We start from the raw sequence: 115,343 nt of genomic DNA, 5'->3' as shown, positions 1-115,343 counted from the left end.
GCCCTGTACGCGGAGAACACCGCCCGGCGGGTCAAGCACGTCTCGCACCCCAAGGGCCTGCCCGGCCGCGGCCTCTCGCTGCTCAGCGCCGCGTTCCTGGCCGGCGGCCCGGGCCGGGTCTTCGACACCGCCCTGGTCCGGATGCACCTGGCCGAGCGCGCGGTCGTCAGCCGCGGCGGCATGGTCACCATCACCCACGACCGGCCGCACGACGCCGTCGACCAGGCGATCATGGACGCGGTCGGCCCGACCAGGAGCCGCGACATCGCCGGCGTGCGCCGGGACGTGATGCGCTCCCCTGCCGTCCAGGAGCTCGGCGACGACCTCGCCGCCCGCGGCCTGATGCGCCACCCCGACCGGCAGCGCGCGGCCCGCAAGGCCCGCCGGTTGCTCTGGATCGCGATGGTCGACGTCCTGTTCTTCATCCTCCTCTCCTTCCTGCTGGACGACGGCCGCGGCGACCGCCCCGCCGGCTGGGTCCCGGTGGTCCTGCTCGCCGTCGGCGCGATCACCCTGCTCGCCACCCGCCCGGGCAGGGGCCGGATCACGCCGGCCGGGCAGCGACAGCTCGTGGTGATGGAGCCCGGCACGCCGTGGACCCCGCCCTCCGGCCTGTACGCGGGGATGGCGGGCGGCGCACTGCTCGGCGCGATCGCGCTCGGCGGGCTGGCCGTCGCCGGGGACGAGCTGGGGAACGAGGAGTTGCAGGAGGCGATGCTGGGGGCGGCGGCCCAGCAGGCCGCAGCGAAGGCGACGTTCGGCTCGTGGGGGTCCTCGTCCTCCTCGTCCTCCTCGTCCTCCTGCTCGTCGAGCTCGTCCTCGTGCAGCGGCAGCAGCGCGTCCTGGTGCGGCGGCTTCTCCGACACCGGTTCGTCGTCGAGCTGCGGATCCTCGTCCAGCTGCGGCTCGTCCTCGTCCAGCTGCGGTTCCTCGTCGTCGAGTTGCAGCTCCAGCAGCTGCGGCTCGTCCTCCAGTTGTGGCTCCAGCTGTGGCGGCGGCTGTGGCTCCTGACGTCACAGTTCGGTATCGCGGCCCGGGAAGCCGTTCCCCGGGCCGACGGCGGCGGCATAGAACATGCCCATGTGGTTGCTGTTCCTGATACCGGCGTGTATCGCGGCAGTCGTGTCCTGCTCCCGGCTGGTCCGGATGACCGTCACCGCCGACGCCCTCGCCGGGCAGGACGGGCTGCGCCCGCCCGAGGCCGTCGGGATCGGGCTCTACGAGACGGCCTACCTGGCCGGCGGCCCGGACCGGGTCATCGAACTCGCCCTCGTCCTGATGGCCGGCCGTGGCCGGCTCCACCTCGCGCACACCGGCTGGACCACCGTGGTCGACCCGAGGGGGCGCAGCCGGCTGGAACGCGCGATCATCGCCACCGTCGGCCCCGACGGCCAGTGCCGCACCGACGAGCTGCGCCGGGCCATGGCCGAACACCCCACCGTCCTGGAGATCGGCACCCGGCTCTCCCTGGCCGGCCTGGCCACCCCGGCCCTGGTGCAGCGCAACACCGTCGTGGTGATCCGCCAGGTGCGGCACGCGCTGCTGCTGTCCCTCGTCCTGCTGGCCGCCGCCCTCGCCGTCGGCGGCTTCACCGACGGCGACGCCCTCGCCCCGCTCGCCTGGTTCTCCCTGCCGCTGGTGCTCACGTCCGGCACCCTGCTGATGGCCCGGGTCGACGTCTACCCGTACACCCGGTGGGCCTCCCCGATCGGCCAGGAGGTCCTGCGCGAGGTCCGCCCCACCCGCCAGTACGGGCTCGGCGACGACGAGGAGCGCGAACTCCTCACCGCCGTCGCCATGAACGGCCCCGCCGCCCTCCTCGACCCCCGCCTCCGCGCGGCGCTGCGCCCCCACCGCACCTGAACCCACCGCCCCCGAAACGCACGACGGGGCCCGCCGAAGCGGACCCCGTGGCGTACGTCCCGGATCAGACCAGGCCGTTGAGGAGCTCGCTGACCGGCTTGCGACGGCCGGTGAAGAACGGGACCTCCTCGCGCACGTGCAGGCGCGCGCGGGACGGACGCAGGTCGCGCATCAGGTCGACGATGCGGTGCAGCTCGTCCGCCTCGAAGGCGAGCAGCCACTCGTAGTCGCCGAGGGCGAACGAGGCGACCGTGTTGGCCCGCACGTCCGGGTAGCCGCGGGCCATCTGACCGTGCTCGGCGAGCATCGCGCGCCGCTCGGCGTCCGGCAGCAGGTACCACTCGTAGGAGCGGACGAACGGGTACACGCAGACGTAGTCGCGCGCGCGCTCGTCGGCGAGGAACGCCGGGATGTGCGACTTGTTGAACTCGGCCGGGCGGTGCAGCGCCATGTTCGACCAGACCGGCTCCAGGTGGCGGCCGAGGCCCGTGCGGCGGAAGCGGTTGTACGCCTCCTGCAGGTCGTCCGAGTCGCCGGCGTGCCACCAGACCAGGATGTCGGCGTCCGCGCGCAGGCCGGACACGTCGTACGTGCCGCGCACGGTCACGTCCTTCGCCGCCAGCTGGGCGAAGAGCTCGTCCACCTCGGCGGCCAGGGCGGTGCGGTCCTCGGGCAGGGCGCCCTTGAGCTTGAACACCGACCACATCGTGTAGCGGATGACCTGGTTCAGGTCGCGCGCCTTCTTCTTCTCGGGCTGCTGCTCCGGCTGCCGCTCAACGGTCTCAGTCATGCGCCCATTGTCCTCTCCGTGGAACCTTCCCCGGTCGCCGGGGTCAACAGTTTGTCGAGCGCCGCCACGGCGGTGGCCGCGGAGGCGATGCACGCCGGGATGCCCACCCCGTCGTACGCGGCGCCGCACAGCGCCAGTCCCCCGACCCCGGCCGCGGCGGCCCGTACCCGGGCCACCCGGTCCAGGTGGCCCACCGGGTACTGCGGCAGGCCGGCCCGCCAGCGGGTCACCGTGGTGTCGTACGGCCGCGCGGTAAGCCCGATCGCCTCACCGAGGTCGGCCAGCGAGCGGGCCACCAGCTCCTCGTCCGGCAGGTCCAGCGCCTCCTCCTCGCGGTAGCGGCCCAGCGAGGTGCGCAGCAGGAACGCGTCCGGGGCGGAGCGCTCCAGCCAGCCCCACTTGTTCGAGGAGAAGGTCGACGCCTTGATCTGCCGTCCGTCCACCGACGGCACCAGGAACCCGCTGCCGGACAGCGGCTCCGGCAGGTCGGCCCGCCGGAACGCCAGGGTCACCAGCGCCGCCCCCGCGTACTCGACGGCGTCCAGCTCGGCGGCGGCCGCCGGCACGTCCGCGCGCAGCAGCCGGGCCGCGGCGGGCGCCGGGACGGCCAGCACGACCGCGTCCGCCGCCAGCACCTCCCCGCCGGCCACGACGCGCCAGCCCTCGGGGGTGCGGCGCAGTTCGTCGACGGGCGTGTCGGTGCGCAGGTCCACGCCCGCCTTCGCGCAGGCCGCGGCGACGGCCTCCGGCAGGGTGCCGATGCCGCCGCGCAGCCCCTGGAACACCGGTGTGCCGACGGTCTGCGGGCGCGAGGCCAGCTCGTGCACCCCGGCGACCAGCGAACCGCCGCCGCGGGCGATCGGCAGCAGCTGCGGCACGGCGGCGCGCAGCGAGATCTCGTCCGCGCGCCCGGCGTAGACGCCGCCGAGCAGCGGCTCCACCAGCCGGTCCACCACCTCCCGGCCCAGCCGGTCGGCGACGTACCGGCCGATCGCGACGTCCTCGCCGACCTCGGTGTTGCCCTCGTGCCGTGCCCGCTCCAGGCCCTCTGCGGTCAGCACCCCGGAGGCCGCCAGCGCGTCCAGATCACCCGGGACGCCCATCACCTGCCCGCCGGGCAGCGGGCGCAGCGCGCCGCGCGTCCAGATCGCCGCCTTCGCCGTGGTCGGCGGCTCCAGCTCGGCCCCCAGACCGACCGCCCGCGCCAGCTCGACCGCCTCGGGCCGCCTCGCGAGCATCGACTCGGCGCCGAGGTCCACCCGGACCCCGCCGACCTCTCCGCCCCACAGCTTCCCGCCGATCCGCGGCGACGCCTCCAGCAACGTCACCCGCGCCCGGGCCGGCTCCCCGCCGGCCGCCCCGCTGAGGAACGCGGCCGCGGCCAGTCCCGCGATCCCACCGCCGATGACGACGACATGTGCATCCGACATGCCCGCAGTCTCGCAGGTCCTTACACGAACGCCTCAATCCGCCCGCTCCGTCGCCTTCGGCACCGGCCCGTCCGGGCCGAGGGCGACCGTCGGGGTGGGTGTCAGCGCGCGCTGGTCTCGTGCACGAAGGCGACGAGCCGGGTGAGCGCGTCCGGGTCCATGCTGGGCAGCACGCCGTGGCCGAGGTTGAAGATGTGGCCGCTGGTGCCGATCGCCTGGGCGGCGTGCAGCACCTCGCGGGCCTTGGTCTCGACGACCTTGGTGGGCGCGAAGAGCACGGCCGGGTCGAGGTTGCCCTGCAGGCCCTTGCCCTGGCCGACCCGCTCGGCGGCGACGTTCAGCGGCACCCGCCAGTCGACGCCGACGATGTCCGCGCCGGCCTGGCCCATCAGGCCGAGCAGTTCGCCGGTGCCGACGCCGAAGTGGATCCGCGGCACGCCGTAGGAGGCGACGGCGTCGAAGACCTTGGTGCTGGCCGGCATGACCGAGCGGCGGTAGTCGTCGGGGGCGAGCGAGCCGACCCAGGAGTCGAACAGCTGGATCGCCGAGGCACCGGCCTCGATCTGCACCTTCAGGAAGGCGGAGGTGATGTCGGCGAGCCGGTCGACCACTGCGGCCCACAGCTCGGGCTGGCCGTACATCATGGCCTTGGTGTTCTCGTGGTTCTTGGACGGCCCGCCCTCGACCAGGTAGCTGGCGAGGGTGTACGGGGCGCCGGCGAAGCCGATCAGCGGCGTCCCGCCGAGCTCGTCGACGAGCAGGCCGACGGCCTCGGTGATGTAGGGGACGTCGTCCGGCTCCAGCGGGCGCAGCCGCTGGAGGTCCTCGAAGGTGCGGATCGGGTCGGCGATGACCGGGCCGACGTTCGGCTTGATCTCGACGTCGATGCCGACGGCCTTGAGCGGCACCACGATGTCGCTGAAGAAGATCGCCGCGTCCACCTTGTGCCGGCGCACCGGCTGCAGGGTGATCTCCTTGACCAGCTCGGGCCGCATGCAGGACTCCAGCATGGGGATGCCCTCGCGGACCTTCAGGTACTCGGGCAGCGAGCGGCCGGCCTGGCGCATGAACCACACGGGGGTGTGCGGCACCGGCTCGTGCCGGCAGGCGCGCAGGAACGCGGAGTCGTGCGCGGCGCCGCGGCGCGCGGGGGTGGGCCGGCCTTCGGTGGTGGCCGCCGTGGTGTCTGCCGTAGTCTCGCTCACGCGTCAAATCTTCGCATGCGCCCCGGGCGCGACCGTCCCGCCCGTCTCGTCGGTTCCTCCAAGATCCGCCCGGGTTTGCCGTTCCGGCACGCCGCTCGGACGGAAGTTGCGGCGATAACCCGGGTTTTCGACCTAGTCTTCGGGTCATGGCAGCGGTCGGCGGGCACCCCGCGCAGGGTGGCGGAGCAGGTGGCGGAACGGGTCGGGAGGGGGCGCCGAGCGAGTTCCGGGCCGCCGTGGCGGCATTCGACGGGGCGCGGCTGCGGCCCGAGGTGCAGCTCTCCCCCGCGCCGGCGCCGCGCCGGCTCGCCCCGCACGCGTTCGCGGTGACCGCCTCGGTGGAGGTGGACGGCGAGGAGCTGGCGGACGGCCGGCTGGTGCTGCTGTACGACCCGGAGGGTCAGGAGGCCTGGAACGGGGAGTTCCGGGTGGTCACGATGACCCGCGCCGAGCTGGAGCCGGAGATGGCCGGCGACCCGATGCTGTCGGAGGTCGGCTGGGCCTGGCTGCTGGACGCGCTGCAGGCGCACGGCGCCGGGTACGCGGAGCCGTCGGGCACGGTGACCAGGTGCGCCTCCCAGTACTTCGGGGGCCTCGCGGACCGTCCGTCCTCGACCGAGATCGAGATCCGGGCCTCCTGGACGCCGGCCGACCGCCGGTTCGAGCGGCACCTGGCGGCCTGGGGGGACCTGCTGTGCACCAGCGCGGGCCTGCCGCCGGCCGCCCTGGCCCCGCAGGCGCCGACGGACGTGCCGTCACTCGGTGGGGTGGTCCCGATGCCCGCCCGGCGACGCCCGCGCTCGCACTGAGGAGTGGTGTCCGGGCCCGGACGGCACCGGACGGTCGGACGCCACCCCCAGGGCTGACGGAGTGTGACTTCGGACCCGCTCTGCGTCAATTAAGCGGTCGAATCTGATCGATCCGCGTCGAATTTGATCGATTTTGTGCGAATACCAGGCATGTCGCATCAATCATTTGCGCGATTTGTCCGTATTGTTACTCACTAGATCGTGATCTTTCGCTAAAGCCGGGCACGGTAGCTGCCGAAGCAGACTGTGACCCTTTCCGAACGCGGAACACTCCGACCGCCCCCATCGGGGTTCCGTCCGCCACTCCCCGCAGGAGGCCTGGTGTCGGTCCTTCTTGAGCACCCCGCAAACGTGGTCGCCTACCGCCCGACCAAGCCCACCGCCATGGTGGTCATCGCCGATCCGCGCGTCCGAAACACCGTCACCCGCCACCTGTGGGCGCTCGGCGTCCGGGACGTGATCGAGGTGTCCTCGATCGCCGAGGCCCGCCCCCGGGTCTCCACCCCGCGCGACATCTGCGTCGCCGACGTGCACCTGCCGGACGGCTCCGGGCTGACCATCCTGGCCGAGACCCGCGCCGCGGGCTGGCCCAACGGCCTGGCGCTCTCCGCCGCCGACGACATCGGCGCGGTCCGCAGCGCGCTGGCCGGCGGCGTCAAGGGCTACGTCGTCACCGGCACCCGCACCAACGTCGCGATGCCCGGACGCCCGGGCCTGCCGCTGGGCGCCGCCGGCCTGGCCGGGCGGATGCGCCGCCCCGGCATGCCGGGCGTGCCGGGTGCGGCCGGGGCGCCGGGCGCGCCGGGAGCCCCCGGGGCGCCGGGCGCGCAGCAGACCGCCTACCGCGAACTGTCCGGCCGCGAGGTCGAGGTGCTGCGGCTGGTGGCCGAGGGCCAGTCCAACAAGGCGATCGGCGTCGCGATGGGCCTGTCCGCGCTGACCGTCAAGAGCCACCTCGCCCGCATCGCGCGCAAGCTCGGCACCGGCGACCGGGCCGGCATGGTCGCGGTCGCGCTGCGCACCGGCATCATCCACTGAGCAGATCGAGCAGGACCGCGACAGCGGCTCAGGAGGAACGTTCCTCCTGAGCCGCTGTCGCGGGCTCGCCACCCACCTGCGACACAGTCACGAACCCGGTCTGACCAGTCCGACAACACTCCCGGTTCCGAGGACCGTCGTACCCTTGGTGGGTGACCGACGCCGTAGCAGCCATCCCAGAAGAAGCAGCCCCGGTCCCGCTCCTTGAGCCCAAGGAGGGGATCCCGCCCGTCGTGACGGACGAGCAGGCGCTGGCCGCCACCGTCGCCGCCTTCGCCGCGGGCACCGGACCGGTCGCCGTCGACGCCGAGCGGGCCTCCGGCTACCGCTACGGACAGCGCGCGTACCTCATCCAGCTGCGCCGCGCGGGCGCCGGCACCGCGCTGATCGACCCGATCGCCTGCCCCGACCTCAGCGGGCTCGGCGCCGCCCTCGCGGACGCCGAGTGGGTGGTGCACGCCGCCACCCAGGACCTGCCCTGCCTGGCCGAGGTCGGCATGAGACCGCGGCGGCTGTTCGACACCGAGCTGGCCGGGCGGATCGCCGGCTTCGCCCGGGTCGGACTCGGACCGATGACCGAGAGCGTGCTCGGGCTGAGCCTGGCCAAGGAGCACTCGGCGGTCGACTGGTCCACCCGCCCGCTGCCCGAGCCGTGGCTGCGCTACGCCGCTCTGGACGTCGAGGTGCTGGTCGAGCTGCGCGACGCACTCGAACAGGAGCTGGACGCCCAGGGCAAGCTCGACTGGGCGCTGGAGGAGTTCGCGGCGATCGCCGCCGCCCCCCGCCCCGCCCCGCGCACCGACCCGTGGCGGCGCACCTCGCAGCTGCACAAGGTCCGCCGGCGCCGCCAGCTGGCCGTCGTGCGCGAGCTGTGGCTGGCCCGGGACCGCATGGCGCGGGAGCGCGACGTCTCGCCGGGCCGGGTGCTCCCGGACGCCGCGATCGTCAACGCCGCGCTGGCCATGCCGCTGAACGTCGCCGCCCTCCAGGCCGTCCAGGGCTTCGGGCCGCGGGTGCACCGGCGCCAGCTGGAGCAGTGGCTGGCCGCCGTGCAGCGCGGCCGCGAGGTGCCGGAGAACCAGCTGCCGCCGGCCGCCGCACCGCACGACGGGCCGCCGCCGCCGCGTGCCTGGGCCGAGAAGGACCCGGTGGCCGCCGCCCGGCTGTCCGGCGCCCGCAGCGCCGTCAGCGAGCTGGCCGAGCGGCACAACCTGCCGGCCGAGAACCTGATCACCCCGGACCTGGTCCGCCGGGTCTCCTGGGAGCCGCCGGCCGACGCGAGCGCCGACGGCGTGGCCGACGCGCTGCGCAGGCTGGGCGCCCGGCAGTGGCAGGTCGACCTGGTGGCCCCGGCGGTCGCCGCCGCCTTCGCCGCCGCGGTGACCGCACAGGACTGACCGGCCACCGGCACAGGGCCGACGTGAAGGGGATGTCGTCGTACGACGACGTCCCCTTCGGCGTATCCGGAGAGCGTCGCTGGTCGGACGTGGCGCGGGACACACCCGGTCAACCCGCCGAGGGGCCTGGGCAGGGTGGTTACCGACCGGTAGCATGACGGTGAAGCGGCGCCGCTCGGGTCACCGGCGGCAGCCTGCCCACCTCGAACTGTTGGTCCCTGGGAGGAGAGCCCCCGTGCCTCGTACCGCGAGGGACGTCGTCTTCGTCGATGGCGTCCGCACCCCGTTCGGCAAGGCCGGCCCGAAGGGCATCTACCACGAGACGCGCGCCGACGACCTCGTCGTCAAGTGCATCCGGGAGCTCGTGCGCCGTAACCCGAACCTGCCCGTCGAGCGCATCGACGAGGTCGCCATCGCGGCCACCACGCAGATCGGCGACCAGGGTCTGACCATCGGACGCACCGCCGCCCTGTTGTCCGGCCTGCCCAAGTCCGTCCCCGGCTACGCGATCGACCGCATGTGCGCCGGTGCGCTGACCGCCGTGACCACCACCGCCGGCGGCATCGCCTTCGGCGCGTACGACGTGGTCGTGGCCGGCGGCGTCGAGCACATGGGCCGCCACCCGATGGGCGAGGGCGTCGACCCGAACCCGCGCTTCGTCTCCGAGAAGCTGGTCGACGAGTCCGCCCTGTTCATGGGCATGACCGCGGAGAACCTGCACGACCGGTTCCCGCACATCACCAAGGAGCGCTGCGACGCCTACGCGGTGCGCTCCCAGGAGAAGGCCGCCAAGGCGTACGCCAACGGCGACATCCAGCCCGACCTGGTGCCGATCTCGATCCGCAACACCAACCCCGAGGTCGGCGAGACCGGCTGGGGCCTGGCCACCGTGGACGAGCCGCTGCGCCCGGGCACCACGATGGAGAGCCTGGCCGGTCTGAAGACCCCGTTCCGCCCGCACGGCAACATCACCGCGGGCAACTCGGCCGGTCTGAACGACGGTGCCACCGCCTCGCTGCTGGCCGCCGAGGACGTCGCCGAGGAGCTCGGCCTCCCGGTCAAGATGCGCCTGGTCTCCTACGCCTTCGCGGGCGTCGAGCCCGAGGTCATGGGCATCGGCCCGGTGCCGGCCACCGAGAAGGCGCTGGCCAAGGCCGGCCTGACCATCGACGACATCGACGCGTTCGAGGTCAACGAGGCCTTCGCCGTCCAGGTGCTGGCCTTCCTGGACCACTACGGCATCGCGGACGACGACGAGCGGGTCAACCCGTTCGGCGGTGCGATCGCCTTCGGCCACCCGCTGGCCTCCTCCGGCGTGCGCCTGATGAACCAGCTGGCCCGCCGCTTCGAGCAGCGCCCGGACGTCCGCTACGGCCTCACCACGATGTGCATCGGCTTCGGCATGGGCGGCACCATCATCTGGGAGAACCCCCACTTCGAGGGCGGTAAGTGAGCATGAGCACCACGACTGAGCTGCTCCAGCACGGCGCCGAGCTGTTCCCGGGCGAGGTCGTCACGACCGCGCACGTGCGCCACCTGGACCTGCCGCTGCAGGCCGGCAAGCTGGCCCTGATCACCCTGGACAACGGCTTCGACCACACCAAGCCGACGACCTTCGGCCCGGGCTCGCTGCTGAAGCTGTCCGACGCCCTGGACCAGGTCGAGGCCGAGGCCGCCGAGGGCAAGATCGTCGGCGTCGCGATCACCGGCAAGCCGTTCATCTTCGCGGTCGGCGCCGACCTCAAGGGCGTCGAGCTGCTCAAGGAGCACGCGGACGCGCTGGCCATCGGCAAGGGCGGCCACGAGGTCTTCAAGCGGATCGCCGCGCTGCCCGTCCCGTCCTTCGCGTTCTACAACGGCGCGGCGATGGGCGGCGGCGTCGAGGTCGGCCTGCACTGCGACTACCGCACGGTCAGCGCGGGCGTCCCGGCGTTCTCGCTGCCGGAGGTCTTCCTGGGCCTCGTCCCCGGCTGGGGCGGCTGCACCATCCTGCCGAACCTGATCGGCGCGGCGAAGGCCGTCAAGGTCATCATCGAGAACTCGATGAGCCAGAACAAGCAGCTCAAGGGCAAGGACGTGTTCGAGCTGGGGATCGCCGACGCGATCTTCGAGCCGGCCGACTTCCTGGAGCAGTCGCTGATCTGGGCCGCCAAGGTCGTCAAGGGCGACGTCGTCGTCGAGCGCGAGGCGATCGACCGCGGCAAGGCCTGGGACGACGCCGTCGCCTGGGGCCGCCTGGTCGCCGACGGCAAGGTGCACGGCGCCGCGCCGGCCGCCTACAAGGCGCTGGACATCATCTCCCTGGTCAAGGACGCCGACCTGGCCGACAAGGCCAGCCTGCAGGCCGGCTTCGACGCCGAGGACGCGGCCCTGGCCGACCTCATCATGAGCGGCGAGCTGCGCAGCGGCATCTACGCCTTCAACCTGGTGCAGCGCCGGGCCAAGCGCCCCGTCGGCGCGCCGGACAAGTCGCTGGCCCGCCCGGTCTCCAAGGTCGGCGTCGTCGGCGCCGGTCTGATGGCCTCGCAGCTGGCGCTGCTGTTCGCCCGCCGCCTGGAGGTGCCGGTGGTCCTCACCGACATCGACCAGGAGCGCGTCGACAAGGGCGTCGGCTACGTCCACACCGAGATCGACAAGCTGCTCGGCAAGGGCCGCATCGGCCAGGACAAGGCCAACCGCCTCAAGGGCCTGGTCACCGGCTCGCTCGACAAGGCCGCCGCCTTCGGCGACGCGGACTTCGTCATCGAGGCCGTCTTCGAGGAGATGGGCGTCAAGCAGACCGTCTTCGCGGACCTGGAGGACGTGGTCTCGCCGACCTGCGTGCTGGCGACCAACACCTCCTCGCTGTCGGTCACCGAGATGGCCTCGAAGCTGAAGCACCCCGAGCGGGTCGTCGGCTTCCACTTCTTCAACCCGGTCGCGATCCTGCCGCTGCTGGAGATCGTCCGTGCGGAGAAGACCGACGACGCCTCGCTGGCCACCGCCTTCGGTGTCGCCAAGAAGCTGAAGAAGTCGGCCGTGCTCACCAAGGACGCCCCGGCGTTCGTGGTGAACCGCATCCTGCTGCGCTTCATGGACGCCATCCAGGGTGCCATCGACGAGGGCACCCCGATCGCCACCGTCGAGAAGGCCGTGGAGCCGCTCGGCCTGCCGATGTCCCCGATCGTGCTGCTGGAGCTGGTCGGCCCGGCCATCGCCCTGCACGTCTCGGAGACCCTGGCCGCGGCCTTCCCGGAGCGGTTCACCGTCTCCGAGAACCTCGGCAAGGTCGTCAAGGCCGGCAAGCGCGGCTTCTACACCTGGGTGGACGGCAAGCAGGTCCTCGACCCCGAGGTGCTGGAGCTGCTGTCCTTCGGCGACTCGGTGCTCACCGAGGAGCAGGTCCTGAACCGCGCCCTGGAGGCCGTGGCGCAGGAGATCGGCCTGATGCTGGAGGAGGGTGTCGTCGCCGAGGCGCAGGACATCGACCTCTGCATGATCACCGGTGCCGGCTGGCCCTTCCACCTGGGCGGGATCACCCCGTACCTGGACCGTGAGGGCGTCTCGGAGCGGGTGAACGGCAAGAGGTTCCTCGCCCCCGGTGTGGCCTCGGTGCCCGCGTAAGGCGTAGCGGTACGAACGGGGGAGCCCCGGTGACCTGACGGTCACCGGGGCTCCTTCGTTGTCCGTGGAGGGCCTGCGCGGCGCCCCGGAGGCGCTGGACCGCCCGCCTCAGTGGGCCGCCGGCTCAGCGCTTGAGGCGGTAGACCACGGTGTCGGCGAAGACGCCGACCACCTCGTAGTGGGTGTCCAGCAGGTTCTCGATCCGGGGGACCATCACCGGCTGGTACGGGGCGATGCCGGAGTCGTCCACCACGACCTCGGGCAGGCCGTTGGCGAGCTCCTTGTCGAAGGTCTGCCAGGCGTTGCTGACGCTGAACTGCTCGCCGACGTTGGGGCTGCCGTCCTTGCCGCCGCTGTAGTTGGTGAGGAAGCCGGCCGTCAGGTACCGCGTGGCGGGCTTGCGGTCGGCCAGCCAGTACAGCTCGGGGTGCATGCCCCAGACCAGCACGGTGTCCTTGGGGGTGGTCTGGGCGGCGACCGCGGTGGCGACCTCGGTGGTGCGGTTGAGCCGCTCCCCCGGCCAGGCCAGCGCCAGGCCCCAGAAGACGGTGGAGGCGACCGTCGTGTACACCAGGACGGGCTTCCAGCGGATCGCCGAGGTGGCCACCGCGCCGGTGCCCAACAGCACCAGCGGGGGGATCAGCTGGAGGTAGTAGTGGCCGAAGAAGTGGAAGCCCACGCTGACGGCGACGGCCGATGACAGCAGCCACACCCACAGGTCTGCGGTGGAGCCGTGCTCCTCGCCGGCGGCCGGCAGCGGGCGGTGGCGGTACTTGAGCCAGAGCCGGCGCCCGACCGGGAACAGGAAGCCCAGGCCGGCCGCGACCAGGATGGCCGAGTTGCCGAGCGCGCGGCCGATCATCTGCAGCCAGGCGCCGCCGAAGGAGGCGTAGTCGCCGCTGCCGGTGACCACCCAGAAGAGGAAACCCTTGGGCTTGGTCAGGATGGCCGCGACCAGCGCTATCGGCAGGGTGAAACCGAAGGCGATCTTGAACAGGGCGGGCGGCCAGGGCACCCCGCGCCGGCGGGCGTCCTGGAGGAGCATCCACAGCACCGGCAGCAGCACCGCGCCACCGGTCTGCTTGGTCAGCGAGCAGAGCGCCACCGCGATGCCGGCGGCCAGCCAGCGGCGGCGCTCGGCGTAGCGGAAGGCGGCCACCATGGCGGGCAGCATGAAGACCTCGAAGGTCGCCGCCTGGGTGTCCTCCGGGGAGAGCCCGATGGAGACCAGCAGGTAGAGCAGCCCGGCGCCGGCCCCGGCCCGGTTGCCCCAGCGGCCCCGGGCGAGGGACGCCAGCAGGATCGCGGTGACCAGGTGGGCGACCACCGCCAGGGTGCGCAGCGGCCACAGCGAGGCCGAGCCGAAGACGGCGAAGCAGGCCTGGTAGAGCCAGGGCAGCAGCGGCGGCTTGCGGTCGACCACGGTGTCGTACAGCACCCCGCCGTCGGCCAGCATCCGGGCCTGGGTGGCCAGGAAGCCCTCGTCGGGGCTCCAGACCGGCCGGGCGAAGGACGGGACGTGGGTGAGCAGCGCGACCAGCGCCAGCACCGGCACCAGCCTGGTCCAGTACCGCCCTCCTTGCCCGCCCCCGGGCAGCAGGGGCGCGTTTCCGAGCTGGGTACGGACGCGCTCGGGCAGGCGCTCGGCCAGTCGGGCGAGGCTGAGGCGGGTGGGGGTGGGCACGGGTGACAACCTACCGGGCGGGATCGGCGCGGGCGGCGCCGGTCCCGCCGTTCGGTGCGATTATCAGCTGGTCTCGTGACAAGCTGTTACGAAGGTGTGGCAAACGGCCGTCGGGCGGATCGTTCCTCAGGCCTCGACCCGGGCCTCGGCGGAGGCCTTGTCCAGGCCGGCGACCAGCGCGGTCACCTTCCGGGCGATGTCCGGGGCGTTCAGGCCGGTCTCGGCCAGGATCTCGTCCCGGCTGGCGTGGTCCAGGAACTCCTGCGGGATGCCGAAGTTGCGCACCGGCAGGTCCACGTCCGCGTCCCGCAGCGCCTGGGCCACGGCGGCGCCGACGCCGCCCACCCGGCCGTTGTCCTCGATCGTGACGACCACGCGGTGCTCGGCGGCGAGGCCCGGCAGGGCCGGGTCCACCGGCTTGACCCAGCGCGGGTCCACCACGGTCGCGGTGATGCCCTGGGCGGCCAGCAGGTCGGCGGTCTCCAGGCTGGTGGCGGCCATCGCGCCGACCGAGATGATCAGCACGTCGGCGCGGTGCGCACCGCTCGGCTCCTCGGCGGCGCGCAGCACGTCCATGCCGCCGATCCGGCCGACCGCCGGGACGGCCGGGCCGACCGTGCCCTTGGAGTAGCGGACGACGGTCGGGGCGTCCCTGACCTCGACGGCCTCGCGCAGCTGGGCACGGACCTGGTCGGCGTCGCGCGGGGCGGCCAGCCGAAGGCCCGGGACGACCTGGAGGATCGACATGTCCCACATGCCGTGGTGCGACGCGCCGTCCGGGCCGGTCACGCCGGAGCGGTCGAGCACGAAGGTGACGCCCAGCCTGTGCAGGGCGACGTCCATCAGGACCTGGTCGAAGGCCCGGTTGAGGAAGGTCGCGTAGACCGCGACGACCGGGTGCAGGCCGCCGGTGGCCAGGCCGGCCGCGCTGGTGACGGCGTGCTGCTCGGCGATGCCGACGTCGAAGATGCGGTCCGGGAAGGCCTTCGCGAACGGGGCGAGGCCGACCGGGTGCAGCATCGCGGCGGTGATGCCGACGACGTCCTCGCGCTCGCGGCCGATCGCGACCATCTCCTCGGCGAAGACGGACGTCCAGTCCTTGCCCGCGCTCTTGATCGGCAGGCCGGTCTCCGGGTGGATCACGCCGACCGCGTGGAAGCGGTCCTCGTCGTTGCTCTCGGCGGCGTGGTAGCCGCGGCCCTTCTCGGTGAGGCAGTGCACGATCACCGGGCCGCCGAAGCCGCGCGCCTTGGTCAGCGCGGACTCCAGGGCGGTGAAGTCGTGGCCGTCGATCGGGCCGATGTACTTGAGGCCGAGGTCCTCGAACATGCCCTGCGGGGCGATGAAGTCCTTGAGGCCCTTCTTGGCGCCGTGCAGCGTCTCGAACAGCTGCTGGCCGACCACCGGGGTGCGCTGCAGCGCGTCCTTGCCCCAGGACAGGAAGCGCTCGTAGCCCTGGGTGGTGCGCAGCGTGGCGAGGTGGTTGGCCATGCCGCCGATGGTCGGCGAGTAGGAGCGCTCGTTGTCGTTGACGACGATGACGACCGGGCGGTCCTTGGCGTCGGCGATGTTGTTGATCGCCTCCCAGGCCATGCCGCCGGTGAGCGCGCCGTCGCCGATGACCGCGACGACCGGGTCGTTCGTGCCCCGGAGCTGGTTGGCCTTGGCCAGGCCGTCCGCGTAGGAGAGCACGGTGGAGGCGTGCGAGTTCTCGATCACGTCGTGCTCGGACTCGGCGCGGGACGGGTAGCCGGACAGACCGCCCTTCATCCGCAGCCTCGAGAAGTCCTGGCGGCCGGTGAGCAGCTTGTGGACGTAGCTCTGGTGGCCGGTGTCGAAGAGGATGCGGTCGCGCGGGGAGTCGAACACCCGGTGCAGCGCGATGGTGAGCTCGACCACACCGAGGTTGGGGCCGAGGTGGCCGCCCGTCTTGGAGACCTCGGTCACCAGGAAGGTCCGGATCTCCTGGGCCAGTGCGGCCAGCTGTCCGGGCGTGAGCCGGTCGAGATCGCGCGGTCCCCGAATGCGGGTCAGCAGGGCCACCCGTTCCTCCTCGTTCAGTGTTCGCGGACCGGGGCGGTCCGACGGGCGTCGCTGCCCGGTGTGTCGGCGCGCTCAGACGGTCCGCTTTGGCGGTCGCGGTCCATGCCGACCGGTCGAGTCTAATGTCCGCTTGCCGGACACCGAGCGGCGCGCCCGGTGCCACCCGCCGGTCACCGGCGATCCCCGAGGTGAGAGGGGTTGTCCGGGACCGGGTCGCGTCAAGCCCGGTTGACGGCGGCGGCGGCGAGCGCGCCCGACTCCCCCATCTCGCTCATCACCAGAGCCAGCGCGCCCAGCACCTCCGCACGGCCGCCCAGGGTGCCGGGCACCACGGACAGCTGGCGGGCGGCGCTGGGGATGGCGTAGCGGGCCACCGAGTCGCGGATCGGGGCGAGCACCAGCTCACCGGCCTCGGCGAGGTCGCCGCCGAGGATCACCCGGCGCGGGTTGAGCAGGTTGCAGAGGGTGGCGACGCCGGTGCCGATCTGGCGGCCCGCGTCGGCGATCACCCGGCGGCAGCCGAGGTCGCCCTGGTGGGCCAGCTCGACCACGCGGGGCAGTGTGAGGTCCGGGCCGAGGGTCGAGGCGAGCAGGGAGAGCAGGTAGCCGGAGCCCACGAAGGTCTCCAGGCAGCCGCGGTTGCCGCAGCGGCAGACCGGCCCGGCCTCGTCCAGGGTGATGTGCCCTATCTCACCCGCGGTGCCGCCCGGGCCGCGGTAGATCTGGCCGTTCACCACGAGGCCGGCGCCAACACCGCTGGCGATCTTGATGTAGGCGAGGTCGCTCAGGCCGCGGCCGGCGCCCCACACCAGCTCGCCGAGCGCGCCGAGGTTGGCGTCGTTGTCCACGTGCACCGGCATGCCGAGCCGCTCGGCCAGCTCGCGGCCCGGGGCGATGCCCGTCCAGCCGGGCAGGATCGCGGTGGAGCCGAGCGCGCCGGTCTCCACGTCGATCGGGCCGGGCACGCCGAGGCCCACGCCGATCACCTTGTCCGGGCGGAAGCCCGCCTGCTCCAGCAGCCGGTCGACCATCGCCTCCGCGCGGTCGAAGCCCTGCGCGGCCGAGACGTCCACGTCGATCGGGGCGCTCTCCTCGGCGAGCACCCGGTGCGCCAGGTTGCCGACGGCGACCCGCAGATGGGTGTGGCCGAAATCGATGCCCACCACGATGCCGGCGTCGCCGCTGAGCGAGACGCTGCGCGCCCGGCGGCCGCCGGAGGAGGTGTCGGCGACGACGACGGTGCCGCTCTCCTTCAGTTCCCGCACGATGTTGGAGACGGTGGCCGCGGACAGCCCGGTGCCGCGGGCGATCTCGGCCTGGGTCAGCGAGCCGGCCATCCGCACCGCCCGCAGCACCCGCTCCAGGTTCGCCCGGTGCAGTGATGACTGCGAGCCCGGTGTGTCCGTCGCCATGATCCACCATCCCAAGGGGCGGGGACCCCTCCGGCGGGCGTCCCCTTGAACTCCTGAAGCCTACGGCGCCGGGACGGGGGTTGGGGTGGCGGTTGGGCGATCGGGTGGTGCGGCCCGCGAGGGCGCCGCGGCGGCGGGCGGGCGATCGGGTGCCGTGGTCAACACCGTGTGACGGGGAGATCCCGAGGGGGTCCGGAGGGGCTTTCGGGCTCCTGTCGGCAGCCGAAAACCAGTCACCACTACCATGGTGCCCAATCTCACCCGTCCCACCGGACCCGGACGAGACCGGCAGGGGGACGAATCCAGACATGACGGGGAATCAGATGGCAGGGGATCACCCTACGCCGGGGACAGGCGAAACGCCCGGCAGCGGCCCGCAGAACAACCGGGGCGTCTCGTTCGGGCGCCAGCCCGGCACCGACCCGGCCGCCGTCGCGGACCAGATGACACAGCTCGACGGATCGGCGGTCCCAGGAGCACCGGCCGGCCCGCCGCCGGCCCAGCCGCCAGCGCCGCCCGGCGGTGGCGCGGCCTACGCGCCGACCGCGGCCGCCTTCCCCTCGCAGGCCCCGCCGCCCCCGGCCGGCGCGCCCGTCGGCCCGTACGACCCGGTGCCCGGCGGCTCGTACGCCGCTCCTGACGCGGGCCAGGCCTTCGGCGGCTCCTACGGGTACCCGCAGGAGCAGCAGCCCGGGTACGCCTACCAGACCGCGCCGATACCGGCCGTACCCCAGCAGCGCAACCCCGTGATGCTGTGGGGCAGCATCATCGGCGGTGTGCTGGCGGTCGCCATCGTCGCCGGGCTCGTCGTGCTGTTCACCCAGCACGACGACCCCGACACCCCGAGCGCCAACTCCGGCGGCACCACCAGCGGCACCACCAGCGGCACGGCCGGGCCGGGCGGCCCGACCCCCGGCACCAGCAGCGTGGCCGGCGGCAACAGCGGCGGCCCGGGGCCCGGCGGCGCCGGTTACAACGTCGCCTGGAGCGTCCCCAAGGGTGCCCGTACGGACTCCAACGAGATGCTCGGCATCTGGGGCACCGACAAGATCACCGTGCGCGTGGACGCCAGCGGCATCCGCGCCTACAACCTGGCGGACGGCAAGGAGGCGTGGACCATCCCGGTACCGTCCGGCGCCAAGGAGCTGTGCGCCGCGTCGTACAGCACCAACTCCAAGAACATCGGCGCCGTCGCCTTCAACACCGGTGACAGCGACTGCTCCACCCTCGGTGCCGTCGACCTCACCACGGGCAAGCTGACCTGGAGCGCCAAGGTCACCAACGACCGGCTCTCCAACCCGACCCTCAGCGTCACCGACAAGGTCGTCGCCATCGGTGGCCGGCTGGTCGGCGCGGTGAGCATCGACAACGGCAGCGGCGTCTGGCAGTGGAAGCCGCGCGACAGCAGCTGCAGCGTGTCCGGCCGTGCCGCCGGCGCCCAGATCGTGGTCAGCGACCGCTGCTACGAGAGCAGCCCCAAGTCGCAGCTGTACGTCGTGGACTCCGACACCGGTACGCAGAAGAGCACGCCGATCGCGCTCACCGGCAGCATCGAGCAGGTCGACAAGGTCGTCTCCGACCAGCCGCTGGTGGTGCTCGTCACGAACGGCCCGAACGGCGACTACGTCCTGCCGTTCGACAAGAGCAACAAGCCGGGCAAGCCCATGTCGGTCAAGGAGCCCGGCTCGGACAGCCTGCGCCTGTCCGGCCAGGGCGACGCGATCAGCGCGAACGTGGTCAGCGGCAACATCCTGTACGCGCAGGCCAGCGGCACCAAGTCCGCCATCAACGCGTACGACCTGACCACCGGCAAGCGGATCTGGTCGGCCACCAACGGCCAGTCCAACGAAGACATCCGACTGGTCTCCGGCACCGACAAGGACGGCAAGGTCCGCGCGATCCTCCCCCAGGGCTACAAGAAGCCCGCGCGGCTGGTGACCCTCTCGCCGACCGACGGCTCGATGACCGACCTCGGAACCATGGCCATGCCCGACGGTCTCGACATCGGCGCCGCCCTGAACGAGTACCTGATGCCGGCGGACGGCAGCACGGTCTACAGCTTCAGCCGGTTCGACTCGGACTCGCCCCTCACCAAGTGGGCGAAGAAGTGACGTGATGCCGGACTGACGTCCTTTCGTGGGCGGGGCGGGTACGGGCCTTCGGGCTCGGCCCGCCCCGCCTTCGTTCGTCCGCCCGCGATTATTCGGCCGCCTCGTCCGTTGGGCATGGGAAGATGCGCAACACCAGCCCGACGAAGGAGTTCAGCGAGTGCCCGGCACCAACCTGACCCGTGAGGAGGCCCGTACCCGGGCCGATCTCCTGCACGTGCACGCGTACGACATCGAGCTCGACCTGAGCTCGGCCCGCGAGGGAGGCACCTTCCGGTCCACCACCCTGGTCCGGTTCACCGCCACCACCCCCGGTGCGGACAGCTTCATCGACCTCGTCGCCCCGAGCGTCGAGGAGATCACGCTCAACGGCGAGCGGCTCGACCCGGCGAGCTTCGCCGACAGCCGGATCCCGCTGCCGAACCTCGCGGCCGAGAACGAGCTGCGCGTCGTCGCCGACTGCGCCTACACCAACACCGGCGAGGGCCTGCACCGGTTCGTCGACCCGGTCGACGGCGAGACCTACCTGTACACCCAGTTCGAGGTGCCGGACGCCCGCCGCGTCTTCGCCTCCTTCGAACAGCCCGACCTGAAGGCCACGTTCGCGTTCACCGTGACTGCCCCCAGGGGCTGGGTCGTGGTCTCCAACTCGCCGACCCCGGTCCCGACCGGCGACGGCGACAGCCAGGTCTGGACGTTCGAGCCGACCGGCCGGATCTCCACCTACATCACCGCGCTCGTCGCCGGCCCGTACGTGGGCGTCTTCGACACCTACGAGAACGGCGACCAGCAAGTGCCGCTCGGCGTCTACTGCCGGCCCTCGCTGCGCGAGTTCCTCGACGCCGAGGCCGTGTTCGAGGTGACCAAGCAGGGCTTCGACTACTTCCAGGAGAAGTTCGACTTCCCCTACCCGTTCGCGAAGTACGACCAGCTGTTCGTCCCGGAGTTCAACGCCGGCGCGATGGAGAACGCGGGCGCCGTCACCCTGCGCGACCAGTACGTGTTCCGCTCCAAGGTCACCGACGCCGCGTACGAGTCCCGCGCCGCGACGATCCTGCACGAGCTCGCCCACATGTGGTTCGGCGACCTCGTCACCATGGAGTGGTGGAACGACCTCTGGCTCAACGAGTCCTTCGCCACCTTCGCCGAGGCCGTCTGTCAGGCCGAGGCCCCCGGCTCGAAGTGGCCCCACTCGTGGACCACCTTCGCCAACCAGATGAAGACCTGGGCCTACCGGCAGGACCAACTGCCGTCCACCCACCCCATCATGGCCGACATCAACGACCTGGAGGACGTCCAGGTCAACTTCGACGGCATCACCTACGCCAAGGGCGCCTCGGTGCTCAAGCAGCTCGTCGCCTACGTCGGCCAGGACGCCTTCTTCCAGGGCGTGCAGGCCTACTTCAAGCGCCACGCCTGGGGCAACACCCGGCTCGGCGACCTGCTCGGAGCGCTCGAGGAGGCCAGCGGCCGCGACCTGAAGGCCTGGTCCAAGGCCTGGCTGGAGACCGCCGGCATCAACGTGCTGCGGCCCGCCGTCGTGCTCAACACGGACGGCGAGATCGAGTCCTTCACCGTCCTGCAGGAGGCCCCCGCGCTGCCCGCCGGCGCCAAGGGCGAGGCGGTGCTGCGCCCGCACCGGATCGCCATCGGGCTCTACGAGTTGGCGGACGGCGCACTGGTGCGGACCGAGCGGATCGAGCTCGACGTCGACGGGCCGCGCACCGAGGTGCCGGAGCTCGTCGGGCGGCACCGGCCGGCCGTCGTGCTGCTCAACGACGACGACCTCTCCTACGCCAAGATCCGGCTCGACGAGGACTCGCTCGCCGTCGTCACCGAGCACCTCGGCGGATTCACCGACTCCCTGCCGCGCGCCCTGTGCTGGGCCTCCGCCTGGGACATGACCCGCGACGGCGAACTCGCCGCCCGCGACTACCTGTCGCTCGCCCTCTCGGGCATCGGGCGCGAGAGCGACATCGGCGTCGTCCAGTCCGTGCAGCGTCAGGTCAAGCTCGCCCTCGACGCGTACACCGACCCCGACTGGCGCGAGCAGGGCCTCGCCCGCTGGGCCGCCGCCGCCGAGGAGCACCTGCGGGCGGCCGACCCCGGCAGCGACCACCAGCTCGCCTGGGCCCGCGCCCTCGCCACCGTCGCCCGCACCGACGGGCAGCTCGACCTGCTCGCCGGGCTGCTGGACGGGTCCGTGGAGATCAAGGGCCTCGCCGTCGACACCGAACTGCGCTGGACCCTGCTCACCCGGCTCGCCGCCACCGGCCGCGCCGACGAGGCTCTGATCGCCGCGGAGCTGGAGCGGGACAACACCGCGGCCGGCCAGGAGCACGCCGCCACCTGCCGTGCCGCCCGGCCGACCGCCGAGGCCAAGGCCGAGGCCTGGGCCGCGGTCGTCGAGTCCGACGCGCTCACCAACTACGTCCAGGACGCGACGATCGCCGGCTTCCAGCAGGCCGACCAGCGCGAGCTGCTCGCCCCGTACGCGGCGAAGTACTTCGCGGCCGTCAAGGGCGTGTGGGAGACGCGCAGCCACGAGATCTCGCAGCAGATCATCAGCGGGCTGTACCCGGGCCTGCAGGTGTCCCAGGAGACGGTGGACGCGACGAACGCCTGGCTGGACTCCGCCGAACCGGCACCGGCGCTGCGCCGCCAGGTCGTCGAGGCGCGGGCCGGGATCGAGCGCGCCCTCAAGGCCCAGGCCGTCGACCGGGCGGCCGGCGGGCGCTGACCCGGAGCAGGAACGCCTGAAGGGGCGCCGGACCCGGTCCGGCGCCCCTTCAGGGTGTGCGGGTCCTGGTGGACCCTGATGAACGTGGTGGGCGGCCGTGGGGCCGCCGCGTCAGCCGTGGCCCGGGGTGGCTACTTCTTCTTGCCCTTGCCGTACGGCATGCCGGCGAGAGCGGCGATGATCGCGAAGGCCGCGATCGGGATCAGCACGTACAGGCCGATGGTCTGGCCGATGCTCAGGCCGGAACCCGGGTCGTCGCCGTCGTCCCGGGTGAGGGCCATGGCGGGCGACGACAGCAGCATCATCAGCGTGACCGTTGCGGAGACCGCGCCGGCTCGCAAAGCGTTCCTCTTGTCCACGTTTTCCAACTTACCCGCCGCTTATGGACGCCCGCGCGCCGGGGTCGGCCTTCCGGGAGCCGGGGACCCGGCGGGCGGGGCGGGCCCGGCGGGCGGACCCAACAGGCGGGCCCAGCGGGCTGGTCGGTGTCAGGCGGGTCGGGGCGGGGTGGGGGCCAGGAGGTGGGCGAGGAAGGGGGCGGCGGGGGCGGTGGCCAGGGTGTCGAGGGTGACCGGGTGGCCGGCGCCGTCGGCGACCGGCAGGCGCCAGTTCGGGTACTGGTCCCACGTGCCGGGCAGGTTCTGCGGGCGCGGGTCGCCGACCAGGTCCGGCAGCCAGACGCCGACCAGCGCCGCCCCGGTGGCGGCCAGGAAGCGGTACAGCACCGGCATCGACAGCGGCTCGCCCGGCGCGAGCAGCCCCAGCCGGGTCAGCGCCGCACGCCAGTCCGCCAGCTCCGCCGCCGCCTCCGCCTGCTCCTCCCCCAGCGGGCGGGCCAGCAGGCCCAGCCGGTGCCGCAGCTCGACGTGCTCGCCGGACAGGCGGGCCGCCGTGCTCGGCAGGTCGTGGGTGGTGAGGGTGGCCAGGCAGCCCGGCCGCCAGCGCTCCGGCGCCAGGATCTGCCCGCCCGCCGGCCAGTCCCGCTCGAACCAGAGGACGGAGGTGCCGAGGATGCCGCGGGCCGCCAGCTCCTCCCGGACACCCGGTTCCACCGTGCCCAGGTCCTCGCCGATCACCGGCGTTCCCGCCCGGTGCGCCTCCAGCGCCAGCACGCCGAGCATCGCCTCCGCGTCGTAGCGGACATACGCGCCCTCCGTCGGCGCGTGCCCGTCCGGCACCCACCAGAGCCGGAACAGTCCCATCACGTGGTCGATCCGGACGGCGCCCGCGTGCCGGACGGCGGCCCGCAGCAGCTCCGCGTACGGGGCGTAGCCGGCGGCGGCGAGCGCGTCCGGGCGCCAGGGCGGCAGGCCCCAGTCCTGGCCGTGGGCGTTGAACGCGTCCGGCGGGGCGCCGAGCGAGATGCCGCCGGCCAGCACGTCCTGGAGCGCCCAGGCGTCCGCGCCGTCCGGGTGGACGCCGACCGCGAGATCGTGGATGAGGCCCACCGGCATCCCGGCCTCCCGGGCCGCCGCCTGGGCGGCCGCGAGCTGCCGGTCGACCTGCCAGGCCAGCCAGCGGTGGAACTCGACCCGGTCGGCGAGCTCCTTCGCCGCCCGTTCGACCTGCGGCCCGTCCGGGTGGCGCAGCCCCTTCGGCCAGGTGTGCCAGTCCGGGCCGTGCTCCTCGGCGATCGCGTTCCAGAGCGCGTACCGCTCCAGCCACTCGCCCTCGCGGCGCCGGTACGCCCGGTACGCGGCCTGGCGGCCGGGCCCGCGCGGCACGTCGTGCAGCAGCTCCAGGGCCTCGCGCTTGAGCGCCCAGACGGCGTCCCGGTCGATCAGCCCGTCGTGCGCGAGCACCTCGGCGCGGAGCCGGTCGGCCCGGCGGCCCAGCTCCTCGACCTCGGCGCGCTGTTCGCCGGTGAGGTGGGCGTACTCGGGGACGGCCTCCACGCGCAGGTGCACGGGGTCGGCGAAGCGGCGGGAGGAGGGGCGGTACGGGGACGGGTCGGAGGGGGCGCCGGGGAGGCCGGCGTGCAGGGGATTGATCTGGACGAAGCCCGCGCCGAGGTCGGCGCCCGCCCACTGGGCGAGGTCGGCGAGGTCGCCGAGGTCGCCCATGCCCCACGAGCGGTCGGACATCACGGAGTACAGCTGGGCGAGGAACCCCCAGCTGCGGCCCGGGAGTTCGGGGAGCTTCTCGGGCGCGACGATGAGCGCCGCCCGGGCCTTGCCGCTGCTCGTCTCGGCCTTGAGGACGTGCCGCCCGAGCGGCAGATCGGCCGGCAGCCAGTGCGAGTGGCCGCGGGGCAGCTCCCACACCCCGCCGTCCTCCAGCTCCACGTGCAGGCGCGCGTCGGCGGGCACGTCCAGCGCCGTCCGCCGCCCGGCGCGGACCACGACGCACGGCGGCAGCAACCGGGCCTGGTGCTCGGCCCGGTGGCGCTCCAGCGCCTCCCGCACCTCCTCCGGCGTCCGCGCCGCCACCCCGAGCGCCGCCAGCACCGCCACCAGCGTCCGCGCCCCCACCGGCACACCTCCCGGCCCCGGATCCCGGGTGTCCACCCCGTACGCCTGCGCCAGCGCCACCAGCTCGGCGGGAGGCGCCGGCGCGTCCTGCGTCGGCACCTTCAGCCCGTCGGCTCCGTCACGATCGAGATAAGCGGCCACTCGCGGCTCCTGCGATGTCTCGGCAACGCCTGGTCAGGACGACCACAGTCCTACCCGCGTGACGGCCCGATGACCCTGCGCGACACGAGTGCGGGTCGACCGGGGCCAGGAGGCCGGGCATGATCAAAAAGGACAAACTCGGCATACCCGTCGTCGGCGTTGACACCGGGTTGGGTAGCTGGTGGGCTTGCCCGGATGTGGTCAAGGCCTGGCGAGGAGGCTCCTGTGCAAGCTCGAGTGTCCGTGGTGGCCGGGCGGCGGCTACGGCATCAGTTGGAACAGAGTGCTGCGTTGCGGGAGGTGCTGTATCACCCCGCGGCGTTGGCGGCGCGGCGGGCGACCGCGCGGACGTGCCGTCAGCTGGCGCCGAAGACGGCGGACCGGCTGATCGCGGATCTGAAGGGGACCGAGCCGCTGCTGGCGTCGGTACGGGCCGAGCGGGCCGATCGGGCCGCGGGGCGGCCGGGGCGTCGAACGATGCAGATCGCGGCGGGTGTCGCGGCGGCGGCCGTGGTCGGCGGGCTGATGGCCGGCGTCACGCCGTCGGCGGCGTACGCGGAGGCGTCGGGGCCGGAGGTGGTCAGTACCGCCCCGCAGACGCCGCTGGGGAGTGTGACGAACCCGCAGGTGTTCCCGCGTCCGCAGGAGCAGACCGTGGCGGGCAAGGCGGTCACGGTGCCGGCCGCCGTGACGCTGGTGACCGCGCCGAAGGCGGACCACGGCGCGGTGGACGCCGTGCGCGAGGTGCTGGGGATCGCCGGGGCGACGTCGGTGATCCCGCAGGTCGACGCGGGCGCGCCGGAGGCCGGCTCGCTGGTGGTGTACGTCGGCGGGCCGACCGAGGGTGCGGACGCCACCACGGACCGCGCGCTGCGCGACCTGGCCGTCGCGGCCGGGGGCAAGGACGCCCAGGCGCCGTCGCTGATCGGGATGCCGATCGGCGGCTACGTGCTGTCGGCGGGTCAGCTGCCCGCGCAGGGCGGCGGGACGTACGGCGTGGTGGTGCTGGCGGGCGCGGACGCGGCGGGCACCTTCTACGCGGCGCAGAGCCTGCGCCAGCTGCTGGCCGCGGTGCCGGCCGGACAGGGGCAGGCGCCGGGTGCGTCGGGGCTCGGTCTGCCGGGGATCACGCTGCGCGACTGGCCGTCGGGGGCGCCGGTGCGGGGCACCGCGGAGGCGTTCTACGGCACGCCGTGGACGGCGCAGCAGCGGCTGGACCAGGTGGACTTCCTCGGCCGGTCCAAGCAGAACTTCTACCTCTACGCGCCCGGTGACGACCCGTACCGGCTGTCCCGCTGGCGCGACGCGTACCCGGCGGAGAGGGCGGCGGAGCTGCGCGCGCTGGGCGGCCGGGCGGCGCAGAACCACGTCACGCTCGGCTACGCGATAGACCCGGGGCAGTCGTTCTGCTTCAGCTCCGGCAAGGACGTGGACGCCCTGGTGGCGAAGCTGGACGGGCTGCGCGCGCTCGGCTTCACCGCGTTCCAGCTGCAGTTCCTGGACGTCAGCTACGACGAGTGGCACTGCGGCGACGACCGTTCGGCGTACGGCACCGGGCCGGCCGCCGCCGCGAAGGCGCAGGCCGCCCTGGCGGCCAAGGTGCAGGACCGGCTGATCGCGAAGAACCCGGGCCTGGCGCCGCTGTCGGTCGTGCCGACCGAGTACCACCAGTCGGGGACGACGCCGTACCGCAAGGCACTGGCGGAGGCGCTGCCGGCCGGGGTGCAGGTGGCGTGGAGCGGGGTCGGGGTGATCCCGGAGAAGATCACGGGCACTCAGACGGCCGACACCGCAGGCCTGTACGGGCACCCGCTGGTCACCATGGACAACTACCCGGTCAACGACGCCAGCCCGGACCGGCTCTTCCTCGGCGCCTACACCGGCCGCGACCCGGAGGTGGCCACCCGTTCGGCGGTGATGCTGACCGGCGCGATGCAGCAGCCGGTGGCCTCGCGGATAGCCCTGGCCACGGCCGGCGACTTCGCCTGGAACCCGGCGGGCTACAAGCCGGACGAGTCCTGGCAGGCCTCGCTGCGCTCGCTGGCCGGCCCGACCGGCTCCGGCGCCACGCCCGCCGGGACGGCCCTGTCGGCGGTCACCGCGCTGGCCGGGAACAGCTCCTCCTCGCCGCTGTCGAAGCAGGAGTCGGCCTATCTGACGCCGCTGCTCGACAAGTTCTGGGCCACCGCCGAGCCCACCTCGGGCGCCGGGCCGGACCTCGCCAAGCTCATCGAGGCGGCGGCCCCGCTGCGGGACGCCTTCGGCGCGATGGCCAAGGCCCAGCAGACCCTGGCCGACACCCAGGCGACCTCCGCCCTCGCCGCCGAGGCCGCGCCGTGGCTGGCGCCGCTGCGCGACTACGGGCTCGCCGGGCAGGCCGCGCTGGACATGCTGCTGGCCCAGCACGGCGGCGACGGCGCCGCCGCGTGGAAGGCCCGGGTGGAGCTGAACCGACTGCGCGAGCTGCTGGCCCAGAGCCCTGCGACGATCGGCGCGGGCGTGCTCGGCCCGTTCCTGGAGCGCGCGGTGAAGGCCGCCGACAACTGGGCCGGCGTGGGCGGCGGGCGCGTCACCCCGACGACCACGATGGGCACCGCGCACGACCACCTGCCGGCGCTGATGACCGACGGCGCGGCCGACACCTTCTACTGGAGCTCCGCTCCCCCGCAGCCGGGCGACGCCGTCGGCGTGGACCTCGGCGCCGCACGCCCGGTCGGCAACGTCACCGTGCTGATGGGCGGCTGGGGCGACGGCCCGGACGCGCAGAGCGCGGTCGACGACTACATCCGCGACGGCGTGCTGGAGTACACCAGCGGCGAGGGCGGCTGGCAGCAGCTGGCCGTGGTGAAGAGCCAGAAGACGGTCAGCGCCCAGCTGCCCGCGGGCACGGTGGTACGGGCGGTGCGGCTGCGCGCCACCGCCGCGCAGAAGACCGCCGTGGCGGTGCGCGAGTTCACCGTGACCGCGCCGGACGACGCCCCGGCCAGCGTCACCGGCGGCCCGGCCGCGCTGCCCGGCTCCTCGCCGGCCGCAGTGCTGGACGGCAACCCGGACACCGCGTACCGGGCGGCCAAGCCGCCGACCGCGCAGGACGAGCCGCTGACCGTCGAGCTGGGCTCGGCCCGGCCGCTGGACCGGCTCACCGTGCTGACCGACCCGAGCGTGCGGGCCACCGCGACCGTCTCGGTGCGGCGCCCGGACGGCACCTGGGTGGAGATCGGCACCGTGAACCCCGGCTACAACGAGCTGCCGGCCGGCGGTCAGAGCGCCGACGCGTTCCGGCTGGCCTGGAAGCCGGGCGGCGACGCGCCGGTGGTCAACCAGGTGATCCCCTGGTACGCGGACGCCCCGGCGGCCCGGCTGACCCTGGCCGACCCGTCCCTGGACGTGGTGACCGGCGCGCCCGCGCCCGCCCAGACGCGGGCGACGGTCGAGGCCGGCCGCCCCGAGGGCACCAGCGGCACCATCCAGGCCGACGTGCCGGCCGTCGCGAAGGGCCTGACCGTGGCCCCGGCGGCCGGGGTGACCGTGCCGCGCGGCGGCAAGGTGGGTGTGCCGCTGCTGGTCAGCGCGGCGCCCGGGACGCCGTCCGGGACGTACCAGGTGCCGGTGCAGTTCATGGCCGGTTCGACCGTCGTCAAGCAGGTGCTCCAGGTGCACGTGGTGCCGCCGACCAGCGGCCCGGACCTGGCGCTCGGCGCGAAGGCCACCTCCTCCGGCGACGAGACGTCGAACTTCCCGGCCTCGGCGGTCGCCGACGGCGACCCGAAGACCCGCTGGTCCTCGCCCGCGAAGGACGACGCCTGGGTGCAGCTGGAGCTGCCGCAGGCCGTCCACCTGGGGGCGGCGGTGCTGCACTGGCAGGCCGCGTACGCCGCGTCGTACAAGATCCAGACCTCGGCGGACGGGGTGACCTGGACGACCGCGGCACGGGTGGACAACGGCAAGGGCGGCGACGAGACGGTGCGCTTCGACGCCGCGAACGTCAAGTTCGTGCGGATGCAGGGCGTGTCCCGGGCCACCAAGTACGGCTACTCGCTGTGGGGCGTCGAACTGTACGCGGTGACCCCGCCGGCGCCGCAGCCCGTCGTGCCCCCGGCACAGCCCGGCACCCCGGGCACCCAGCCGAACACTCCGGCCGCTCCCGCGGCGACGCCGCCGGCCGCGGGGACGCCCGCCAAGCAGTAGCCGTCCCGGACGGCGGGCCGCCGCGCTCCCCGGTGGGGTGCGCGGCGGCCCATGAGGCGTACCGGGTGATATGACGGGCAAGCCCTTGTGGAGCGGGGTCAGGCGGAGAGCGGTTCCGGCTGCTCGCCGCGGCGGACGGGGGCGGTGTGGGCGGCGTGCGCCCGGCCGATCGGGACGGAGTGGTTCGGCGAGGTCAGGTCGTGGTGCTCGTACTCGCCCCACTGCGGGGCGCGCAGTTGGTCGGCTCCGCCGTACGGCTCCAGGTAGGGCCGCCAGCGCGGGTCCTTGATCCCAGTGCCGATGATCCGCCAGGCGAGGCCGGAGGGCGGGGCGGGTGGTCGCTTCATCCGCCAGCCGAGTTCGGTGAGGTGGCGGTCGGCCTTGGTGTGGTTGCAGCGGCGGCAGGCCGCCACGACGTTGTCCCACCGGTGCTGGCCGCCCCGGCTGCGCGGAATGACGTGGTCGACGCTGGTGGCGGCGGCCCCGCAGTAGACGCAGCGGCCGTGGTCGCGGGCGAACAGAGCCCGGCGGGTGAGCGGGACGGGCCCGCAGAACGGGACCCGCACGAAGCGGGTCAGTCGGACGACGGACGGCGCCGGAAGGGCGCTGGTGGCGCTGTGCAGAGTGACTCCCGAGTCCTCCAGGCTGACCGCCTTGTGGTTGAGGACCAGGATGAGTGCGCGGCGCATCGATACGACGCCGAGTGGCTCGTAGGACGCGTTGAGGACCAGGACATGCGGCACGGATGCCTCCTTGGACGCCTGCGGCGCGTGGCTCGCGCCGGGACGAGCGGTTGGATCACCCAACGGGTGAGTGATCTCCCCCAGTGTCGCCTTACGCCTTTGTACGGCGCCACCACTCCTGTGTAACGGACCTGACGTGATCTCCGGATGTGGTTTCCGTCATACCCGATATGCCCGGGGGTACGTCCGGTTGCACCCGAGGGCCTCCGCAGTGCCCTCCGGAGGGGCGGAGCGGCCGGTCGGAGCGCTGGTGGGGCGGGTGTCCGCAGGAGCGCACCGGGGCGTTGACGGGGCGTCCGGCGCGTTCCGTGCGCCTTGTGGCGTGTCCGGGTGTCGGTTCCGGGCCCGATAGGCTGGGCCGACGGTCCGTGGGCCGAGCTTGCCGCGGCGCGGGCCCCGCCACGCCCTCTGCCAGGAAGGTCCCGCACGTGTTCCGCTCCGGCGCCACCGGCCTCGCCGACGCGTCCCCGGCGCTCACCTCCCCTGCGACGCCGAGTCCCAATCCGACCGCGCCGCCGCTGCCGCAGCTTGATCTGCGGATCCCGACCAGCACGCAGGAGGTCAGCGACACCACCAAGCAGGCCGCCAGCTGGCTCGACACGCACTGGCAGGAGTGGCTGGCCTCCGGGGTCCGGATCGTCTTCATCATCGTCCTGGCCCTGGTGCTGCGGGCCGTGGTGCGCAAGCTGATCACCCAGCTGATCGCGCGGATGGCCCGCTCGCACGAGAGCCACGACGACCCGAGCCGGATCGGCGGGCTGCTCGCCAACACCGGGGTGGTCAACACGGAGCGGCGCCAGCAGCGGTCGGAGGCGATCGGCTCGGTGCTGCGCAGCGTCGCCTCGTTCACCATCCTGGGCACGGCGGCGCTGATGGTGCTCGCCGCGCTGGGGGTGAACCTGGCGCCGCTGCTGGCGAGCGCCGGTGTGGCCGGTGTGGCGATCGGTTTCGGTGCCCGCAACCTGGTCACGGACTTCCTCTCCGGGGTCTTCATGATCATGGAGGACCAGTACGGCGTCGGCGACGAGATCGACACCGGGGTGGCCACCGGCACGGTGCTGGAGGTCGGCCTGCGGGTGACCAAGCTGCGCGGTGCGGGCGGCGAGATCTGGTACATCCGCAACGGCGAGGTGAAGCGGATCGCCAACATGAGCCAGGGCTGGTCGACCGCGACGGTGGACGTCCAGGTCGGGTACAAGGAGGACCTCGTCCGGGCCGAGGACCTGATCCTGGAGACGGCCGAGGCGCTGGCCAAGGAGACCCCGTACGACGAGTTGGTCTGGGAGCCGGTGAAGATCCTGGGCGTGGAGTCGGTCGCGGCGGACTCGGTGATGATGCGCGTCGAGGCGCGGACGGCTCCGGGCAAGGCCCCGGTGGTGGCGCGTGCACTGCGGCAGCGGCTGAAGTCGGCCTTCGACGTGGCCGGTATCAAGGTCAAGGAGGAGGCGACGGCCACCGGCGTCTCGTTCGCCCTCGCGGCGGATCCGTCGCCGCCGTCCTCGCTGGCCGATCCGACCTCGGCGCGGTACAGGGCGACGGAGCCGATACCGCTCCCGAAGCCGGCGAGCGACGACCTCACCAGGCCGTAGCGCACCGAGTACGAGAGCCCCGCTCCCACTCCGATGGGGGCGGGGCTTCGTGCTGCGCGGGTCACGCTTCGGCACTCTCCGCGCGAAGGGCCATTGACACCCCACCGACGGAGACCGTACGGTCCTTCACGAACGACTGGAAAGTTTCCTAACAGTTCACGGGGAGCGCCCGGAAGCACCGAACCGTCTCCCGCCCGGCGGCCGGAAGAGGAGGATCCGCACGTGACGCACGTGATCAAGACGACCGCCAGGGCTCCCCTCGCCGGCACCCCCAGCCTCCTGCGCGCCATCAACGACCGCGCCGCCCTCGAACTGCTGCTGGAGAACGGCCCGCTCTCCCGCACCCAGATCGGCACCCTCACCGGGCTCTCCAAGCCCACCGCCTCCCAGCTGCTGGCGCGCCTGGAGGCGGCCGGGCTGGTCCTGCCGGTGGGCACCAGCGCGGGCGGGCCGGGCCCCAACGCGCAGCTGTACCAGGTGAATCCGGCCGCCGGTCACGTCGCCGGGCTGGACGTGACCACCGGCGAGATCCGGGTCGCCGTCGCCGACATCACCGGTACCACGCTCGCCGAGCACGTCGTGCCGGTGAAGGGCACCCCGGCCGCCGAGACCGTCTCCCGGGTCACCGCGGCCGTCGCCGGGGCCGTCCGGGAGGCCGGGATCGCCGACCGCGCCCTGCACACCGTGGTGATCGGCGTCGGCGGTGCCCCCGACCCGGTCACCGGCAAGCTGCGCTACGCCTCCCACCTGCCCGGCTGGCACTCGCCGCGGCTGGTCGAGGAGCTGTCCGAGGCGATCGGCGCGCCGGTGTCGATCGAGAACGACGTGAACCTCGCCGCCGTCGCCGAACAGGCCTGCGGCGCGGCGCGGGGCTCGGAGGACTTCGTCCTGCTCTGGGCCGGCGCGGGCACCGGCGCCGCGATCGTCATCGCCGGCCGGCTGCACCGGGGCTTCACCGGCGGCGCCGGCGAGGTCGGCTACATGCCGGTGCCCGGCTCGCCGGTCGTACGGGACGTGCGCCGCCGCAACTCCGGCGGGTTCCAGGACCTCGTCGGCGCACCCGCCGTCCGGGCGCTGGCCCGCCGATACGGGCTCGGTGCGCCCACCGCCGAGGACGCGATCGCCAGGGCCCTGGAGACCCCGGGCGCCGGCGACGCGTTCCTCGCCGAGCTGGCCGGCCGGCTCGCCGTCGGACTCGCCGTGATCGTCGCCGTCGTCGACCCCGAACTGGTGGTCCTCTCCGGCGCGGTGCCGAGCGCGGGCGGGACGAGACTGCGCGCCCTCGTCGAGGACGAACTGGCCCGGCTGTCCATGGCGCGGCCGGAAGTGCGCAGCAGCGCGCTGGTCGGCTCACCCGTCCTGCTCGGTGCCCTGCAACGCGCCGTGGCCACCGCCCGCGAGGCGGTCTTCTCCACCCACTGACACCCACCCGCCGACGCCCACCCGCCGACGTCCACCCGCCGACGTCCACCCGCCGACGTCCACCCGCCGACGTCCACCCGCCGGCGCTCCCCCTGGCACCCGCACCCGCACCCACCTCTCCCCCACCCCGGACGCGGGCGACGAGGCGATGGCGCCTGCCCGCGCACCCCCAGGAGGTCCTCGAAGTGCACTCCACAACCGCCCGCAGAGGCCGCCGCACGATCGCCGCCGCCGGGAGCGCCGTCCTCGCGCTGCTCGCCACCGCCTGCACCGGCAGCAACGAGGCGGGCGGCAACGACGACGCGGCGAGCGGCAAGGACGTCACCATCACCTTCTGGCACGGCTGGAGCCAGGACAACGAGGTGAAGGCGATCGACGACAACATCGCCGCCTTCGAGAAGGCCCACCCGAACATCCACGTCAGGGCCGTCGGCAACATCGCGGACGACAAGGTCAACCAGGCCCTGCGGGCCGGCGGCGACGACGCCCCGGACGTGGTCTCCTCCTTCACCACCAACAACGTCGGCGTGTTCTGCTCGACCAGGGCCTTCGTCGACCTCAAGCCCCTGCTGGCGAGGAGCGGCATCGACGCCGCCCGGACCTTCCCGGCCGCGATGCTCGACTACACGCAGTTCCACGGCAACCAGTGCACCCTGCCGCTGCTCGGCGACGCCTTCGGCCTCTACTACAGGGAGTACGCCGAGGCGGCCCGCATGGACGGCTGCGGCGATCTGCGCACCCTGCTGCGCGTCGTCCTCCCCATGGCCCGGCCGGCCATCGCCGCCGTCGCCCTGTTCCAGTTCTTCTCCTGCTGGAACGACTACTTCGGCCCGCAGATCTACGCCAGCGAGAACCACGCCGCCTGGACCCTCTCCTACGGCCTGGAGTCCTTCAAGGGCGCGCACCACACCAACTGGAACCTCACCATGGCCGCCACCCTCCTCGTGATGGCGCCGGTGATCGTCCTCTTCTTCTTCGCACAGAAGGCCTCCGTCGAAGGCGTGACACTGACAGGGGTCAAGGGCTGATGTCCGCACTCGGGTCCACCCTCAAATTGGCCGTCGTCGGCGGCGGTTCGACGTACACCCCGGAGCTGGTCGACGGCCTCGCCCGGCTGCGGGACGTTCTGCCGGTCGGCGAGCTGGTGCTGATCGACCCGGCCGCCGATCGGCTGGAGCTGATCGGCGGCCTGGCCCGGCGGATCTTCGCCGGGCAGGGCCACCCTGCGGTCGTCACGACGACCGTGGACGTCGGGGCGGGCGTCGCGGACGCCGACGCCGTGCTGCTCCAGCTGCGCGTCGGCGGGCAGGCCGCCCGCCATCGGGACGAGACCTGGCCGCTGGAGTGCGGCTGCGTCGGCCAGGAGACCACCGGCGCCGGCGGACTCGCCAAGGCGCTGCGCACCGTCCCGGTGGTGCTGGACATCGCCGAGACGGTGCGCCGGATCAACCCGGGCGCCTGGATCGTCGACTTCACCAACCCGGTCGGCATCGTCACCCGGGCCCTGCACAGCGCCGGGCACCGGGCCGTCGGCCTGTGCAACGTCGCGATCGGCCTCCAGCGCAGGTTCGCGGCGCACCTCGGCGTGGACCCGGAGCTGATCCGGCTCGACCACGTCGGGCTCAACCACCTGACGTGGGAGCGCGGGGTCACCCTGCTCGACGCGCCAGGTGCCGGTGGTGGACGGGAGGTGCTGCCGGAGCTGCTGTCCGCGTACGGCACGGAGATCGCCGAGGACCTGCGCCTGCCGCGGGCTCTCCTCCAACGGCTCGGCGTCGTACCGTCCTATTACCTGCGGTACTACTACCAGCACGACGTGATGGTCGAGGAACTCAGGGCGCAGGAATCGCGGGCCGCGCGGGTCGCCGAGATCGAGCGGCAGCTGCTGGAGCTGTACGCCGACCCGGTCCTCGACACCAAGCCCGAACTGCTCGGCCGGCGCGGCGGCGCGTTCTACTCCGAGGCCGCCGTCCAGCTGATCGCCGCGCTGCTCGGCACGCGTGGCGGGACGTCCGTGCAGGTCGTCAACACGCGCAACGACGGGGTGCTGCCGTTCCTGCCCGACGACGCCGTCGTCGAGGTCCCGGCCGAGGTCGACGCCGCCGGCGTCCGCCCGTTGCCGCAGCGGCCCGTCGAGCCCCTGTACGCCGGGCTCATCGCCGCCGTCACGGCGTACGAGCACCTCGCCCTCGACGCCGCCCTGCACGGCGGGCGCGACCGCGTCTTCGACGCCCTGCTCGCCCACCCCCTGGTCGGCCGGATCGAGCTCGCCGACCGGCTGACGGACCGGCTGCTCGCCCACAACCGCGAGCACCTCGCCTGGGCCTGACGCACCCCGTTCCGGTCCGCCGGACCGACCATCCCCGGCCGACGACCACGGCCGGGCACGTACGAGCCGCGGGGACCCGATGACCCACCAGCCCGAACCGCTCCTGCCCGGTGTCCTCGCCATCGACGCGGGCAACTCCAAGACCGACGTCGCCCTGATCGGCGCCGACGGCACCATCCGCGGCACCGCCCGCGGCGGCGGCTTCGCACCGCAGAGGATCGGCGGCGCGGCGGCCGTCGCCGGCCTCGCCCCGCTCGTCGAGGAGGCCGCCGCCGCGGCCGGGTACCCGTCCTGGAGCGGCGTCCTGACCGGCCACGTCAGCGCCTGCCTCGCCAACGCCGACCTCCCCGTCGAGGAGGAGGCGCTGCGCGCCGCACTGGAATCCCACCCCTGGGGCGCCGGCAACACCGCCGTCAACGACACCTTCGGCCTGCTGCGGGCCGGCACCGACGGCCCCCGCGGGGTCGCCGTCGTCTGCGGCGCCGGCATCAACTGCGTCGGACTGCTGCCGGACGGCCGCACCGCGCGCTTCCCCGCCCTCGGCCAGCTCACCGGCGACTGGGGCGGCGGCGCCGGACTCGCCGGCACCAGCATGTGGCACGCCGTCCGGTCCGAGGACGGCCGCGGCGGGCCCACCGCGCTCGCCCGGGCCATCGCCGAACACTTCGGCCTGCCCAGCGCCGGCGCCGTCGCCGAGGCCGTCCACCTCGGGCAGCTGCCGGCCACCCGGCTGCACGAGATCGTCCGGGTGCTGTTCGCGGTCGCGGGCGAGGGGGACGCGGTGGCGCTGGAGCTGATCGACCGGCAGGCCGACGAGATCGTCCGGCTCGCCGTCGTCGCACTCACCCGGCTCGAACTCCTCGATGTGCCCACGCCGGTGGTGCTCGGCGGCGGGGTCCTGGCCGCCCGGCAGCCGCTGCTGCTCGACAACCTCACCGCCCGCCTCGCCGAGGCCGCGCCGCTGGCCGAGCCGCGGGTCGTCGTCGCCCCGCCGGTGCTCGGCGCGGCCCTGCTCGGCCTCGACCGCCTCGGCGCCGACGACCGGGCGCGGGCCCGGCTGCGCGAGGCGTACGAGGCGTCCCGGCCGGTCGCCGCGTAGCGAGGCCGGTCCCTGCTTCCCTTGCTCGGCCCCACCCGCCGCCGGGAGAACCACGCGCCGCCGGGAGAACCACGCGTCCCGTCGCACACGTGTACACGGGTGTCCGCGTCCGCCACGCCGTCGGGGAGACTGGTGCCATGGCCGCGCCCCGAATCCTGCTCACCGCACTGCTCGCGTGTACCGCCGCGGTCGCCGCCACGGCCGGCCTCGCCGCCTGCACCCCCGCGGACGACAACCCCACCGTGGCGGCCGCCTCCGCCGAGATCGACGACACGGACGACGACGACCTCGCCTCCCCGGCGGACGCGCCCGACGACACCGCCGAGGCCCCGACCGCGTCGTCGGGCGCGTCCGCCACCGACGCCTGCACCGAGGCGGGCGAGCGCCCCGGCCACCGCGTCCTCCAGGTCATCGCCGACGAGCCCGGCGAGCTGACCGCCCTGGCCACCCGGTACGTCTGCGCCTCCGACCGGTACCAGGCCGTGGGCAGCCCCGAGCGCCACACCTTCGCCACGGCCGGCGTCGACGCCACCCTCGTCGACCGCCCGCACGGCGAACCGGCCAAGCCCGTGCCGCTGCCCGACCTGCTCGGCCACCTCGACGACTGCCTCGCTGACCGCGCACCCGCCGCCCCCTACGGCTGCTACGGCAACACCTACGACGTCGTCCTTGACTCGCACGGCCGCATCATGCGGATCGCCGAACTCGACCACCCGTAGCCCTCCGGCAGACCGTGTTCCCAGACGCGCCGCTCGCGATAGGTTGGTGCCCCAATCGATCGGAGGGGCGAGCGACGTGCGTGCAGACCAGCCGAACGGCCCCGGCGACGCGGCCGGTACGGACCGTTCGCCCAGCCGTGCCCGCGCCATCGCCGACAAGATCGAGAACCTGCTCGCCCGCGAGGCCGCCCGGGCCGGCGGACGCCCCCCCACCTACCGCGAACTCGCCGACCGGATCAACACCCTGGCCGGCCGCGACGTCATCTCCAAGGACACCATCCGCAACCTCCACCACGGGGTGACCCAGAAGGGCCAGAGCCCGAACCCGACCGTCGACACCCTCGACTGGCTCGGCCGCGGCTTCGGCATCCAGCAGGGCGCGGCCTACTTCCTGGACGACAGCAGAACCGCCGACGTGGACGAACAGCTGGACCGGCTGGACAAGTTCGGCGACCTCCGACAGGCCCTCGGCAACTCCGAGGTCGTCAGCCTGGTCAAGCGCGCCTCCGGCCTGTCCGACGGCAGCCTGCACATGCTCCTCGCGCTCGCAGACCGGCTGAAGAGCCTGGAGGAGGGAGCGTCCGGCGGGGCCGGCCCCGGCGCTCCGAGCGGAATGTGACTCTTCATCAGATTCCTGTTCAGATCTCCCGTTCAGATGTCCCGTCCGGATTTCCCCGCCTTTCTTCCCGCCTGCTCGCCGCTGAGTGAAGGAACGTTTCCCGCATGCCTCTTCCCCGCGGCCTCCGCAGGCGCTGCGAAGGCATCCTGACGACGCTGGACCTCCCCACCCCGTTCACCGTCGAGGGGTTCCGCGCCTCGCTCGAACGCCACCGGGGCCGGCCGATCGCGATGGAACCCCTGCCCGTCCTCGGCCACGACGCTCCCTGCGGGCTCTGGATCGCCCTCCCCAGCATCGACGTCGTCTTCTACGAGCAGCACACCACCCCGGCCCACCAGGACCTCATCAAGCTGCACGAACTCGGGCACGTCGCCTGCGAACACACCGGCGTGCTCGAACTGCGCCACCTCACCGGCCTGATGCCGGACCTGACCCCCGAGTTCGTCGCCCAGGCCCTCGGCATGGGCCGCACGAGCTACACCACAGTCGAAGAACAGGAGGCGGAGATGATAGCCCTGCTGCTGGCCGATCTGGCGGGCGCCGACCGCGCGAGGACGGAATCCTCCCAACGGCTGGTCGACAGCATGCTCAGCCCGATCGCACGGCTCCGACGCCGACGGCGAGGCTGAGCCGTGCTCCGATCGGTGTTCGAGATCCTCATCCCCGCCCTGCTCTGGACCGCCGTCATCTGGCGCGCCCCCTGGGCCTTCCGTTCCCCCGCCACCCGCGCGCTCTGGGGCACCCTGATCACCATGGCGCTCGCGCTCACCACCCGGCCCGCGCCCGTCGCACGGTTCCTGGAGGACGGCACCGGGCTCCCTGAGGTCTCCGTCCTCATCAAGCACCTCCTCGGCATCGCGGCCGCCACCTTCCTCCTCGACTACGTCTTCGCCATCCGCGGGCGGCCGGGCGAGGGCATCCAGTCCATCCGGGTCAGGCACGCCGCCGCGGGGGTGGCGTGTGTGGTGATGGCGGTGCTGTCGATCTTCTTCTTCCGGCACGAGGACATCGGCCCCGACGGCATCGACGCGCACTACGGCGACCGGCCCGTCCAGCTGTACCTGACCGTCTACTACCTGTTCTTCTTCGCCTCGACGCTGCTCGCGTGCCGGCTGTTCTGGTCCAACCGGCTCAACGTGCCCGCGGGGCTGCTCCGCACCGGGGTCCGGCTGATGGCCGCGAGCACCGGCATCGGGGCCGTGTACGTGCTCTACCGCGTCTACTACATCGCCACGCACACGGTCGTGGCCGTCGACGCGGTCACCGGGAAGCCCGTCAGGCCGGTCGAGCCCATCGGCGAACTCCTCCCCGCGGTCGCCGCCATCCTCCTCGTCCTCGGCATCTCCATGCCGCCCGTCCGCACGGTGAGCCACTACGTCCGCGACCAGTACGCGATGTGGCGGCTCCACCCGCTCTGGGCCGACCTCGTCGCCGTCGCACCCCAGGTCGTCTTCGGCACCCCGGCGGGGCGGGTGCGCAACCTGTTCGTCCTCGGCGACCGTTCCCTGGACGTCGCCCACCGCGCCTTCGAGATCCGCGACGCCGCCCTGGCGCTGCGCGACACGGTGCCGTCCGCCGACCCGAGCACCGCCGTCGCGACATCGGACTCCCCGGCCGTCGACCAGGCCCGTGCCCGCACCGAGGCCCTCTGGCTCCACGCCGCCCTCCAGCACCACACCACCGGCCGACCGCCCGCCGGCGGCATGCCCCCCGAGCCCGACCACCCGGGCGGCGCCACCCCGCAGGAGGAGATCACCTGGCTCCTGAAGGTCGCCGCGGCCTACCGGCGGCTCCCGCCGGCCCGGCAGGCCTGACGACTCAAGGCGAGGGACCTTCCCGCCATCTGACCGACCATTCCTCCGCAGCCCCGGCCGGGCGTTCCCGGCCGGGGCTGCGGCGTGTCGTGTGGAGGGGCCCCCATACTGTTCAGCCCTCTCCTCAACTGTTGATAGACGGCTGCGCTACGCGCATCAACATGCCCTGAGCTGCGCGTTTTTGAACTTCGCTACGGTTCGCCTGAATTTCCTTTACTTCCGCCCTCGTTGACCCTCTTTCAACGGCTCTGCTTTGCTTCCGGCCGTCGACGGCATGTCGGCTCCCCTTCGTCCCCATGCACTGCCGTCGCCGCTCCCCACACACACGCGTGCGCCGGCAGCAGAGAGGAACCCTCACGATGGGCATGTCCCCCACCTCGAAGGTCCTGACCGGCCTTTCCTCCATCGCACTCGCGGCCGCCGGATTCGCCGCCGCTGCCCCCGCGCAGGCGGACCAGCCGGTCAGCGAGTTCGCCGGGCACACCCACCCCTACCGGCACGGCGTCGTCCCCACCAAGGAGGCCGCCGCCGGCGCCGCCGGGAAGCGGACCTCGAACCTGCACTACGGCGGCGGTGTCGACGGCATCGGCGTCACCACCGGCACCCCCAAGGTCTACCTGGTCTTCTGGGGCTCCCAGTGGGGCACCCAGGGCACCGACGCCAACGGCTACACCACCCTCTCCGGCGACCCGTCGGGCGAGGCCGTCCGCGCGCAGCAGCTGTTCAAGGGGCTGGGCACCAACGGCGAGACCTGGTCCGGCGTCATGACCCAGTACTGCGAGGGCATCGCCTCCGGCTCGACCAGCTGCCCGTCCACCGCCGCCCACGTCGCCTACCCGACCGGCGGCGCACTGGCCGGCGTCTGGGTCGACACGTCCTCGGCCGCGCCGGGTCAGGCCACCGGCAACCAGCTCGCCTCCGAGGCCGTGAAGGCCGCCGGGCACTTCGGCAACACCACGGCGGCCTCCAACCGCAACGTACAGTACGTCGTGCTCTCCCCCACGGGCACCCACCCGGACGGTTTCAACACCCCCTCCGGCACCTTCTGCGCCTGGCACGACTGGAACGGCGACACCACGCTGTCCGGTGGCGCGGCCCCGTCCCCGTACGGTGACGTCGCGTTCACCAACGACCCGTACGTCACCGACATGGGCACCTCCTGCGGCCAGAACTACGTCAACAGCGGCAGCGCGGGCCTGCTGGACGGCGTGACCATGGTGTACGGCCACGAGTACTCCGAGACGATCACCGACCAGAACCCGGCCGGCGGCTGGACCGACTCGACCGGCTACGAGAACGCCGACAAGTGCGCCTGGAAGGGCACCGGCGGCGTCGGCGGCGCGCAGAACGTGAACTTCGCGACCGGTTCGTTCGCCATGCAGGGCACCTGGTCGAACGACTACAACGGCGGCGCTGGCGGCTGCCAGATCGCGCACCCGATCGTCCCCTGACGATCTGCCGGGAGCGAGCGCCGGGGTGGGCCTTGGGGCCCGCCCCGGCGCTCGTCCGTGGGCGGCGGGCTCAGGACGGTGCGACGAGCCCGAACTCGTAGGCCTGGATGACCAGGTGTACCCGGTCCCGGGCGTCCAGCTTGGTGAACAGCCGGGCGACGTGCGCCTTGGCGGTGGCCACGCTGATGGAGAGTTCTGCCGCGATCTCGGCGTTGGAGAGTCCGCGCCCGACCAACGTCAGCACCTCGCGCTCGCGTTCGGTGATCCCGTCGGCGACCGAACGGCGACTCCGAGGAGGCTGCGGGCGGGCGGCGAACTCGCCGATCAGGCGGCGGGTGACGCTTGGGGCGATCAGGGCGTCCCCGGCGGCGACGACCCGGATGCCGTCGAGGATGGTCTCCAACGCAAGGTCCTTGACCAGGAAGCCGCTCGCCCCGGCGCGCAGCGCGCCGTACACGTAGTCGTCGTCGTCGAAGGTGGTGAGGACGAGTACGTGGGTGGCCACGCGGGGGTCGGCGGTGATCCGGCGGGTGGCCTCGATGCCGTCCATGCCGGGCATCCGGATGTCCATGACGGCGACGTCCGGGCGCAGCCGGGTGACCAGGTCCACCGCCTCGGCGCCGCCGCCGGCCTCGCCGACCACCTCCAGGTCCGGGGTGTCGGCGATGAGCACCCGCAGGCCGGTGCGGATGAGCGGCTGGTCGTCGACCAGGACGACGCGGATCACGGTCCCACCTCCACGGGGAGCGGCAGTCGGGCGGCGACGCGGAAGCCGCCTTCGGGGCGCGGGCCGGCGCTGAACTGGCCGTCCAGCAGGCTGACCCGCTCGCGCATGCCGGCGATGCCGTAGCCGGAACGGGCATCCGGAGCGGCGCCGACGCCCAGGTCGACGACGGTGACGGCGACCTCGTCCGGGCGGTAGTCGACGGTGACGTGGCAGTCGCGGGTGCCGGAGTGCTTGACCACGTTCGTCACCGCCTCCTGGACGATCCGGTAGGCGGCGAGGTCGACGTCGGACGGCAGCGCGCGCGGCTCGCCGCCGCGGGTGACCGCGACGCGGACGCCCGCGCCCGCGGTCTTCTCTACCAGCCGGTCCAACTCGGCCAGCCCGGGCGCGACTTCGAGAGGCGCCGACTCGGACTCGCCCTGCCGCAGCGCGCCGAGCATGCGGCGCAGCCCGGCGAGGGTCTCCCGGCTGGTGGCCTCGATGGCGTCGAGCGCGTTGCGGGTCTCGGCGGGCTGGGTGTCCATGACCCGGCTGCCCATGCCGGCCTGGATGGCGATGATGCCGATGTTGTGGGCGACCATGTCGTGCAACTCGCGGGCGATGCGTAGCCGTTCGGCGGTGACGGCCTGCTCGGTGGCGCGGCCGCGCAGGGCCTCGGCGTGGACGCGGCCCTGGTGGACCGTGTTGCCGACCAGCCACGCGATCACGACGGTCGCGGCGAGGCCGCCGAAGGCCATCGGGTTGACGGGGTACTCGTGGACGGCTCCCCAGACCACCATCGTGCCGAGCATGACGGCCGGCATCCCGGCGGCGTACAGCGAGACGAGGCGGGAGCGGGTGGCCGCGCAGTAGCCGACGATCACGTCGGCGATCAGGAACTGCACCACCGGCGTCTCCTGGACCCCTCTCATCCCGAGGGTGTAGGCGCAGCCGGCGAGCGCCACCGCGACGGCGGCCGGCGGCAGCCGGACCAGCAGCGCCGCGACCAGCGTGGTGACCACCGCGGTGACCAGGAACGGCATGTCCTCCAGGTTGCCGTCGTAGCGGAGGAGCTGGTGCAGTTCGTCGTCGCGGGTGAACACCCGGAACACGATGACGGTCGTCCAGAGCGCCGCCACCCACGCGCCCGCGGGCAGGCGCCTGAGCAGCGGCGGACGGGGGTCGGTGATCATCGCCCGATCGTATCGACGGGTCATGGCACGGCACATTGACCCGCGGGCGTAATCCCCCGGGCCACTCCCCCGCCCCCGGTTGTGTCCCGCCGCCCGATGCCCGCCGAAGGCCCGAACGGCACGGTTGTCCCCGTGATCGAGATCGAGCGACTGAGCAAGCGGTACGGCGACACCGTCGCCGTCGACGACCTGTCCTTCACCGTCCGGCCGGGCACCGTCACGGGCTTCCTCGGCCCGAACGGCGCCGGCAAGTCCACCACCCTGCGGATGATCCTGGGGCTCGACGCGCCCACCGGAGGCACCGTCACCGTCGACGGCGTGCCGTTCGCCGGCCGGCCGCGCGGCCTGCGGCACATCGGCGCGCTGCTGGACGCGCAGGACGTGCACGGCGGGCGCAGCGCCCGAGCACACCTGTCGGCGCTGGCCCGCAGCAACCGGATCCCGCTCGGGCGGGTCGAGGAGGTGCTGCACGAGGTCGGGCTCGCCAAGGCCGGCGGGCGGCGGATCGGCGGGTACTCGCTGGGCATGAAGCAGCGGCTCGGCATCGCCGGCGCACTGCTCGGCGACCCGCCCGTGCTGCTGTTCGACGAGCCGCTGAACGGGCTCGACCCGGAGGGCGTGCTGTGGGTGCGCGGGCTGTTCCGGCGGCTCGCGGAGGAGGGGCGGACGGTGTTCGTCTCCAGCCACATGATGGCGGAGATGGAGCACACCGCCGACCGGCTGGTGGTGATCGGGCGCGGGCGGCTGATCGCCGACGAGAGCCTCGCGGACTTCTCCGCCCGGCATGCCGATGCTCACGTCGCCGTGCGGACGCCCCGACTGGGTGCGTTGACGGCCGTGTTGGCCGGCGAGGGTGCGACGGTGAGGCCTTCGGGCCGGGAGGAGGCAGTGGTGACCGGGCTGCCCGCCGCGCGGATCGGTGAACTGGCGCTGCGGCACGGCGTGGTGCTGCACGAACTCGCCTCCCGTACGTCCTCCCTGGAGTCGGCGTTCATGGCGCTGACCGCCGACAGCGTCCAGTACCTGGCGGGCGAACACCCGGCAGTGGATTGCCCGGCGGTCGGATTCCCGGCAGGCGAATACCCAGTAGTGGAGTACCCAGTAGTGGAATACCCGGCTGTCGAGTACCCGGCAGGAGATGCCCGATGAGTGCGATGACCCTAGCCCCGGCCGAGCCGGCACCCCGGTTCACCGACCTGCTCGCCGCCGAGTGGATCAAGCTGCGCTCGCTGCGGTCCACCTACTTCGTGCTCGCGTTGGCGACCCTGGCCGCGATCGCGATCAACCTCAACGGCGTCCACTCGGACCTGGTCTACATCGACCAGCCGCCCCCGGAGCTCGACGGCTTCCGGCCGTACCGGTACGACCCGCTGTTCCACGGCCTCAGCGGCATCGCGGGCGACGTGATGGCGCTCGCGGCCGGCAGCCTCGGCGCCATCACCGTGTTCGGCGAGTACACGACGGGGATGATCCGCACGACCTTCGCCGCCGTCCCGGACCGCCGGGGCGTGGTCGCGGCCAAGGTGACGCTGGTCGCCGGGATCACGCTGCTCGCCGGGACGATCATGTCGGTGGCGTCCTTCTTCGGCTCCAACGCCATCGTCGCCTCCCGGCACGTCGGGCTCTCCATCGCCGACGAGGGCTGCCTCCGGGCCGTCCTCGCCTACGCGGTGGCCGTGCCGGTCTGCGGTCTGATCGGGATGGCCTTCGGCGCCGTGCTGCGGCACGCGACCGCCTCGATCGTCTCGCTGGTCGCGCTGCTGTTCATCGTGCCGCTGCTGTTCGGCGGCGATCGCTACCGGTGGCTCAAGGAGATCGGCAACCACCTGCCGCTCCGTGCCGAGAGCCGGCTGACGATCAACCCGAACTCCGCCACGACGATGGGCCGGTACCCGCCGACCGTCCTGGAGTCCTGGATCACCCTGGCGGTGTGGGCCGCCGTCGCGATCGTGGTCACGGTCGCCGTGGTACGGCGGCGCGACGTTTGAAGGGCGGGACGTGTGAGGGCGCGACGTGTGAGGGCGGGACGTGTGAGGGCGGCTGGGCCCGGACGGGGGTCGGGCTCAGCCGATGCCGAGGCGCCGCGCCGTCGCCGCCGGCAGCGGGTACGGGCGCTCCGGCGGCAGAAGGCGCTGTGCCTGCGCCGCCCGGCCGCCCCGGACCAGCGCGGCGATCCGGTGCACCTGCGGGGTCAGGTCGGTCAGCTCGGTCACCCACTCCTCGGCGAAGGTGCGGATCAGCGAACGGCCGATGCCCACCTGGATGCTGTAGTGGTTGAGCGCCGCCCCGCGCAGCGTCCGCTCCGGATCCCACTGGACGTGCACCTCGGCGCCCGCCACCTCGTCCGGGTCGGCGGTGGTCAGGACGGCCCTGGCCAGCCCCTCCTCCCAGCCCTCCCGGGTGATCCGCACGGCCAGCAACCGGGTCTGGCCCGGCTTCTGCCCCCAGTTGCTGCGGTGCATCAGCCAGCGGAACGACGGCTTGATCCACGTCATCCGGTGGAAGGAGAACGGCGGCACGAACCGGCCCGCCGCCAGCGCCGGTTCGGCGACGGCCGGGGCGTACGCCTGGTAGAGGACGATCGTCCGTCCGTCGTGGTCGGCGCGGATCTCGCGCAGGGCGGTCACCGGGCCGGCTCCCCCTCGGCGGCCAGGCGGTGGCGGGTGCGCATCAGGATCCTGCCGAGCATGTTCCGGCCCTTCCCGGTGCGGCCGCGGCCCCAGTAGTGGTCGCCGCCGGTGTTCTCCACCAGCTCCTCGGTGCCGGTGGAGAGCAGCACCGCCCGGATGTCCGCGTGGGTACGGAACTTGGCCTCCACGACGCGTCGCATCACGTCGTCCTTCACGTGCTCCCAGTCGCGCCGCAGCGGCCTCGTGCGCTCGCGGCCCAGCTGGGAGGCGCGCAGCGGCGTGGGCGCCCGGAGGATCGCCTCGACGTGCCTGGTGCCGGCGAACTTCTGGGCCTGGAAGTAGTGTTCGGCGGTCGGCCAGTGGCGGCCGTCCAGCTCCACGCCGTGGGCGGAGAAGTTGGAGAAGCAGCCGTAGGGGATCTCGTCGGCGTCGTAGAAGTAGATGGTCATGTGGGTGGTCGCCCCGGCCTCGTGTTGGTGGAACGGACGTTGCCAGGACGACCGGGCTGTCGCAACGGAATTAACGGGCCCAGGGGATCACGGGCTCAGGGGATGTCACGCGATCAGGGGATCAGAGCATGACCTGGGCACCGATCAGCCCGTGTCCGGCCTCGGCGGCGGCCTTGGCGAGGAAGGCGGTCAGGATCTCCGGGGTGACGCCGCAGGCGGGGAGGAACGAGGCGGCGCCGCCGTGGCGGGTGCGGACCTGGTCGAGGAAGACGGCCATCGCCTCGGCCGGCGCCTGCAGGAGGGGGGCCGGGATGGTCACGTCGCGGTGGCCGTTGAGGGCGGTGCGGTGGCGCTCGGCCAGGCCGGCGAAGATCTCCGGGAGAGCGTCGGCGGTCCGGACGTAGTCGGCGACGATGCGGTCGGCGGGGACGTCCAGCAGGTCCAGCAGCAGCGCGGTGAGCAGGCCCGTACGGTCCTTGCCGGCGGCGCAGTGCAGCAGGACGGCGCCCGGGCGGGCCGCGGCCTCGACGGCGGCGACGACGGCCGCGGGGGCGGACTCGGCCATCAGCACGTAGAAGTGGCCGAGGTCGGCGGCCGTGGTCATGGTGCGCATCCGTTCGGCGAGGCCGTCGGTGGCGGGGTTGACCGGGGCGGCGACGACGGCGATGCCGGCGGCTTCGGCGGCGGCCCAGTCGGCGGGGTCGGTCTCGAAGGTGTCGCGCAGGTCGACGATCGTGCGGATGTCGCAGGCTCGCAGCTGGGCGACGGTCGCGGCGTCGGCGGCCGGGAACGGCTGGGCGGAGCGGTAGAGCACGCCGGGACGGACCCGTCGGCCGTCGGGGTCGCCGAGGAGGGCGGGGTCACGGAAGTTGACCAGGGACATGCGAGGCCTTTCGGGTGGAGCCGCACGGGGCCGGGACAGGACATCTAGACGTCTAGATGTGTAGCGGCTTCGAGGGGTCGCGGGCAAGCCCCGGCTCGTGCGCTTCCCTCCATCCCACCTCTGCAGGTGGGAATCGTCGACCTGAGAGGTGGGGCGGGTCACGCCCGGGGCTCCGTCGGGTCGGGCGCGCTCCGTAGGATCGGGCGTGTGGCGACGAATCCTCCCAGCACCCCCCTCTACCGCCGCCTGGCCCGGCAGCTTCAGGAGCGGATCGACGCCGGCACGTACCCGGCGGGTGCGCGGCTGCCGAGCGAGCCGGAGCTGAGCGCGGAGTTCGGCGTAAACCGGCTCACCGTGCGGCAGGCGGTGGCGGAGCTGGAGCGCGCCGCCGTGGTGGAGATCCGGCGCGGGGTCGGGACGTTCGTCCGCCCGCCGGCGGTGCGGGTGTCGATCGCGGTGGATCCGCGCAGCCAGCGGTTCGACCTGGGCAGCGTGCACAGCGCCCTGCCCGACGCCGACGACGGCGAGTTCGTGGTGGGCGCCCCGCCGGTGGCCGGGTCGCCGGAGGACGAGGAGGCGGCCCGCCAGCTGGGCCGGGAGACGGCGGAGCTGTCCCGGGTGGACACCGTGATCCGCCTCGGCGGCAGGGCGCGGGCGGCGTGCAGCTACTGGATGCCGTTCGGGCCGCTGCCGGCGGACCTGGTGCGTCCGGGCCGCCCCGGCAACCTGGTGTTGGACCTGGCCCGGGCGGCCGGGGTGGAGCTGGAGTACGACTGGCGGGCGTTCGGCGCGATCGGCGCCGACCTGGCCGACGCCGAGCTGCTGGGCGTCCCGGCGGGCACACCGCTGCTGGTGCGCGAGGGCGTGAGCTGCACCCCGGACGGCACCCCGGCGCTGTACGTACGGCGGCGGATCGACGGCAGCAGCGCCCGCTTCGTGCTGAACTTCCGCGAGTCGCGCCAGGACGGCGCCCAGCCCGGCCCGCAACCCTACGGGCTGTAAGGATCCCGCTGAAGTTCCGCGCCGGTCACGGGGGACGACACCACACACGATGACGGCGGGGGACGAGCACGACACACCCGCCGAACTGACCGCGCGCGACCTCGACCTGCTCGCCGACGCCTCCCGCACCGGGAGGCTGCTGCGCCGGGCCCAGCTGGAGAGCGTGCGGCAGCTCGGCGAGCACTGTGCCGAGGCCGGGTTCGGGCTGCTCGAGGTGGTCGCGCACTGCCTGGCGGCGGCCCGGCGGGCGTGGCACACACTGCCGGGGATCGCGTCCGCGGGCAGCACCGGCGAACTGTGCAGGATGGGCGAGGCCGTGCTGGCGGCGACCGATGCCGCGCTGGCCGCACTGGGCGAGGGCCGCGAGCGGGCGCAGCGGATGGCGGTCCGCCAGGAGGAGACGGCACGACGGGAGTTCATCGACGACCTGCTGCACGGCGGCAGCGATCTCGGGGCGCCGGCCGATCGGGCGGAGCGGTTCGGGCTGCGGCCGGCAGGCGCGTACGCGGTGGCGGTGGTGGCGGGCGACGGCCCGTACGCGGACGTGCATCGGCTGGCGCACCGGGTCGGGCGCGAGCCGGCGGGTCGGTTCGGCGAGCGACGACGGCCGGCTGGTGCGCATCGCCCCGGACAGCGAGCGGGCGGCACTGGAGGCGTTCGCGGAGCTGACGCTCCAACCCGGCCCGGGATACCGGCCGGTGCTGCGGGTGGCGACGGGCCGCCGGCACTCGCAGGCGAGCGGGGTGCTGCGCAGCCGCGAGGAGGCGCGGCGCGGGGCACGTCCGCTGCTGGACACGATCGCCGTGCAGGCCGAGGCGGCGTACGTGAACGCGGAGGCGGCACGCCGGCTGGGGCCGAGTATGCGGACGCTCGGCTACCGGCTGGAGCGGACCAAGGCGTTGACCGGATACGACTTGTCGGATGCGTTGCAGCGCTTCACGCTGGAGACGGCAGCGATGGGGGCACGGCTGCTGAACCAGCCGGAGCAGCCGCCGCTGTAGGCGCCGTGTCCCGACTGTCGGCTGATCGGCCAATCAGCCGTTCTGCTTGTCGCAGGACCGAGCCCCGTGCGTGGCGCGCGAGTCCGTGCCCGGGGCGCGGGGCTAGCTTGTCCGCATGGGCGCTCAGGAACTCGATCTCGCCGGGCTGCGCCGGGTCTACGGCCGCCCGGGGAGCCGGCTGTTCTACACCCGGGTGGCACGCAACGCCCGGCACTGGGGGTGGACCGAGCCGGGGCAGTCCAAGTGGCGGCTCTGGCGGGCGCAGCGACAGCTGGAGGACGTGCTGGGCCGCAAACTGGCGCTCCCGGCGGACGCCCGGGTGCTGGACGCGGGCTCCGGGGCAGGGGTGGTGGCGCGGGCGATGGCGGACCGGTTCGGGCTGGCGATCACCGGGGTCGACGTGCTGGACTTCCACGTGGCCGAGGCCCGCCGACTGAGCACCCGCACCGGGTTGGCGCAGCGGACCAGCTTCACGTGGGGCGACTACCACCAACTTCCGTTCCCCGACGGCACGTTCGACGGCGCCTACTCGATGGAGACGCTGGTCCACTCCTACGATCCACCGCGCGCCCTCGCCGAGTTCCACCGAGTGCTGCGCCCCGGCGGCCGACTGGTGCTGCTCGGCCCGATGAGCACCGTGCCGCTGGACGAAATGGCGCCGCGGGAACGGGCGTTGCTCGAACCGTACCTGGACGCGATGGTGATGACGGGCGCCAAGATCTACCACGCCCGGAACCTGCCGCAACTGCTCACCGAAGCCGGGTTCGAGGTGGAGGAGGCGCTGGACGCGACGCCGTACTACCTGCCCACGACGGAGGCGGTGCACGCGTACTTCTGGCTGCCGTGGGCCGTGCTGCGCCGCTTCGGCGACCCGGCACGGTGGCTCAACCTCCGCTCCACGGTGGAGATGTACGACGTCCGCGAGTACGTCGCCTGGTACGTCCACACCGCCGTCAAGCCGCAGGAGTGAATCCCCCCAGGGCCGGCCTGGGGCTATGGACGGCCTCGCCCGTTTCAGCGCCGGACCACCTCTCCGTCCGCCACGACAATGGACCACGCGGGCTTCCCGCAAGAGCCCGGCGTGCAAGCACCCTGCACGCCCGACCGGCCGTTGGCTGCCGTTGGCTGCCGTTGACAGCCGTTGGCAGCCCTCGAGCGTCATGTGCCCCCGGGCGAACTGGCCAGACTCTCCCACGCCGGATCCGGCACCCCGGGCACCGCCCGACCGGCCTCCTGCCACAGCCGCGCCAACTCGGCGTAGATCGGCACCTCCGGATCAGACTCCGGCGGACGCCACTGCGGCCGTTGCAGCCGCTGAGGCTGTTGGGGCCGCTCCGGAGGTTGCAGGAACGTTTCCTCACTCGATCGCCGACGCGGAGCCGGCATCACCCCAGGACTACTCACACCCACCCAACGCAACCCACCCATACCGGGACACGGCCGCGTCAACCAGGCGGCGCAGCGTCAGCCTGCGGGGCCGGAGAATTATGTAGACCGGTCTACTTGGCAGCTGGCCACCAGCCTGCGCCGCGCAGGAAGTCGGCGGGCCCGACTTCCTGCGCACGCTCGCCGAGCACCGAGCGCCTGCGTTGGCCTGTAGACCGACCTACATATTCTCACGGCGATCGAGCGCCACCGTCGCGCAGGAGGTCGACGGGCCAGACCAATCAGTAGACCGATCTATAGATTTCTTGTTTTGGCTAGGCGCGGCTGCACAGGAAGTCGACTGGGCGACTCTGCTGGCGAAGTCGCTGGGGGTGGGTGTGGGACAGTAAGTGCCTGTCGGTTGGGGTGGGTTGGCTGTTTGTAGGGGTGGTTGTGCTTCGGCCTGTGGGGGCGTATGGGATTCCGGCGGAGACTGCGGCGTTGGCTCGTAGGGTTCATCCGGGTGGGACCGATGAGATGCGGGTGCGGGACGCGCTGGGCCCGTTGTTCAGCGACGAGGACTTCACCGCGGGGGAGTTCGAGGAGATGTACGCGGACCTGGGGCGGCCCGGTATCTCGCCGGCCCTGCTGGTGATGGTCACGGTCCTGCAGTTCCTGCACAACCTCTCCGACCGGGACGCCGCGGTCGCGGTGGCCGATCGGATCTCCTGGAAGTACGCGCTGGGGCTGGAGCTGGAGTACACCGGTTTCGATGCCAGCGTGTTGTGCGAGTTCCGCGCCCGTCTGGCGTCCGGCGATCGGGCTGATGCCCTGCTGTCGCTGATGCTGGAGCGTTTGAAGGCCGCCGGCCTGGTGCGCTCGGGCGGGCGGCAGCGCACCGACTCGACTCACGTCCTGGCGTGCGTGCGCAGGCTGAACCGCATCGAGTGCCTGGGGGAGGCCCTGCGCGCGGCCCTGGAGGAGATCGCCCGCACCAGCCCCGGCCTGATCGTGCCGCTGCTCGGGCCCGGCTGGGACGAGCGCTACGGCCGCAAGGTCGAGACCAGTAGGCTCCTGCGCCGAAAGAACGCCTCGGCCGCCAGGCTCGCCGAGCAGATCGGCGCCGACGGCCAGAGCCTGATCGCCGCCATCGACGCGGATGCCACCGCCGGGTGGATGAACGACCTCCCGCAGGTCAAAATCATGCGCGAGCTGTGGGATCAGCACTTCGAGGCCACCGGCACCGGCCAACTGCGCTACCGGGACACCAGGGAACTGCCGCCGTCGGCACAGCGCATCCGCTCGCCCCACGAGATCGACGCCCGCTATAGCACCAAGGGCACGCCCGGCGCAGACAGCGTGGAGTGGACCGGCTCCAAGGGCCACCTGACCGAGTCCTGCGACGAGGACTTACCCAACCTGGTCACCGACGTCCACACCACCTGCGCCACCGAACCCGACGTCAGCGCCACCACCCCCATCCAGGACAAACTCATCGACCGGGACCTGAAGCCGGGTGAGCACCTGACGGACTCCGGCTACCCCACCGGGGCGAACATCGGCGCGTCCCTGGAGCGCGGCATCACCCTCATCGCGCCCGTCACCATTCAGACCGGCCGAGGCGCCCACAACGGCACGTTCACCCCCAAGGACTTCCACGTCGACTGGCAGGCAGGCGTCACCCGCTGTCCCGCCGGGGCCACCAGCATCTCCATGCGGCCGAAGAAGAACGGCCTGATCCGCGTTGCTTTCTCCCGCGCGCACTGCAGGCCCTGCCCCATCCGCGCCCAGTGCACCTCCTCCGCCCCCCACCTCGGCCGGAGCCTGGAGATCCATCCCGAACCGATCCACACGGCCCGGATGCGGATGCAGACCGAACAGGACAGTCCCGAATGGCGCGAGACCTACCGGGTCCGCGCCGGGATCGAAGGCACCGTCTCTCAAGCAGTCCGAGGCCCAGGTCTGCGGCGTTCCCGCTATCGGGGCCTCGCCAAAACCCACCTCCAGAACGTTCTCATCGGCATCGCGATCAACATCCGCCGACTCGGCGCCCACTACGACACCACCACCAGATCAGATCGCCGCCCCACCCGCATCCACGCGCTATGCACCCAACACGGCATCGCAACGACGGCCTGACCTAGATCAAATACTTCGCCAGCAGAGTCACTGGGCCGACTTCCTGTGCGCCCTGTCCAGGATGGCGCGTATAGCGCCGACATCTCGGCATCTCGGCCTGTGCACACATAAGTAGACCGGCCTACATATTTTCCACCACCGGCAGACCGGCTGCCGCGCAGGAAGTCGGACGGGCCGACCTCCTGCGCGCCCTTCCTGCAGGGCCGCCCGGGGTGCGCCGGGCGACCCTGCAGGAAGGGGACCCAGCGGGAGGGAGCCTGGGCACACGTAGGCCGGCCAGGTGCGCGGCCCCGTTGCAACTATGTAGACCGCCCTACATATTCGCCCCGGCCCTACCCGCCTAGCCCCGCCTACTTCCCCGCCGCCGCCCGGCTGCCAGGAGTTCCGGCACCGTGGCGAGTTTCACCCGGGGGCGGCCTTGGGATTCGCCTCGGGCGCGTTCGGTGCGGTCGACGGCTCGTAGTTCCTTCAGGCCGACGGCGTCGGGGCGCCGCCGGCGGACGAGGCGGTCGAAGTCCTTGCGGGTGCCCGACGGGGTGGGGAGGGCGCGGGCGATGGCGTCGTCGAGGAGGGCGTCAGCCGTCTCGCGGGCGCAGGCGCGGTTGGCGCCGATGCCGCCGGAGGGGCCGCGCTTGGCCCAGCCGACCACGTACGCACCGGTCAGGGCGCGCCCGGTGGACGGGTCGACCACGCGGCCCCCGCGGTGGGTGATGGTGGCCGCCGCCTCGTCGAACGGGAGGCCCGGCACCGGGACGCCCCGGTGGCCTATGGAGCGGACGACCAGGCCGGCCCGGATCACGTCCTCCTCGCCGGTGGGTTCGGCGCGCTCACCGGCGAGTGTGGTCCGGCCGACGGAGACGGCTGCCACACGGCCATGCCCCGTCAGCGCCGTCGGCGCGGACAGGAAGCGCAGCACGATCCGCCGCCCCGGGCCCGGCTCCGCCTCGCCGTCGAACCGCTCCAGCGGCAGCCCGGCGAGCAGCGCCGCGCGCGAGTCCGGTGCCGCCGTCCCGATCGCCGCCCGCACCTCCGGGTGGTCGTCCACCACCACGTCCACGCCAGGCAGTTGGCGCAGCGCGAGGAACTCGGGCCGCGTCCACGCCGCCTGCTCGGGCCCGCGCCGGGCGAGCAGTACGACCTCCCGCACCCGGCTGCGGCGCAGCGCCGCGAGGGCGTGGTCGGCGATGTCGGTGGCGGCGAGCCGGTCCGGGTCGGTGAGCAGGATGCGCGCGATGTCGACGGCGACGTTCCCGTTCCCGACGACGACCGCCCGTTCGCCGGACGTCAGCGAGACCGCTTCGGCCGGCACGGTCGGTTCGGCGTTGTACCAGCCGACGAGGGTGGTGGCGGGCAGGCTGCCGGGCAGGTCCTCACCGGGGATGCCGAGCCGCCGGTCGGCCGCCGCGCCGACCGCGTACACCACCGCGTGGTGGTGGGCGGCGAGTTCGTCGTGCGTGATGTCCGCCCCCACGTCGAGGTTCAGGTGCATCCGCAGCCGCGGGTCGTGGAAGACGCCCGCGAAGCTCTCCGCGATCCGCTTGGTGGACTGGTGGTCGGGCGCGACGCCGTGCCGCAGCAGGCCGCCGGTGACGGGCAGCCGGTCGATCATGGTGATCTCGGCGCCGGTGCTGCGCAGCAGTTCCTGGGCGGTGTACGCGGCGGACGGTCCGGTGCCGACGATGGCGACCCGCAGGGGCCCGAGGCCGTCGGGCAGGCTGCGCGGGAAGGCGGGCGCGCCCCAGGCGTGGTCGCTGGGGTGGTCGCGGTACCAGTCGCGGTTGAGGTCGCCGAACACGGTGTCGGGTCCGCGCAGCCGGTCGACCGGGTGGACGGCGTCGACCGGGCAGGCGTCGGCGCAGGCGCCGCAGTCGATGCACGCCGCCGGGTCGATGTACAGCATGTCGGTGGTGCCGAACTCGGGTTCGTCGGGGGTCGGGTGGATGCAGTTGACCGGGCACACGGACACGCACGAGGCGTCGTTGCAGCAGGTCCGGGTGATCGCGTAGGCCATGGCCGGGGGTGGGTCCTCACTGCGCGGAAGGAGGGAACGGGCTGGCGGTCAGAGCATGTGGACGCGGCGGTAGATGGCCGCCGAGCGGCTGGTGAGCAGCCCGGTCTCGGCGAGGAACGCCATCAGGTGCCGGGAGCTGGTGCGCATCATGGTCCTGCGGTGCTCGCTGGCCCGCGCCTCGGCGAGCGCCCGTCCGACGTCGAGCCCGGCGGACTTGTACACGCCCGGGTGGATCATGCTGGTGACGATGACGTACGCGCCCATGGCGATGCCGGTCGCCGAGGTGCGCCGGCGGAGCGGGCTCGCGTCGCGCATCCGTTCGCGGATCTCCTGGCGGGCGAACTTCATGTGCCGCGATTCCTCGACGACGTGGATCCGGGAGGTGCCGCGGACGATGTCCAGGACGTTCTCGCCGCGCATCCAGTCGCGCTGCATGACGTCGAGCACCTCTTCGGCCACCAGGGCGCCGCCGTAGGCGAGTTCGCCCTTCGCGAGCGCCTTGAACGCCCGTCCGGCCTGCGCGACCACCTTGTTCGGGCGGTACGCCGGCACGCCCATCTTCTCGCAGGCGCGCGCGAACATGATCGAGTGGCGGCACTCGTCGGCGATCTCGGTGAGGGCGAACTGGAACTCGGCGCTGGCGGGGTTCTTGAGGTACTGGTCGCGCAGCACCATCTGCTGGAGGATCATCTCGAACCAGATGCCGGTGTTCATGATCGAGCAGACTTCGTGCCTGGTGAGGGTCACCCGCTGCCGCTCGGTCATCTCGCCCCAGAGGCGGGTGCCGTAGAGCGTGCTCCACTCCGGGTTGAGCCCGTAGTGGTCGTCCGGGAGGGGTGCGTCCCAGTCGATCTCGGTCGAGGGGTCGTAGGAGAGCGTGGCGGCCGACTCCAGCAGGCGCTTCGAGACGTCGTCGTCGGCGGCGGTGTGGCCGTGACCGTGCGCGTCGTCGTGGCGGTGTCTCCGCGCCACCGGGTCGGTGAGAGCCATGGCTGCCTCCGGGTGCCTGCTCCTGCGGGTTCCCGCTCACCCGCCTATTAGACGGACAGTACAATAAGAGGCCCACCCAGAGAACCCCTGTGCAACGGGCCGAGGCGCGCAGCGGAAAGCCCGCGCCCCCAGGAGCGAATCCCAGGGGCGCGGGCTCACCCAAACGCCCGACGCCGCACCTACTGAAGCACCGTCCGCAGCGCGTCCGCCGCCTCCGCCGTCGCCTCGCGGAACCGGTGCCCGATGCCGAGGTAGTGGGCGTACCCGTGGATCAGGTCCGGCTGCCGGCTCAGCTCCACCGTCACCCCCGCCGCCCGCAGCGCCTCCGCGTACGCCTCGCCCTCGTCCCGCAGCGGGTCGAAGCCCGCCGTACCGACGTACGCGGGCGGGAGGCCGCTCAGGTCCTCGGCGAGCAGCGGCGACAGCCGCGGGTCCGTCCGATCCGCCCGCTCGGGCGCGTAGTGGTCGACGAACCAGTCCATGTCGTCGCTCGTCAGGGAGAACCCGTCCGCGAACAGCTCCCGCGACGGCCGCCGGGCCGACGCGTCCGCCGCCGGGTACAGCAGCAGCTGGAAGACGGGCGACGGCCCGCCCCGGCGTACCGCCCTCAGGGCGGCGACCGCGGCCAGGTTGCCGCCCGCGCTGTCCCCGCCGACCGCGATCCGCTCCGGATCCGCCCCCAGGTCGCCCGCCTCGGCGTGCGCGAAGTCGAACGCGGCCAGCGCATCGTCCGCCGCCGCCGGAAACACGTGCTCGGGCGCCAGCCGGTACTCCACCGACAGCACCCGCACCCACGCCCGCTTCGCCAGGAACCGCGCGACGTGGTCGTGGCTCGCCCGGGAGCCCACCACCCAGCCGCCGCCGTGGAAGAACACGAGCAGCCCGGACGCCTCCCCCAGCCCGGCGGGCGTGTACAGCGTCGCCGCCAACCCCCCCACGCTCCGAAGGGATTTCCACCTCCCGGACGGCAACCGGCTCGATCGTAGGCCCGCCCACCAGGTACCGCGCGTACTCCAGCGCCGCCCGCGACGGCCCGACCCCGCCCGGCAGCACCAGGCGGGCCCGGGACAGCCGCTGCAGCAGCAGGATCACCTGCGCGTCCAGCGCGAGCGTCTGCCCGTCCCGCACCACCGGCGCCCCCGCGATCGCCCGCCGCACCCCCTTCGGCAGCGCGTACGCGCCCCGGACAACGGCGGCCTGGATCCGGACGGGGAGTGGAATCGTCATGCTCTGCCTCCTGGGCCTCTCCTGGGGAGCCCATGATGAGGCCGCCCGGACCTGCCCCGGAAGTGCTCAGCCGACCTTCCAGATCACCTCCGGGGCGCTGCCGGTCTCGTTGCTCGGATTGCCGGCGTCGCGCTCGCCCTGGAAGCCGACGTACGCGGGCTGCACGCTCTCCGGCAGGAGGTAGATCTCGCAGGTCTCGACGGACTGGCCCACGGTGAGGTGCTGCTCCTCGTCGGTGGGCTCCTGGCAGGGCGCGAACTTGACCCCCCAGGACGGCGCGAAGAAGTACGCGCGCTTCGGGTCGTTCCCGTGCAGGAGCAGCTTGAAGTTGAAGCTGCCGAAGTCGGGTTCGCCGCCCGTCAGGGTGTACCTGGTGGTGACGTAGTACGGCACCTTCCCGGTGAGCAGCCCGATGCCGAGCTTGTCCACCGCCGCCGCGTCGCCCCGGACGACCGACACCGGGGTGACGCGCAGCCGGCTCACCTGGTTCTCCGGGAAGTGCGTGTCCGGCACGTTCGCCGGCGTCTTGAGCGCGAGCGGATCGGCGAACGTCCCCTGCGCGGCCGTCGTCGGTGGCGCCGACGTCGTCGCGGTCGCGCTCGGCGCAGCGGCCGGGTCACTGTTGTCCGGCCCGCACGCGGTGAGCGCCAGGCCCGCGAGGGCGATCGGCACGGCGGTACGGAGCAGGCGGTTCGTCAGCACGACGTGTTTCCCCCGAAGTCGTCGATGTGCGGCAGTCGATGTGCGGCAGTCGATGGTCAGTGGTCGACGGCCAGTACCAGGAAACCCTAGCCGCCGAATGATCAAGGTTCACCACGCGCCTGTCACGATCTCGGCCCAGCGCCGCCCCCGGAGAGGATCCGCTCCGACTGGTCCTCGCGCGTCAGCGGAAGGCGGCCGCGTTGCGGTGGGCCCAGGCGGAGAAGGGCCGGGCGGGACGGCCGAGGATGTGTTCGACGTCGGGGCCGGTGCGCTGTTCGTCCGGGGTGGGGGTGCCCAGGATGGCGAGGGTGCCCTCGACGACGGGGAGGGGCAGGAACGCGGCCATCTGGGCGTGGGCCTGCTCGCGGGTCTGCCCCTCGAATCGGACCGTCTCGCCGATGGCGTCGGCGATGGCCGCCGCCCGTTCGCGCGGGGTGGTGAGGGCGGGGCCGGTGAGGACGTACGTGGCGCCGTGGTGACCGTCCTCGCGCAGGACGGCGGCGGCGACGGCGGCCACGTCGTCGGGGTCGACGAACGGGAGGCCGACGTCCCCGAAGGGCGCGGCGGCGGTGCGGTGGACGCGGATCGGTTCGGCCCACGCGTACGCGTTGGAGGCGAGGCCGCCCGAGCGCAGTACCGTCCACTCCAACTCGCTTGCGGTGACGGCCGCTTCGAAGCGCGCCGCGTGCTCGTAGACGTCCGGCCGGGTGCCCACGCCCTGGGAGGAGAGCAGGACGACCCTGCGCACGCCCGCCGCCTTCGCCTCCTTCAGCAGCCCCTGCGGCTCCTCACCCGCGACCAGCAGGAACAGCGCCTCGGCGCCCTCCAGCGCGGGTCGGACGGCGGCCGGTTCGGCGAGGTCGGCGGCGATGTGCCGGACGCCGGGCGGCAGTTGGCCTTCGGGGGCGCGGCGGGACAGCGCGGTCACCTGCTCCCCCGCCTCGACGAGCTGCCGGACGAGCTCCCGGCCGACGTTTCCCGTGGCACCGGTGACGACGATCACGATGATCCCCCTCATTTACGAGTTAGTTGACTGACTCACTTGTGCGAGCGATGACGACCGTAGCCCGCCCCGAGGCCCGCTGTCTATAGTTAGTTGAGTGACTGACTCACAGAGGTCCTCCCGGGCCGCCACCGCCGCCGCCAAGCGCCGCCGCCTCACCGCGGCCGCCGCCCAGGTCCTGCACCACAAGGGCGTCGAGCGCACCGCCATCGCCGACATCGCCCAGGCCGCCGGCGTGCCCGTGGGCAACGTCTACTACTACTTCAAGACCAAGGACGAGCTCGTCGAAGCCGCCCTCACCGAGCACACCGCCACCCTCGACACCCTCACCGCCGAACTCGACCGGCTGCCCGACCCCCGCGCCCGTCTCCGAGGCCTGGTCACCGCCTGGGTCACCCAGCGCGAGACCGCCGCACGCTACGGCTGCCCCATCGGCACGCTCGCCGTCGAGGTCGACAAGCGCGACCCGGGCGGCCTCGACGAGTCCGTCGCCCGGGCCGTCCGCCGGCTGCTGGACTGGGCGGCGCAGCAGTTCCGCGAGCTGGGCACCGACGATCCCGACGGCCACGCGCTCACCCTCGTCGCCGGCTACCAGGGCATGTCGCTCCTGGCCAACGCCCTTCGCGACCCGGAGGTGATGACGCGGGAGGGCGAGCGCCTGCTCGCCTGGATCGACGCCTGTTAGCCAGGGACGGCGTCCGGCCACCGCGTCGCGCGGACGCACCTTAGGGTCAGGGCATGGACGACACCCGGCAACCGACGCTCGCCGAGATCGAGGAGCGTTTCGTCGCGCTGCTCGACGGCCGGTCGAGCCGGGACGAGGCGGACCGGTGGGCCGCGCGCTGGGCGTTCGACGACGACCTCACGTGGACCGAGCCGGAGTGGTGGGCACTCGGCCTGCTGGCCGGCATCGACCTCCGGCACGGCCCGGGAGCCGACTACCTGCACGACGACGCACAGGTCCGCGCGTGGCTGCACGAGCTACGGGCCCGCCGGGCAGCACCCTAGCGTCACGCCAACCGCTGCGCCCGGCCTACGAGATGCCGCCGCTCGGGCGTGCTGGCGGTACGGGCGGCAGCCTCCCTGTAGGCGCGGGCTGCGCCGTCCGAATCCCCCTGCAACTCCAGCAGGTGGGCGCGCACGGCAAGCAACCGGTGGTGGCGGGCGAGCCGCTTGTCGCCCGCAAGTTCCGCGAGAAGGTCGAGCCCGGCAGCCGGCCCGTGGACCATGGCCACGGCGACGGCCCGGTTGAGCGCGACCACCGGATTCGCGTCGAAGCGCAGCAACAGGTCGTACAGGGCCAGGACCTGGGGCCAGTCGGTGGCCTCGGCGTGCTCGGCCTCGCCGTGCACGGCGGCGATCGCCGCCTGCACCTGGTACGGTCCGGCCTGCCCACAAGGCAGCGTCCGTTCGATCAACTCGACGCCTTCGGCGAGGAGTTCGCGATCCCACCGGCTGCGGTCCTGGTCCGCGAGCAGCACCAGCTCCCCGGCCGGTCCGGTGCGCGCAGGCCGACGGGCGTCGGTGAGCAGCATCAGGGCGAGCAGCCCGGCCGTCTCGGCGTCCTCGGGGACGAGCCCCAGGAGCATCCGGGTGAGCCGGATCGCCTCGGTGGACAGCCGCGGCGCGGTCAACTCCTCGCCGCCGGTGGCGGTGTAGCCCTCGTTGAAGACCAGGTAGAGCACGTGCCGCACCTCGGCGAGCCGCTCGACACCCGCGTCCAGGGAGAGCCCCTTGATCGTCTGCTTGGCCCGGCTGATCCGCTGCGCCATCGTCGCCTCGGGCACCAGGAAGGCCGCGGCGATCTGCGCCGTGCTCAGGCCGCCGACGGCCCGCAGCGTCAGCGCGATCCGGCTCGGCGCGGACAGTACCGGGTGGCAGCAGAGGAAGAGGAGGGCGAGCGAGTCGTCCCGGTCCGGGACGGGCGCGGCGGAGTCGGCGGCGTGCGCGAGCAACGCGGACTGCGGGGTGGCGAGGGCCAGTGCCTCCTCCCGGCGCCGCCGCGCCGACTCGCTGCGCACGTGGTCGACCAGCCGGCGGGAGGCGACCGTCACCAGCCAGCCGCGCGGGTTCTCCGGGATCCCGCCGTTCTCGGGCCGCCATTGCAGGGCGGCGGCCAGCAGCGCCTCCTGCACGGCGTCCTCGCACGCGTCGAAGGCCGAGCCGCCGTGCCGGCGGACGAGCACGCCGAGGACCTGCGGCGCCAGCTCGCGCAGCAGGTCCTCGACGCCGTGGTTCAGCGAGCTCACGCGTCCGCCACGTCCGTCGGGCTCGCCACGTCCGTCGGGCTCGCCGCGTTCGCCGGGCTCGTCGCGTTCGCCGGGGACTCGTGCAGGATCGGCCACAGTTCGATCGGGTCCTCGTCCGCGAACGGGAAGTCGGCGGCGATCTGCTGGGCGCGCTCCAGGCTCTCGCAGTCGAGGAGGTAGAAGCTGGCCACGTACTCCTTGGTTTCCAGGTACGGCCCGTCGGTGACGACCGGGGCACCGTCCGCCCGGCGCACCAGCTGGACGGCGGCGGCATCCGCGAGGCCGTACGCGCCGAGGAGTTCGCCGGTCTCGCGGTACTTGGTGTTGAACGCCTCGACCTTGGCGATCGCCGCGGGCCACTCCTCGGCGGGGAAGGCGTTCCACTTCTCCTGGTTGCCGTAGATCATCGCGATGTACTTCATGGTGGGTCTCCCGTCGGTGCCTCGCGCGCCGCCCTCGGCGCGCTGTCACCCTTCAGTCGGAGCGGCGGCCGGGTCCTCTACATCCGCCGACAACTTTCTTCGGATTCTTTCGCACCGGTTCCGACCAGCCCCGCCGTGCGGCCTCCACTCGACTCGGAACCTTCGCAGGAATGTCCTTGACATGTTCTCATTCAACTCGGCCACGCCCCGTTGACCACCGGCGGCGTCCGGCGATTGGCTCTCGTTCCGAACCCACCGACAGGGACAGGGTGGGTCGGACCAGTCATCCGGGGAGGACGTATCACCATTTGACCGACGAACCGAACGGCCCGCACCCGCCGACTCACGCGAGGTTCCTGCGCATTAGCGGTGGCCGCGGCCCTCACCGTCACCGCCGCCCCACCCGCCCACGCCGATCCGGCCTGGGGCCCGACCGCCCAGGTCGACCTCGGGGTGAACGGCGCCCGGCCGGACCACCCGTCGTTCAGCCTCGGGATCAGCACGGACGGCCGCTACGCGCTGTTCCGCTCGGAGGCGACGAACCTGCTGCCCGGGACCGGGAAGACCGGGTTCGGCCTGTACGTCCGCGACCTCCGGAACGGCCGGACCGAACTCGTCAGCCTGGCCGACCACGGCACCCCGCTGGCCGCTGTTGGCGAGACGGCGGGGATCAGCGGCGACGGCCGCTACGTGGTGTTCAGCAGCGGCGCCACCAACGTGGTGTCCGGGCAGGCCACCAAGGGCGGGTCCAACGTCTACGTCCGCGACCGCGCCACCGGCCGCACCCAACTCGTCACCGCCGGCACCGCGAGCGGCGGGGACCAGAACAACCGCGGCGCCTACGCCCCGACCATCAGCGCCGACGGCCGCCACGTCGCCTACATGTCCACTCGCACCGACCTCGTACCGGGAGCCGCCACCAAGCCCGGCGCGCGGAACGTCTACGTCACCGACCGCGTCACCGGAGCCACCCGCCTGGTCACCGCCGGCGCCGACGGCCAGCCCGCCAACGGCGACTCGGACCATCCGACGATCAGCGCGGACGGCACCACCGTCGGCTTCAGCTCCAAGGCCTCGAACCTGCTCCCGCAGAAGCCCCAAGCGGCCGAGGCCCCCGCTGAACTGCTCCGCCTGCGCTACACCAGCCTCTACACCTACGACCTCGACAGCGGCCGCACCACCCTCGCGAGCCTCGACGCGAGCGGAGGAACGGGCGCCGCAGCCCCGGCAATCCGGCTCAGCCCCGACGGGCGCTACGCCGTCTACGCCCTCGGCGCGAGCCCGCTGCCGGGCGGCAAGGCCCGCACGGAGCTCTTCATCCACGACCTGTGGACGGAGGAGGCGAGGAGCATCCGGACGTCGGCCAACCCGGCGGCGATCTGCTGGGCGGACCCGTCGGCGGCCATCACTGCCGACGACCGGTGGATCTACTTCGTCGGAGGCTGCTCCGACACCGAGATCCCCGCCTGGAAGGCCCGGTACGACCTCTACCGCCAGGACCTGACGACCGGACGCACCGAGCCGATCAGTACAGCCCCCGACGGATCGAACCAGAACGGCGCCGCGGGCGACCCGTTCGTGGCGGACGACGGGACGACGGTGGTCTTCCGCTCCACCAGTACCAACATCCTCCCCGGCAGCACGGGCGCCGGCGCCGGCCCCGACTGGCAGGTGTACGCCCGGACGCTGACCGACGACTGACCGACGCACAAAAGCCGATGGGCCCGACATGATGTCGGACCCATCGGCCAATCTGTGCGCGAGGGGGGAGTTGAACCCCCACGCCCTTTCGGGCACTGGAACCTGAATCCAGCGCGTCTGCCTATTCCGCCACCCGCGCATCTGGGTGATGGGTAAATACTAGCCCATCAGGAGGGTTGCTTCTGACCACGTCCGGGCTAAGCGGGGAAGTCGCCCTCACGGACGCCAGCGACGAAGGCCTCCCAGGCGCGGGCGGGGAAGACCAGGGTCGGGCCGTGCGGATCCTTGGAGTCACGAACCGGGACGACGCCGGGGAGGAATCCGGGAGCCACCTCGATGCAGTTGCCGCCGCTGCCGCCGCCACTACTGGGCGGCCCTCATCACCGCCGGGGAACTCCTGGTGGCCCGCACCCCGCCCGACCCCCGCATCAAGCACGCCCTGAACCGCTGCCGCGAGCGGGCGACCTCAACCCGTGCGTGACGGCCAACGCAGCGCGCCGGCAGTCGACATGGCCACATGGCCGACTTCCTGCGCAGCTGAGGTTCATCCCAAGGTGGGGTTTGGCTCAACGAACCACCGTCGGGGTGCCGAGAAGCCAACGGGGCGACGGAGCTGAGGGCCGTCGCCCCGCTTCCGGCGTCACACCGCCGCGAGGAACTCCCACACCGCCGCCGCGAACTCCTCCGAGGCGGTGGTGACGAGCGGGGCAGGGAGTCGGCCGGGCCGGCCTCCTGCTCAGTCCTTGCCCTCCACGGTGAAGTACTTCCTCTCGCGCACCGAGAACGCCAGCACGGTGCCGTACCGGGCCCGCGCCTCCGCCACGGTCGCCGACCCCTTCGGGGCCACCTCGCAGCGGCGGTAGATCCCGCCGGTGTTCTGCGCGCGGCAGGGGTCGGGTTCCTTGATCTGGTTCACGAGCATCGCGTCCGGCCGGTCCCAGTCGATCCGGAACCCGTCGGTCCTCAGCTCGGGGCCGGGCATCGGCCAGCCGTCCGGGTAGCGGCCGCGGTTGCGGTGGAACTCGAGGGCGTAGCGGACCGCGTCGTCGGCGGCGAACGGGCGGTTCCCGTCCTCGTTGCGCGTCCCGCGGGCGACGAGGTCGACCGCGCCGATCCTGGGCAGCACGGCGGTGATGTCGCCCTGGACGCCGAAGTACGCGGTGGCCTCCATGCCGCAGCTCAGTGCGGGGGAATCCCGGTTGTAGAGCTCGTCGTGGCTCGGTTCGGCGCAGGAGTCGCTGAACCGGGTCAGCACCGGTTCCAGCCCCTCGACCTCGCCCAGGCTCGCGATCTGCGAGCGGATCTCCGTCTCCTTCGCCGCCCGCGCTGACTCCGCCTGCGGCGACGTGGCCTCAGCTCTCAGCTCGCCGTCACTCGGCCCGCCGGAGCACCCCGCGGCGGCCCCCGCCAGCACGACTGCGAGCACCAGCCCGCCCACCCGGATCCACCGGAACACGTTGCCCCCGTTCCCGCCCGTCCGTCACATCCGCCCCAACTCTCCTTGGGCGAACGGCCCGGCGCAAGGCACTTGCCTCAGGTCGCCCGGAACGCTCTCCGGTACTCGCGCGGCGCGACACCGAGGCGGGAGACGAAGGCGGGGCGCAGGGAGACGGCGGAGCCGAAGCCGCAGCGGGTGGCGATGGTGTCGACGGGGAGGTCGGTTTCCTCCAGCAGGCGCTGCGCGGCGAGGACGCGGTGTTCGAGGAGCCAGCGCAGCGGGGTGGTGCCGGTGGCGGCGACGAAGCGGCGGGCGAAGGAGCGTTCCGACATCATCGCGGCGGCGGCCATCCGGCGGACGGTCCACGGGTGGTCGAGGGAGGCGAGGATCTCGGCGCGGGCGGCAGCCAGGCAGTCGTCGCCCCGCTCCTCCGGGACCGGGGACGGGATGAACTGCGCCTGGCCGCCCGCCCGGAAGGGCGCGGTGACCATGACGCGGGCGATCGTCGCGGCGGCCTGCTGGCCGTGGGCGGCGCGTACCAGGTGCAGGCACAGGTCGATGCCGGCCGCGACGCCGGCCGAGGTCCACAAGCCGTCCCCGCCGGTGAACAGCACTTCCGGCCTCACTTCCACCGCCGGGAAGCGGCGAGCGAGTTCGGGGGCGAGCGCCCAGTGCGTGGTGGCTTCGCGGCCGTCCAGCAGGCCCGACTCGGCCAGCACGAACGCGCCCGCACACAGCGCGGCCACGGGCACTCCGCGCGCGGACACCTCCCGCAGCGCTGCGAGGACGGACGGGTCCCGCGGTGCGCCCGGGTCCTCCACCCCGGGCACGACGACCAGGTCGCACCCGGCCAACGCGTCCAGCCCGAAGTCCGGCACCCGCTCCAGCCCGCCCCCGAGCCGGACCCGCGTCCTTTCGGGCCCGCACACCCGCAGGTCGAACGCCGGCACCCCGGGCCGCCTCGCCCACACCTCCCCGACCACCGCGTAGTCGAAGGCCCGCACCCCGTCGAAGATCAGACACCCCACCGTTCGCATGGCAGGAACCTATGGCAGGAATCGATCGATGGGTGGCACCACTGCCGCTCACGCCCGCGCCGCCACCCCGAGCACGATGGACGCATGACGAACACCGACGCCTTCGACGCCCCGCTCACCCTCGACCCCGACGCCGTCCTGATCGTGATCGACGTTCAGAAGGGTTTCGAGGACCACGACTTCTGGGGCCCTCGCGACAACCCGCAGGCCGAGCAGCGGATCGCCGAGCTGATCGCCGTCTGGCAGGAGACGGACCGGCCGATCGTCACCGTCCAGCACGCCTCCTCGTCCGGCCCTCTGGTGGAAGGGACGCCCGGCTACGCGCTGAAGGACTTCGTCGCCGGCATCACCCCGGCCCTGCACATCACGAAGACCGTCAACTCCGCCTTCTACGGCACCCCGGACCTGCACGCCTGGCTCCAGGAGCGCGGCGCACGGCAGCTGGTGGTCACCGGGATCATCACCAACGTGTGCAACGAGACCACCGCCCGTATGGCCGGCAACCTCGGCTACGACGCGGTCTTCCCCGTCGACGCCATGCACGCGTTCGACATGACCGGCCCGGACGGCGTGACCGTGCCGGCGGCCGAACTCGCCCGCGCCACCGGCACCGTGCTGCATGCGATGCGGTTCGCCAAGGTGGTCACCACCGGCACCGTGCTGAAGGCCGCCGGGGCTCAGATCAGCGGCGAGTAGGCGCAGCCTTCCTCGGCGTTGAGCAGGACGTAGTCGCGGCCCGGGCCGGTGGCGACCTCGCGAAGGCGGGCGAGGGCCTCGGCCTCGGTGGGGAGGTCCAGGCCGAGGGCGCGGGCAGCGGCGTCGCGGTCGGCGAGCAGGTCCGGCTCGTCCTCCAGGTACTCCTCGGCGGCCTCGGCGCTCTCCTCCTCGGTGAGGTTGGGGCAGTCGCGCCACCACGGGACGGTGAGCAGCAGCCGGACCAGCTCGCGCAGGTCGAGGGCCATGAGGGCGGCGCCGCCCTCGGAGTCGGCGTAGAGGACGGGGCGCGCCTCACCCAACTCGCTCTCCCCGCAGAAGAAGAACGTGCCGCCCCCGCCGTCCTTGGCCACCGGCTCCAGGAGCTGGCCGGAGGCGAGGACGACCTCCTCGACGTGCTGGTAGTGGTTCAGGTCGAAGTCCCCGGGCCAGAGCAGGTAGTCGAGGGCGGCGGGGTTGGCGCGGATGGCGGCGAGCAGCGACGTCATGTCGGCCACCCTAAGCCGGAATGATCAGGAGGGCTGGCCCGGGCGTTGAACTCCCGGCCTCGGCGGCTAGGTTGCGTGTGCATCTGTTGCTCCGACCAAACGCCGACGAAGGAACGTGACACGGTGGACGAGAACATGACGCCGGCCGACCTGTTCGAGGAGCACCGGCCCCATCTGCGCGCCGTCGCGTACCGGATGCTCGGCTCGATCGCCGAGGCCGAGGACGCCGTCCAGGAGGCGTGGCTGCGGTACGACCGCACCGACACGAGCGGGGTGACGAATCTCGGCGGCTGGCTGACCACGGTGGCCTCCCGGGTCTGCCTGAACCTGCTGCGCTCGCGCGCGCAGCGCCGGGAGGAGCCGCTGGAGGCAGGCGAGTCGGGTGGGCCGCGCATCCCGGATCCGCTGATCGGGCGGGAGGGCGTGGTGGATCCCGAGCAGGAGGTGGTGCTCGCGGACTCGGTGGGGCTGGCGCTGATGGTGGTGATGGAGTCGCTGTCGCCGGCCGAGCGGGTCGCGTTCGTGCTGCACGACCTGTTCGCGGTGCCGTTCGAGGAGATCGCCCCGCTGATCGAGCGAACCGCCGCCGCGGCCCGCCAGCTGGCCAGCCGGGCCCGCCGCCGGGTGCAGGGGAAGGCGCCGGCGCCCGACAAGGACCTGGCCCGGCAGCGGGTGGCGGTGGACGCGTTCTTCGCCGCCGCCCGCGACGGCGACCTCGACGCGCTGGTGGCCGTCCTCGACCCGGACGTGGTGCTGCGCTCGGACGGCGGCGCGCTGCGGGCCCGGCACACGGTGGTGTTCGCGGGTGCTGCCACGGTGGCCGGCCAGGCGGTGCTGTGGGGCGGGCTGTCGCCGTTCGCGCGCCCGGCGCTGATCAACGGTGCGGCGGGCGCGGTGGTGATCGGCCCCAACGGCACGGCCATGTCCGTCATGGCGTTCACGGTCGTGGCGGGCGCGATCGTCTCGATCGAGGTGCTGACCGACCCGGAGCGGCTGAACGCGCTGGACCTCTCGGTCTTCGACGCCTGACCCCTGCGGGCGCCTGAGCCCGTCGGACCCCGGCAGGGCGCGCTCCCCGGGGAGCGCGCCCTCCGCCGTCTCAGCGCCCGACGGCCCCGTCCAGCTGCTCGCGGATGATGTCGGCGTGCCCGGCGTGCCGTCCGGTCTCCTCGATCATGTGGACGAGCACCCAGCGCATCGACGGCGCCTCGCCACCCGGCCGCAGCGAGCGGGCGCCCGGCCGGTCGAGGTCCGCGCCGACGGCGGCGGCCACCTTGTTCGCCCGGGCGATCGCGTCCCGGTACGCGGCGATCTCCTCCGCCACGGTGGCCCCGTCCAGCGGGACCTCGTCGGACTCCCGGGGCTCCTCGCCGATCCCCTGGTAGGCCCACTCGAACCAGTTGAGCTCGACCACGGTCAGGTGCCGCACCAGCCACAGCAGGCTGGTCCCGGAGGCCACCTTGGGCCGCCGCGCGTCCTCGTCGGACAGCCCGGCGAGCTTGCCGATGACGGCCTCGCGCAGGTAGTCGAGGAATGACAGCAGCGTGGTCGGCTCGTCGGCGTTGATGCCGGGCGGACGGTTATCTGAGCGCTTGCTCGGCGCGGTGTTCTCGGTCACCGCGCCACCCTAGCGATCACGCCGCCGCCCTGGCGATCAAACATGATGAACAGTCACCAGCCCTGGGCGGCGACCCAGTGGGCGAGGTGACGGGCGCAGTCGTCGACGGACTCGCGCCAGGAGTGGGCGGCGCCGTCGCCGGCCTCGTCGCTGACGTGCTTGATCAGGCGGACCGGGAGGCCGGCGCGGTGGGCGACGGTGGCGACGGCGTAGCCCTCCATGTCGACCAGGTCGGCATGCTCGGCGAGGCGGTCGCGGGCGGCCGGATCGGAGACGAAGAGGTCGCCGGTGGCGAGCACCGGGCCGTCGCCCCTTCCGACGATCAGCGGGGCGCCGTAGCTGCGGCCGGTGAGGGCGAGCAGGGCGGGGCTGTCGAGGTCGTGCTGGATGACCTGGGTGACGTGGTGGGTGCCCTCCCAGCCGGGGCGCAGCGCGCCGGCGGTGCCGAGGTTGATCACCTCGTCGGGCTTCTCGCCCTGGGCGAGGACGGTGGCGAGCGCCGCGGCGGCGTTGATCTTCCCTATCCCGGTGAGCAGCACGGGCAGCCGGTCGTCGAGGTAGGCGGCCTCCTCGCGGACGGCGACGACGAGCAGCGGGCGGTCGGGGGCGATCGTTCCAAGCAGGCGCATGGCCCCATCGTACGGAGCGCGGGCACGGGCGCCCTCGCGGCGACGGCCGGACGGGCGTTTGCACCGGCACCACACAAGCGGATGCCCGCCTTCCGCCCGGTCCGGGGAACCGCACCGGGTGCCGCCCGCGTCGGACCGATCGCCGCCCGCCTCCCAACGAGGACGACAGAGGACCGCAGAGGACGACGGAACCCGACAAGTGAAGACGAAGCGGAGGCGGCGGGCCTCAACTGTGCACGGCGAACCTCAAGATCGGCGCAACTCGGGTGTGGCCAGGGGGAGTCACGGCCATACTGCTGGCATCGGCCGGACCCCGGATGACGGGGCGGCCCCAGGGGAGGATGAGGCGGTTGGCAACACCAGTGGGTAACGGCGCACCGGGCGCCGTGGTTCCGGCAGGGGCGAGACCACCGGCGGCGCCGTCCCGGCCCGGCGCCGCGGTGCCGCGGCCGGGCGGCGCGCCCGCGAACCGGCTGCCGTCGGCCCTCACGCCGTCCGGCGTGAAGGCCCGGCTGGCGCGCGCCACGCGGACCGCGCCGGGACGGCTGCGGCTGGCCGGGGCGGTGCTGGCGGTGCTGACCGCGGCGTTCGGGGGGCTGACCGCCTGGCAGCTGGAGACCAGGGCGCAGGCGGCCGAGCGGGTGGTGTCGTACAGCCAGCCGCTGAGCCAGGCCGCGGCGGACATCCACCGCTCCCTCGCCGACGCGGACACCACCGCGGCGACCGGCTTCCTGCTCGCCGGCGCCGAGCCGAAGACCGTCCGCGACCGCTACGAGCAGGACCTGTCGACGGCCGCCAGGCTGGTCGCCGAGGCCGCCGCCCGGACCACCGCCTCCTCGCCCGCGCAGGGCTCGCTGGCCCGGCTCAACCAGCAACTGCCGGTCTACGCCGGCCTGGTGGAGAGCGCCCGGGCGGACAACCGGCAGGGCTTCCCGCTCGGCGGCGCCTACCTGCGGTACGCCTCCGATCAGATGCGCACCGTGCTGCTCCCGGCCGCCGCCGAGCTGACGGCCGCGGAGAACCAGGAGCTCGCCGACGACTACGCCGAGGCCAAGGCCGCACCGTGGGGGGCGTACCTGCTGGCCGTGGTCACCATCGGCGCGCTGGTGTGGGTGCAGGTGGTGCTGTACCGCCGCACCAACCGGGTGTTCAACGTCGGACTGCTCGGCGCCACCGCCGCCGTCCTGGCCGGCACGCTCTGGCTGGGCGTCACCAGCGCGGCCACCGGCGCCGCGCTCAAGGACAGCGACCGCGACGGCGCCACCCCGCTGCGCGCCCTCAACACCGCGCGGGTGGACGTGCTGACCGCCCGCCTGGCGGAGAACCTGCACTACGTCGCCCGCGGCTCCACCGCCCAGTACGCGGAGCTGTGGACGAAGACCACCGAGCACCTGTCCAAGAGCGTTCCCAAGGGCACGCCGGAGGACGCCCGTTCCGGATCCCTGCCGGAGGCCTTCCGGCTCGCTCCCCCGGTCGCCCGGGTGACCGTCGCCGACGCGGCGCAGCAGTACGACACCTGGCACGACCGGCACGACGACGCCCGGAAACTGGAGATCGACAACGCGGACTACCAGGGCGCCCTGGACGAGACTGTGACGGCCGAGCAGGCCAAGGCGCCGAACACCGCCGACGCCTCGTTCAACGCCACCGACCAGCAGCTCGCGAAGGCCGCCGGCATCGAGCAGCAAGAGTTCCACAAGGCCGCCGACGGCACCGACGGAGACCTGCGCACCGCTGCCGTCTCACTCGCGGTGCTGGGCCTGGTGGCCGCCGCGGCGGCGCTGCGCGGTCTCGGCCGCCGACTGGCCGAGTACCGGTAGAGGGGGAGACGGACAGATGCGCAAGGGGACCGTACGGACCCGGTCGGTGACGGCGCTGGCGCTGCTGGCGTCCTGCGCCGCCGTGCTCGGCGGGGGCGGCCCGTCCGGCGCCGCACCGGCCGCCACCGTGGGGACGGCCGCACCGCAGGCGGCACAGGAAGCGCAGGCCGATCCCTGCGACATCTACCGGAGCGTCCCGCCGAGCAGCGAGGACGGCCCGGCGGTGAAGGCCATCAAGGCCAAGCGCAGCCTGGTGATCGGCGTGGACCAGAACAGCTACCGCTGGGGCGCCCGCAACCCCAACACCGGCCAGATCGAGGGCTTCGACATCGACCTCGCCAGGGCGATCGGCGCCGCGATCATGGGCGACCCGGACAAGGTGGTGCTCAAGCCGGTGGCGACCGCCGACCGGGTCGACGCCGTCCAGAAGCACCGGGTCGACCTGATCGTCCGCACCATGACCGTCAACTGCAAGCGGATGGAGGACGTCGCCTTCTCCAAGCCGTACTTCAACATCACCCAGCGGGTCCTGGTGCCCCGGTCGTCCCCGGTGAAGAGCGTCGACGAGGCGATCAACGGCAAGACCGTGTGCGCCGCGAAGGGCTCCACGGCCTTCAACGTGCTCAACGACAAGAAGACCGCCAAGGCGCTCACGGTGGTGGAGAACCAGCTGGACTGCCTGGTTCTCATGCAACTCGGCAAGATCGACGCCACCATGACCGACGACGGCCTGGCGGCCGGTCAGGCCGCCCAGGACCAGACCGTGCGGATCGTGGACGGCGAGGTGCAGCCGGAGGTGATCGGCGTCGCGGTGTCGAAGGACAGCCCCGATCTCACCGCACGGGTCAACCAGGTGCTCGCCGACTACTACGCGAGCGGCGCCTGGCGCAGCTCGTACGAGCGGTGGCTCAAGCCGTACATGCTCAACGAGGCCGACCACTACTGGCCGGGCACGGCGGCCCGCTGACGGCCCGGCGGGCGCGGGCGGCACGTCAGCACGCCGTTGACGCGGTCTTGACGCCCCGCGCCCGCTCCGTCCGAAGGACCACCGGTTAGGGTTCGGGACGATCACCACGGGGAGACCCGTCGTGTACGGGGAGATCCGGCGCTGTCCACGGCCGGATCGGACGCAAGGAAGGATGGACGGGGTGGCATCTGCTGGCCCGGTACTGAGCCGGGAGGAGGTGGACCGCGCGCTGGCGCGCCTCGGCGCGGAGCGCGACGCGGTCGAGTCGGCGCTGCTGGCCCTGCAGGACCATCCGGGACTGCGGCTGCTCGACGGCGCGGAGCTGACCGGGCGGACACAGGAACGCTGGGCCGTCGCAGGACAGGGCCTGCCGCTGCTGTGGGCGCTGTTCGACCGCTACTCGGAGGCGCTGGCCTCGGCCCGCGCCGTGCGGGCCCGCAAGGCCAAGCCCGGCGGACCCGAACTCGCCGAACTGAGCGAGCTGTTGACCGGCGACGCGGTGACCGTCCCGGGCGGCGCGCTGCCGGACGGGGCGCAACTGCTGGGCGCGCCCGCCAAGCTGGTCGAGCGGATCAGCCTGGACGCGCTGATGGCCCGGATGAACTCCTGGTACGCCACCGTCCTGGAGGTGGTCAGCGCCGCCGACGCGGTCTGGTCCGCGCTGCCGGCCCGGATCGACCTGCTGCTCGCCGAACTGCAGCGGGTGCAGACCCTCGCCGCCTCGCTCGGCGTGCACATCGGCAGCCACCCGCTGGGGGACGACCTGGCCGGGCTCGCCGCCGACCTGACGCAGCTGCGGGCCGAGGTCCGCAGCGACCCCTTGGCGCTGTGGCGCCCGGCCCGGGTGCCCGCCCAGCGCGGCACCGTGCCGGAGGGCGGCGCCTTCGCCTGCCCGTCCGGGATGGTGGACACCGAGCGGTTCGACCGGGCCGGGCGGGCGCTGGACGGCGTCCGGCTGGAGCTGGAGGACCTGCTGCGGCTGCGCGACGACGCCGAGGAGCGCCTGCAGGGCGTCGGCGACCTGCTCCAGCGGGCCGACGCCACGCTGGCCGAGGCCCGCCGGGCGCGCGGCGAGGTGCTGGCGAAGATAGCCGCCAGCGACGTGCCGGCCGTCCCGGGCCCCGCCTCGGCGCTGCGCGAACGGATCGTCACGGCACTGGAGTTGCGCCAGAACGGGCAGTGGATCCGGCTGGCGACGCTGCTGGACGCGCTGGAGGACGCCGCCGCCAAGGAGCTGGCCCGGGCCCGGCAGTCGCTCACCGAGGTGACCCAGCCGCTGGCCGTCCGCGCGGAACTGCGCGGCCGGCTGGACGCGTACAAGGCGATGGCCGCCCGGCTGCGGGTGGCCGAGGACCCGGAAGTGATCGAGCGGTACGAGAAGGCGCGCTGGCTGTTGTGGAGCGCGCCCTGCGACCTGCGGGCGGCGGCCGCCGCGGTGGCCCGCTTCCAGCAGTCGCTGCGGCCGGCGCACGCCGAGACCGCACACGAGGAGGCCGGCCGGGCGCCGGTCGACGGACAGGTACAGGGGGGCTGAGGTTGATGGGCGAGGCGTGCGTACGGCCGGACTGCACCGGCACGGGGACGATCGACGCCGACGGCTACTGCGACGAGTGCGGGCTGGCCCCGGCTGGCGCGAGCACCGGGACCGCGACCGCCGCGCCGCCGCAGACGGCGGGCCCCGGCTCCCCCTGCCCGCGCGACTGCTCCGGCACCATCGACGCCGACGGCTACTGCGACGAGTGCGGCCTCACCGCGCCCGGCGGCGACACCGGGATCACCCAGCCGTACGTGCCCTCGGCCCGGATCTCCGGGGACTCCGCGCGCAGCGGCTCGATCCGCTCGATGTCGGCCCGCACCGGCAGCAGCCGCTCGATGTCCGGCCGCTCCCGCTCGCACCGCTCGACCCGTACCGGCAGCAGCCGCTCGGTCTCGGTGCGCAGCACCCGCGGCAGCGTCAGCGCGGGCGCCCGCAGCCGGCTCGGCGCCGGCCTGGTGACCGTCCCGACCGTGGAGACGGCCGACCCGTCCCTGGCGGTGCTGGTCGACCCCGAGGTGCCGGAGCGCAAGCGGTTCTGCGCCAAGTGCGACGCGCCGGTGGGCCGGGAGAAGAACGGTCGTCCGGGCCGCCCGGACGGCTTCTGCACCAAGTGCGGGACGCCGTACTCGTTCACGCCGAAGCTGCGCCACGGGGACCTGGTCGGCGGGCAGTACGAGGTCGTGGGCTGCCTGGCGCACGGCGGCCTCGGCTGGATCTACCTGGCGGTGGACCGCCGCGTCAACGACAAGTGGGTCGTGCTGAAGGGCCTGCTGAACACCGGGGACGAGGACGCGCTGGCCGCGGCCGTCGCCGAGCGCCGGTTCCTGGCCGAGGTGGACCACCCGAACATCGTCCGGATCATCAACTTCGCCGAGCACCCGGACCTGACGTCCGGCTCCACCGACGGCTACATCGTCATGGAGTACGTCGGCGGCAAGTCGCTCAAGGACATCGCCAACGACCGCCGCACGCCGGACGGGCGGCGCGATCCGCTGCCCGTCGAGCAGGCGATCGCCTACGCGCTGGAGGCGCTGCCCGCGCTCGGGTACCTGCACGGCCGGGGCCTGATCTACTGCGACTTCAAGATCGACAACGTGATCCAGAGCGGCGACGCGCTCAAGATCATCGACATGGGCGCCGTCTGCCGCCTCGACCACGACGGCCCGATCTACGGCACCGTCGGCTACCAGGCCCCGGAGATCGCCACCCACGGCCCCTCCCCCGCCTCCGACCTCTACACCGTGGCCCGCACCCTCGCGGTGCTCACCTTCGACTTCCAGGGCTACAGCACCACCTACCGCGACTCGCTGCCCGGCCCCGAGGACGTCGAGGTCTTCGCCCGCTACGAGTCCTACTACCGCTTCCTGGTCCGCGCCACCGACCCGGACCCGGCCCGCCGGTTCGCCTCCGCCGAGGAAATGGCCGACCAGCTCACCGGCGTGCTGCGCGAGATCCTGGCCCTCCAGGACGACCGGCCCCGACCCGCACTCTCCACCCTCTTCGGGCCCGAACTGCGCGTCGTCGACACCGAGTTGGTGCTGCCCACCGAGCAGGCCGGACAGCTCCGGGTGGCCGCGCTCGACCCGGCCGCCGCCGCCCTCGCGCTGCCCGTCCCCCGGGTCGACCCCGCCGACCCCAACGCCGGCTTCCTCGCCACCCTGCTCGCCACCGACCCCGAGGAGGCGCTCGCCGCCCTCGCCGGCGCGCCCGTCGACTCCGCCGAGCGCCGCCTGCGCGAACTGCGCGCCCAGCTCGAACTCGGCCGCCACACCGAGGCCCTCGCCGCGCTCGCCGCGCTGGAACAGGACCACGCCGACGACTGGCGGGTGGTCTGGTACCGCGGCCTGGCCGCCCTGGTCGGCGCCGCAGCCGGCCCCGACGGCCCCGACGGCCCCGGCGAACCCAGCGAGGCCTCGCTGCGCGCCGCCGCCGAGGCCTTCGACGCGGTCTACGACGCCTTCCCCGGCGAGAGCGCCCCCAAGCTGGCCCTCGGCATCTGCGCGGAACTGCTCGGCGACAGCGGCGACGCGGCCGAGTTCTACCGGCTCGTCTGGACCACCGACCAGTCCTACCTCAGCGCCGCCTTCGGCCTCGCGAGGGTCCGCCTCGGCGAGGGCGACCGGCCGGGCGCCGTCCAGGTCCTGGAGTCCATCCCGGCCACCTCCAGCCAGTACACCGCCGCCCGGATCGCCGCCGTCCGCGCCCGGCTGCGCGAGCGCACCGCCACCGAACCGCTCGGCGCCGACCTCGCGGCCGGCTCCGACCAGCTGACGGCGCTTCGGCTGGACGACCGCCGCCGCGAGGAGCTGTCCGTCGAGGTGCTCGACGCGGCCCTCGGCTGGGTCACCGCGGGCGCCGCGGGCGCCGACCGGCACGGTCACCCGACCGTGCTCGGACGCCCCGCACAGGAGCGGGAACTGCGCTTCGCCCTGGAACAGTCATACCGGGTACTCGCCCGGTTGGCCGACCGGGCCGAGACCAGGATCGAGATGGTGGAACGGGCCAACCGTGCCCGCCCCAGGACGTGGGTGTAACCGATGCCGCAGCAGACCGTGTGCCCGAGCTGTTCCGAGCCGCTGGACCCGGAGGACGCCTTCTGCGGCGCCTGCGGGACCGGCCGGGACGGCCGGCCGGCGCCGGGCGCGATGCCCGCGAGCTGGGCCGCCGCCCACGCCGAGGCCGTCCCGTCCCACCACGGGCCGGTCTGCGTGCACTGCGGCCTGGCGCAGGTCACCGCCGACGGCTACTGCGAGGCCTGCGGCGGCGCGCAGCCGCGGCCGCGCGACCACATGGAGAAGGCCCTCGCGGGCGTCGCCGGGGTCAGCGACCGCGGCGTGCGCCACCACCGCAACGAGGACTCGTTCACCGTCGCCGCCACCTCGCTGCCCGGCGGCGAGCCGGTCGTGGTCGCCGTGGTGTGCGACGGCGTCTCCTCCTCCGACCGGCCGGACGAGGCCTCCGCGACCGCCGTCGACGCCGCCTCCGAGTCACTGCTGAGCGCCCTGGAGGCAGGCCGGGAGCCGGGCGCCGCGATGCGCCAGGCCATCGCCGACGCCGCCAGGGCGGTCGCCGACCTCGCCGAGGACGGCGCCGGGCCCGCCCGGCCCGACCTCAACGCGCCCGCCTGCACCTACGTCAGCGCGATAGCGGCCGGCGGCCGGATCACCATCGGCTGGGTCGGCGACACCCGGGCCTACTGGATCCCGGACGACCGGGCCGCCGCCGAGCCGTTCCGGCTCACCCAGGACGACTCCTGGGCGGCCCGGATGGTCGAGGCCGGGCTGATGGGCGAGGCCGAGGCCTACGCCGACCCGCGCGCCCACGCGATCACCGGCTGGCTCGGCGCCGACGCCGAGGAGGTCGTCCCGCACACCCTCGACTTCACCCCGCACGTCCCCGGGGTGCTGCTGATCTGCACCGACGGCCTCTGGAACTACGCCGAGGCCGCCACCGACCTGGCCTACTACGTCCGGCCGGACGCCCGCACCGAGCCGCTCGCGGCGGCGCAGACCCTGGTGAAGTTCGCCGTCGCCGCTGGCGGCCACGACAACATCACGGTCGCCGTCCTGCCGATCGACCCGCCGCCGCGCGAGGCCGTCGAGGCCGAGCGGACGCCGACCGCGCTGGACATGCCGGCCGTCGCCCCGGCCGGTGCCGCGGCCGCAGGGGCGCCCCAGGACGACGAGGACTACGAGGACTACGAGGACTACGAGCCGACGCTGCCGAACATCCCGGTGATCGGCTCCCCCGCCGCCCCGCTGCCCCCGGCCCCGGCTCCGGCCCCTCCGGCACCCGCTGCGGGACCGCCGGGCGCCCCGGACGCGCCCGGACTGCCCGGAGTACCCGGAGTGCCGCCCATCCCGCCGCAACCGCCGCACCCGCCGACGGCCTGACGGCCCGTCCCGCCCGGCGCCGCCCGCGGCCCGCCGGGCGGGCCCACCGACCGAAGCGCATCAACCCCTCATCCCGACGGGAGCCACCGGCCCATGGCAACACTGGCTAAGCCGAACCTGCCCAGGTTCGACGTGGACATCTTCCAGAACGAGTTCCTCGCCGACGGCGCCCGCGAGGTCAACGCCATCGTCACCGTCACCGCGACCGGCGGCGGCACCTCCGGCGGCCGTCCGCTCGGCATCGCCGACGCCGGACCGCAGGGCACCGACGCCGCGACCGCCGTGGTCATCCTGGTCGACTGCTCGGGCTCGATGGACTACCCGAAGACCAAGATCAACGGTGCCCGCGAGGCCACCGCCGCCGCCATCGACGCGCTGCGCGACGGCACCGCCTTCGCCGTCGTCGCCGGCACCCACGAGGCCCGCGACATCTACCCCGGCGACGGCACCCTCGCGATCGCCTCCGGCACCACCCGCGACCACGCCAAGGAGGCGCTGCGGCGGCTCACAGCCGCCGGCGGCACCGCCATGGGCACCTGGCTGGCCAAGGCCGACAAGCTCTTCCTGACCCGCCGGGACATCCCGATCCGGCACGCCATCCTGCTCACCGACGGCAAGAACGAGCACGAGTCGGCGGCCGAGCTGGAGAAGGCCATCGAGCGCGTCACCGGCCACTTCACCGCGGACTGCCGCGGCGTCGGCACCGACTGGAAGATCGACGAACTGCGCAGGATCTCCTCCGCGCTGCTCGGCACCGTCGACATCGTCGCCGAACCCGCGGGCCTGGCCGACGACTTCCGCTCGATGATGGCCGGCGCGATGGGCAAGCAGGTCGCCGACGTCGCCCTGCGGATCTGGACCCCGGCCAACGCCACCGTCAAGTTCGTCAAGCAGGTCGCCCCCTCCGTCGAGGACCTCACCGCCCGGCGCACCGAGGCCGGACCGCGGGCCGGCGACTACCCGACCGGCTCCTGGGGCGACGAGAGCCGCGACTACCACGTCTGCGTCGAGGTCCCGGCCGCCCCGATCGGCAACGAGATGCTCGCCGCCCGGATCAGCCTGGTGCTGCCCCCGCAGGCCGGCGGCACCCCCGAGGTGCTCTCCCAGGGCCTGGTCAAGGCCGTCTGGACGGACGACCTGGCCTCCTCCACCCGGATCAGCCCGCAGGTCGCCCACTACACCGGGCAGGCCGAGCTCGCCTCCTCCATCCAGGAGGGCCTGGAGGCGCACCGCGCCGGGGACGTCGACACCGCGACGGCCAAGCTGGGCGCCGCCGTCCGCATCGCGCACGCGACCGGGAACGACGGCACCTTCAAGCTGCTCCAGAAGGTGGTGGACGTCGTCGACGCGAAGGAGGGTACGGTTCGGTTCCGTAAGAACGTGAGCGAGGCCGACTCGATGACCCTCGAGACCCGGTCGACCAAGACGGTACGTGTGAAGAAGTGACCGCTGAAGACGTGACCGGGCCGCGGCCCGGCGCGACCGCCGCCCCAAGCCGGCTCGTATTGAGGGGGACATGATGCCGATCTGCCCGAGGGGCCATGAGTCGCAGGCCGAGGACTGGTGCGACTTCTGCGGCTTTCCGATGACTCCGCCGGCCCCGGCGCAGCCCGGGGCCCACCCGGGGGTGCACGGAGGAGCGCCGTACGGGGCGCCCGTGCCGCCTCCGCCGATGCCTCCGGGCGCCGTCCCGCCGGGCGCGATGCCGGGTGCCGTGCCGCCGCCCCCGCCGGGGGCCGTCCCGCCGCCCGCCGCGCAGGCCTTCCCGGACCTCACCGAGGGCCTGGTGATCTGCCCGATCTGCCGCAGCCCGCAGACCGGCCGGTTCTGCGAGGAGTGCGGGTACGACTACGACCTGTCCACGCCCTCGCGCCGCCAGGCCCCGGCCGCCGGCATGGGCGCCCCGGTGCCGCCGCCGGTCGGGCCGCCGGCCCCGCTGAACATCCCGGCGGCGTACGGCGGCACCGCCCCGCCGGCCGAGCCGGACGGCGTCCAGCTGCCCGTCCAGCAGCCGCAGGCTCCCGCGCCCGCCCACACCTACGGCTACCCTCCTTCGGAAGGCGCGTTCCCCGAGGCCCCCGGTCGTGAGGACTCCGGCCCGGTCTACGCCGGCACGGGCAACCGCGACTTCGGCACCTCGTTCAACCTGGCCCCGCCGATGCCACCGTACCCGCAGCCCGAGGCCGCGCAGCCGCAGCCGCAGCCGGTGCGGACCAACTGGATCGCGGTGGTCACCGCCGACCGCGAGTACTTCACCGAGATGATGGCCCGCAGCGGCCCCGAGGCGGCCGGCCTGTTCTTCCCGCCGTACTGCCCCGAGCGCCGCATCCCGCTGACCGGCCGCGGCCAGCTGCGGATCGGCCGGCGCAGCCAGCACCGCGGCACCGTGCCGGAGATCGATCTGTCGGTGCCGCCGGAGGACCCGGGCGCCTCGCACCAGCACGCGCTGCTCGCCGAACAGGCCGACGGCAGCTGGGTGCTGGTCGACCAGGACTCCACCAACGGCACGACGATGAACGGCGGCCCCGAGCCGGTCGCCCCGCACGTCGCCGTGCCGCTGAACGACGGAGACCGGATCCACGTCGGCGCCTGGACCACCATCACGGTGCACCGCGCCTGAAAGGGCGTCCGAGGGCGCGTCGGCGACAACTCCGGCCGGGCCGGGCGGAATTCGACTTCCGCCCGGCCCGCTTCGTTCCCCCTCGCTCAGGAATTCCACAAATCCCCGTCGCCGATGTGCACAAGCGCGCCCGCAACCCCTACGCTCAGGGCACATGACTGCAGCTATATCCGCTGATGGCATCCGTCAGCGGTACGGGGATGTGCAGGCCGTCGACGGGGTGTCACTCACCGTCGAGGCCGGCGAGTTCTACGGGATCCTGGGCCCCAACGGCGCCGGGAAGACCACCACCATGGAGATCCTGGAAGGGGTCCGGAAGCCAGACGAGGGCCGGGTCGAGCTCCTCGGGATGGCGCCCTGGCCGCGCAATCCGAAACTGCTGCCGCGCATCGGCGTGCAGTTCCAGGCCTCCGCGTTCTTCCGGAAACTGACGGCCCGGGAGACCATCCACACCTTCGCGTCGTTCTACGGGGTCGGCCCCAAGCGGGCCGATGCGATGCTGGAGCGGGTGGGCCTGTCCGACAAGGCCGGCGTGATGACCGACCAGATGTCCGGCGGCCAGGCGCAGCGCCTGTCGATCGCCTGCGCACTGGCCCACGACCCGGAGCTCGTCTTCCTGGACGAGCCCACCACCGGCCTCGACCCGCAGGCCCGCCGCAACCTCTGGGACCTCCTGCGGGACATCAACTCCGAGGGCCGCACGGTCGTCCTGACCACCCACTACCTGGACGAGGCCGAGGTCCTCTGCGACCGGGTCTCGATCATGGACCACGGGAAGATCCTGCACACCGGTGCCCCGGCGGCGCTGATCCGCGAGATCGACGACACCGTCCGGATCAGCGTGGCCTCCGGCCAGCTGTCGGTCGACCGGGCCCGCGAGTTGCTCACCGCGGCCGGCGCCGAGATCGCCACGCTGGAGGACGACACCGTCTCGCTCTCCGTCTCCACCCGCCTCCCGGCCCCGGTCCTGAGCGTCCTGGCCGAGCAGAACGCGCTGCGCGGCCTCGAGGTGCGCGGCGCCACCCTGGAGGACGTCTTCCTCCAGCTGACCGGACGGGAGTACCGCGCATGACCGCCACCACCTCCACCGAGCCGAAGGTCCCCGCCCCGCGCGGCGGTTCGACCGGCGCCGGCACCGAGCGGGAGCGGGTCAGCGCGTTCTGGAGCCTGTCCCGCGCGATGCTGCTGTCGATGAAGCGCGACCGCACCGCGACCTTCTTCATCCTGCTGTTCCCGCTGGTGTTCCTGGTGTTCTTCGGCACCGTGACGAAGGGCGCCGGCAGCCCGCACGCCAAGGTGGCGCAGGTCGGCGCGGTGAAGCTGTTCGACTCCATGCAGGGCGGCGACCGGGCCGGGCTGGACACGGTCCTCACGATCACCAGGACCGACGACGAGTCGGCCACGCTGGAGAAGGTCCGCAAGGGCGACTTCGACGCGATGATCGAGCAAGGCCCGGACGGCAGGGTCGAGCTGCGCTTCAGCGCCTCCGACGCGGTCCGCGCCGGCGCGGTCCAGGGCATCCTCAACTCGGTGATCCAGAGCGCCAACCAGAAGGCGACCGGCCAGCCGCCGGCCTACGTGCTGGACGCCCAGCAGGTCGAGGACAAGTCGCTCAAGCCGATCCAGTTCCTCACCCCCGGCCTGCTCGGCTGGGCGATCGCCACCGGCGCGGTGTTCGGCGCCTCGCTGACCCTGGTCGGGTGGCGCAAGTCGAAGGTGCTGCGCCGGCTGCGGCTCGCCCCGGTGAGCGCGGGTGCGGTCATCTGCTCGCGGATCGTGGTCTCGCTGATGACCGCGTTCCTCCAGACCACCGTGTTCCTGGTGGTCGCCACGAGCTTCTTCGGGCTCAAGCTCACCGGCAACTGGTGGCTGATCATCCCGCTGGTGGCCTGCGCGACGCTCGCCTTCATGTCGATCGGCCTGCTGGCCGGTTCGGTCGCCAAGACCGAGGAGGCGGCCAACGGCATCTCGCAGATCATCGTGCTGCCGATGTCCTTCCTGTCCGGTTCGTTCTTCCCGCTGGACGACGCGCCGGCCTGGCTGAAGACCGTCTCCGAGGTCATGCCGCTGAAGCACCTGGTGACGGCCTCGCAGTCGGTGCTGACCCGCGGCGGCGGCGTCATGGACGCCCTGCCGACCATGGGCGGCCTGCTGCTCTTCGCGGCCGTGCTGACCGGCATCGCCTGGAAGCTGTTCAAGTGGGAGGACGCGTAGCCACCGCGCCCGATGAACCGCCCCGCGGGGTCGTACGCCTTTGGTCCCGGTGTACGGCCCCGCCGGCGTCTGCGACCATGGTCGGGTGAATGAGATCCGGCGTGGCACGCTCAGCGAGGAGACCTTCTTCGACCAGGTCGGCGGCGAACCGACCTTCCGGCGGCTGGTGCACCGGTTCTACCAGGGCGTCGCCGAGGACGAGTTGCTGCGGCCGATGTACCCGGAGGAGGACCTCGGCCCGGCCGAGGAGCGGCTGGCGCTGTTCCTGATGCAGTACTGGGGCGGACCGCGCACCTACAGCGAGCACCGCGGCCACCCGCGGCTGCGGATGCGGCACGTGCCGTTCAAGGTGGACCGCGCGGCGCACGACGCCTGGCTCGCGCACATGCGCGCCGCGGTGGACGACCTCGCCCTGCCCGCCGAGGCCGAACGGCAGCTGTGGGACTACCTCACCTACGCCGCCGCCTCGATGATCAACACCGAGGGCTAGGTCCGGGCCGGCTCACCTGACGGGGCTGAGCCCCAACCCCGCGCCGGGGGCGGCCGCGGTACGGACCGCCACCGAGCCCGCCGGGGCGCTCAGCCGCAGCCAGCCGCCCGCCCGGTGCACGGTCAACGGGGCACCGGGCTTCAGGAAGCCGATCACGTAGGCCGCGTGCACGGCCCGCAGCGGCAGGTCGGGCAGCGCCGACACCGGACGGGACCAGATCTCGTCGGCCAGTCGGTCCAGCACCGCGCGGGTGCGGTGGTGCTCCGGGATGGCCTCGCTGCGCTCGCGGAACTCACGCACGCCCGCCATCAGTTCGGGATACACCTCGGCCACCGGCGGCTCCCCCACCGGCCGCCAGCCGGTGCGCGGCGGCAGCAGCCCGGCCCAGGCCGGGCCGGTCACCTGCGCGGGCAGGGTGACGGTGCCCGCCTCGCCGTCCACGCCGTCCAGCAACTGGCCCGCCGAGACCGTCCGGTCGACCGGCTCGCCGAGACCGGTCAGCCGGGCGGTGCGGATCGCCAGCGCGCCCGAACCGCCCAGCGGCAGCCGCCCGAAGACCGCCAGCACGCCGTTCCCCTCGACCGGCGCCACCGCCTGGCACCGCACCGCCGCCGCCTTGTCGAACCGCAGCAGGCGCAGCAGGAAGGCGGCGAGGTCGGCGGCCTCGCCGGCGTCGGTCAGGGCGAGACGGGCGGTGGTGGTCAACGTGGTTCAGCTCGAATCGGTACTCGAATCGGTGGGAGTCTCGGCGCTCAGACGGCGGTGACGGCCGCCGCACCCTTCGCGTTCAGGAGGGGCTCGTCCATGAAGCGGCCGAGGAACTCCCGCTCCACCCCGGAGATCCGGCGCGGGCGCTGCTCGGCCAGGTCGTAGGGGACGACCACGGTGGACGCCCGGACGTAGACGAGGTCGCTGCCGTCCTCGGCGGTGTCCTTGATCTCGTACGCCACGGTCAGCGAGGCGACGCCGATCTTGGTCACCCAGGTCTCGATGGTGACCGGCTCCGGCCGGTGCACCAACGGCCGCTTGTAGTCGATCTCGTGGCGTGCCACGACCGACCCGCCCGCGAACTCCCCTGCGCCGGCCTCGGCGGCCCGGGTGAACATGAAGTCGATCCGGGCCTCCTCCAGGTAGCGCACGAAGACCGCGTTGTTGACGTGCCCGAAGGCGTCCATGTCGGACCAGCGAAGCGGGCAGGCGTAGATGTGGCGGGCCACAGGTGTTCTCCTCGGTATCCGGTCACCCGGGTGTCCGGGTTGCCCGCCGCCGGGCGGTGGCGGTGGGCCGCGGCCCGGCAGGCCGCCCCGGAGGGCGTTCTGCCGGGCCGTCGTGACAGCTGGGTGTCAGCCTCGGGTCAGCTTCTTGTAGGTGGCCCGGTGCGGACGGGCGGCGTCGGCGCCCAGCCGCTCGATCTTGTTCTTCTCGTACGACTCGAAGTTGCCCTCGAACCAGAACCACTTGCTCTCGCCCTCGTAGGCGAGGATGTGGGTGGCCACCCGGTCGAGGAACCAGCGGTCGTGGGAGATGACCACGGCGCAGCCGGGGAACTCCAGCAGGGCGTTCTCCAGCGAGGAGAGCGTCTCGACGTCGAGGTCGTTGGTGGGCTCGTCGAGGAGCAGCAGGTTGCCGCCCTGCTTGAGGGTGAGCGCGAGGTTCAGGCGGTTGCGCTCACCGCCGGAGAGCACGCCGGCCGGCTTCTGCTGGTCCGGGCCCTTGAAGCCGAAGGCCGACACGTAGGCGCGGGAAGGCATCTCGACCTGGCCGACGTTGATCCAGTCCAGACCGTCGGAGACGACCTCCCAGAGGGTCTTCTTCGGGTCGATGTTGGAGCGGGTCTGGTCGACGTAGCTGATCTTGACGGTGTCGCCGACCTTGACCGTGCCGCTGTCCGGGGTCTCCAGGTCCTGGAGCATCTTGAACAGGGTGGTCTTGCCGGCGCCGTTCGGGCCGATGATGCCGACGATGCCGTTGCGCGGCAGGGTGAAGCTGAGGTCGTCGATCAGGACCTTCTCGCCGAAGGCCTTGTTGAGGTTCTCGACCTCGATGACGACGTTGCCCAGGCGCGGGCCCGGCGGGATCTGGATCTCCTCGAAGTCCAGCTTCCGCATCTTGTCGGCCTCGGCCGCCATCTCCTCGTAGCGGGCCAGGCGGGCCTTGGACTTCGCCTGGCGGCCCTTGGCGTTGGAGCGGACCCACTCCAGCTCTTCCTTGAGGCGCTTGGCGCGCTTGGCGTCCTTCTGCCCCTCGACCTTGAGACGGGACTGCTTGGTCTCCAGGTAGGTGGAGTAGTTGCCCTCGTAGCCGATGGCGCGGCCGCGGTCGAGCTCCAGGATCCAGCCGGCCACGTTGTCCAGGAAGTACCGGTCGTGGGTGACGGCGACGACGGTGCCCGCGTACTTGGCCAGGTGCTGCTCCAGCCAGTTCACCGACTCGGCGTCCAGGTGGTTGGTGGGCTCGTCGAGCAGCAGCAGGTCGGGGGCCTCCAGCAGCAGCTTGCAGAGCGCGACGCGGCGCTTCTCACCACCGGAGAGCTTGGTGACGGCCCAGTCGCCGGGCGGGCAGCCCAGGGCGTCCATGGCCTGCTCCAGCTGGGCGTCCAGGTCCCAGGCGTTGGCGTGGTCCAGGTCCTCCTGGAGCTTGCCCATCTCGTCGAGCAGTTCGTCCGAGTAGTCGGTGGCCATCAGCTCGGCGATCTCGTTGAAGCGGTTGAGCTTCCCCTTGATCTCCTTGACGCCGTCCTCGACGTTCTCCAGGACGGTCTTGGACTCGTCGAGCGGCGGCTCCTGGAGCAGCATGCCGACGGTGAAGCCGGGCGAGAGGAAGGCGTCGCCGTTGGAGGGCTGCTCCAGGCCGGCCATCATCTTGAGCACGGTGGACTTACCCGCGCCGTTGGGGCCCACGACGCCGATCTTCGCTCCGGGGAGGAAGCTGAGCGTCACGTCGTCAAGGATGACCTTGTCTCCGTGCGCCTTGCGCACCTTGCGCATCGTGTAGATGTATTCCGCCACGTGAGATCGCTCCGGCGTCGTCGGGAGTAATTCGGCTTGCAGCCTTCCATTGTGCCGCACCCGGCCGGGAGCCCCGAATCGCCCGGTTGGACCCCCACGGGGGTATCCGGCACGCGGCGCCGGAAGGCCGACGGCCCGGCTCCCCGCAGCGGGTGCGGGGAACCGGGCCGGGTTACTGCTTCAGGTCAGCGGCTGCTGCCGGTTCAGGCGGCGTTGCCACCGTGGCGGCCGCGGCGACGCAGGAAGAAGACCGCGGCACCACCGGCGACGACCAGGGCGCCGGCGACGCCCGCCACCAGCGGGGTGGAGTCATTGGCACCGGTCTGGGCCAGACCGCCGGTACCCGGGGCGGTGCTGGTGGGAGCCGGGGTCGGGTGACCGGCGGGGGTGCTGGCCGAGGTCGACGGGGTGCCCGGGGTGGTCGGGGTGGCGCTCGTGGTCGGGGTGGACGGGCCGGGGGTCGGCGTGCCGGTGCCCTTGCAGTCCAGGATGCCCTTGAAGTTGTTGGTGTAGCCGTTCGGGCCGGTGACGGTGATGTCGTAGGCGGCCTTGTTGGTGACCGGGACGACCACGCTCTCGGTCTTGCCCGGCTGGACGGTCAGGTCCTTGCCCGGCTTCACCGTGACGGTGCCGGCCTCGTCGCCGCCGTTGGCGACGGTAACGCGGACGCCGGAGTTCTCGCACTCGACCTGGGCGGTGCTGTCGAGCAGCGCGCCCTTGCCCTGCTTCCAGGTGGCCTTGGCGGTGGCGCTCACGCTGAGCTTGCTGGAACCGGCCAGGATCATGGTCTGGCTGTGCCGCTCGGGGGTGTAGCCCTCGCTGAGGAAGACCCGGCCGCTGGGCACGACGGTGTCGGCCGAGGCGGTCAGGGTGGCCGCGCCGTCCGGAGTGCCGGCCGGGACGTCCAGGAAGAGCTGGGTGTCCTTGGCGATCGGGCCGTTCAGGGCGCCGCCGACCTGCTTGCCGTCCTTGTCGAGCACCTTGACCTTGTCGGCGGCGGCACCGGACACCGCCAGGTTCACCTGGCCGGCGCTGGAGTTGAGCGTGAACGGGCCGAGCTTGGCGCCCGACTTGCCGGAGACGGACTCCGGGGCGAGGGTCAGCGAGGGCTTGGGCTCGGCGGCGATGCCCTTGTTCTTGTCGCCGATCAGGTAGTCGCGCAGCTGCTTGGCCTTGGGGCTCTGCGGGGTGGCGTTCTTGCCGTCCGAGAACTTCCAGATCGCGGCCTGGGTGCCGGCCGCGGCGTCCTCCTTGCTCAGCTGGCCGGTGACGCCGGCGTCCGTGGACAGCTTCTCCAGGTCGGTGACCTGCGGGTAGGAGTTCTCCAGGATCCAGCGGATCTTGGAGGCGTCCTGCGCCTTGTCCTTGCGACCGAGCGAGCTCGACTTCCAGTCCGACTCCTGGTACTTCGCCTGGCTGTCGAGGTACACCGGGTTGCCGAAGTCGATGCAGTAGGTCTGGAGTTCACCGTTGGACGTCTTGAGGGTGAACAGACCGCCCTCGACGGTGCCGCCGTCGACGTCGATCCTCTCGCCGAGCATGGTGTTCTCGACGACGGCGGTCACGCCGGCACCCGGTGCGGCCGCAGCCGCCGCACCGGCCGCGAGCAGACTCCCGCCCAGGGCGAGGCTGGTCGTGAGCATGACAGTGGCTATGCGGGGAAGACTCCGCCCCTGCGTCTGGAACATCTGGTTTCCCTCCGGGCCGGGCCTTGCCGATCGGCAGCCCGCCGACTTTCCGTGCCGCGCGTGCCCCATGTGGCGCCGCTGCGGGGTGTGAACCAGATCGATCCTATTGAGCCCCGTGAGCCCGCAAACCCCCATGCCAAATCAGGACGATTCCGTATCTGTATCGTTATCAATCCTCCCAATTTCCACACAAGCTGACGATCAAACAGAAACTCTCCGGAACTTTCCGTTAACCGATAGGCATTGTGCGTGCGGGCGCAACAACCGCCTCGATCTACATATTTGTCGACAGTTAAGGTCGACCCAACGTCAGGTCGGCGCCATCTGCGCTTCACCTTCAGTTCCCTTATTAGACACTCCGTCACCATCTTTGCATGGCCCGGCCGCCACCCCGGCCGACTCCGCGTCCGACTCCCCCGCAGCCGTCGCCGAGGCCAGCGCGGACGCCTTGCGCGCCGCCAGGGCGTCCGCGATCCACCCCGGCACCGCCTCGCCGTCGGGCTGCCCGCCGAGCTCCCCGCCGGCCGCCCCGGCAGCGGCCGGCGGATGCCCCCGCACCCCCGACGCCCAGCGGAACGCCGAGGTCCCGCGGGTGAGATCGTGCCCGACCGATCGCGCGTCGATCTCGACCCGGGTGCGCTTGAGCTCCCCCTCGACCCACTCCCGCACCCGCAGCCGGCCGCTCACCACCACCGGATCCCCCTTGGCGAGCGAGCCGATCAGATTCACCGCCAGCGCCCGCCAGGCCGTCACCGTCAGCCACTGCGTGTCACCGTCCATCCAGCACTCCCGCTGTCGGTCGTACCGCCGCTCGGTGGAGGCGAGTCGAAAGGTGGCCATCGGCACCCCGCTGCCCGTTTCGCCGTAGCTCACTTCCGTCGCGACATTGCCGATCACCGTCACCTGAGTCTCGCTCATGGCGCACTCTCCGTTCTCGCCGATGCACCGTACGGAATCGACGGCGTGAGTCGAGAGTGCGCTTCCCCGGAAATCCCCGCCAGCGCGTTCCGAAATCCTGTGGACAACTCGGCCTTGTGGAAAACCCCGGTCACTCGCAGGGGTGAATTTCGGCCTTCCGACCCCCCTCGCAGCCCACTTCTTCGCGGTCATGACAACATTCGAACCGCTCCCGCCCGCGGTCCGTACACCCCGGAACGCGGTCCGGCCGCCGTCCGCGCACGTCATCCGACCGAAGGAACCCGAATACGGCCCCCACCCGCGCCGGAGGCGGTACTTTCTCCGTGTCAAATCCATAACGGGTGGGGCGGCAGCCCCGTAACGACTGCACAACGTCCGGCGCGGAACACTGCCAGACCGCTGCACACACGGCCTTCACCTGCGATTATCGGACCGCCCCTTCGGGGCCGACACACCAACGACGGTGCTGTCGAACCCGACCGAGGAACGGACACCCTTATCCTGTCCCCGACAGGGCGAGGGCCCACCAACCCCCACACCCCGACCCTCGAGGTACGGGGCCGGACGCGGGCGCCCCACGCGCTCGTCGCCCGATCCCGGCAACGGTCACGCCCACCTGGGCGCCGTCCGTCCCGCCCCCATAGCTCAGCGGATAGAGCACCCGCCTTCTAAGCGGTAGGTCGCAGGTTCGAATCCTGCTGGGGGCGCCACCTGCCTTTTCCCGTCGGCCAACGCCGCGACGGACGCATTGCCGGTGCCCACGGCGGCCCGGGAAATCCCCGCACACTCACCGCGCATAACTCGTGACAATGCGTGTCATGGCCCCGGCGAAAACTCCACACAGCCAATCGGCGCCGGTTCGGGACCAAACGCGCCACGCCCGCCGAATGACGGAATTCGGGGCGAATCCCCCTCGAAGCCTCCTGCGGCCCCTCAAGTGCCGAGCCATGATCGCCGGGGCCCGACCGCCGGGCCCGACCCCTGGGCTTCGCCCGTCAGCCCGCGGCCAGCCCGGCCAGGTAGCCGTCCAGGAGCGCGGTCTGCCGCTCCGGCGGGAACTCCCCGGGCGCGAACAGCGCCTGCACCACCAGCCCCAGCACGAAGGCCTGCGCGGCCGCCGCGAGCGCGGCCGCGTCCGCCCCGGCCGGCAGCTCGCCGAGCCGCTGCGCGTCCGCGACGTGCCCCTCCAGCGCCTCGCGCGAGCGCCCGTACCGGCCCGCGTGGGCGGCGGCGAGCTCGGGGTCGGCGAGGGCGACGTCCCAGGAGCCGACCCAGATCCGGTTGCCGGCCACGGCCGCCTCGTCCAGCGGCAGGACGTCGAGCAGCGCCGCGCGCAGCCGGGCCAGCCCGGCGGGCGGCGGCGGGCTGCCGTCGGCGGGGGCGGTGCGCCGGGGACGGGAGCCGGAGCGCCGGTCCAGCTCCTCCAGCGCATGGCCCAGCAGCGCCCGCTTGTTGGGGAAGTAGTGCGTCAACAGACCCGTGGAAGCGCCCAGTTCGGCGGCCACCGCACGCAGGGTCAACCCCTCGAAGCCGCGCGAGGAGAGCACCCTCCAGACCCCCTCGGAGACCTCAGAGCGACGGGCGTCATGGTCTCCACGGGCTGGCGTCATGGGGGCTATCGTACATACCAAACGTTTGTTATGAATGATCTCCGGACCGGTCGCCGGACCGATCACGGGACCGATCGCCCGACGGATCACCGGACAGCCCACCAGACGGATCACAGGCGGCCCTCCCGCCGTCCCCGCACCCCGGAAAGGCCTCGCCCTTGTTTGCCGTACCGCTCGCCGAGAACGCCGAACTGCGCCCGCTGGAGCCGTGGCAGGCCCCCGAGTTCCTGGAGCACATCGACCGCGCGCGGGCCCACACCGACCCGTGGATCCCCTGGGCCACCTTCTCCACCGACCTCGACTCGGCCCGCGCCACCCTGCAGCGCTACGCCGACCGCCACAACGGCGACTCCGGCCGGATCTACGGCATCTGGCGGGACGGCACGCTGGTCGGCGGCGTGATGTTCGTGTCCTTCAGCACCCGGACCGGAGTCTGCGAGATCGGCGCCTGGACCGAGCCGGCCGGCGAGGGCGGCGGGCTGATCACCGCTGCCGTCCGGCTGCTGCTCGACCACGCCTTCACCACCCGGGGCCTGCACCGCGCCGAGTGGTGGTGCTCCTCCGCCAACGCCCGCAGCCGGGCCGTCGCCCAGCGGGTCGGCATGAAGCTGGACGGCACCCTGCGCGAGTGGTTCCTGCACAACGGGGTCCGCCACGACAAGGAGATCTGGTCGATGCTCGCGCCGGAGTGGAAGCCCCTGGCGTGACGCGACGGGGCCCGGCGGACCACAGGGGTCCACCGGGCCCGCACGAGGCGACAGGCTCGGGCCGTTCAGGCCGCGAGCACCGGCGGCTCCGGCACCTCCGCCTCCGTCGGGCGCAGCCGCAGCGCGAGCAGCAGCACCAGCGCCATCACCCCGCTCGCCGACAGGAAGACCACGTCGACGGCGTCCGTGAAGCTGCGCACCGCGTGCTCCCGGGCCGCCCCGGTCAGCGCCCGGACCGCGCCGAGCGGCCGGCCGGGCTCGCCGGCCGCGAAGACCCGGGCCAGCACGGTGCCGAAGAGCGCCGCGCCGACCGCGCTGCCGAGGGTCTGGAAGAACCGGATGCCGGTGGTCGCGACGCCGAGCTGGTGCCGCGGGGCGGCCTCCTGCACCAGGGTGATCAGCTGCCCGATCAGCTGGCCGAATCCGGCGCCGAGCAGGCCGAGTTCGGCGCCCACCGCCCACAGGCCGGTATCCGGCCCGCTGAGCCCGAGCAGGGCCAGGGCGAGCGCCGCGCAGCCGGCACCGGCCACCAGGAAGGTGCGCGGCGCGTGGCCGCGGGCGGTCAGCCGCCCGACCAGCAGGCCGATCGCGGTCATCCCCGCCGCCATCGGGATCAGGTAGAGGCTGGCCGAGGTCGGCGCGATCCCGCGGGCGATCTGCAGGTAGAGCATCACGTACATGATCGCGCCGGTCATGCCCATCCCGGCCAGGCCCTGGACGGCGAAGCCGAGCCGCACGAGGGGGATCCGGAACAGCGAGAGCGGCAGCACCGGGTCGGCGGCGGTGGCCTGGCGCCACAGGAAGAGGCCGAGTGCGGCGAGCGTGCCGACGGCGATCCCGAGGACGACCGGGGAGGTCCAGGCGTAGTCCTTGCCGCCCCACTCGGTGACCAGCAGCAGCCCGGTGGCGAAGGCGGCGGCGAGGGCGGCACCGGGGAAGTCGAGGCCGCGGCGCCCGGCGGCCGGCGGCAGCTTGATCACCAGGGCGGCGCCGACCAGGACGATCAGGCCGAGCGGCAGGTTGACGTAGAAGATCCAGCGCCAGCTCACGTGGTCGGTGAACAGCGCTCCGACCAGCGGGCCGACCGCCATGCCGAGGCCCGCGACGATCCCGCCCATTGCGCCGCCCTTGCCGGCGCCGCGCTCCTCCGGGTCCTTGAGGTGGGCGATGACCACCATCGTGACGCTCATCAGCCCGCCGCCGCCGACGCCCTGGAGGGCGCGGAAGGCGATCAGCTGCCCCATCGACTGCGCGGCCCCGCAGAGCGCCGAGCCGAGCAGGAAGGTGCCGACCGCGCCGAGCAGCACGCGCTTGGCGCCGTACACGTCGCAGAGCTTGCCGTAGAGCGGCAGCAGGGCGGTCGCGGCGAGGGCGAACGCGCTGACCAGCCAGGGCAGTCGGTCGATGCCGTGGACCGGGTCGAGTTCCCGGACGATCGGCACGGTGGCCGCCGACACGATGTTCGTGTCGAGGACGGCCAGAACGATCGTGACCAGGCAGAGCAGCATGCCCAGCTTGCGCTGGGCCGGTGTCATCAGGGCAGCGGGCGCCATCGGTGAGTCCCCCCGGGGGTCTTGGAGTTCGAGCCGGGCCGGTGCGGTCCGGCGGCACGTCCTCACCATGGCAGCCTTCTTGTACCGAGTCAATTCTTCAGCTCGGTCGATTATTCAGCCAAGGCAAACATTCATCCCGGATGATCTTTTGGCCTGGTACAGTCCTGCCATGGCGACGAACACCGGTTTCGACCTCGGCCCCGACCGCGACCTCGACGCGCTGCCCCTGCGCGAGCGCAAGAAGATCCGGACCGGCATCAGGATCTGGCGCACCGCCATCGGACTGTTCGCCGCGAAGGACTTCGACCAGGTCTCGGTGGCCGAGATCGCCGCTGCCGCAGACGTCTCCAAGATGACCGTCTTCAACTACTTCCCGACCAAGGAAGACCTGGTCATGGCCCCGATGGAGCAGCACCTCGGCGAGCCCGCCCGGGTGGTGCGCGAGCGCGCTCCGGGCACCTCGGCGGTGGCGGCGCTGCGCGATCACTACCTCGCGGCGCTCGCCGCGTTCGACCCGGCGACCGGCCTGAACGACGATCAGGTGGTCCTCGACGTGGTCCGGCTGGTCCACCGCACCCCGGCCCTGGCGATGCGCGCCGCCGCCGGATTCGGCCAGCAGGCCCAGGCCCAGCTCACCGCCGAACTGCTCGCCCAGGACCCGGCCCACGACGAGCTCACCGCCCAGGTCGCCGGCGCCCAACTCCTCGCCACCCGGCTGACCCTGACCACCGGCAACCAGCTCCGGATGCTGGCCGGCGAGCGCGCCGCCGACGCCCTGCCCGACGCCCTCGACCGGGCCCGGCGCGCCTTCGAGATGGTCGAACGGGGCCTCGGCGACTACTGCGCGGCCACCCCCTGAGAGAGTGGGCGCACCCACGACCACCGGAGGTGCGCATGGACCAGTCGCTGCTCACGCGGGACCGCTCCCCACTGCCCGCCCACGCCGACGGGCTGCACGCCTACGTCGGCGAGGACGGCGTCGCGGTGCTGGAGTTCGCCCGCCCGCACCGTCGCAACGCGGTGACGCTGGCGATCTGGCAGGCCCTGCCGAAGGTCCTGCTCCGGCTCGCCGAGCACGAGGGCGTGCGCGCCCTGCTGCTGACCGGCGCCGGCGGCACGTTCAGCGCGGGCGCCGACATCGCCGAACTCGCCGAGGTGTACGGCGATCCGGACCGCGCGGACGCCTACCACGCGATCAACGTCGCCGCCGAGGAGGCGCTGGCCGCCTTCCCGCACCCGACGATCGCCGCCGTCCGGGGTGCCTGCGTGGGCGGCGGCTGCCAGCTGGCCGTCGCCTGCGACCTTCGGTTCGTCGCCGAGGACGCGCGCCTGGGGATCACCCCGGCCAAGCTCGGCGTGGTCTACCCGGCGGTGCCGACCCTGCGGCTGGCCCGGCTGGTCGGCCCGGCACGCGCCAAGTACCTGCTGTTCTCAGGCGAGTTGGTGACGGGCCGGGACGCGCTGCCGCTGGGCCTCGCGGAGCGGGTCCTGCCGGACGCCGAACTGGACGCCGCGGCGCTGGAGTTCGCCCGGGTGCTGACCAGGCGCTCGACCCAGACGATCGGCGCGGTGAAGGCCGCCCTGGCCGTCCCGGAGGAGCGGGCGGCGCAGGCGCTGGCGCCGTGGGAGCGCCGGTCGCGGGAGTCCTCGGACGTGCCGGAGGGGCTGGCCGCGTTCCTGGAGGGCCGCCCGGCCCGGTTCTGATCCCCAAGTCGGGGCCTGGTCGCAGGCCTGGGTCCGGACCGGGCCCACGGACCGACCACCCGCGCGGCACACGTACGATCATGCGACCGGCACACGAGCCGCAGCGCCCGCCTCCCGACCCGATTTCCCGTCCCGATTTCCCGGAGCAGCCACCCCGATGACCGAGTCCGCGACCGCCCCCACCAGCAGGACGATCTGGGCCCGGCGGGTCACCGACGGCGTCGAGCCGAAGAACGTGATCATCGCGATGCTGCCGCTGCTCGGCGGCCTGCGCTACGGCTGGAAGGGCGTCGCCTGGGCGGCCTTCGCCGCGCTGTTCGCGGCCGTCATCCCGACCCTGTTCATCCAGCGCGGCATCCGCAAGGGCACCCTGGAGGACCGTCACGTCGGCCACCGGCAGCGCCGGCTGACGGTCATCCCGTTCATCATGGGCTCGGTCGCGACCAGCTTCGCGGTGATGCTCCGGCTGGACGCCCCGGCCGACCTGACCGCCATGGTGGCGGCCATGTTCGCCTCGCTGATCCCGATCCTGGTGATCACCGTGTGGTGGAAGGTGTCCGTGCACACGGCCGTCGCGAGCGGCGCGGTGATCTGCCTGGCGATCGCGCTCGGTCCGTGGTGGCTGCTGCTCTACCCGCTGGTCGCGGTGATCGGCTGGTCCCGGGTGGTGTTGCGGGACCACACCACCGCGCAGACGATCGTCGGCGCGATGGTGGGCGCGCTCACCGCCGGGCTCACCTTCTGGCTGGCCCGCTAGGGATCAGCGGATCGGCATCCCCGAGATCGCCCGGGCTATCACCAGCCGCTGGATCTCACTGGTCCCCTCGAAGATCGAGTAGATCGCGCTGTCCCGGTGCATCCGCTCCACCGGGTACTCGCGGGTGAAGCCGTTGCCGCCGAGGATCTGCATCGCCTGCGCGGTGACCCACTTGGCCGTCTCGCCCGCGTACAGCTTGGACATCGAGCCCTCGGCCGCGGTGAACGGCCGGTTGTTGGCGGCCATCCAGGACGCCCGCCACACCAGCAGCCGGGCGGCGTCGATCCGGGTCCGCATGTCGGCCAGCTGGAACGCCACGCCCTGGTTGTCGATGATCGGACGGCCGAACTGCTCGCGGGTCCCGGCGTAGTCCAGCGCCACCTCGTACGCGGCCCGGGCGATGCCGATCGCCTGCGCGCCGACGGCCGGGCGGGAGGCCTCGAAGGTGGCCATCGCCGCGTTGCCCCCGCCGCTCCTGCGGACGCCCTCTCGGGCCCGGGCCAGCCGCTCGTCCAGCTTCTCCTTGCCGCCGAGCAGGCAGCTGCCGGGCACCCGGACGTCGTCCAGCACGACCTCGGCGGTGTGCGAGGCGCGGATGCCGTGCTTCTTGAACTTCTGGCCCTGGCTCAGCCCGGGGGTGCCCGGCGGGACGACGAAGGACGCGTGGCCGCGGGCGCCGAGCTCCGGGTCGACGGTGGCGACCACGACGTGGACGGCGGCGATCCCGCCGTTGGTGGCCCAGGTCTTGGTGCCGTTCAGGACCCACTCGTCCTTGGCCTGGTCGTACACCGCGCGGGTGCGCAGCGCGGACACGTCGGAGCCGGCGTCCGGCTCGGAGGAGCAGAACGCGGCCACCTTGACGTCGTCCGGGGTGCCGAACATCTGCGGGGTCCAGGTGCCGATCTGCTCGTCGGTACCGTTGGCGAGCACCGCGACGGCGGCCAGCGTGGTGCCGACGATGGACAGGCCGATGCCCGCGTCGCCCCAGAACAGCTCCTCCATCGCGATCGGGATGCCGACGCCGGAGGGGTCGAAGTACTGCTGGGCGTAGAAGTCGAGCGAGTAGATGCCGAGCTTGGCGGCCTCCTGGATGACCGGCCAGGGCGTCTCCTCGCGCTCGTCCCACTCGGCCGCGGCGGGCCGGATGACGTCGGCGGCGAAGCCGTGGAGCCAGTCGCGTACGGCGATCTGGTCCGCACCCGGGTCCATCGAGAACGTGCTGCTCATGGTGCTTGCCTCCGAAGAAGGGGTACGGCCGACCGGGGTGTTACCTCGGGTAACATCGTCGGAGTCTGCTACTGATTGGTAACCGGTGTCAACGGTCCGTACCCCCGCACCCGAGGAGCAGCGCATGTCCCGAGAGCCCCGCCGAGAGCAGTTGCTCAACGCCGCCGACCGGGTCATCCAGCGCGAGGGCCCCGGCGCGAGCATGAACGCCATCGCCGCCGAGGCCGGCATCACCAAGCCGATCCTCTACCGGCACTTCGGCGACCGGAACGGCCTGATCCGGGCCCTGACCGAGCGCCACACCGGCGGCCTGCTGGCCGCCGTCCGGGCCGCCCTCGCCGAACCGCTGGAGCGCCGCGACCGGGTCGAGCACGTGCTGGACACCTACCTGGCCGGCATCGAGGCCCGCCCGCAGGTCTACCGGCTGCTCACCCACCCCGAACCCGGCGACCCGAGCGGCGCGGGCAACGCGCTCGCCCCCGCGCTCAAGCAGATCGCCGAGGAGATCACCCGGGCCGTGCAGAGCCAGGTCGACCTCGGCGCCGACCGCGACCTGCTCTCCGAGGCCTGGGGCCGGGGCATCACCGGCATGGTGCTGGCGGCCGGCGACTGGTGGCTGGAGACCAGGCCCTGCCCGCGCACCCGCATGGTGCAGGCCCTCGCCGACCTGCTCTGGGGCCGCCTCGCCGCCGCCGCGGACCTGCCGACCGCCGTCCTCCCGGCCGCACCCCTCGAACCGGCCAACGGCGACTGACCCCTTGTGCCGCCCGCCGCGGTCCGGGCATCATCGGGCCCCACCCCACCGCCGTGTGCCCCCGCGAGGTCCCGAATGCGCCTGCGCCGCACCGTCGTTGCCCTCCTGCTCGCCGCCACCGCCGCCCTGAGCGCCACCCCGGCCTCGGCCCTGGACGCCCGCCCCGCCCGGTTCCCCACCGGGACGGCCACCGGCCCGGGCGGGCGCACCGCCCTCACCGACGCCGAGGGCCGCCGGCTCCAGCTGCGCGGCTTCAACCTCGACAAGTACGCCGAGACCACCGAGGCGGACGTCCGGTCCCTGGCCGCCCAGGGCTTCACGCTGATCCGGGTGGCGGTCTCCTGGACCAGGCTGGAGCCCGAGCGCGGCCGGCTCGACCCGGCCGAACTGCACCGCCTGCACCGGCTCCTCGGCTGGGCCGACCGCTACGGCGTCCTCACCCTCGTCGACTTCCACCAGGACGTCTACGGACCGAGGTTCGGCGGCGGCGACCGCGGCATCCCGGTCTGGGCCACCCGGGACGACGGCCTGCCGTTCACCCCCGACCCGAACGACTGGTTCGCCGGCTACTTCCAGCCCGCCGTCCAGGCCGCCTTCCGCCACCTCTACGACGACCCGGACCTGCGCGCCTGGCAGGCCGACTTCTACACCCGGCTCGCCCGCGAACTGCGCGACCACCGCTCCCTGCTGGGCTACGACCTGTTCAACGAGCCGTTCGGCCCGGTGGACGGCGACCCGACCGACCCGGCCGTGCTCGCCGCCGCCTCCGCCGCCCTGGAGCAGGGCCGGCTCGCCGACATGTACCGCCGCCTGATCGCGGCCGTCCGTCAAGTCGACCGCCGCGCCTGGCTGTTCGTCGAACCGACCGTCCTGGTCGGCCAGGGCGTGCCCACCCGGCTGCCCGGCTTCGCCGACCCGCGCCCCGGCGCCGCCCGGCTCGGCTACGCGCCGCACTTCTATGACACCGCGGTCGAGTCCGGCCACGACTGGGACCCGTCCGACGGCTTCGTCGAGCGCTACACCGCCGCGATCACCGGCTACCCGGCCGCCCACCGGCTGCCGGTCCTGGTCGGCGAGTGGGGGCCGCCCGACTCCCGGACGCCCGGCAACACCCAGCTGGTCCAACGGCAGGTCGCGGCGATGGACGGCTTCGCCGAGGGCTGGACGATGTGGTACTGGTGCCGCGGCACCGGCGGCTACTGCGCGCTCGACCCGGCCGGGCGGCCCGCCCCCGGCGACGAGCCCGCCTTCGGCCCGTACCCGGCGGCCGTCGCCGGGACGGACGTCAGCGCCCTCGGCCACACCGTCCGCTGGATCGCCGACGGCACCGGGCGCGCCACCGAACTCGTCCTGCCCGCCGCCGGATTCCCGCACGGCGCCCGCGTCACCGTCTCCCCCGCCACCGCCCGGGTCGACCTCGACCAGCCCGACGGCGGCCGGGCCGGCACCGCCCGGATCCGCCTCCCGCACACCCGCCCGGGCACCCCGGTGACGGTCACGGTCACGCCGCGCTGACCGTCACCGGGGCGGCCCCGCGGCCGGCTACGCCAGGCCCCGGCGGGCCAGCAGCGGCGCGGTCTCCGGCGAACGGCCGACCACCGCGCGGAAGGAGTCCAGCGGGTCCCGGCTGTAGCCGCGCGCCAGCAGCTCGCGCCGGAACAGCTCGCCGCTCTCCCGCACCGAACGCCCGTTGCCCTCGAACCACCGCACGGTGTCCGCGTCCAGCACCTCCGACCAGATGTACGCGTAGTACCCGGCGCTGTAGCCGCTGGAGAAGATGTGCTGGAAGTAGGCCGTCCGGTAGCGCGGCGGGATCGCCGGCACCGCGATCCCGGCCTCCGCCAGCACCCGCGCCTCGAACTCCTCGGCGTCCGCGATCTCCCGGCCCTCCGGCACGGTGTGCCAGGCCCAGTCCAGCAGCGTCGCCGCCAGGTACTCCACCGTCCGGAAGCCCTGCCCGAAGCCCTCGGCCGCCGCCATCCGCTCGACCAGCTCGGCCGGCAGCGGCTCCCCGGTCTCGTGGTGGCGGGCGTAGTTGGCCAGCACCTCCGGGCGGACCATCCACATCTCGTTCACCTGCGAGGGGAACTCGACGAAGTCCCGGGGCACCGCGGTGCCCGAGAACAGCGGGTAGCGCACGTCCGAGAACAGCCCGTGCAGCGCGTGCCCGAACTCGTGGAAGAGCGTGCGCACCTCGTCCCAGGTCAGCAGCACCGGCTCGCCCGGCGCCGGCCGCGCGATGTTGAGGGTGTTCAGCACCACCGGGCGCCGGCCCGTCAGCCCGGACTGGCTGACCAGCTCGTCCATCCAGGCGCCGCCGCGCTTGGACGCGCGGGCGTGGAAGTCGCCGATGAACAGGCCCAGCGAACCGCCGTCCTCCTCGAACACCTCGAAGACCCGGGCATCGGGGTGGTGGGCCGTCAGGTCCGGCCGCTCGGTGAAGGTCAGCCCGTACGCCAGCCCGGCGGCGTGGAAGACGCCGTCGTGCAGCACCCGCTCCAGCTCGAAGTACGGGCGCAGCGCCGCCGCGTCCACCCGGTAGGAGCTCTGCCGGACCTTCTCCGAGTAGTACGCCCAGTCGTGCGCGGCGATCTCCTCGACGCCGTCGGCCGCGGCCACCGCGGCCAGCTCGGCGGCCTCCCGGCGGGCGTTGGCCACGGCCGGCTCCACCAGGCGGGCCAGCAGCGCGTCCACCGCCTCGACGGTGCCGGCCGTCTCGTCCGCGACCACGTACGCGGCGTGGGTCGGGTGGCCGAGCAGTCGGGCCCGCTCCGCGCGCAGCGCGGCCATCCGGATCGCCAGCGGGCCGTTGCTGTCCGCCGCGCGGCCGAGTGAGGCCGCCAGCAGCCGCTCGCGCACCGACCGGTCGGTGAGCAGGGCCAGTTCGGGCTGCCCGGAGGTGTTCTTCAGGCTCAGGACGTACTTGCCGTCGCGGCCCAGCACCCGGGCGTTCTCGGCCGCGGCGGCGATCGCGTCGGCGGACAGGCCGTCCAGTTCCTCGGCCGAGTCCAGGACCAGCGCGGCGGCCCGGGTGGCGGCGTTCACGTTCTGCTGGAACGTCGTGCCGAGGGCGGCGAGTTCGGCGTTCAGCTCGCGCAGCCGCTCCTGCTCGGCCGCGCCCAGCCGGGCGCCGGAGCGGACGAACGCGGTGTGCCGGCGCTCCAACAGCCGCAGCGACTCCGGGTCCAGGCTCAGCTCGGCGCGGCGCCCGTACAGCTCCTCGATGCGGGCGAACAGCGCGCGGTCCAGGTGGATCGCGTCGTGGTGCGCGGCCAGCAACGGGCTGACCTTCGCGTCCACCTCGTCGACCACGTCGGTGGTGTCGGCGGCGGACTGGTTGCGGAACACCGCGTCCACCCGGCGCAGCAGATCCCCGGAACGCTCCAGAGCCACCAGCGTGTTGGCGAAGCTCGGCGGCTCGGGATCGGCGGTGATCGCGGCGATCTCGGCCAGCTGCTCGGCCATCCCGCGCTCGTACGCGGGCAGGTAGTGCTCCTCCCGGATCCCGGCGAAGGGCGGGAGTTCGTAGACCAGCGTGCTGGGTGTGAAGAACGGGTTCTCGGTCATTTCACGGACCATACGCGGTGTCTCCCATACTGCCTACGCGCCCCACCCGCGGTGTCGTACCCACCGGCTACCGTCGATCCCGGACCCCCGTGGATCCGCACGCCAGTCCCCTGGACCGCACACCCGCCGCACGCCCGCCCGCGCGCCCGAGAGGAGGAGCCCCCCGTGGCCCCCAGAACCGCCCTGGTCCCCGACCCGCACGGCCCCGGCGGCCGGCTCCAGCCGCTCGACGACGCCGGCAGCCCGCTCGGCCCGCCCGAGACCGTCCCCGACCTCGCCGCCGCGGTCGCCGCCCGGGAGGCCGCCGGGAGCGATCGTCTGCCGGGGCCGCGCTGGGTCTGGGCCGCCGCCGACAGCGCCTACGCCCCGCTGCTGCCGCGGCTGCCCGACCGGCTCGCCCGCTGCCACGACCTGCGGCTGGTGGAGGCCCTCCTGCTCGCGCACGAGGGCCGGTTCGGCGCGCCCCGCTCGCTCGGCGCGGCCTGGTCCCGGCTGCGCGGCCTGCCCGTGCCCGACGACCTGCCGGAGCCCGGCTCGGCCGAGTCCGACGACGGGCAGGACACCCTGTTCGCCCCCGACCGGCTTCAACTGCCGCCCGGCGCAGACCCGTTGGCCGCCGTCGTCGCCGTGCACGCCGAGCAGCAGCGCAGGCTCGCCGCGATCCCCGATCCGGCCGCCCGCCACCGGTTGCGGCTGCTGGTCGCCGCGGAGTCGGCCGGCGCGCTGGTCGCCGCCGAGATGACGCACGACGGGCTGCCCTGGCGCACCGACATCCACGACCGGCTGCTGACCGAACTGCTCGGCCCCCGCCCGACCGTCCCCGGCACCCAGCCCAAGGTGCTCGCCGAGCTCGCCGTCGAACTCCAGCAGGCCCTCGGCGGGCGCCCGTTCAACCCCGACTCGCACAGCCAGGTGCTGCGGGCCTTCGCCGACCGCGGCATCCAGCTGGGCTCCACCCGCTCCTGGGAGCTCAAGGGCGTCGACCACCCGGCCGCCCAGCTGCTCGTCCGCTACAAGGAGCTGTCCCGGATCCACGCCGCGCACGGCTGGGCCTGGCAGGACGCCTGGGCCCGCGGGGGCCGGTTCCGGCCCGAGTACGTCGTCGGCGGCGTGGTCTCCGGCCGCTGGGCCAGCCGTGGCGGCGGCGCCCTGCAGATCCCGCGCATCCTGCGCCGCGCCGTCGTCGCCGACCCGGGCTGGCTGCTGGTCGTCGCCGACGCCGCCCAACTGGAGCCGCGGGTGCTCGCCGCGCTCTCCCAGGACGCCGGCCTGGCCCGCACCGCCGCCGGCGGCGACCTCTACGAGGCCCTCGCCGCGAGCGCCTTCCACGGCGACCGCGACAAGGCCAAGCTCGGCCTGCTCGGCGCCATGTACGGGCAGACCAGCGGCGACATCGGCCCGCTGCTGAACACCCTGCGCCACCGCTACCCCGCCGCGATGGGCTACGTCGAGGCCGCCGCCCGCACCGGCGAGGACGGCGGCGTGGTCGCCTCCCGGCTCGGCCGGGTCTGCCCGCCGGCCTCCGCCGCCTTCCTCGACCTCACCGAGGCGCCCGAGACCGCGGGCGAGGCCGGCGGCCGGACGGCCCGCGCCCGCGGCCGGTTCACCCGCAACTTCGTCATCCAGGCCAGCGCCGCCGACTGGGCGCTCGTCCTGCTCGCCGCGCTGCGACGGCGGCTGAACGCCCTGCCCGCGACCGTCCCGGCCGACCGCCCGCACCTGGTGTTCTTCCAGCACGACGAGGTCGTCGTGCACACTCCCGCCAACCTCGCCGACGAGGTCGCCGCCGCCGTCGCCGAGGCCGCCGACGAGGCCCGGCTGCTGGTGTTCGGCGACACCCCGGTCCGCTTCCCGCTGACCACCGCCGTCGTGGACTGCTACGCCGACGCCAAGTAGCGGCTCACAGCTTGCGGAAGGCGCGGGCCTCCTCGGCCGCCGCGACCACCTCGGCCAGCGCCGCCCCGGTCGAGGCGGTCACGGCCGCCGCCACCGCGCCCTCCACGAACGGCGCGTCCACCAGCCGCACACCCGGCCGCGGCTCGTCCTCCAGCACCGTGACGGCGGTCAGCACCGAGCTGCCCAGGTCGGGCAGCACCACGACGCCCGCCCCGCCGTCCGCCTCCGCGATCGCCCGGGCGATCAGGTCGTAGCTGGTGCCGAGCCCGCCGTCCGCCGTCCCGGCCGCGACCGCCACCCGCACCTTGTCCGGGGCCAGCTCACCGAGCAGCTCCCGCAGCCCGGCGGCCAGTTGAGCACTGTGCGAGACCAGGACGACACCCACGTTTCCGCTCATGCCCCCGACCCTACGACCCGTCCACTGCTCCGGGAGAGTGAACGGGACCCGCGTGTCGCAGCCCGTGCCCGCCACCCCCGTCTGGCGTAGCGTCGGGACGGCGGCGTCCACGGCCCACGGTCCGCCGCAGCATCCTCACCAAGGGAGCGAAGAGCGTTGAAGAAGCTGATCAACACCCCGGAGAGCGTCCTGGAGGACGCGCTGGCCGGAGTCGCCGCCGCCCACCCCGAGTTGACGGTGGACATCCCCAACCGGGTGATCACCCGGACCGTCCGCCCCGACGCGCCCAAGGTCGCGCTGATCTCCGGCGGCGGCTCCGGCCACGAGCCGCTGCACGGCGGCTTCGTCGGGCGCGGCATGCTGGACGCCGCCTGCCCCGGCGAGGTGTTCACCTCCCCGGTGCCCGACCAGATGCTGGCCGCCGCCAAGGCCGTGGACTCGGGCGCGGGCGTCGTCTTCGTCGTGAAGAACTACACCGGCGACGTCATGAACTTCGAACTCGCCGCCGAACTCGCCGCCGAGGAGGGCGTCGAGGTCCGCACCGTCCTGGTCAACGACGACGTCGCGGTCGAGGATTCGACCTGGACCGCCGGCCGCCGCGGCACCGGCGCGACCGTCCTGGTCGAGAAGACGGCCGGCGCCCTGGCCGAACGCGGCGCCCCGCTCGACGAGGTCGCCGCCCTGGGCGAGCGGGTCAACGCCGCCTCCCGCTCCTTCGCGATCGCGCTCACCGCGGCGACCGTCCCGGCCGTCGGCAGGCCCGGCTTCGACCTGCCCGAGGACGAGATCGAGGTCGGCGTCGGCATCCATGGCGAGCCCGGCCGCCGCCGCGAGAAGCTGCGCCCGGCCCGCGAACTCGCCGCCGAGGTGGTCGAGACGATCCTCGCCGACCACCACCTCACCCCGGGCGACGAGGTGATCGCCCTGCTCAACGGCCTCGGCGGCACGCCCCTGATGGAGCTGTACATCGCCTACGGCGAGGTGGCCGCCCGGCTCGCCCAGCACGGCATCACGGTGGCCCGCAGCCTGGTCGGCAACTACGTGACCAGCCTCGACATGGCCGGCTTCTCGCTCACCCTCACCAAGGCCGACGCGCAGCTGCTGGAGCTCTGGGACGCCCCGGTCGACACCCCCGCCCTCAAGCGGGCCTGAGCCGGAGGAGGCGCCATGGACTTCGACACCCCGCTGTTCGACACCCCGCTGGCCGAGGCCTGGGTCCGCGCGATCGCCGCGGCCGTCGAGAAGGAGGAGGGCCGGCTGACCGAACTGGACTCCGCGATCGGCGACGGCGACCACGGCAGCAACCTCCGACGCGGCTTCGCCGCCGCCCTGACCGCCCTCGACGGCCTCCGGCCGGCCGGCCCCGGCGCGGTGCTCAGCAAGGCCGGCACCACCCTGATCTCCAAGGTCGGCGGCGCGTCCGGCCCGCTCTACGGCAAGGCCTTCCGCGCGATCGGCGCCGCCCTGCCCGGCCCGGCCGGCCCGGCCGACCTCGCCGACGCACTGGCGGCCGGCCTGGACGCTGTCCGCACCCTCGGCAGGGCCGAGCCCGGCGACAAGACGATCGTCGACGCCTACACCCCGGCCGTGGCCGCCTTCCGTGCCTGCGCCGCCGCGGGCGCCGCCCTCCCCGAGGCAGCGGGCGCGGCCGCCGACGCCGCCGAGCAGGGCGCCCGCGACACCATCCCGCTCCGGGCCCGCAAGGGCCGCGCCTCCTACCTGGGCGAACGCAGCATCGGCCACCAGGACCCGGGCGCGACCTCGACCGCCCTCCTCTTCCGCACCCTCGCCGAGGTCGCCGCGGGCTGACGCACCTCCGACCACCCCACCCCTTCAGGGAATACCCTGGAGGGGTATTGTGCTGTTCGAGTCAGAACCCGGGCCGACACCCGGGACCGTACCGACCGCTACCGACCTCCCGGAGGCCCTGATGTCCAGCACCATCACCTACACCGTGACCGGCATGACCTGCGGCCACTGCGAGAACGCGATCAGCGAGGAGCTCTCCGCCCTCGCCGGTGTCACCGAGGTCGCCGCCGACGCCAAGACCGGTACCGTGACGGTCTCCTCCTCCGCCCCGTTGGACGACGCGCAGGTCCGCGCCGCCGTCGACGAGGCCGGCTACGAGCTGGTCGGCCGGAACGCCTGAGCCCACCCGCCACGGCGGGGCCCGGGCAGCGGGCCCCGCCGTACGCCCCCACCAAGGAGCTGATCCGCATGAGTGCCACCGCCCCCGATGTCCAGGGCTCCGCCGCCGTCGAGACACGGGACCGGGTCGAGCTGTCGATCGGCGGGATGACCTGCGCCTCCTGCGCGGCCCGGATCGAGAAGAAGCTCAACCGGATGGACGGCGTGCAGGCCACGGTCAACTTCGCCACCGAGAAGGCCCGGGTGGACTACGGGCCCGGCGTGACGGTCGAGGACCTGATCGCCACCGTGGAGCGCACCGGCTACACCGCCGAGCCGCCACCGCCCCCGGACGTCACCGCCCCCGCGCCCGAACGGACCACGCGGCCCGAACAGCCCGCCGCCGACCCCCTGCTCGACCGGCTGCTGGTCAGCACCGTCCTCAGCGTCCCGGTGGTCATGCTGTCGATGATCCCGGCCCTGCAGTTCACCAACTGGCAGTGGCTGGCCTTCGCGCTCACCGGTCCGGTCGTCGTCCACGGCGGGTTGCCGTTCCACCGCGCCGCCTGGACCAACCTCAAGCACGGCGCCGCGACCATGGACACCCTCGTCTCGCTCGGCACCCTGGCCGCCTTCGGCTGGTCGGTCTGGGCGCTGTTCTGGGGCCACGCCGGGATGCCCGGGATGCGGCACGAGTTCTCGCTGTCGATCGGCGACACCGACGCCTCGTCCACCCTGTACCTGGAGACGGCCGCCGCCGTCACCGTGCTGATCCTGCTCGGCCGCTACCTGGAGGCCCGCTCCAAGCGCCGGGCCGGCGCCGCCCTGCACGCCCTGCTGGACCTCGGCGCCAAGGACGTGTCGGTGCTCCAGGGAGGCCGGGAGATGCGCCTGCCGGTGGCCCGACTCGCCGTCGGCATGCGGTTCGTGGTCCGCCCCGGCGAGAAGATCGCCACCGACGGCATGGTCGTCGAGGGCACCTCCGCGGTGGACGCCTCGATGCTCACCGGCGAGTCCGTCCCCGTCGAGGTCACCGTCGGCGACGCCGTCACCGGCGCGACCGTCAACGCCGGCGGGCGCCTGGTGGTCGAGGCCACCCGGATCGGCGCGGACACCCAGCTCGCCCGGATGGCCAAGCTGGTCGAGGAGGCGCAGAACGGCAAGGCCGCCGCGCAGCGCCTCGCCGACCGGATCTCCGCCGTCTTCGTCCCCGTCGTCATCCTCATCGCGCTCACCACCCTGGTCACCTGGCTGCTGGTCTCCGACAGCCCGACCGAGGCGTTCACCGCCGCCGTCGCCGTCCTGATCATCGCCTGCCCGTGCGCGCTCGGCCTGGCCACCCCGACCGCCTTGATGGTCGGCACCGGCCGCGGCGCCCAGATCGGCATCCTGATCAAGGGCCCCGAGGTGCTGGAGACCACCCGCAGGGTCGACACCGTCGTCCTCGACAAGACCGGCACCGTCACCACCGGCCGGATGGCACTGGTCGCCGTGCACACCGCCGAGGGCGTCACCGAAGCCGAGGCGCTGCGCCTCGCGGGCGCCCTGGAGCACGCCTCCGAGCACCCGATCGCCGCCGCCATCGCCGCCGCGGCCGCCGAGCGGACGGGCCAACTGCCGCCCGTCGAGGGCTTCGAGAACGTGCCCGGCCTCGGCGTCCAGGGCGTCGTGGACGGCCATGCAGTCGTCGCCGGGCGGGAGGCGCTGCTGAACGACTGGTCGCAGTACCTGCCGGAGGGTCTGGCCGAGGCCAAGCGCACCGCCGAGGCGGCGGGCCGGACCGCGATCGCGGTCGGCTGGGACGGCGAGGCGCGGGCCGTCCTGGAGGTCGCCGACGCGGTCAAGCCGACGAGCGCGGAGGCGATCGCCGAACTGCGTGCCCTGGGCCTGCGCCCGGTCCTGCTGACCGGGGACAACCGGACGGTGGCCGAGGCCGTCGCCGCCGAGGTCGGCATCGGCCCGGAGGACGTGATCGCCGAGGTGCTGCCCGAGGACAAGGTCGCCACCGTCGAACGCCTCCAGGGCGAGGGCCGCTCGGTCGCCATGGTCGGCGACGGCGTCAACGACGCCGCCGCGCTCGCCCGGGCTGACCTGGGCCTGGCCATGGGCACCGGCACCGACGCCGCGATCGAGGCGAGCGACCTCACCTTGGTCCGCGGCGACCTGCGCTCGGCGGCGGACGCCATCCGGCTCTCCCGCCGGACCCTCGGCACCATCCGGGGCAACCTGTTCTGGGCCTTCGGCTACAACGTCGCGGCGATCCCGCTGGCCGCGGCCGGACTGCTCAACCCGATGATCGCCGGCGCCGCGATGGCCTTCTCCTCGGTCTTCGTGGTCACCAACAGCCTCCGGCTGCGCCGCTTCAAGGCCGCCTGACAACGCGGAAGGGCCCGGACCGCATACGGTCCGGGCCCTCTTCCGTTGCCTCAACGGCCGAGCAGCTCGCCGCCGTTGCAGTGCAGGATCTCGCCGGTGATGAACCCGGCCTCCGGCGAGGCGAGGAAGAACACGGCCGCGGCGACCTCACCGGTCTCCCCGATCCGCCCGAGCAGGGTGCGGGCCGCCCGGCGGGAGACCTCGGCCTCGTCCAGCCGCGGGCCGAAGAACTCGGTGCCGGCCACCGTGCCCGGGGCGACGATGTTGGCGGTGATCCCCGAAGTGCCCAACTGGGCCGCCAGGAAGTGGTTCCAGGCGTGCAGCGAGGCCTTCGCCGCGCCGTACGAGCCGGCCCCGCGCAGGGCGGCGATCGAGCTGATGGTGACCACCCGGCCGGAGCCCGGCGTGAGCCGGTCCCGGATCGACTCGGTGAGCAGCACCACGGTCAGCACGTTCCGCTCGAAGTCGCCGCGCCAGCGGGCCAGCAGCGCGTGCGGGCCGCCGCCGATCACGGTCTCCCGGCTGCCGGCGTTGTTCACCAGCACGTCGATCCGCTCGGGCAGTTCGTCGAGTGCCGCCTCGACGGCGTCCGGGTCGGCGAGGTCGCAGACCAGCGGGGTGACGTTCGGCCCGAGGTCGGCCGCGGCCTTGTCCAGCACCGCCCGGCGGCGGCCGACGATCACGACCCGTTCGCCGGCCTCGGCGAACCGCCGCGCCACCTCGTACCCGATTCCCGTGCCACCGCCGGTGACAACGACGTTCCTGGCCATCTGCGCACTCCCTCCCCAGTTCCGCCGCCGCGCTGCGAGGGTGCGGGACGGTCCGTACCGGAATGCCACGATTCCTATCACGCTCGGTTGCCGTGACTGCGGGGAGGGTGACGTCCGGCGCGCGGGAAGGTGTGATATGAGCGCGGCACCATGCGCACACGGAGCGTGGCGAGAGGCAGGTCACATGCCTCGGGCGTAACTTCTCGCGCCCTGGTACGTCTTAGGTTGGTAGTGCGGCAGTTTTCCCGAGGACCGGAGACACGGCGAACGGCATCGTGTCCCCGCGCCTCCGCTGTCGCCGACGGGGCTCCGGCGGGCCCCGGGTCGGCCGTCGACCTCGACGGCCTTCGCGCACGGCGCCGGGGTCGTGGCGGGTCAGGGACGCTTTGAGCGGCCGTCCTGGGCTGCGGCCGGCCCCGGAGTCGTGCGTCGTTCGATTCCGTCCCCGTGCACACGCGCCCGTGCGGGAGTACCCGCGACGATGTGCGGCGCGGGAACACGCGAGGGCCCGGCCGCACACCGGCGGTTTCTAGTGGTCGTTGCAACACGTGGTCGGTTGTCTAGGCCGCGAGGAGTTTAGCCAGACGCTCGGCTGGGGTTTCCCAGCCGAGCGTTTTGCGTGGGCGGCGGTTGAGCTGGTCGGCGACGGCGGCCAGGTGCTCGGGCGTGTGGACCGACAGGTCGGTGCCCTTGGGGAAGTACTGCCGCAGCAGGCCGTTCGTGTTCTCGTTGGAGCCGCGCTACCAGGGACTGGCCGGGTCGCAGAAGTAGACCGGGATGTCGGTGGCCAGGCTGAACTCCGCGTGCCTGGCCATCTCGCTGCCCTGGTCCCAGGTCAGGGACCGCTTCAGCTGGACCGGGAGTGTCCGGGCGGTGGCCACTAGGGCGTCGCGGACGGTCTCGGCGGTGTGGTCGCCGGGCAGGTGCAGCAGCATCACGTAGCGGGTCGAACGCTCGACCAGGGTGCCGATCGCGGACTTGTGCTCCTTGCCGAGGATCAGATCGCCCTCCCAGTGGCCGGGGACGGCCCGGTCCTCGGCCTCGGCGGGGCGCTCGCTGATCATGACCATCGGGTCGGTGAAGCGGGAACGCCGGCAGTTGGCCTGCCGCTGGGGCCTGCGGCGGGCCCGGCCTGAGCGCAGGGCACCGGCGAGCTCGCGCCGCAGCTCGCCGCGGCCCTGGACGTAGAGCGCCTGGTAGACGGTCTCGTGGACCACGTGCATCTCCGGCCGGTCGGGGAACTGTCGACGTAGAGCGTGGCAGATCTGCTCCGGGCTCCACTGCTCGTCCAGCATCGCCTGGACGGCGGCGTGCAGCTCGGGGTTCTCGGTGATCTTGCGGGCCTTGGGGCGGGGCCGGCGAGCGTCCGCCCTGGCCTGGGCGGCGTGCGGACGGTAGTGCCACTGCCCGCGAGTGCCCTCGGTGCGGTTGCGGCGGATCTCCCGGCTGATGGTGGACGGACTGCGGCCCAGCTCCGCGGCGATGGCCCGCACGGTGGCCTTCTCCCGCAGCCGGTCGGCGATGTGGATCCGCTCGTCCTCGCTCAGATACCGGGAGACACCGGAAGGCGGCACCACCATGCGAATCGGTGGTGCCGCCTTCTGCCGCTGCTCGGCTCCGCGGCCGTGACGCCACTTCTGGCCGGTCCGGCGGGCGATGCCGACGATCCGGCACGCCTCGGTGTTCGTGTAGCCCTGCTGCATGAGCCGGGAGTATGCCTCCCGTTCCCGGCGCAGCTTCACAGGCCCCTGGGCCGTCCGGCCCTTGCGGATCTCGAAGTCCAATGCATCCCCTGAACTGGGGTGTTGCAACGACTCCTAGAACCCAAGCACCTGCGGCCGGGCCCTTCGGGGTTCTGCGTCAGCGGTCGCCGAGGGCGACGTAGTCGCGGATCGCGGTGCCCGTGTAGATCTGGCGCGGACGGCCGATCCGGCTGGTCGGGTCGTTGATCATCTCGTGCCAGTGGGCGATCCAGCCCGGCAGCCGGCCGAGGGCGAACAGCACGGTGAACATGCTGGTCGGGAAGCCCATGGCGCGGTAGATCAGGCCGGTGTAGAAGTCCACGTTCGGGTAGAGCTTGCGCGAGACGAAGAAGTCGTCCTTGAGGGCGTGCTCCTCCAGCTTGAGCGCGATGTCCAGCAGCTCGTCGTTCTTGCCGAGCTGGCCGAGCACCTCGTGCGCGAGCTTCTTGACCTGCGCGGCACGCGGGTCGAAGGCCTTGTAGACGCGGTGGCCGAAGCCCATCAGCTTGACGCCGGCCTCGCGGTTCTTGACCTTCGTGATGAAGGCGTCGACGTCGCCGCCGTCCTTCTGGATGCTCTCCAGCATCTCCAGCACGGCCTGGTTGGCGCCGCCGTGCAGCGGGCCCCAGAGCGCGGAGATACCGGCCGAGATCGAGGCGAACAGGTTGGCGTGGCTGGAGCCGACCAGGCGCACGGTGGAGGTCGAGCAGTTCTGCTCGTGGTCCGCGTGCAGGATGAGCAGCTTGTCGAGGGCGTTGACCACGACCGGGTTGAGCTCGTAGTCCTCGGCCGGGACGGCGAAGGTCATCCGGAGGAAGTTCTCGACGTAGCTCAGGTCGTTGCGCGGGTAGACGAAGGGCTGGCCCATCGCCTTCTTGTACGCGTAGGCCGCGATCGTGGGCAGCTTGGCGAGCAGGCGGACGGTCGACAGGTGGCGCTGGGCCGAGTCGAACGGGTTGTGGCTCTCCGGGTAGAACGTGGACAGCGCACCGACCACCGAGGACAGCATCGCCATCGGGTGGGCGTCCCGCGGGAAGCCCTGGAAGAACCGCTTGACGTCCTCGTGCAGCAGGGTGTGCTGGGTGATCTCGCGGTTGAACTCGGCCAGCTGGTCCGCCTTGGGCAGCTCGCCGTTGATCAGGAGGTACGCGGTCTCGATGAAGCCGCCCTCTGACGCGAGCTGCTCGATCGGGTAGCCGCGGTACCGCAGGATGCCGGCGTCACCGTCCACGAAGGTGATCGCGGACTTGTACGCGGCGGTGTTACCGAAGCCGTTGTCCAGGGTGACCAGGCCGGTCTGCGGGAGCAGCTTCGAGATGTCGAAGCCGGCGTTGCCCGCAGTGCTCTCGACGACGGGGTACTCGTACTCGCCGTCCTGGTACCGCAGTACTACCGAGTTGTCGCTCACGTCTTCCTCACCGACGAAATGAATCCTCTTCCAAGGTGCCCTGACTGTCTCTACCTTCCCCCATCTGGAGGACAGTCGCGCACCCGGGGTGGCCCGAAAGGGCCCGCCCCTACAAAACCTGCCGCCACAGCCGGTACGAACCGGACAAGATCGGCACCACCCTAGGCTCTGCCGTAAATCTCTTCACGTCAAGAGAACATTAGAGGCAACCATCCTGTTGGATAATCATCCAGTCGCAAGTCGGTGATCGAGCGCGGCATGCCTCCGACCTGCACTGACGGCTCGCACAGCCTGCGCGATCGCCTTCCGTGACCCAACCAGCACCACGAGTTTCCGTGCCCTGGTCACGGCGGTGTACAAGAGGTTTCGCTGGAGCATCGTCCAAGCGGACATAGTGACCGGAATCACCACCACCGGATACTCACTGCCCTGCGAGCGGTGGATCGTCACCGCGTACGCGTGGGCCAGTTCGTCGAGTTCGTCGAAGTCGTACGGCACCTCCTCGTCCTCGTCGGTGAGCACCGTCAGCCGCTGGTCGTCCAGGCTGAGAGCGGTCACCACTCCCACTGTGCCGTTGAAGACGCCGTTCCGCCCCTTGTCGTAGTTGTTGCGGATCTGGGTGACCTTGTCCCCCACCCGGAACGTCCGCCCGCCGAACCGCCGCTCCGCCAGCCCCTCCCGGGCCGGTGTCACCGCCGCTTGCAGCAGCGTGTTCAGATTCCCCGCCCCGGCCGGCCCCCGGTGCATCGGCGCCAGCACCTGGACGTCCCGGCGCGGGTCGAACCCGAACTTCTGCGGGATCCGCCGCGCCACCACGTCCACCGTCAGACCGGCCGCCAGCTCCGCGTCGTCCTCCGCGAACAGGAAGAAGTCCGGCAGGCCGTCCGTCAGCGGCGGCTTCCCCTCGTTGATCCGGTGTGCGTTGGTCACCACACCCGACTGCTGCGCCTGCCGGAAGATCCTGGTCAGCCGCACCGACGGAATCGGCCCGCCCTCCGCCAGCATGTCCCGCAGCACCTCCCCGGCGCCCACCGACGGCAGCTGGTCCACGTCCCCGACGAACAGCAGGTGCGCCCCCGGCGGCACCGCCTTGACCAGCTTGTTCGCCAGGATCAGGTCCAGCATCGAGGCCTCGTCGACCACCACCAGATCCGCGTCCAGCGGCCGGTCCCGGTCGTACGCCGCGTCCCCGCCCGGCTTCAGCTCGAGCAGCCGGTGCACCGTCGAGGCCTCCGCCCCGGTCAGCTCCGCCAGCCGCTTCGCCGCCCGGCCGGTCGGCGCCGCCAGCACCACCTTCGCCCGCTTCGCCAGTGCCAGCGTCACGATCGACTTCACCGTGAACGACTTGCCGCAGCCCGGACCACCCGTCAGCACCGCGACCTTCTCCGTCAGCGCCAACCGCACCGCCTGCTCCTGCTCCGGCGCCAGCTCGGCCCCGGTGCGCCTCGCCAGCCACTCCAGCGCCACCGGCCAGTCGACCGACCCGAACCACGGCATCCTGTCCGCGTCGGCCCGCAGCAGCCGCAGCAGCTGGTTGGCGAGCGAGATCTCCGCGCGGTGGAACGGCACCAGGTACACCGCGGTGATCGGCTCACCGCCCTCCCCCGGCACCGACTCGCGCACCACCCCCTCCGCCGCCACCAGCTCCGCCAGGCAGTCGATCACCAGCCCCACGTCCACCTGGAGCAGCTTCACGCCGTCCGCGATCAGCCGCTCCTCCGGCAGATAGCAGTGCCCCTGGTCGCTGCTCTGCGACAGCGCGTACTGCAAACCGGCCTTCACCCGCTCGGGGCTGTCGTGCGGAATCCCCACCGCCTGCGCGATCCGGTCCGCCGTCAGGAAACCGATGCCCCACACGTCCGCGGCCAGCCGGTACGGCTCTTTCCGCACCACCCCGATCGAGGCGTCTCCGTACTGCTTGTAGATGCGCACGGCCAGCGAGGTCGACACCCCGACGCCCTGCAGGAAGACCATGACCTCCTTGATGGCCTTCTGCTCCTCCCAGGCCGCCGCGATCTTCTTCGTCCGCTTCGGCCCCAGCCCCGGCACCTCGATCAGCCGACCGGGCTCGTTCTCGATCACCTCCAGGGTGTCCGCCCCGAACCGCTCCACGATCCGCTCGGCGAACCGCGGCCCGATCCCCTTGATCAGGCCCGACCCGAGATACCGCTGGATCCCCTGCACGGTGGCCGGCAGCACCGTCGTGTAGTTCTCCACCACGAACTGCCGCCCGTACTGCGGGTGCGAGCCCCACCGCCCGTGCAGCCGCAGCGACTCCCCGACCTGCGCCCCCAGCAGCGCCCCCACGACGGTCAGCAGGTCGTTACTGCCCCGGCCGGTGTCCACCCGGGCCACCGTGTACCCGGTCTCCTCGTTGGCGTAGGTGATCCGCTCCAGCACCCCCTCCACCTGGGCGAGCTGGCGCTGCGCGAGCTGCTGTCCCGCCTGCGGCTGCCTGGCCACCGGGACCCCCTTCGACCGGTACGGGCGGACCTTTCCGCTACGCACCGTACCGCCCCGGTCGGACAGGCCCCGAGCCGCTGTCAGCGGCCTCTCCCGAGGGCCCGTGCCGGCAGCCTCCGTCAACGACCCCTGCCGGTCTGCCGTGCGGCCCTCCGGCGCAGGTGCCACGCTGGGAGGGACCGGGGGGTCGCCGACCGAGCCCGCGCCCGTACGGGCCCCGTCCGAGGAGCAGTGCCATGCTCACCACCGCCTACCGCCCCGGCTCCCCGGTCTGGCTCGACCTGAGCAGCCCCGACACCCGGGCCTCCGTGGACTTCTACACCACCCTGTTCGGCTGGACCTTCGACTCGGCGGGCCCCGAGGCCGGCGGCTACGGCTTCTTCCAGCTCGACGACCGGACGGTCGCCGCCCTAGGCCCGCTCGCCGAGGACAACGCCCTGCCCGCCTGGACGCTGTACTTCCACACCCCCGACGCCGACCGCACCACCGAACTCGTCCGCCAGGCCGGCGGGCGCGTCCGGTTCGCCCCCTTCAACGTCTTCACCGCGGGCCGGATGGCCGGCTACACCGACCCGATCGGCGCCGAGTTCGCCGTCTGGCAGCCCCACGACACCCCCGGCCTCGACGTGGTCACCGAGGAGGGCAGCCTCTGCTGGACGGAGTGCTACAGCGTCGACGCCGAGCGCTCCAAGGCCTTCTACCGTGCGGTCTTCGGCTGGCAGGAGCAGGACGTCCCGATCGGGGAAGCGCTCTACACCGTCCTCACCCCGGCCGGCGGCGGCACCGACGACGCACACGGCGGCATCATGCAGCTCGGCCCCGAGCAGACCGCCGCCGGCACCACCTCGCACTGGCTCCCCTACTTCGAGGTCCCCAACGTCGACGCGAGCCTCGCCATCGCGAGCACCCTCGGAGCGACCGTCCGGATCGCCGCCATGGACGTCCACGGCGTGGGCCGGCTCGCCCAGCTGCACGACCCGCACGGCGCCGTCTTCGCCGTCATCACCAGCGCCAAGCCCGGCGAGTGACGCCGGCTCACCCCGCCTGGATCACCCCTCAGGAGGGCCGTGAAGGCGTGCTACGGGCACGGCCGGGCGGTGGTGCGGGTGAGGGAGCCTCCTATCCTCTGATCATGACCGATCTGATGATCCGCCGGGCCACCGAAGAGGACCTTCCGGCGATAGTGGCCATGCTCGCCGACGACACCCTGGGCGCCACCCGCGAGAGCCCCGACGACCTCACCCCCTACCGCACCGCCTTCGCGCGCATCGACGGCGACCCGCACCAGCACCTGGTCGTCGCCGAACGCGCCGGCCGGACCGTCGGCACCCTGCAGCTGACCCTCGTCCCCGGCCTCTCCCGGAAGGGCTCCATCCGCACCATCATCGAGGCCGTCCGCATCCACGCCGACGAACGCGGCAGCGGTCTCGGCACCCAGCTGATCGAGTGGGCGATCGACCACTCCCGTGACCTCGGCGCCGACCTCGTCCAGCTCACCTCGGACGCCACCCGCACCGACGCCCACCGCTTCTACGAGCGGCTCGGCTTCGTCCGGTCGCACTACGGCTTCAAGCTTCCGATCTGAAGCCTCCCGGAAATGCGAAGAACCCCCATCCGGAATCGGATGGGGGTTCTTCGGAATAATTGTTCGGCGGCGTCCTACTCTCCCACAGGGTCCCCCCTGCAGTACCATCGGCGCTGTAAGGCTTAGCTTCCGGGTTCGGAATGTAACCGGGCGTTTCCCTCACGCTATGACCACCGAAACACTATGAAACTGTCCGACCCGCCGACAGGGCAGTCGTTGTTTCAGAACAACACAGTGGACGCGAGCAACTGAGGACAAGCCCTCGGCCTATTAGTACCGGTCAACTCCACCCCTCACAGGGCTTCCATATCCGGCCTATCAACCCAGTCGTCTACTGGGAGCCTTACCCTCTCAAGGAGGTGGGAGTGCTCATCTCGAAGCAGGCTTCCCGCTTAGATGCTTTCAGCGGTTATCCCTCCCGAACGTAGCCAACCAGCCATGCCCTTGGCAGAACAACTGGCACACCAGAGGTTCGTCCGTCCCGGTCCTCTCGTACTAGGGACAGCCCTTCTCAACACTCCTACGCGCACAGCGGATAGGGACCGAACTGTCTCACGACGTTCTAAACCCAGCTCGCGTACCGCTTTAATGGGCGAACAGCCCAACCCTTGGGACCTACTCCAGCCCCAGGATGCGACGAGCCGACATCGAGGTGCCAAACCATCCCGTCGATATGGACTCTTGGGGAAGATCAGCCTGTTATCCCCGGGGTACCTTTTATCCGTTGAGCGACGGCGCTTCCACAAGCCACCGCCGGATCACTAGTCCCTACTTTCGTACCTGCTCGACCCGTCAGTCTCACAGTCAAGCTCCCTTGTGCACTTACACTCAACACCTGATTGCCAACCAGGCTGAGGGAACCTTTGGGCGCCTCCGTTACCCTTTAGGAGGCAACCGCCCCAGTTAAACTACCCACCAGACACTGTCCCTGATCCGGATCACGGACCCAGGTTAGACATCCAGCACGACCAGAGTGGTATTTCAACGACGACTCCACAACAACTGGCGTTGCCGCTTCACAGTCTCCCACCTATCCTACACAAGCCGAACCGAACACCAATATCAAGCTATAGTAAAGGTCCCGGGGTCTTTCCGTCCTGCTGCGCGAAACGAGCATCTTTACTCGTAATGCAATTTCACCGGGCCTATGGTTGAGACAGTCGAGAAGTCGTTACGCCATTCGTGCAGGTCGGAACTTACCCGACAAGGAATTTCGCTACCTTAGGATGGTTATAGTTACC

At 72.8% G+C, this 115,343-nt stretch carries 94 protein-coding genes, 2 tRNA genes, 2 rRNA genes and 2 pseudogenes (2 of these 100 only partly in view); 55 read left to right on the top strand and 45 right to left on the bottom strand.

All coding sequences use genetic code 11. The annotated features are described in order from the left end of the window. A protein-coding gene (locus tag F7Q99_RS19625) for a TIGR04222 domain-containing membrane protein (RefSeq protein WP_153463156.1) crosses the window boundary here: on the top strand, positions 1–1,011 show its 3' portion. It extends 51 nt beyond the left edge of the window; the window shows 1,011 of its 1,062 coding nt (coding positions 52–1,062); the start codon falls outside the window, past its left edge; it ends in the stop codon at positions 1,009–1,011. A gap of 111 nt (positions 1,012–1,122) precedes the next feature. Next, positions 1,123–1,863, top strand: coding sequence for a TIGR04222 domain-containing membrane protein (locus F7Q99_RS19620; protein ID WP_326846891.1), 741 nt, complete (start codon positions 1,123–1,125; stop codon positions 1,861–1,863). A gap of 64 nt (positions 1,864–1,927) precedes the next feature. On the opposite strand, the gene hemQ is transcribed toward F7Q99_RS19620, so the two are convergent. The 3 genes from hemQ to hemE all read right to left on the bottom strand — a co-directional run bounded on the left by hemQ (position 1,928) and on the right by hemE (position 5,198). Further along, positions 1,928–2,653 (bottom strand): hydrogen peroxide-dependent heme synthase, encoded by a 726-nt coding sequence (gene hemQ, locus F7Q99_RS19615; RefSeq protein WP_153463153.1) that lies wholly within the window; start codon positions 2,651–2,653, stop codon positions 1,928–1,930. Beyond that, a complete protein-coding gene (gene hemG, locus F7Q99_RS19610; RefSeq protein ID WP_153463152.1) occupies positions 2,650–4,083 on the bottom strand; it encodes a protoporphyrinogen oxidase in 1,434 nt (477 codons plus the stop codon). The genes hemQ and hemG overlap by 4 nt, the downstream gene beginning before the upstream one ends. Before the next feature lie 101 nt (positions 4,084–4,184). After that, a complete protein-coding gene (gene hemE, locus F7Q99_RS19605) occupies positions 4,185–5,198 on the bottom strand; it encodes a uroporphyrinogen decarboxylase (RefSeq protein ID WP_153466413.1) in 1,014 nt (337 codons plus the stop codon). 236 nt (positions 5,199–5,434) lie between these two features. Here hemE and F7Q99_RS19600 point away from each other — a divergent pair, with 236 nt between their 5' ends. The 5 genes from F7Q99_RS19600 to F7Q99_RS19580 all read left to right on the top strand — a co-directional run bounded on the left by F7Q99_RS19600 (position 5,435) and on the right by F7Q99_RS19580 (position 12,135). Next, complete coding sequence (locus F7Q99_RS19600) at positions 5,435–6,097, top strand: DUF3000 domain-containing protein (protein ID WP_153463150.1); 663 nt, start codon at positions 5,435–5,437, stop codon at positions 6,095–6,097. A 321-nt stretch (positions 6,098–6,418) separates the two neighbouring features. Beyond that, positions 6,419–7,135: a response regulator transcription factor gene (locus F7Q99_RS19595; RefSeq protein WP_326846890.1), complete on the top strand. Its 717-nt coding sequence runs from the start codon at positions 6,419–6,421 to the stop codon at positions 7,133–7,135. 152 nt (positions 7,136–7,287) lie between these two features. Continuing rightward, positions 7,288–8,532 (top strand): ribonuclease D, encoded by a 1,245-nt coding sequence (locus F7Q99_RS19590; RefSeq protein WP_326846889.1) that lies wholly within the window; start codon positions 7,288–7,290, stop codon positions 8,530–8,532. Positions 8,533–8,767: 235 nt separating this feature from the next. After that, positions 8,768–9,985: a thiolase family protein gene (locus tag F7Q99_RS19585; protein ID WP_326846888.1), complete on the top strand. Its 1,218-nt coding sequence runs from the start codon at positions 8,768–8,770 to the stop codon at positions 9,983–9,985. 2 nt (positions 9,986–9,987) lie between these two features. Beyond that, positions 9,988–12,135 carry a 3-hydroxyacyl-CoA dehydrogenase NAD-binding domain-containing protein gene (locus tag F7Q99_RS19580; RefSeq protein ID WP_153463148.1) on the top strand — a complete coding sequence of 716 codons (2,148 nt, stop codon included), beginning with the start codon at positions 9,988–9,990 and terminating at the stop codon, positions 12,133–12,135. 124 nt (positions 12,136–12,259) lie between these two features. On the opposite strand, the gene F7Q99_RS19575 is transcribed toward F7Q99_RS19580, so the two are convergent. The 3 genes from F7Q99_RS19575 to F7Q99_RS19565 all read right to left on the bottom strand — a co-directional run bounded on the left by F7Q99_RS19575 (position 12,260) and on the right by F7Q99_RS19565 (position 17,274). Continuing rightward, complete coding sequence (locus tag F7Q99_RS19575) at positions 12,260–13,819, bottom strand: ArnT family glycosyltransferase (RefSeq protein WP_326846887.1); 1,560 nt, start codon at positions 13,817–13,819, stop codon at positions 12,260–12,262. A gap of 126 nt (positions 13,820–13,945) precedes the next feature. Then, positions 13,946–15,862 (bottom strand): 1-deoxy-D-xylulose-5-phosphate synthase, encoded by a 1,917-nt coding sequence (dxs, locus tag F7Q99_RS19570; RefSeq protein WP_326846886.1) that lies wholly within the window; start codon positions 15,860–15,862, stop codon positions 13,946–13,948. A gap of 218 nt (positions 15,863–16,080) precedes the next feature. Further along, positions 16,081–17,274 carry an ROK family transcriptional regulator gene (locus F7Q99_RS19565; protein ID WP_153463144.1) on the bottom strand — a complete coding sequence of 398 codons (1,194 nt, stop codon included), beginning with the start codon at positions 17,272–17,274 and terminating at the stop codon, positions 16,081–16,083. A 323-nt stretch (positions 17,275–17,597) separates the two neighbouring features. On the opposite strand from F7Q99_RS19565, the gene F7Q99_RS19560 reads away from it, so the two are divergent. Both F7Q99_RS19560 and pepN read left to right on the top strand, forming a co-directional pair. Beyond that, complete coding sequence (locus tag F7Q99_RS19560; RefSeq protein WP_153463142.1) at positions 17,598–19,385, top strand: outer membrane protein assembly factor BamB family protein; 1,788 nt, start codon at positions 17,598–17,600, stop codon at positions 19,383–19,385. 157 nt (positions 19,386–19,542) lie between these two features. Next, the gene (gene pepN / locus F7Q99_RS19555; protein WP_326846885.1) at positions 19,543–22,122 is read left to right on the top strand and encodes an aminopeptidase N; all 2,580 of its coding nucleotides are present in this window, start codon (positions 19,543–19,545) and stop codon (positions 22,120–22,122) included. A 131-nt stretch (positions 22,123–22,253) separates the two neighbouring features. On the opposite strand, the gene F7Q99_RS19550 is transcribed toward pepN, so the two are convergent. Both F7Q99_RS19550 and malQ read right to left on the bottom strand, forming a co-directional pair. Next, positions 22,254–22,481, bottom strand: coding sequence for a hypothetical protein (locus tag F7Q99_RS19550; RefSeq protein WP_326846884.1), 228 nt, complete (start codon positions 22,479–22,481; stop codon positions 22,254–22,256). A gap of 129 nt (positions 22,482–22,610) precedes the next feature. Next, positions 22,611–24,692: a 4-alpha-glucanotransferase gene (malQ, locus tag F7Q99_RS19545; protein WP_407697865.1), complete on the bottom strand. Its 2,082-nt coding sequence runs from the start codon at positions 24,690–24,692 to the stop codon at positions 22,611–22,613. A gap of 342 nt (positions 24,693–25,034) precedes the next feature. Here malQ and F7Q99_RS19540 point away from each other — a divergent pair, with 342 nt between their 5' ends. After that, the gene (locus F7Q99_RS19540) at positions 25,035–28,922 is read left to right on the top strand and encodes a beta-N-acetylglucosaminidase domain-containing protein (RefSeq protein WP_195911116.1); all 3,888 of its coding nucleotides are present in this window, start codon (positions 25,035–25,037) and stop codon (positions 28,920–28,922) included. 98 nt (positions 28,923–29,020) lie between these two features. On the opposite strand, the gene F7Q99_RS19535 is transcribed toward F7Q99_RS19540, so the two are convergent. After that, complete coding sequence (locus F7Q99_RS19535) at positions 29,021–29,665, bottom strand: HNH endonuclease (protein WP_326846883.1); 645 nt, start codon at positions 29,663–29,665, stop codon at positions 29,021–29,023. Positions 29,666–30,093: 428 nt separating this feature from the next. Here F7Q99_RS19535 and F7Q99_RS19530 point away from each other — a divergent pair, with 428 nt between their 5' ends. The 10 genes from F7Q99_RS19530 (at position 30,094) to F7Q99_RS19485 (ending at position 40,707) form a co-directional block, all read left to right on the top strand. Next, complete coding sequence (locus tag F7Q99_RS19530; protein WP_456114935.1) at positions 30,094–31,254, top strand: mechanosensitive ion channel family protein; 1,161 nt, start codon at positions 30,094–30,096, stop codon at positions 31,252–31,254. A gap of 222 nt (positions 31,255–31,476) precedes the next feature. Beyond that, complete coding sequence (locus tag F7Q99_RS19525; RefSeq protein WP_407697806.1) at positions 31,477–32,676, top strand: ROK family transcriptional regulator; 1,200 nt, start codon at positions 31,477–31,479, stop codon at positions 32,674–32,676. 185 nt (positions 32,677–32,861) lie between these two features. Next, positions 32,862–33,704, top strand: a complete 843-nt coding sequence (locus tag F7Q99_RS42630; protein WP_326846882.1) for an extracellular solute-binding protein — start codon at positions 32,862–32,864, stop codon at positions 33,702–33,704. Continuing rightward, entirely contained in the window at positions 33,704–35,005 is a 1,302-nt protein-coding gene (locus tag F7Q99_RS19515; RefSeq protein WP_153463132.1) for a 6-phospho-beta-glucosidase, read from the top strand. The genes F7Q99_RS42630 and F7Q99_RS19515 overlap by 1 nt, the downstream gene beginning before the upstream one ends. A 79-nt stretch (positions 35,006–35,084) precedes the next feature. Further along, positions 35,085–36,104, top strand: coding sequence for an N-acetylglucosamine kinase (locus F7Q99_RS19510; RefSeq protein ID WP_153463130.1), 1,020 nt, complete (start codon positions 35,085–35,087; stop codon positions 36,102–36,104). Between the two features lie 137 nt (positions 36,105–36,241). Next, complete coding sequence (locus F7Q99_RS19505) at positions 36,242–36,823, top strand: hypothetical protein (RefSeq protein ID WP_153463129.1); 582 nt, start codon at positions 36,242–36,244, stop codon at positions 36,821–36,823. 76 nt (positions 36,824–36,899) lie between these two features. Further along, positions 36,900–37,442, top strand: coding sequence for a hypothetical protein (locus tag F7Q99_RS19500; protein WP_153463127.1), 543 nt, complete (start codon positions 36,900–36,902; stop codon positions 37,440–37,442). A 104-nt stretch (positions 37,443–37,546) separates the two neighbouring features. Continuing rightward, positions 37,547–38,071, top strand: a complete 525-nt coding sequence (locus F7Q99_RS19495; RefSeq protein ID WP_153463125.1) for a hypothetical protein — start codon at positions 37,547–37,549, stop codon at positions 38,069–38,071. Positions 38,072–38,074: 3 nt separating this feature from the next. After that, positions 38,075–39,256, top strand: coding sequence for an MAB_1171c family putative transporter (locus tag F7Q99_RS19490; RefSeq protein WP_195911115.1), 1,182 nt, complete (start codon positions 38,075–38,077; stop codon positions 39,254–39,256). A gap of 359 nt (positions 39,257–39,615) precedes the next feature. After that, a complete protein-coding gene (locus F7Q99_RS19485) occupies positions 39,616–40,707 on the top strand; it encodes a hypothetical protein (protein ID WP_230210266.1) in 1,092 nt (363 codons plus the stop codon). 70 nt (positions 40,708–40,777) lie between these two features. Here F7Q99_RS19485 and F7Q99_RS19480 read toward each other — a convergent pair whose 3' ends face one another. Continuing rightward, positions 40,778–41,434: a response regulator transcription factor gene (locus tag F7Q99_RS19480; protein ID WP_326846881.1), complete on the bottom strand. Its 657-nt coding sequence runs from the start codon at positions 41,432–41,434 to the stop codon at positions 40,778–40,780. Continuing rightward, on the bottom strand, positions 41,431–42,606 hold the full coding sequence (locus tag F7Q99_RS19475; protein ID WP_153463121.1) for a sensor histidine kinase: 1,176 nt from the start codon (positions 42,604–42,606) through the stop codon (positions 41,431–41,433). The genes F7Q99_RS19480 and F7Q99_RS19475 overlap by 4 nt, the downstream gene beginning before the upstream one ends. Before the next feature lie 132 nt (positions 42,607–42,738). On the opposite strand from F7Q99_RS19475, the gene F7Q99_RS19470 reads away from it, so the two are divergent. Beyond that, positions 42,739–43,755, top strand: coding sequence for an ABC transporter ATP-binding protein (locus F7Q99_RS19470; RefSeq protein WP_326846880.1), 1,017 nt, complete (start codon positions 42,739–42,741; stop codon positions 43,753–43,755). Further along, a complete protein-coding gene (locus F7Q99_RS19465) occupies positions 43,752–44,594 on the top strand; it encodes an ABC transporter permease (protein ID WP_153463118.1) in 843 nt (280 codons plus the stop codon). Before F7Q99_RS19470 ends, F7Q99_RS19465 begins: the two co-directional genes overlap by 4 nt. Before the next feature lie 75 nt (positions 44,595–44,669). On the opposite strand, the gene F7Q99_RS19460 is transcribed toward F7Q99_RS19465, so the two are convergent. The 3 genes from F7Q99_RS19460 to F7Q99_RS19450 all read right to left on the bottom strand — a co-directional run bounded on the left by F7Q99_RS19460 (position 44,670) and on the right by F7Q99_RS19450 (position 46,568). Further along, positions 44,670–45,233, bottom strand: coding sequence for a DUF4291 domain-containing protein (locus F7Q99_RS19460; protein WP_326846879.1), 564 nt, complete (start codon positions 45,231–45,233; stop codon positions 44,670–44,672). Next, a complete protein-coding gene (locus F7Q99_RS19455; protein ID WP_153463116.1) occupies positions 45,230–45,685 on the bottom strand; it encodes an NADAR family protein in 456 nt (151 codons plus the stop codon). The genes F7Q99_RS19460 and F7Q99_RS19455 overlap by 4 nt, the downstream gene beginning before the upstream one ends. 121 nt (positions 45,686–45,806) lie before the next feature. Beyond that, positions 45,807–46,568, bottom strand: a complete 762-nt coding sequence (locus F7Q99_RS19450) for a tyrosine-protein phosphatase (protein WP_153463114.1) — start codon at positions 46,566–46,568, stop codon at positions 45,807–45,809. Between the two features lie 207 nt (positions 46,569–46,775). On the opposite strand from F7Q99_RS19450, the gene F7Q99_RS19445 reads away from it, so the two are divergent. Next, positions 46,776–47,570, top strand: coding sequence for a GntR family transcriptional regulator (locus F7Q99_RS19445; protein ID WP_195911114.1), 795 nt, complete (start codon positions 46,776–46,778; stop codon positions 47,568–47,570). 25 nt (positions 47,571–47,595) lie between these two features. Here F7Q99_RS19445 and F7Q99_RS43190 read toward each other — a convergent pair whose 3' ends face one another. Beyond that, the gene (locus F7Q99_RS43190; protein ID WP_326846878.1) at positions 47,596–48,192 is read right to left on the bottom strand and encodes a hypothetical protein; all 597 of its coding nucleotides are present in this window, start codon (positions 48,190–48,192) and stop codon (positions 47,596–47,598) included. Here F7Q99_RS43190 and F7Q99_RS43185 point away from each other — a divergent pair. The 3 genes from F7Q99_RS43185 (at position 48,185) to F7Q99_RS19430 (ending at position 52,075) form a co-directional block, all read left to right on the top strand. Next, positions 48,185–48,571, top strand: a complete 387-nt coding sequence (locus F7Q99_RS43185) for a helix-turn-helix domain-containing protein (RefSeq protein ID WP_326846877.1) — start codon at positions 48,185–48,187, stop codon at positions 48,569–48,571. The genes F7Q99_RS43190 and F7Q99_RS43185 overlap by 8 nt on opposite strands. 115 nt (positions 48,572–48,686) lie before the next feature. Then, positions 48,687–49,541, top strand: coding sequence for a methyltransferase domain-containing protein (locus F7Q99_RS19435; RefSeq protein WP_153463110.1), 855 nt, complete (start codon positions 48,687–48,689; stop codon positions 49,539–49,541). A 938-nt stretch (positions 49,542–50,479) separates the two neighbouring features. Beyond that, positions 50,480–52,075 (top strand): IS1182 family transposase, encoded by a 1,596-nt coding sequence (locus F7Q99_RS19430; protein ID WP_195911113.1) that lies wholly within the window; start codon positions 50,480–50,482, stop codon positions 52,073–52,075. A gap of 340 nt (positions 52,076–52,415) precedes the next feature. Here F7Q99_RS19430 and F7Q99_RS19425 read toward each other — a convergent pair whose 3' ends face one another. From F7Q99_RS19425 to F7Q99_RS19405, 5 genes are all read right to left on the bottom strand, one after another. Further along, on the bottom strand, positions 52,416–54,086 hold the full coding sequence (locus F7Q99_RS19425; RefSeq protein WP_153463106.1) for an FAD-dependent oxidoreductase: 1,671 nt from the start codon (positions 54,084–54,086) through the stop codon (positions 52,416–52,418). Positions 54,087–54,134: 48 nt separating this feature from the next. Next, on the bottom strand, positions 54,135–55,076 hold the full coding sequence (locus F7Q99_RS19420; protein ID WP_153463104.1) for an AurF N-oxygenase family protein: 942 nt from the start codon (positions 55,074–55,076) through the stop codon (positions 54,135–54,137). A 179-nt stretch (positions 55,077–55,255) separates the two neighbouring features. Then, positions 55,256–56,005, bottom strand: coding sequence for an alpha/beta hydrolase (locus F7Q99_RS19415; protein ID WP_230210265.1), 750 nt, complete (start codon positions 56,003–56,005; stop codon positions 55,256–55,258). A gap of 364 nt (positions 56,006–56,369) precedes the next feature. Further along, positions 56,370–57,005 (bottom strand): hypothetical protein, encoded by a 636-nt coding sequence (locus F7Q99_RS19410; protein ID WP_153463102.1) that lies wholly within the window; start codon positions 57,003–57,005, stop codon positions 56,370–56,372. Positions 57,006–57,186: 181 nt separating this feature from the next. Next, positions 57,187–58,008 (bottom strand): SDR family oxidoreductase, encoded by an 822-nt coding sequence (locus F7Q99_RS19405; RefSeq protein ID WP_326847232.1) that lies wholly within the window; start codon positions 58,006–58,008, stop codon positions 57,187–57,189. 97 nt (positions 58,009–58,105) lie between these two features. On the opposite strand from F7Q99_RS19405, the gene F7Q99_RS19400 reads away from it, so the two are divergent. Both F7Q99_RS19400 and F7Q99_RS19395 read left to right on the top strand, forming a co-directional pair. After that, complete coding sequence (locus tag F7Q99_RS19400) at positions 58,106–58,693, top strand: TetR/AcrR family transcriptional regulator (protein ID WP_326846876.1); 588 nt, start codon at positions 58,106–58,108, stop codon at positions 58,691–58,693. Positions 58,694–58,746: 53 nt separating this feature from the next. Continuing rightward, on the top strand, positions 58,747–59,016 hold the full coding sequence (locus tag F7Q99_RS19395) for a hypothetical protein (RefSeq protein WP_153463099.1): 270 nt from the start codon (positions 58,747–58,749) through the stop codon (positions 59,014–59,016). A 2-nt stretch (positions 59,017–59,018) separates the two neighbouring features. On the opposite strand, the gene F7Q99_RS19390 is transcribed toward F7Q99_RS19395, so the two are convergent. Next, positions 59,019–60,257 (bottom strand): RNA polymerase sigma factor, encoded by a 1,239-nt coding sequence (locus tag F7Q99_RS19390; protein ID WP_326846875.1) that lies wholly within the window; start codon positions 60,255–60,257, stop codon positions 59,019–59,021. Beyond that, positions 60,254–60,679 carry a YciI family protein gene (locus tag F7Q99_RS19385; RefSeq protein ID WP_153463097.1) on the bottom strand — a complete coding sequence of 142 codons (426 nt, stop codon included), beginning with the start codon at positions 60,677–60,679 and terminating at the stop codon, positions 60,254–60,256. The genes F7Q99_RS19390 and F7Q99_RS19385 overlap by 4 nt, the downstream gene beginning before the upstream one ends. Before the next feature lie 369 nt (positions 60,680–61,048). Between F7Q99_RS19385 and F7Q99_RS19380 the strand changes: the two genes are divergently transcribed. Further along, positions 61,049–62,380: a TolB family protein gene (locus F7Q99_RS19380; RefSeq protein ID WP_230210264.1), complete on the top strand. Its 1,332-nt coding sequence runs from the start codon at positions 61,049–61,051 to the stop codon at positions 62,378–62,380. A 55-nt stretch (positions 62,381–62,435) separates the two neighbouring features. Here the strand turns inward: F7Q99_RS19380 and F7Q99_RS19375 are convergent. The 4 genes and pseudogenes from F7Q99_RS19375 to F7Q99_RS19360 form a co-directional block, all read right to left on the bottom strand. After that, positions 62,436–62,519, bottom strand: a tRNA-Leu gene (locus tag F7Q99_RS19375). Between the two features lie 58 nt (positions 62,520–62,577). Further along, a pseudogene (locus F7Q99_RS19370) lies at positions 62,578–62,736 on the bottom strand (DUF397 domain-containing protein); the annotation flags it as partial. A gap of 380 nt (positions 62,737–63,116) precedes the next feature. Then, positions 63,117–63,836, bottom strand: a complete 720-nt coding sequence (locus F7Q99_RS19365) for a hypothetical protein (RefSeq protein ID WP_195911112.1) — start codon at positions 63,834–63,836, stop codon at positions 63,117–63,119. 77 nt (positions 63,837–63,913) lie between these two features. Then, positions 63,914–64,855, bottom strand: a complete 942-nt coding sequence (locus tag F7Q99_RS19360; RefSeq protein WP_153463095.1) for a GlxA family transcriptional regulator — start codon at positions 64,853–64,855, stop codon at positions 63,914–63,916. A gap of 84 nt (positions 64,856–64,939) precedes the next feature. On the opposite strand from F7Q99_RS19360, the gene F7Q99_RS19355 reads away from it, so the two are divergent. Then, on the top strand, positions 64,940–65,551 hold the full coding sequence (locus F7Q99_RS19355; protein WP_153463093.1) for a cysteine hydrolase family protein: 612 nt from the start codon (positions 64,940–64,942) through the stop codon (positions 65,549–65,551). On the opposite strand, the gene F7Q99_RS19350 is transcribed toward F7Q99_RS19355, so the two are convergent. Continuing rightward, a complete protein-coding gene (locus F7Q99_RS19350) occupies positions 65,533–66,057 on the bottom strand; it encodes a hypothetical protein (protein ID WP_153463091.1) in 525 nt (174 codons plus the stop codon). The two genes, F7Q99_RS19355 and F7Q99_RS19350, sit on opposite strands and share 19 nt — an antisense overlap. Before the next feature lie 123 nt (positions 66,058–66,180). Between F7Q99_RS19350 and F7Q99_RS19345 the strand changes: the two genes are divergently transcribed. Further along, on the top strand, positions 66,181–67,086 hold the full coding sequence (locus F7Q99_RS19345) for a sigma-70 family RNA polymerase sigma factor (protein WP_326846874.1): 906 nt from the start codon (positions 66,181–66,183) through the stop codon (positions 67,084–67,086). A gap of 70 nt (positions 67,087–67,156) precedes the next feature. Here the strand turns inward: F7Q99_RS19345 and F7Q99_RS19340 are convergent, their stop codons facing one another. Both F7Q99_RS19340 and F7Q99_RS19335 read right to left on the bottom strand, forming a co-directional pair. Further along, positions 67,157–67,675: a DinB family protein gene (locus tag F7Q99_RS19340; protein ID WP_326846873.1), complete on the bottom strand. Its 519-nt coding sequence runs from the start codon at positions 67,673–67,675 to the stop codon at positions 67,157–67,159. A gap of 53 nt (positions 67,676–67,728) precedes the next feature. Next, the gene (locus F7Q99_RS19335; protein WP_153463089.1) at positions 67,729–68,304 is read right to left on the bottom strand and encodes a nucleosidase; all 576 of its coding nucleotides are present in this window, start codon (positions 68,302–68,304) and stop codon (positions 67,729–67,731) included. Between the two features lie 350 nt (positions 68,305–68,654). Here F7Q99_RS19335 and F7Q99_RS19330 point away from each other — a divergent pair, with 350 nt between their 5' ends. The 10 genes from F7Q99_RS19330 (at position 68,655) to F7Q99_RS19285 (ending at position 81,845) form a co-directional block, all read left to right on the top strand. Next, positions 68,655–70,124 (top strand): hypothetical protein, encoded by a 1,470-nt coding sequence (locus F7Q99_RS19330; protein ID WP_153463087.1) that lies wholly within the window; start codon positions 68,655–68,657, stop codon positions 70,122–70,124. A gap of 16 nt (positions 70,125–70,140) precedes the next feature. Beyond that, a complete protein-coding gene (locus F7Q99_RS19325; protein ID WP_153463085.1) occupies positions 70,141–71,091 on the top strand; it encodes a glutamate ABC transporter substrate-binding protein in 951 nt (316 codons plus the stop codon). A gap of 172 nt (positions 71,092–71,263) precedes the next feature. Next, entirely contained in the window at positions 71,264–72,625 is a 1,362-nt protein-coding gene (locus F7Q99_RS19320) for a hypothetical protein (protein ID WP_407697805.1), read from the top strand. A gap of 5 nt (positions 72,626–72,630) precedes the next feature. Continuing rightward, complete coding sequence (locus F7Q99_RS19315; protein ID WP_153463083.1) at positions 72,631–75,162, top strand: serine/threonine-protein kinase; 2,532 nt, start codon at positions 72,631–72,633, stop codon at positions 75,160–75,162. Positions 75,163–75,165: 3 nt separating this feature from the next. Beyond that, complete coding sequence (locus F7Q99_RS42625; protein ID WP_195911111.1) at positions 75,166–76,521, top strand: PP2C family serine/threonine-protein phosphatase; 1,356 nt, start codon at positions 75,166–75,168, stop codon at positions 76,519–76,521. Between the two features lie 93 nt (positions 76,522–76,614). Next, a complete protein-coding gene (locus tag F7Q99_RS19305; RefSeq protein ID WP_153463081.1) occupies positions 76,615–77,967 on the top strand; it encodes a VWA domain-containing protein in 1,353 nt (450 codons plus the stop codon). Positions 77,968–78,193: 226 nt separating this feature from the next. Further along, the gene (locus tag F7Q99_RS19300) at positions 78,194–79,141 is read left to right on the top strand and encodes an FHA domain-containing protein (RefSeq protein WP_230210263.1); all 948 of its coding nucleotides are present in this window, start codon (positions 78,194–78,196) and stop codon (positions 79,139–79,141) included. Positions 79,142–79,295: 154 nt separating this feature from the next. Continuing rightward, the gene (locus F7Q99_RS19295) at positions 79,296–80,213 is read left to right on the top strand and encodes an ABC transporter ATP-binding protein (protein WP_153463079.1); all 918 of its coding nucleotides are present in this window, start codon (positions 79,296–79,298) and stop codon (positions 80,211–80,213) included. Continuing rightward, positions 80,210–81,355 (top strand): ABC transporter permease, encoded by a 1,146-nt coding sequence (locus F7Q99_RS19290; protein WP_230210262.1) that lies wholly within the window; start codon positions 80,210–80,212, stop codon positions 81,353–81,355. Before F7Q99_RS19295 ends, F7Q99_RS19290 begins: the two co-directional genes overlap by 4 nt. A gap of 85 nt (positions 81,356–81,440) precedes the next feature. Beyond that, the gene (locus tag F7Q99_RS19285; protein WP_326846871.1) at positions 81,441–81,845 is read left to right on the top strand and encodes a globin; all 405 of its coding nucleotides are present in this window, start codon (positions 81,441–81,443) and stop codon (positions 81,843–81,845) included. Positions 81,846–81,857: 12 nt separating this feature from the next. On the opposite strand, the gene F7Q99_RS19280 is transcribed toward F7Q99_RS19285, so the two are convergent. From F7Q99_RS19280 to F7Q99_RS42620, 5 genes are all read right to left on the bottom strand, one after another. Continuing rightward, positions 81,858–82,550, bottom strand: a complete 693-nt coding sequence (locus F7Q99_RS19280) for a hypothetical protein (RefSeq protein WP_153463075.1) — start codon at positions 82,548–82,550, stop codon at positions 81,858–81,860. Between the two features lie 47 nt (positions 82,551–82,597). Continuing rightward, positions 82,598–83,062, bottom strand: a complete 465-nt coding sequence (locus F7Q99_RS19275; protein WP_326846870.1) for an acyl-CoA thioesterase — start codon at positions 83,060–83,062, stop codon at positions 82,598–82,600. 126 nt (positions 83,063–83,188) lie between these two features. Next, positions 83,189–84,853: an energy-dependent translational throttle protein EttA gene (gene ettA, locus F7Q99_RS19270; RefSeq protein ID WP_326846869.1), complete on the bottom strand. Its 1,665-nt coding sequence runs from the start codon at positions 84,851–84,853 to the stop codon at positions 83,189–83,191. Between the two features lie 203 nt (positions 84,854–85,056). Next, on the bottom strand, positions 85,057–86,496 hold the full coding sequence (locus tag F7Q99_RS19265) for a Cys-Gln thioester bond-forming surface protein (RefSeq protein WP_195911110.1): 1,440 nt from the start codon (positions 86,494–86,496) through the stop codon (positions 85,057–85,059). Positions 86,497–86,850: 354 nt separating this feature from the next. Next, positions 86,851–87,459 carry a single-stranded DNA-binding protein gene (locus F7Q99_RS42620; RefSeq protein WP_195911109.1) on the bottom strand — a complete coding sequence of 203 codons (609 nt, stop codon included), beginning with the start codon at positions 87,457–87,459 and terminating at the stop codon, positions 86,851–86,853. A 634-nt stretch (positions 87,460–88,093) separates the two neighbouring features. Here F7Q99_RS42620 and F7Q99_RS19255 point away from each other — a divergent pair. After that, positions 88,094–88,169: transfer RNA gene (locus tag F7Q99_RS19255), tRNA-Arg, on the top strand. A gap of 285 nt (positions 88,170–88,454) precedes the next feature. Here F7Q99_RS19255 and F7Q99_RS19250 read toward each other — a convergent pair. Next, complete coding sequence (locus F7Q99_RS19250; protein ID WP_153463071.1) at positions 88,455–89,069, bottom strand: TetR/AcrR family transcriptional regulator; 615 nt, start codon at positions 89,067–89,069, stop codon at positions 88,455–88,457. Positions 89,070–89,227: 158 nt separating this feature from the next. Between F7Q99_RS19250 and F7Q99_RS19245 the strand changes: the two genes are divergently transcribed. Beyond that, positions 89,228–89,776 carry a GNAT family N-acetyltransferase gene (locus F7Q99_RS19245; RefSeq protein ID WP_153463069.1) on the top strand — a complete coding sequence of 183 codons (549 nt, stop codon included), beginning with the start codon at positions 89,228–89,230 and terminating at the stop codon, positions 89,774–89,776. Positions 89,777–89,841: 65 nt separating this feature from the next. Here the strand turns inward: F7Q99_RS19245 and F7Q99_RS19240 are convergent, their stop codons facing one another. Then, complete coding sequence (locus tag F7Q99_RS19240; protein WP_230210261.1) at positions 89,842–91,329, bottom strand: MFS transporter; 1,488 nt, start codon at positions 91,327–91,329, stop codon at positions 89,842–89,844. 169 nt (positions 91,330–91,498) lie between these two features. On the opposite strand from F7Q99_RS19240, the gene F7Q99_RS19235 reads away from it, so the two are divergent. The 3 genes from F7Q99_RS19235 to F7Q99_RS19225 all read left to right on the top strand — a co-directional run bounded on the left by F7Q99_RS19235 (position 91,499) and on the right by F7Q99_RS19225 (position 93,790). Next, the gene (locus tag F7Q99_RS19235; protein WP_153463067.1) at positions 91,499–92,188 is read left to right on the top strand and encodes a TetR/AcrR family transcriptional regulator; all 690 of its coding nucleotides are present in this window, start codon (positions 91,499–91,501) and stop codon (positions 92,186–92,188) included. Positions 92,189–92,223: 35 nt separating this feature from the next. Then, positions 92,224–93,033 carry an enoyl-CoA hydratase/isomerase family protein gene (locus tag F7Q99_RS19230; RefSeq protein WP_153463065.1) on the top strand — a complete coding sequence of 270 codons (810 nt, stop codon included), beginning with the start codon at positions 92,224–92,226 and terminating at the stop codon, positions 93,031–93,033. A gap of 157 nt (positions 93,034–93,190) precedes the next feature. Further along, complete coding sequence (locus F7Q99_RS19225; RefSeq protein ID WP_230210260.1) at positions 93,191–93,790, top strand: phosphatase PAP2 family protein; 600 nt, start codon at positions 93,191–93,193, stop codon at positions 93,788–93,790. Positions 93,791–93,793: 3 nt separating this feature from the next. On the opposite strand, the gene F7Q99_RS19220 is transcribed toward F7Q99_RS19225, so the two are convergent. Beyond that, positions 93,794–95,017, bottom strand: coding sequence for an acyl-CoA dehydrogenase family protein (locus F7Q99_RS19220; RefSeq protein WP_407697804.1), 1,224 nt, complete (start codon positions 95,015–95,017; stop codon positions 93,794–93,796). Between the two features lie 124 nt (positions 95,018–95,141). Between F7Q99_RS19220 and F7Q99_RS19215 the strand changes: the two genes are divergently transcribed. Both F7Q99_RS19215 and F7Q99_RS19210 read left to right on the top strand, forming a co-directional pair. Beyond that, positions 95,142–95,771 (top strand): TetR family transcriptional regulator, encoded by a 630-nt coding sequence (locus tag F7Q99_RS19215; protein ID WP_153463063.1) that lies wholly within the window; start codon positions 95,142–95,144, stop codon positions 95,769–95,771. Between the two features lie 75 nt (positions 95,772–95,846). Further along, positions 95,847–97,286, top strand: coding sequence for a cellulase family glycosylhydrolase (locus F7Q99_RS19210; protein WP_153463061.1), 1,440 nt, complete (start codon positions 95,847–95,849; stop codon positions 97,284–97,286). A gap of 27 nt (positions 97,287–97,313) precedes the next feature. On the opposite strand, the gene F7Q99_RS19205 is transcribed toward F7Q99_RS19210, so the two are convergent. Next, positions 97,314–99,338, bottom strand: coding sequence for a M3 family metallopeptidase (locus F7Q99_RS19205; protein ID WP_153463059.1), 2,025 nt, complete (start codon positions 99,336–99,338; stop codon positions 97,314–97,316). A 165-nt stretch (positions 99,339–99,503) separates the two neighbouring features. Here F7Q99_RS19205 and F7Q99_RS19200 point away from each other — a divergent pair, with 165 nt between their 5' ends. After that, entirely contained in the window at positions 99,504–101,234 is a 1,731-nt protein-coding gene (locus F7Q99_RS19200; protein ID WP_326846868.1) for a bifunctional 3'-5' exonuclease/DNA polymerase, read from the top strand. Positions 101,235–101,238: 4 nt separating this feature from the next. Here F7Q99_RS19200 and dhaM read toward each other — a convergent pair whose 3' ends face one another. Next, a complete protein-coding gene (gene dhaM / locus F7Q99_RS19195) occupies positions 101,239–101,631 on the bottom strand; it encodes a dihydroxyacetone kinase phosphoryl donor subunit DhaM (RefSeq protein ID WP_153463057.1) in 393 nt (130 codons plus the stop codon). 156 nt (positions 101,632–101,787) lie between these two features. On the opposite strand from dhaM, the gene dhaK reads away from it, so the two are divergent. From dhaK to F7Q99_RS19175, 4 genes are all read left to right on the top strand, one after another. Continuing rightward, on the top strand, positions 101,788–102,783 hold the full coding sequence (gene dhaK, locus F7Q99_RS19190; protein WP_153463055.1) for a dihydroxyacetone kinase subunit DhaK: 996 nt from the start codon (positions 101,788–101,790) through the stop codon (positions 102,781–102,783). A 15-nt stretch (positions 102,784–102,798) separates the two neighbouring features. Beyond that, positions 102,799–103,440, top strand: coding sequence for a dihydroxyacetone kinase subunit DhaL (gene dhaL / locus F7Q99_RS19185; RefSeq protein WP_153463053.1), 642 nt, complete (start codon positions 102,799–102,801; stop codon positions 103,438–103,440). 121 nt (positions 103,441–103,561) lie between these two features. Then, entirely contained in the window at positions 103,562–103,780 is a 219-nt protein-coding gene (locus F7Q99_RS19180; protein WP_153463051.1) for a heavy-metal-associated domain-containing protein, read from the top strand. Between the two features lie 68 nt (positions 103,781–103,848). Further along, positions 103,849–106,134 (top strand): heavy metal translocating P-type ATPase, encoded by a 2,286-nt coding sequence (locus tag F7Q99_RS19175; RefSeq protein ID WP_153463049.1) that lies wholly within the window; start codon positions 103,849–103,851, stop codon positions 106,132–106,134. A 50-nt stretch (positions 106,135–106,184) separates the two neighbouring features. Here F7Q99_RS19175 and F7Q99_RS19170 read toward each other — a convergent pair whose 3' ends face one another. The 4 genes and pseudogenes from F7Q99_RS19170 to recD2 all read right to left on the bottom strand — a co-directional run bounded on the left by F7Q99_RS19170 (position 106,185) and on the right by recD2 (position 112,517). After that, complete coding sequence (locus F7Q99_RS19170) at positions 106,185–106,904, bottom strand: SDR family NAD(P)-dependent oxidoreductase (RefSeq protein WP_153463047.1); 720 nt, start codon at positions 106,902–106,904, stop codon at positions 106,185–106,187. A 560-nt stretch (positions 106,905–107,464) separates the two neighbouring features. Continuing rightward, a pseudogene (locus F7Q99_RS19165) lies at positions 107,465–108,688 on the bottom strand (IS30 family transposase). Positions 108,689–108,764: 76 nt separating this feature from the next. Next, the gene (locus F7Q99_RS19160; RefSeq protein ID WP_326846867.1) at positions 108,765–110,054 is read right to left on the bottom strand and encodes a citrate synthase; all 1,290 of its coding nucleotides are present in this window, start codon (positions 110,052–110,054) and stop codon (positions 108,765–108,767) included. 225 nt (positions 110,055–110,279) lie between these two features. Continuing rightward, the gene (recD2, locus tag F7Q99_RS19155; RefSeq protein WP_326846866.1) at positions 110,280–112,517 is read right to left on the bottom strand and encodes an SF1B family DNA helicase RecD2; all 2,238 of its coding nucleotides are present in this window, start codon (positions 112,515–112,517) and stop codon (positions 110,280–110,282) included. 236 nt (positions 112,518–112,753) lie between these two features. Between recD2 and F7Q99_RS19150 the strand changes: the two genes are divergently transcribed. After that, a complete protein-coding gene (locus F7Q99_RS19150; protein WP_153463045.1) occupies positions 112,754–113,545 on the top strand; it encodes a VOC family protein in 792 nt (263 codons plus the stop codon). Between the two features lie 104 nt (positions 113,546–113,649). Continuing rightward, entirely contained in the window at positions 113,650–114,102 is a 453-nt protein-coding gene (locus tag F7Q99_RS19145) for a GNAT family N-acetyltransferase (protein ID WP_153463043.1), read from the top strand. 61 nt (positions 114,103–114,163) lie between these two features. Here the strand turns inward: F7Q99_RS19145 and rrf are convergent. Continuing rightward, positions 114,164–114,280: ribosomal RNA gene (rrf, locus tag F7Q99_RS19140) — 5S ribosomal RNA — on the bottom strand. A 72-nt stretch (positions 114,281–114,352) separates the two neighbouring features. Continuing rightward, positions 114,353–115,343, bottom strand: a 23S ribosomal RNA gene (locus F7Q99_RS19135) (it continues 2,129 nt past the right edge of the window).

Origin of the sequence: Streptomyces kaniharaensis (assembly GCF_009569385.1) — a bacterium.
Lineage (GTDB): Bacteria > Actinomycetota > Actinomycetes > Streptomycetales > Streptomycetaceae > Kitasatospora > Kitasatospora kaniharaensis.
The sequence above is the reverse complement of the archived record's forward strand: the minus strand, read 5'-3'. Positions and strand labels throughout refer to the sequence as shown.

Coding starts and splice junctions, on each gene's coding strand:
- F7Q99_RS19600 (WP_153463150.1), top strand. CDS start 5,435: ATGGCAGCGGTCGGCGGGCACCCCGCGCAGGGTGGCGGAGCAGGTGGC.
- F7Q99_RS19515 (WP_153463132.1), top strand. CDS start 33,704: ATGTCCGCACTCGGGTCCACCCTCAAATTGGCCGTCGTCGGCGGCGGT.
- F7Q99_RS19510 (WP_153463130.1), top strand. CDS start 35,085: ATGACCCACCAGCCCGAACCGCTCCTGCCCGGTGTCCTCGCCATCGAC.
- F7Q99_RS19420 (WP_153463104.1), bottom strand. CDS start 55,076: ATGGCTCTCACCGACCCGGTGGCGCGGAGACACCGCCACGACGACGCG.
- F7Q99_RS19180 (WP_153463051.1), top strand. CDS start 103,562: ATGTCCAGCACCATCACCTACACCGTGACCGGCATGACCTGCGGCCAC.
- F7Q99_RS19360 (WP_153463095.1), bottom strand. CDS start 64,855: ATGCGAACGGTGGGGTGTCTGATCTTCGACGGGGTGCGGGCCTTCGAC.
- F7Q99_RS19320 (WP_407697805.1), top strand. CDS start 71,264: ATGGACGGGGTGGCATCTGCTGGCCCGGTACTGAGCCGGGAGGAGGTG.
- F7Q99_RS19225 (WP_230210260.1), top strand. CDS start 93,191: ATGACCGAGTCCGCGACCGCCCCCACCAGCAGGACGATCTGGGCCCGG.
- F7Q99_RS19150 (WP_153463045.1), top strand. CDS start 112,754: ATGCTCACCACCGCCTACCGCCCCGGCTCCCCGGTCTGGCTCGACCTG.
- F7Q99_RS19580 (WP_153463148.1), top strand. CDS start 9,988: ATGAGCACCACGACTGAGCTGCTCCAGCACGGCGCCGAGCTGTTCCCG.
- F7Q99_RS19220 (WP_407697804.1), bottom strand. CDS start 95,017: ATGAGCAGCACGTTCTCGATGGACCCGGGTGCGGACCAGATCGCCGTA.
- F7Q99_RS19210 (WP_153463061.1), top strand. CDS start 95,847: ATGCGCCTGCGCCGCACCGTCGTTGCCCTCCTGCTCGCCGCCACCGCC.
- F7Q99_RS19235 (WP_153463067.1), top strand. CDS start 91,499: ATGGCGACGAACACCGGTTTCGACCTCGGCCCCGACCGCGACCTCGAC.
- F7Q99_RS19450 (WP_153463114.1), bottom strand. CDS start 46,568: ATGTCCCTGGTCAACTTCCGTGACCCCGCCCTCCTCGGCGACCCCGAC.
- F7Q99_RS19240 (WP_230210261.1), bottom strand. CDS start 91,329: ATGGCGCCCGCTGCCCTGATGACACCGGCCCAGCGCAAGCTGGGCATG.
- F7Q99_RS19205 (WP_153463059.1), bottom strand. CDS start 99,338: ATGACCGAGAACCCGTTCTTCACACCCAGCACGCTGGTCTACGAACTC.
- F7Q99_RS19335 (WP_153463089.1), bottom strand. CDS start 68,304: ATGCGCCTGCTTGGAACGATCGCCCCCGACCGCCCGCTGCTCGTCGTC.
- F7Q99_RS19455 (WP_153463116.1), bottom strand. CDS start 45,685: ATGACCATCTACTTCTACGACGCCGACGAGATCCCCTACGGCTGCTTC.
- hemQ (WP_153463153.1), bottom strand. CDS start 2,653: ATGACTGAGACCGTTGAGCGGCAGCCGGAGCAGCAGCCCGAGAAGAAG.
- F7Q99_RS19300 (WP_230210263.1), top strand. CDS start 78,194: ATGCCTCCGGGCGCCGTCCCGCCGGGCGCGATGCCGGGTGCCGTGCCG.
- F7Q99_RS19325 (WP_153463085.1), top strand. CDS start 70,141: ATGCGCAAGGGGACCGTACGGACCCGGTCGGTGACGGCGCTGGCGCTG.
- hemG (WP_153463152.1), bottom strand. CDS start 4,083: ATGTCGGATGCACATGTCGTCGTCATCGGCGGTGGGATCGCGGGACTG.
- F7Q99_RS19355 (WP_153463093.1), top strand. CDS start 64,940: ATGACGAACACCGACGCCTTCGACGCCCCGCTCACCCTCGACCCCGAC.
- F7Q99_RS19495 (WP_153463125.1), top strand. CDS start 37,547: ATGCCTCTTCCCCGCGGCCTCCGCAGGCGCTGCGAAGGCATCCTGACG.
- F7Q99_RS42625 (WP_195911111.1), top strand. CDS start 75,166: ATGCCGCAGCAGACCGTGTGCCCGAGCTGTTCCGAGCCGCTGGACCCG.
- F7Q99_RS19350 (WP_153463091.1), bottom strand. CDS start 66,057: ATGACGTCGCTGCTCGCCGCCATCCGCGCCAACCCCGCCGCCCTCGAC.
- F7Q99_RS19295 (WP_153463079.1), top strand. CDS start 79,296: ATGACTGCAGCTATATCCGCTGATGGCATCCGTCAGCGGTACGGGGAT.
- F7Q99_RS19560 (WP_153463142.1), top strand. CDS start 17,598: ATGGCAGGGGATCACCCTACGCCGGGGACAGGCGAAACGCCCGGCAGC.
- F7Q99_RS19145 (WP_153463043.1), top strand. CDS start 113,650: ATGACCGATCTGATGATCCGCCGGGCCACCGAAGAGGACCTTCCGGCG.
- F7Q99_RS19230 (WP_153463065.1), top strand. CDS start 92,224: ATGGACCAGTCGCTGCTCACGCGGGACCGCTCCCCACTGCCCGCCCAC.
- F7Q99_RS19475 (WP_153463121.1), bottom strand. CDS start 42,606: ATGATCACCGACCCCCGTCCGCCGCTGCTCAGGCGCCTGCCCGCGGGC.
- dhaM (WP_153463057.1), bottom strand. CDS start 101,631: ATGAGCGGAAACGTGGGTGTCGTCCTGGTCTCGCACAGTGCTCAACTG.
- F7Q99_RS19170 (WP_153463047.1), bottom strand. CDS start 106,904: ATGGCCAGGAACGTCGTTGTCACCGGCGGTGGCACGGGAATCGGGTAC.
- F7Q99_RS19485 (WP_230210266.1), top strand. CDS start 39,616: ATGGGCATGTCCCCCACCTCGAAGGTCCTGACCGGCCTTTCCTCCATC.
- F7Q99_RS19175 (WP_153463049.1), top strand. CDS start 103,849: ATGAGTGCCACCGCCCCCGATGTCCAGGGCTCCGCCGCCGTCGAGACA.
- F7Q99_RS19250 (WP_153463071.1), bottom strand. CDS start 89,069: ATGACGCCAGCCCGTGGAGACCATGACGCCCGTCGCTCTGAGGTCTCC.
- F7Q99_RS19425 (WP_153463106.1), bottom strand. CDS start 54,086: ATGGCCTACGCGATCACCCGGACCTGCTGCAACGACGCCTCGTGCGTG.
- dhaL (WP_153463053.1), top strand. CDS start 102,799: ATGGACTTCGACACCCCGCTGTTCGACACCCCGCTGGCCGAGGCCTGG.
- F7Q99_RS43190 (WP_326846878.1), bottom strand. CDS start 48,192: ATGCGCACCAGCCGGCCGTCGTCGCTCGCCGAACCGACCCGCCGGCTC.
- F7Q99_RS19465 (WP_153463118.1), top strand. CDS start 43,752: ATGAGTGCGATGACCCTAGCCCCGGCCGAGCCGGCACCCCGGTTCACC.
- F7Q99_RS19215 (WP_153463063.1), top strand. CDS start 95,142: ATGTCCCGAGAGCCCCGCCGAGAGCAGTTGCTCAACGCCGCCGACCGG.
- F7Q99_RS19305 (WP_153463081.1), top strand. CDS start 76,615: ATGGCAACACTGGCTAAGCCGAACCTGCCCAGGTTCGACGTGGACATC.
- F7Q99_RS42620 (WP_195911109.1), bottom strand. CDS start 87,459: ATGAGCGAGACTCAGGTGACGGTGATCGGCAATGTCGCGACGGAAGTG.
- F7Q99_RS19265 (WP_195911110.1), bottom strand. CDS start 86,496: ATGCTCACGACCAGCCTCGCCCTGGGCGGGAGTCTGCTCGCGGCCGGT.
- F7Q99_RS19290 (WP_230210262.1), top strand. CDS start 80,210: ATGACCGCCACCACCTCCACCGAGCCGAAGGTCCCCGCCCCGCGCGGC.
- F7Q99_RS19315 (WP_153463083.1), top strand. CDS start 72,631: ATGGGCGAGGCGTGCGTACGGCCGGACTGCACCGGCACGGGGACGATC.
- F7Q99_RS19565 (WP_153463144.1), bottom strand. CDS start 17,274: ATGGCGACGGACACACCGGGCTCGCAGTCATCACTGCACCGGGCGAAC.
- F7Q99_RS19505 (WP_153463129.1), top strand. CDS start 36,242: ATGGCCGCGCCCCGAATCCTGCTCACCGCACTGCTCGCGTGTACCGCC.
- F7Q99_RS19395 (WP_153463099.1), top strand. CDS start 58,747: ATGGACGACACCCGGCAACCGACGCTCGCCGAGATCGAGGAGCGTTTC.
- F7Q99_RS19385 (WP_153463097.1), bottom strand. CDS start 60,679: ATGAAGTACATCGCGATGATCTACGGCAACCAGGAGAAGTGGAACGCC.
- F7Q99_RS19435 (WP_153463110.1), top strand. CDS start 48,687: ATGGGCGCTCAGGAACTCGATCTCGCCGGGCTGCGCCGGGTCTACGGC.